General features: G+C 32.9%; 94 protein-coding genes, 2 tRNA genes and 1 pseudogene (2 of these 97 running past the window's edge). 46 read left to right on the plus strand and 51 right to left on the minus strand.

Annotation, left to right across the window (positions count from 1 at the left end; all coding sequences use genetic code 11):
- The 8 genes from murI to RG22_RS10165 form a co-directional block, all read right to left on the minus strand.
- Positions 1–185 carry the 5' portion of a glutamate racemase gene (murI, locus tag RG22_RS10130; protein WP_034042931.1) on the minus strand. The gene continues 595 nt to the left of window position 1, outside the view, so 185 of the gene's 780 nt are visible here — the first part of the coding sequence; its start codon is at positions 183–185; its stop codon lies beyond the left edge, outside the window.
- 83 nt (positions 186–268) lie between these two features.
- A complete protein-coding gene (locus tag RG22_RS10135; protein ID WP_034042932.1) occupies positions 269–775 on the minus strand; it encodes an OmpH/Skp family outer membrane protein in 507 nt (168 codons plus the stop codon).
- 35 nt (positions 776–810) lie between these two features.
- Positions 811–1,791 (minus strand): OmpH/Skp family outer membrane protein, encoded by a 981-nt coding sequence (locus tag RG22_RS10140; RefSeq protein ID WP_034042933.1) that lies wholly within the window; start codon positions 1,789–1,791, stop codon positions 811–813.
- A gap of 112 nt (positions 1,792–1,903) precedes the next feature.
- Entirely contained in the window at positions 1,904–4,516 is a 2,613-nt protein-coding gene (gene bamA / locus RG22_RS10145; protein WP_034045970.1) for an outer membrane protein assembly factor BamA, read from the minus strand.
- The gene (locus RG22_RS10150; protein ID WP_034042934.1) at positions 4,488–5,228 is read right to left on the minus strand and encodes an isoprenyl transferase; all 741 of its coding nucleotides are present in this window, start codon (positions 5,226–5,228) and stop codon (positions 4,488–4,490) included. Before RG22_RS10150 ends, bamA begins: the two co-directional genes overlap by 29 nt.
- A 1-nt stretch (position 5,229) precedes the next feature.
- Positions 5,230–5,919 carry a type IX secretion system protein PorG gene (gene porG / locus RG22_RS10155; RefSeq protein ID WP_034042935.1) on the minus strand — a complete coding sequence of 230 codons (690 nt, stop codon included), beginning with the start codon at positions 5,917–5,919 and terminating at the stop codon, positions 5,230–5,232.
- Between the two features lie 110 nt (positions 5,920–6,029).
- Positions 6,030–6,914 carry an NAD kinase gene (locus RG22_RS10160; RefSeq protein ID WP_034042936.1) on the minus strand — a complete coding sequence of 295 codons (885 nt, stop codon included), beginning with the start codon at positions 6,912–6,914 and terminating at the stop codon, positions 6,030–6,032.
- A gap of 3 nt (positions 6,915–6,917) precedes the next feature.
- Positions 6,918–7,577 carry a CBS domain-containing protein gene (locus RG22_RS10165; protein WP_034042937.1) on the minus strand — a complete coding sequence of 220 codons (660 nt, stop codon included), beginning with the start codon at positions 7,575–7,577 and terminating at the stop codon, positions 6,918–6,920.
- Positions 7,578–7,829: 252 nt separating this feature from the next.
- Between RG22_RS10165 and RG22_RS10170 the strand changes: the two genes are divergently transcribed.
- The 6 genes from RG22_RS10170 to clpX all read left to right on the plus strand — a co-directional run bounded on the left by RG22_RS10170 (position 7,830) and on the right by clpX (position 13,416).
- Positions 7,830–8,543 carry a pyridoxine 5'-phosphate synthase gene (locus tag RG22_RS10170; protein WP_034042941.1) on the plus strand — a complete coding sequence of 238 codons (714 nt, stop codon included), beginning with the start codon at positions 7,830–7,832 and terminating at the stop codon, positions 8,541–8,543.
- 49 nt (positions 8,544–8,592) lie between these two features.
- Positions 8,593–9,369 (plus strand): alpha/beta fold hydrolase, encoded by a 777-nt coding sequence (locus tag RG22_RS10175; RefSeq protein WP_034042942.1) that lies wholly within the window; start codon positions 8,593–8,595, stop codon positions 9,367–9,369.
- Between the two features lie 98 nt (positions 9,370–9,467).
- Positions 9,468–9,815 (plus strand): phage holin family protein, encoded by a 348-nt coding sequence (locus RG22_RS10180; protein ID WP_034042944.1) that lies wholly within the window; start codon positions 9,468–9,470, stop codon positions 9,813–9,815.
- A 143-nt stretch (positions 9,816–9,958) separates the two neighbouring features.
- The gene (gene tig, locus RG22_RS10185; RefSeq protein ID WP_034042945.1) at positions 9,959–11,287 is read left to right on the plus strand and encodes a trigger factor; all 1,329 of its coding nucleotides are present in this window, start codon (positions 9,959–9,961) and stop codon (positions 11,285–11,287) included.
- A 146-nt stretch (positions 11,288–11,433) separates the two neighbouring features.
- Positions 11,434–12,108, plus strand: coding sequence for an ATP-dependent Clp endopeptidase proteolytic subunit ClpP (clpP, locus tag RG22_RS10190; RefSeq protein ID WP_034042946.1), 675 nt, complete (start codon positions 11,434–11,436; stop codon positions 12,106–12,108).
- Between the two features lie 75 nt (positions 12,109–12,183).
- Positions 12,184–13,416 carry an ATP-dependent Clp protease ATP-binding subunit ClpX gene (gene clpX / locus RG22_RS10195; RefSeq protein ID WP_034042947.1) on the plus strand — a complete coding sequence of 411 codons (1,233 nt, stop codon included), beginning with the start codon at positions 12,184–12,186 and terminating at the stop codon, positions 13,414–13,416.
- Between the two features lie 296 nt (positions 13,417–13,712).
- On the opposite strand, the gene RG22_RS10200 is transcribed toward clpX, so the two are convergent.
- Both RG22_RS10200 and RG22_RS10205 read right to left on the minus strand, forming a co-directional pair.
- The gene (locus RG22_RS10200) at positions 13,713–15,347 is read right to left on the minus strand and encodes an OmpA family protein (protein ID WP_034042948.1); all 1,635 of its coding nucleotides are present in this window, start codon (positions 15,345–15,347) and stop codon (positions 13,713–13,715) included.
- A gap of 132 nt (positions 15,348–15,479) precedes the next feature.
- Complete coding sequence (locus tag RG22_RS10205; protein WP_034042949.1) at positions 15,480–16,994, minus strand: GH3 auxin-responsive promoter family protein; 1,515 nt, start codon at positions 16,992–16,994, stop codon at positions 15,480–15,482.
- Between the two features lie 42 nt (positions 16,995–17,036).
- On the opposite strand from RG22_RS10205, the gene RG22_RS10210 reads away from it, so the two are divergent.
- Positions 17,037–17,831, plus strand: coding sequence for a DUF2797 domain-containing protein (locus RG22_RS10210; protein WP_034042950.1), 795 nt, complete (start codon positions 17,037–17,039; stop codon positions 17,829–17,831).
- 55 nt (positions 17,832–17,886) lie between these two features.
- Here the strand turns inward: RG22_RS10210 and rpsU are convergent, their stop codons facing one another.
- From rpsU to RG22_RS10230, 4 genes are all read right to left on the minus strand, one after another.
- Entirely contained in the window at positions 17,887–18,081 is a 195-nt protein-coding gene (gene rpsU, locus RG22_RS10215; protein WP_034042951.1) for a 30S ribosomal protein S21, read from the minus strand.
- Between the two features lie 30 nt (positions 18,082–18,111).
- Positions 18,112–18,975 carry a sigma-70 family RNA polymerase sigma factor gene (locus RG22_RS10220; protein ID WP_034042952.1) on the minus strand — a complete coding sequence of 288 codons (864 nt, stop codon included), beginning with the start codon at positions 18,973–18,975 and terminating at the stop codon, positions 18,112–18,114.
- Between the two features lie 158 nt (positions 18,976–19,133).
- Positions 19,134–21,806: an AsmA-like C-terminal region-containing protein gene (locus tag RG22_RS10225; RefSeq protein WP_034042953.1), complete on the minus strand. Its 2,673-nt coding sequence runs from the start codon at positions 21,804–21,806 to the stop codon at positions 19,134–19,136.
- Between the two features lie 106 nt (positions 21,807–21,912).
- Positions 21,913–22,617, minus strand: coding sequence for a queuosine precursor transporter (locus RG22_RS10230; RefSeq protein WP_034042954.1), 705 nt, complete (start codon positions 22,615–22,617; stop codon positions 21,913–21,915).
- Positions 22,618–22,687: 70 nt separating this feature from the next.
- On the opposite strand from RG22_RS10230, the gene folK reads away from it, so the two are divergent.
- The gene (folK, locus tag RG22_RS10235) at positions 22,688–23,818 is read left to right on the plus strand and encodes a 2-amino-4-hydroxy-6-hydroxymethyldihydropteridine diphosphokinase (protein WP_034042955.1); all 1,131 of its coding nucleotides are present in this window, start codon (positions 22,688–22,690) and stop codon (positions 23,816–23,818) included.
- Positions 23,819–23,897: 79 nt separating this feature from the next.
- Here the strand turns inward: folK and RG22_RS10240 are convergent, their stop codons facing one another.
- From RG22_RS10240 to RG22_RS10255, 4 genes are all read right to left on the minus strand, one after another.
- Complete coding sequence (locus tag RG22_RS10240) at positions 23,898–24,644, minus strand: amidohydrolase family protein (protein WP_034042956.1); 747 nt, start codon at positions 24,642–24,644, stop codon at positions 23,898–23,900.
- Between the two features lie 205 nt (positions 24,645–24,849).
- Complete coding sequence (locus tag RG22_RS10245) at positions 24,850–25,509, minus strand: class I SAM-dependent methyltransferase (RefSeq protein ID WP_034042957.1); 660 nt, start codon at positions 25,507–25,509, stop codon at positions 24,850–24,852.
- 57 nt (positions 25,510–25,566) lie between these two features.
- On the minus strand, positions 25,567–26,211 hold the full coding sequence (locus RG22_RS10250) for a hypothetical protein (RefSeq protein ID WP_034045972.1): 645 nt from the start codon (positions 26,209–26,211) through the stop codon (positions 25,567–25,569).
- 55 nt (positions 26,212–26,266) lie between these two features.
- Entirely contained in the window at positions 26,267–26,806 is a 540-nt protein-coding gene (locus RG22_RS10255) for an RNA methyltransferase (RefSeq protein ID WP_034042958.1), read from the minus strand.
- A gap of 202 nt (positions 26,807–27,008) precedes the next feature.
- Between RG22_RS10255 and mutS the strand changes: the two genes are divergently transcribed.
- The 12 genes and pseudogenes from mutS to RG22_RS10310 all read left to right on the plus strand — a co-directional run bounded on the left by mutS (position 27,009) and on the right by RG22_RS10310 (position 39,725).
- On the plus strand, positions 27,009–29,621 hold the full coding sequence (gene mutS, locus RG22_RS10260; RefSeq protein WP_034042959.1) for a DNA mismatch repair protein MutS: 2,613 nt from the start codon (positions 27,009–27,011) through the stop codon (positions 29,619–29,621).
- A gap of 97 nt (positions 29,622–29,718) precedes the next feature.
- Positions 29,719–29,790: transfer RNA gene (locus RG22_RS10265), tRNA-Gly, on the plus strand.
- A 25-nt stretch (positions 29,791–29,815) separates the two neighbouring features.
- Positions 29,816–29,899 (plus strand) — tRNA-Leu (locus RG22_RS10270).
- Between the two features lie 813 nt (positions 29,900–30,712).
- Entirely contained in the window at positions 30,713–31,711 is a 999-nt protein-coding gene (locus RG22_RS10275; protein ID WP_034042960.1) for an AAA family ATPase, read from the plus strand.
- Positions 31,712–31,726: 15 nt separating this feature from the next.
- On the plus strand, positions 31,727–32,803 hold the full coding sequence (locus RG22_RS18270) for a S8 family serine peptidase (protein WP_052143699.1): 1,077 nt from the start codon (positions 31,727–31,729) through the stop codon (positions 32,801–32,803).
- 12 nt (positions 32,804–32,815) lie between these two features.
- A pseudogene (locus tag RG22_RS18275) lies at positions 32,816–34,261 on the plus strand (S8 family peptidase); the annotation flags it as partial.
- Between the two features lie 820 nt (positions 34,262–35,081).
- Positions 35,082–35,420 (plus strand): single-stranded DNA-binding protein, encoded by a 339-nt coding sequence (locus RG22_RS10285; protein WP_034042961.1) that lies wholly within the window; start codon positions 35,082–35,084, stop codon positions 35,418–35,420.
- 73 nt (positions 35,421–35,493) lie between these two features.
- Positions 35,494–35,943, plus strand: coding sequence for a JAB domain-containing protein (locus tag RG22_RS10290; protein WP_034042962.1), 450 nt, complete (start codon positions 35,494–35,496; stop codon positions 35,941–35,943).
- Between the two features lie 16 nt (positions 35,944–35,959).
- Positions 35,960–36,157, plus strand: a complete 198-nt coding sequence (locus tag RG22_RS10295) for a hypothetical protein (protein WP_034042963.1) — start codon at positions 35,960–35,962, stop codon at positions 36,155–36,157.
- 548 nt (positions 36,158–36,705) lie between these two features.
- Complete coding sequence (locus tag RG22_RS10300; protein WP_034042964.1) at positions 36,706–37,077, plus strand: BfmA/BtgA family mobilization protein; 372 nt, start codon at positions 36,706–36,708, stop codon at positions 37,075–37,077.
- A 14-nt stretch (positions 37,078–37,091) separates the two neighbouring features.
- Positions 37,092–38,114 carry a MobB family relaxase gene (gene mobB, locus RG22_RS10305; protein ID WP_034042965.1) on the plus strand — a complete coding sequence of 341 codons (1,023 nt, stop codon included), beginning with the start codon at positions 37,092–37,094 and terminating at the stop codon, positions 38,112–38,114.
- Between the two features lie 24 nt (positions 38,115–38,138).
- Positions 38,139–39,725, plus strand: coding sequence for a type IV secretory system conjugative DNA transfer family protein (locus tag RG22_RS10310; RefSeq protein ID WP_034042966.1), 1,587 nt, complete (start codon positions 38,139–38,141; stop codon positions 39,723–39,725).
- 53 nt (positions 39,726–39,778) lie between these two features.
- Here the strand turns inward: RG22_RS10310 and RG22_RS18280 are convergent, their stop codons facing one another.
- The gene (locus RG22_RS18280; protein WP_420804775.1) at positions 39,779–40,030 is read right to left on the minus strand and encodes a sigma factor-like helix-turn-helix DNA-binding protein; all 252 of its coding nucleotides are present in this window, start codon (positions 40,028–40,030) and stop codon (positions 39,779–39,781) included.
- A 616-nt stretch (positions 40,031–40,646) separates the two neighbouring features.
- On the opposite strand from RG22_RS18280, the gene kduI reads away from it, so the two are divergent.
- The 8 genes from kduI to RG22_RS10355 are packed head-to-tail and all read left to right on the plus strand — an operon-like array spanning position 40,647 to position 49,638.
- Entirely contained in the window at positions 40,647–41,483 is an 837-nt protein-coding gene (gene kduI, locus RG22_RS10320) for a 5-dehydro-4-deoxy-D-glucuronate isomerase (protein ID WP_034042967.1), read from the plus strand.
- Between the two features lie 4 nt (positions 41,484–41,487).
- The gene (locus RG22_RS10325; RefSeq protein WP_034042968.1) at positions 41,488–42,282 is read left to right on the plus strand and encodes a gluconate 5-dehydrogenase; all 795 of its coding nucleotides are present in this window, start codon (positions 41,488–41,490) and stop codon (positions 42,280–42,282) included.
- A 16-nt stretch (positions 42,283–42,298) separates the two neighbouring features.
- A complete protein-coding gene (gene uxaC / locus RG22_RS10330; RefSeq protein WP_034042969.1) occupies positions 42,299–43,705 on the plus strand; it encodes a glucuronate isomerase in 1,407 nt (468 codons plus the stop codon).
- Positions 43,706–43,760: 55 nt separating this feature from the next.
- Positions 43,761–44,735: a TRAP transporter substrate-binding protein gene (locus tag RG22_RS10335; RefSeq protein ID WP_034042970.1), complete on the plus strand. Its 975-nt coding sequence runs from the start codon at positions 43,761–43,763 to the stop codon at positions 44,733–44,735.
- Between the two features lie 2 nt (positions 44,736–44,737).
- Positions 44,738–45,223, plus strand: coding sequence for a TRAP transporter small permease (locus tag RG22_RS10340; RefSeq protein ID WP_034042971.1), 486 nt, complete (start codon positions 44,738–44,740; stop codon positions 45,221–45,223).
- Positions 45,224–45,225: 2 nt separating this feature from the next.
- Entirely contained in the window at positions 45,226–46,530 is a 1,305-nt protein-coding gene (locus tag RG22_RS10345) for a TRAP transporter large permease (RefSeq protein ID WP_204244184.1), read from the plus strand.
- Between the two features lie 17 nt (positions 46,531–46,547).
- Positions 46,548–48,002 (plus strand): tagaturonate reductase, encoded by a 1,455-nt coding sequence (locus RG22_RS10350; RefSeq protein WP_244462141.1) that lies wholly within the window; start codon positions 46,548–46,550, stop codon positions 48,000–48,002.
- Positions 48,003–48,030: 28 nt separating this feature from the next.
- Positions 48,031–49,638 carry a UxaA family hydrolase gene (locus RG22_RS10355; RefSeq protein WP_034042972.1) on the plus strand — a complete coding sequence of 536 codons (1,608 nt, stop codon included), beginning with the start codon at positions 48,031–48,033 and terminating at the stop codon, positions 49,636–49,638.
- A 126-nt stretch (positions 49,639–49,764) separates the two neighbouring features.
- Here RG22_RS10355 and RG22_RS10360 read toward each other — a convergent pair whose 3' ends face one another.
- Positions 49,765–50,784, minus strand: a complete 1,020-nt coding sequence (locus RG22_RS10360) for a LacI family DNA-binding transcriptional regulator (protein ID WP_034042973.1) — start codon at positions 50,782–50,784, stop codon at positions 49,765–49,767.
- Between the two features lie 379 nt (positions 50,785–51,163).
- Between RG22_RS10360 and azu the strand changes: the two genes are divergently transcribed.
- Entirely contained in the window at positions 51,164–51,685 is a 522-nt protein-coding gene (gene azu / locus RG22_RS10365) for an azurin (RefSeq protein WP_034042974.1), read from the plus strand.
- A gap of 282 nt (positions 51,686–51,967) precedes the next feature.
- Here the strand turns inward: azu and RG22_RS10370 are convergent, their stop codons facing one another.
- Positions 51,968–52,192 carry a hypothetical protein gene (locus RG22_RS10370; protein ID WP_034042975.1) on the minus strand — a complete coding sequence of 75 codons (225 nt, stop codon included), beginning with the start codon at positions 52,190–52,192 and terminating at the stop codon, positions 51,968–51,970.
- 467 nt (positions 52,193–52,659) lie between these two features.
- Positions 52,660–52,920, minus strand: a complete 261-nt coding sequence (locus RG22_RS17880; protein WP_156113374.1) for a hypothetical protein — start codon at positions 52,918–52,920, stop codon at positions 52,660–52,662.
- 984 nt (positions 52,921–53,904) lie between these two features.
- Between RG22_RS17880 and RG22_RS10375 the strand changes: the two genes are divergently transcribed.
- Positions 53,905–55,137, plus strand: a complete 1,233-nt coding sequence (locus RG22_RS10375; protein WP_034045979.1) for an Nramp family divalent metal transporter — start codon at positions 53,905–53,907, stop codon at positions 55,135–55,137.
- A gap of 994 nt (positions 55,138–56,131) precedes the next feature.
- On the opposite strand, the gene RG22_RS18010 is transcribed toward RG22_RS10375, so the two are convergent.
- From RG22_RS18010 to RG22_RS10430, 11 genes are all read right to left on the minus strand, one after another.
- Complete coding sequence (locus RG22_RS18010; RefSeq protein ID WP_204244185.1) at positions 56,132–56,731, minus strand: transposase; 600 nt, start codon at positions 56,729–56,731, stop codon at positions 56,132–56,134.
- A 167-nt stretch (positions 56,732–56,898) separates the two neighbouring features.
- Complete coding sequence (gene agaR, locus RG22_RS10385) at positions 56,899–57,672, minus strand: transcriptional repressor AgaR (RefSeq protein WP_034042977.1); 774 nt, start codon at positions 57,670–57,672, stop codon at positions 56,899–56,901.
- 153 nt (positions 57,673–57,825) lie between these two features.
- The gene (locus RG22_RS10390; protein WP_034042978.1) at positions 57,826–58,740 is read right to left on the minus strand and encodes an EamA family transporter; all 915 of its coding nucleotides are present in this window, start codon (positions 58,738–58,740) and stop codon (positions 57,826–57,828) included.
- 37 nt (positions 58,741–58,777) lie between these two features.
- Positions 58,778–59,833: a dihydrodipicolinate synthase family protein gene (locus RG22_RS10395; RefSeq protein ID WP_034042979.1), complete on the minus strand. Its 1,056-nt coding sequence runs from the start codon at positions 59,831–59,833 to the stop codon at positions 58,778–58,780.
- A 17-nt stretch (positions 59,834–59,850) separates the two neighbouring features.
- A complete protein-coding gene (locus tag RG22_RS10400) occupies positions 59,851–60,888 on the minus strand; it encodes an NAD-dependent epimerase/dehydratase family protein (protein ID WP_034042980.1) in 1,038 nt (345 codons plus the stop codon).
- Between the two features lie 2 nt (positions 60,889–60,890).
- Positions 60,891–62,009: a M20 family metallopeptidase gene (locus RG22_RS10405; RefSeq protein WP_034042981.1), complete on the minus strand. Its 1,119-nt coding sequence runs from the start codon at positions 62,007–62,009 to the stop codon at positions 60,891–60,893.
- 17 nt (positions 62,010–62,026) lie between these two features.
- Positions 62,027–62,674 carry a carbohydrate-binding family 9-like protein gene (locus RG22_RS10410; RefSeq protein WP_052143703.1) on the minus strand — a complete coding sequence of 216 codons (648 nt, stop codon included), beginning with the start codon at positions 62,672–62,674 and terminating at the stop codon, positions 62,027–62,029.
- A 219-nt stretch (positions 62,675–62,893) separates the two neighbouring features.
- Positions 62,894–63,718, minus strand: coding sequence for a class II fructose-bisphosphate aldolase (locus tag RG22_RS10415; RefSeq protein ID WP_034045981.1), 825 nt, complete (start codon positions 63,716–63,718; stop codon positions 62,894–62,896).
- Positions 63,719–63,722: 4 nt separating this feature from the next.
- A complete protein-coding gene (locus tag RG22_RS10420) occupies positions 63,723–64,670 on the minus strand; it encodes a carbohydrate kinase family protein (RefSeq protein ID WP_034042983.1) in 948 nt (315 codons plus the stop codon).
- An 11-nt stretch (positions 64,671–64,681) separates the two neighbouring features.
- The gene (locus RG22_RS10425; protein ID WP_034042984.1) at positions 64,682–65,602 is read right to left on the minus strand and encodes a 1-phosphofructokinase family hexose kinase; all 921 of its coding nucleotides are present in this window, start codon (positions 65,600–65,602) and stop codon (positions 64,682–64,684) included.
- Between the two features lie 11 nt (positions 65,603–65,613).
- A complete protein-coding gene (locus tag RG22_RS10430; protein ID WP_034042985.1) occupies positions 65,614–66,762 on the minus strand; it encodes an SIS domain-containing protein in 1,149 nt (382 codons plus the stop codon).
- A gap of 986 nt (positions 66,763–67,748) precedes the next feature.
- Here RG22_RS10430 and RG22_RS18205 point away from each other — a divergent pair.
- The 7 genes from RG22_RS18205 to RG22_RS10465 all read left to right on the plus strand — a co-directional run bounded on the left by RG22_RS18205 (position 67,749) and on the right by RG22_RS10465 (position 81,375).
- Positions 67,749–68,924, plus strand: coding sequence for a SusC/RagA family TonB-linked outer membrane protein (locus RG22_RS18205; RefSeq protein ID WP_081997706.1), 1,176 nt, complete (start codon positions 67,749–67,751; stop codon positions 68,922–68,924).
- A 20-nt stretch (positions 68,925–68,944) separates the two neighbouring features.
- Positions 68,945–70,783: a SusC/RagA family TonB-linked outer membrane protein gene (locus RG22_RS18210; protein ID WP_052143705.1), complete on the plus strand. Its 1,839-nt coding sequence runs from the start codon at positions 68,945–68,947 to the stop codon at positions 70,781–70,783.
- A gap of 24 nt (positions 70,784–70,807) precedes the next feature.
- Positions 70,808–72,322, plus strand: a complete 1,515-nt coding sequence (locus RG22_RS10445; RefSeq protein WP_034042989.1) for a RagB/SusD family nutrient uptake outer membrane protein — start codon at positions 70,808–70,810, stop codon at positions 72,320–72,322.
- Between the two features lie 79 nt (positions 72,323–72,401).
- Complete coding sequence (locus tag RG22_RS10450) at positions 72,402–75,725, plus strand: VCBS repeat-containing protein (RefSeq protein WP_034042991.1); 3,324 nt, start codon at positions 72,402–72,404, stop codon at positions 75,723–75,725.
- A 13-nt stretch (positions 75,726–75,738) separates the two neighbouring features.
- Complete coding sequence (locus tag RG22_RS10455; RefSeq protein WP_034042993.1) at positions 75,739–77,982, plus strand: glycoside hydrolase family 20 zincin-like fold domain-containing protein; 2,244 nt, start codon at positions 75,739–75,741, stop codon at positions 77,980–77,982.
- A 23-nt stretch (positions 77,983–78,005) separates the two neighbouring features.
- Entirely contained in the window at positions 78,006–79,916 is a 1,911-nt protein-coding gene (locus RG22_RS10460) for an alpha/beta hydrolase (protein ID WP_081997707.1), read from the plus strand.
- Positions 79,917–79,923: 7 nt separating this feature from the next.
- Positions 79,924–81,375 carry a sulfatase family protein gene (locus RG22_RS10465; protein WP_034042996.1) on the plus strand — a complete coding sequence of 484 codons (1,452 nt, stop codon included), beginning with the start codon at positions 79,924–79,926 and terminating at the stop codon, positions 81,373–81,375.
- A 265-nt stretch (positions 81,376–81,640) separates the two neighbouring features.
- On the opposite strand, the gene RG22_RS18125 is transcribed toward RG22_RS10465, so the two are convergent.
- From RG22_RS18125 to RG22_RS10495, 7 genes are all read right to left on the minus strand, one after another.
- Positions 81,641–82,309 carry a sulfatase/phosphatase domain-containing protein gene (locus RG22_RS18125; protein WP_244462142.1) on the minus strand — a complete coding sequence of 223 codons (669 nt, stop codon included), beginning with the start codon at positions 82,307–82,309 and terminating at the stop codon, positions 81,641–81,643.
- Positions 82,310–82,347: 38 nt separating this feature from the next.
- Positions 82,348–83,133 (minus strand): sulfatase-like hydrolase/transferase, encoded by a 786-nt coding sequence (locus RG22_RS18130; RefSeq protein ID WP_338062113.1) that lies wholly within the window; start codon positions 83,131–83,133, stop codon positions 82,348–82,350.
- Positions 83,134–83,141: 8 nt separating this feature from the next.
- Positions 83,142–84,170 (minus strand): glycoside hydrolase family 88 protein, encoded by a 1,029-nt coding sequence (locus tag RG22_RS10475; protein WP_244462143.1) that lies wholly within the window; start codon positions 84,168–84,170, stop codon positions 83,142–83,144.
- A 278-nt stretch (positions 84,171–84,448) separates the two neighbouring features.
- The gene (locus tag RG22_RS10480; RefSeq protein ID WP_034042997.1) at positions 84,449–85,747 is read right to left on the minus strand and encodes an acetylxylan esterase; all 1,299 of its coding nucleotides are present in this window, start codon (positions 85,745–85,747) and stop codon (positions 84,449–84,451) included.
- Between the two features lie 67 nt (positions 85,748–85,814).
- Positions 85,815–88,370 carry a DUF4962 domain-containing protein gene (locus RG22_RS10485; RefSeq protein ID WP_034042998.1) on the minus strand — a complete coding sequence of 852 codons (2,556 nt, stop codon included), beginning with the start codon at positions 88,368–88,370 and terminating at the stop codon, positions 85,815–85,817.
- 52 nt (positions 88,371–88,422) lie between these two features.
- Positions 88,423–90,114 carry a GMC oxidoreductase gene (locus RG22_RS10490; protein WP_034043000.1) on the minus strand — a complete coding sequence of 564 codons (1,692 nt, stop codon included), beginning with the start codon at positions 90,112–90,114 and terminating at the stop codon, positions 88,423–88,425.
- Positions 90,115–90,146: 32 nt separating this feature from the next.
- The gene (locus tag RG22_RS10495; RefSeq protein ID WP_034043001.1) at positions 90,147–91,412 is read right to left on the minus strand and encodes an FG-GAP repeat domain-containing protein; all 1,266 of its coding nucleotides are present in this window, start codon (positions 91,410–91,412) and stop codon (positions 90,147–90,149) included.
- Positions 91,413–91,587: 175 nt separating this feature from the next.
- On the opposite strand from RG22_RS10495, the gene RG22_RS10500 reads away from it, so the two are divergent.
- The gene (locus RG22_RS10500) at positions 91,588–92,163 is read left to right on the plus strand and encodes a gluconate 2-dehydrogenase subunit 3 family protein (protein WP_034043002.1); all 576 of its coding nucleotides are present in this window, start codon (positions 91,588–91,590) and stop codon (positions 92,161–92,163) included.
- 681 nt (positions 92,164–92,844) lie between these two features.
- Here RG22_RS10500 and RG22_RS18015 read toward each other — a convergent pair.
- From RG22_RS18015 to RG22_RS10515, 4 genes are all read right to left on the minus strand, one after another.
- Positions 92,845–93,276: a hypothetical protein gene (locus tag RG22_RS18015; protein WP_204244186.1), complete on the minus strand. Its 432-nt coding sequence runs from the start codon at positions 93,274–93,276 to the stop codon at positions 92,845–92,847.
- A 213-nt stretch (positions 93,277–93,489) separates the two neighbouring features.
- A complete protein-coding gene (locus RG22_RS18020; RefSeq protein WP_052143707.1) occupies positions 93,490–93,672 on the minus strand; it encodes a hypothetical protein in 183 nt (60 codons plus the stop codon).
- Positions 93,673–94,024: 352 nt separating this feature from the next.
- Positions 94,025–95,428 (minus strand): twin-arginine translocation signal domain-containing protein, encoded by a 1,404-nt coding sequence (locus RG22_RS10510; protein WP_034043003.1) that lies wholly within the window; start codon positions 95,426–95,428, stop codon positions 94,025–94,027.
- 31 nt (positions 95,429–95,459) lie between these two features.
- On the minus strand, positions 95,460–96,470 hold the full coding sequence (locus RG22_RS10515) for a Gfo/Idh/MocA family protein (RefSeq protein WP_034043004.1): 1,011 nt from the start codon (positions 96,468–96,470) through the stop codon (positions 95,460–95,462).
- Positions 96,471–96,591: 121 nt separating this feature from the next.
- Between RG22_RS10515 and RG22_RS10520 the strand changes: the two genes are divergently transcribed.
- The gene (locus RG22_RS10520; RefSeq protein ID WP_034043005.1) at positions 96,592–98,013 is read left to right on the plus strand and encodes a Gfo/Idh/MocA family oxidoreductase; all 1,422 of its coding nucleotides are present in this window, start codon (positions 96,592–96,594) and stop codon (positions 98,011–98,013) included.
- Positions 98,014–98,588: 575 nt separating this feature from the next.
- On the opposite strand, the gene RG22_RS10525 is transcribed toward RG22_RS10520, so the two are convergent.
- The gene (locus RG22_RS10525) at positions 98,589–99,713 is read right to left on the minus strand and encodes an amidohydrolase family protein (RefSeq protein ID WP_052143708.1); all 1,125 of its coding nucleotides are present in this window, start codon (positions 99,711–99,713) and stop codon (positions 98,589–98,591) included.
- 478 nt (positions 99,714–100,191) lie between these two features.
- Here RG22_RS10525 and RG22_RS10530 point away from each other — a divergent pair, with 478 nt between their 5' ends.
- Entirely contained in the window at positions 100,192–101,649 is a 1,458-nt protein-coding gene (locus RG22_RS10530) for a sulfatase family protein (protein ID WP_034043006.1), read from the plus strand.
- 337 nt (positions 101,650–101,986) lie between these two features.
- Here the strand turns inward: RG22_RS10530 and RG22_RS10535 are convergent, their stop codons facing one another.
- Positions 101,987–102,586, minus strand: a complete 600-nt coding sequence (locus RG22_RS10535; RefSeq protein WP_034043008.1) for a gluconate 2-dehydrogenase subunit 3 family protein — start codon at positions 102,584–102,586, stop codon at positions 101,987–101,989.
- Between the two features lie 10 nt (positions 102,587–102,596).
- A complete protein-coding gene (locus tag RG22_RS10540; RefSeq protein ID WP_034043010.1) occupies positions 102,597–104,315 on the minus strand; it encodes a GMC oxidoreductase in 1,719 nt (572 codons plus the stop codon).
- A gap of 662 nt (positions 104,316–104,977) precedes the next feature.
- Between RG22_RS10540 and RG22_RS10545 the strand changes: the two genes are divergently transcribed.
- Genes RG22_RS10545 through RG22_RS10570 form a run of 6 tightly spaced genes read left to right on the plus strand, consistent with a single transcriptional unit; the run spans position 104,978 to position 110,965 of the window.
- The gene (locus tag RG22_RS10545) at positions 104,978–105,940 is read left to right on the plus strand and encodes a sugar phosphate isomerase/epimerase family protein (RefSeq protein WP_034043012.1); all 963 of its coding nucleotides are present in this window, start codon (positions 104,978–104,980) and stop codon (positions 105,938–105,940) included.
- Positions 105,941–105,962: 22 nt separating this feature from the next.
- Positions 105,963–107,192, plus strand: a complete 1,230-nt coding sequence (locus tag RG22_RS10550) for a nucleoside permease (RefSeq protein ID WP_034043014.1) — start codon at positions 105,963–105,965, stop codon at positions 107,190–107,192.
- 11 nt (positions 107,193–107,203) lie between these two features.
- Complete coding sequence (locus RG22_RS10555) at positions 107,204–108,346, plus strand: Gfo/Idh/MocA family protein (protein ID WP_034043016.1); 1,143 nt, start codon at positions 107,204–107,206, stop codon at positions 108,344–108,346.
- 2 nt (positions 108,347–108,348) lie between these two features.
- Positions 108,349–109,401, plus strand: a complete 1,053-nt coding sequence (locus RG22_RS10560) for a sugar phosphate isomerase/epimerase family protein (RefSeq protein WP_034043017.1) — start codon at positions 108,349–108,351, stop codon at positions 109,399–109,401.
- 15 nt (positions 109,402–109,416) lie between these two features.
- Positions 109,417–110,754 carry a hypothetical protein gene (locus tag RG22_RS10565; protein ID WP_156113375.1) on the plus strand — a complete coding sequence of 446 codons (1,338 nt, stop codon included), beginning with the start codon at positions 109,417–109,419 and terminating at the stop codon, positions 110,752–110,754.
- Positions 110,720–110,965 (plus strand): hypothetical protein, encoded by a 246-nt coding sequence (locus RG22_RS10570; protein ID WP_034043022.1) that lies wholly within the window; start codon positions 110,720–110,722, stop codon positions 110,963–110,965. Before RG22_RS10565 ends, RG22_RS10570 begins: the two co-directional genes overlap by 35 nt.
- Before the next feature lie 340 nt (positions 110,966–111,305).
- Here RG22_RS10570 and nagA read toward each other — a convergent pair whose 3' ends face one another.
- From nagA to RG22_RS10590, 4 genes are all read right to left on the minus strand, one after another.
- The gene (gene nagA, locus RG22_RS10575) at positions 111,306–112,463 is read right to left on the minus strand and encodes an N-acetylglucosamine-6-phosphate deacetylase (RefSeq protein WP_162183647.1); all 1,158 of its coding nucleotides are present in this window, start codon (positions 112,461–112,463) and stop codon (positions 111,306–111,308) included.
- A gap of 112 nt (positions 112,464–112,575) precedes the next feature.
- Entirely contained in the window at positions 112,576–113,814 is a 1,239-nt protein-coding gene (locus RG22_RS10580; RefSeq protein WP_034043024.1) for an Nramp family divalent metal transporter, read from the minus strand.
- Position 113,815: 1 nt separating this feature from the next.
- Entirely contained in the window at positions 113,816–114,547 is a 732-nt protein-coding gene (locus tag RG22_RS10585) for a glucosamine-6-phosphate deaminase (RefSeq protein ID WP_034043026.1), read from the minus strand.
- A gap of 562 nt (positions 114,548–115,109) precedes the next feature.
- Positions 115,110–115,343: the end of a DUF4861 family protein gene (locus RG22_RS10590; protein ID WP_052143710.1), read on the minus strand. It continues 939 nt past the right edge of the window; 234 of the gene's 1,173 nt are visible here — the last part of the coding sequence; its start codon lies off the right edge, out of view; its stop codon occupies positions 115,110–115,112.

Genomic DNA, 115,343 nt, shown 5'->3' on the forward strand with positions numbered 1-115,343 from the left:
AGTAAGTATTCGGTGTTTTTTATGCTCAATTTTATAATGGCTTCTTTTCCTTTTGGACCATAGGGCGCATTAATGCTATCGGCCAAATAAATCGTATTTTCGTTAGGTAAAAGAGAATGAATTTCTTTCCAAATAGACGTGCCGCCAACACCAGAATCGAAAATACCAATAGGAAGTTTACTCATAAGTCCATAAATTTAGGTAATAAAAATAAAAAAGCTACCTTGTTTAAGGTAGCTTTTAAATTATTTTTAATAAAGTAGAATGTTTAAATGCCTAATTCTTTTTTTACATCATCCAGTAAGTTTTTACCATCAGACATAATCATTACACCTTGTGCAGAATCTAAAACGTATTCAAAACCTTGAGCTCTAGCTACTTTTAAAATAGCTGTTTTAGCTTTCTCTGTTATAGGTTTTAAAAGCTCTAATTCTTTAGCTTGTAAATCTTGTTGTGCTTGCCCTTGAAATTGACGAATATTTTGCTCCATAGTTTGTACTTCTTGAGCTCTTTTAGTATTTTCTTCTTGAGTTTTTGTAGAAGCTTCAGCATCGTATTGCTTTACTTTAGTTTGAAACTCAGTAGCCATATTTTGAATATCTGTTTGGTAAGTTTTGCCTAAGGTTTCAAGTTGCGTTTGTGCTGCTTTCATTTCTGGCATAGCACTTATTAATTCTTGCGTATTTATATGGGCAACTTTATTTTGGGCTTGTGTAAAACTAACAGTTCCTATACATAATGCCGTTGCTAATAAAATAGTTTTAATTTGTTTCATTTTTAAATAGTATTAATGTGTTATAAATTGTTTTGTTAATTGTTGTTTATACTGTCTTTTGCCTTTTGGCGTTCTTCTAATATTTTTTTCTTTCTGTCTTCAAGTGCTTTTTTTCTTTCTTTTCTTTCTTTTAATTTTTTCTGTCTGTTTTCCTCAATAAGTTGTGCTTTTGTTTTGGTTTCTCCAGTGGGTTTTTCATCGGCAGATTTCCCTGTTTCAGTACTTGTTGTTTTATTTTGTGTATCTAACTTAGCTTGTTTCGCTTTAGCACGATCGTCCAATATTTTTTGGCGTCTTTCTGCGGCAGCTTTTACCTTAGCTTCGCGAGCTGCTAATTTTTCTTGTCTTGCTTTTTCAACCGCGCTTTCACGAGCTGCCTTCTTTTCTTCTAATGCTTTTTCGCGTTCTTCTAATTCTAAATTCACTTCTGGAACTACTTCTTCGTCTTCGGCTGCTTTTCGTTCAGCTTTAGTTTGTACTTGTTTGCGTTTAGATGCTCTTTTTATACTTCTTAATATTTGTTCGCTTAAATCGAATTGTTTTGCTGAATATAACATTACAACATCGGCAGATTTATCAAATATAAAATCGTACTTTCTGCTTCCGGCCAAATCTTGCACTGCGGCAAAAATCTGATCTTGAATAGGCTGCATCAATTGCTTTTTCTGAATCATTAAATCGCCATTTGGCCCAAAACGTTTTTGTTGGTAATCTAATATTTCTTGTTCTTCAAAAGTTAAATCTTCTTCACGCTCATCAATAAGCTCTTTTGTTAAAAGTGCTTTTTCGTTACTTAAATCTTTGCGTTTTTGTTCAACAGCACTCAGTTTAGATTGAATCTCTGTGTTCCATTTTTGAGCCTTATCATCTAATTGCGAGATAGCTTCTTGATATTCTGGAACATTTTCTAAAATATACTCTGTGTCTATGTAACCAATTCTTACACCACGTTGCGCATGTAGTGAAAGGCTTAATGTGAAAATTACTGTCAGTAAAAAAAGAACTTTTGATTTCATGTGATTATTCATCTTTTCGAATTGTATTTTCAAAATTAACGAATTTTAATCTGAAAAATTTCAATTCTTATTCAAATCATCGAATTGTTATTAGAAAATATCGTGCCAAAAATTAAAACTGTTGTCCAATTATAAAGTGAGTTTCCCAACCATTTTTTACAGTTTCGCCTGGTAATGCATCAAATCCATGACCAAAATCGATACCTAATAAACCAAATGCAGGCATAAAAATACGAATACCTAAACCAGCAGATCGTTTAATGCTAAATGGGTTGTAATCTCTAAAACTATTATAAGATGCACCACCTTCTACAAAGCCTAATGCATATATTTTAGCTGATGCTTTTAATGTAATTGGGTAACGAAGCTCTAATGAAAACTTGTTGTAAATGGTGCCGCCATCTTGATCAGATAACGATTGATTAGGGTATCCACGAAGTGCAATAGATTCTCTTCCGTCTAAACTATAACTGCCTAAACCATCACCACCAACAAAGAAACGTTCGAAAGGAATAACGCCTCTATCATTATTATAAGCGCCTAAAAAACCGAATTCTGCACTTGGTTTTAATACCAGGTCTTTAACAATCTCTGCATACCAATCTGCTTTAAAGTTTATTTTATAAAACTCTAACCATTTGTAACGTTCTTGATCTATTTCTCCAACTCTATCTGAAGCTTCAGTTCTTTCTTCAACTGTATTTGTACCGTCACCAATAATAACTTCTAAATCGTCACGTTCATCTTTAAGCGTTTTATAATCTACATTATTAAATAATGAATAAGGAATAGATAGTTTTGCAGTTGCCGAGAAACTTGAACCACCAGTTGGGTAAATAGGGTCTATTCTAGTATTGTTTCTGCTTAGACCAACTGTATAAGATAAGTTGTTAGAATAACCATTACCAAAAGTAAATAATCCAGTGTTGTAATTATTTAAGTCATAGCGTTGATAACTTACGGCTTGCGATAATGTAAAATAATCATCTGGAACAGTTAAACGTTTTGCTAAACCTACAGTAATCCCAGTTATATTAAAACGTCTGGTTTTATCAGCATTTCTTGTAATTGGGTTATATAAAAATTGTTTTGTGTGCGATAAGGATGTTGAAAACTGTACCGGTTTTTTTCCACCTAACCAAGGTTCAGAAAATGAGAAACTATAGGTTTGGTAAAAACGACTTGCTTGTAAACGTAACGCTAGTTTTTGTCCGTCGCCCATTGGGATAGGCTTATAAGCATCTTTTTTAAAGATGTCTTTTATAGAAAAGTTATTAAAAGAAAGCCCTAATGTTCCAATAAATCCGCCACCACCGTAACCGCCTTGTAATTCTATTTGACTAGATCCTGTTTCTTTAACAGCATATTCCATGTCTATAGTCCCTTCGTTTGGGTTTGGGTTGTTAAAGTTTGGTGAGATTTCTTGAGCATCAAAAAAGCCTAATTGCCCAAGCTCTCTAACCGAACGCACCACATTTTCTTTACTGTATAGCTGCCCAGGGCGTGTGCGTAACATTCTGTAAATAACATGGTCGTTAGTTTTATCGTTTCCAACAACCGATACTTTATTAAAATAGGCTGGTTTTCCTTCAGATATTCTAATTTCCATGTCAATAACATTGTTTTCTGCATTGACTTCAACGGGGTTTATAGAAGAGAATAAATATCCGCTATTTTGATACAGATTTGTAATGTCTATTGCATCTGGTTTTGTGTCATCTGCAATACGTTTTTGCAACTCAACACCATTATAAGTATCACCTTTGTTAATCCGTAAATATCTGCGTAAATATTCATTGCTATAAACGGTATTACCAATAAAGGTAATATCGCCAAAAGTATATTGTTCGCCTTCATTAACATTTATATGAAGTGATACTGTTTTTTTATCGTCGTTAATAATTAAGCTGTCAGATAAAATACGAGCATCTCTATAACCGTTTTCTTTGTATTTATCAATTACTTTAGATAAATCTTCTTGATAAGCAGAATCAATAAATTTTGAACGTTTTAATATACGTAAGCGGTTTATCTTTTTTGTATTTTTCATGGCTTTTCTAAGCTTTTTATCACTTAAAATAGTGTTGCCGCTAAATACAATATCTTTAACTTTAACTTTTTCGCCTTTATCTATATTTACTACCATATTAACTCTAGCTGTTTCTAAAGAGTCTTTTACATCAATGGTATTGATAAGTGTTTTAGAATTGTAGTAACCTTCTTTTTTATATTTTTTAGTTAAGAAGTTTTTGGTATTTGTAATAAGATTTTCGGTTACTTTTGTGCCTTTATCTAAACCTGTGTCTTTAATAATGCCTTCTTTTTTACCTTTTTTAACACCGTTAATTTTTAGCTCGTTAAGTTGTGGTAAATCAGACAATCTAATTTCTAAATGCGCTACATTACCTTCAATTTTAGTGATGTAAATTTCTATATCGTTAAACAGTTTTGAGTTCCAAAGTTTTTTTATGGCAGTACTAATGTCTTCTCCAGGAATAGTCATTTCCTTACCTTTTCTTAAACCAGAATAAGTAACAATAGTTTGCTCGCTAAAACTGGTGTTACCAGAAACTGTAATACCTCCTAAGGTGTATTTTTTACCATTATTATATGGTAATTCTTGTGCTTGAATGTTAAAACTACATAAGGTTATTATTGCTAATAAACAGTGTTTTAAAGTTGTCAAAGATAAAATATTAGCTAAGTTGTTCACTTGTTTTCCCAAATCGTCGTTCTCTTTTTTGATATTCAATAATAGCTTCGTACAAATGTTGCTTTGTAAAATCTGGCCAAAGCGTACTAGTAAAGTACAATTCTGCATAAGCAATTTGCCATAATAAAAAATTGCTTATACGTTGTTCGCCACTAGTTCTTATAAGCAAATCTACATCTGGCAAATTTTGCGTGTAAAGATGCTCATTAATAATCGATTCATCAATTTTTTCTGGCGAAATTATATTATTTTTAACTTTAATGCTAATCTCTTTAACAGTATTTAGGATTTCTTCCCTAGAGCCATAGCTTAAAGCTAGGGTTAAAGTCATTCTATTATTACTTTTTGTGCTTTCTATAACTTCATTCAGTTCTTTATAAACTTTTTTTGGAAGTGTTTGTAAATTACCAATAGCGGCAAGTTTAATATTATTATCTTGAAGTGTTTTTATTTCCTTTTTTAATGAGGACACTAAAAGTTTCATTAGCGTTTGCACTTCTAGTTTTGGTCGGTTCCAATTTTCGGTGGAAAATGCATAAAGTGTTAAATTTTTTATACCAAGTTCTGCTGAAGCTTCAACCGTTTCGCGAACTGATTTTGTGCCATTTTCATGACCAAAAGCTCGCAACATACCTTTTTGTTTTGCCCATCGTCCGTTACCATCCATAATAATGGCAATGTGCTTTGGTAGCGTTTTAGTTTGTATGTTTTCTTTTAAATTCATTTTAATTTGAAGGACAATAACAGGGGTTTAAACCAAAAGTGTAGGTTAGTGTTACGCCCGAAAACACATACCAATCGTTATTATTTATATTGCCAAATCTGAACTGCTGATTTGCTATACTATCAGGAATACTTCCATCAATTTCATCCGAAAATGTGTAGCGAGCACCAACCTCAATCCCCATAACAATGTTGCCTAACAAGTTTGCCTTTAAGCCCAAAGCCATTGGTATACCGTATGCCCAACTCGAATTGCTTTCTGAAGTTTGAACGCCATTAAAAAAATAATGGTTATCGTGATTTGCAACACTTATACCTGTATATATATAGGGTGTTGCAACTTTTTCGCCGGTGTGCAAATTAAAATCAAAGAAAGTAAATTCTATACCAGCTGAAACTTCTAATAAATTCGAGTCAAAGTTATAACCTCTTTGAATACGCCTTGGGTCGTCTGAATCTATATCGTTAGCTTTCAAATCAGAATATATCAACGATGCTCTCCAAGAATGTCTTGGGCTTGCATTCCATTTATACATTAATCCAAAAGTAGGACTGTTTGGTGAAATGTAGTTAGTAGCACCTACATCTCCAATAAAATTACTGCCACCAACAAAAATACCAATTTCGTTAATTTGCGAATGGCTTAATTGAAAGCTTAAAATGCTTAATATCAGTACTGTTAAATGCTTCATAAATATTCAAAGTTTGCAAATATAATAAATAAGATTAGCTCAATACTAATTAAACTCCTATTTGAGCTAAATTGTATGAGAGTAAAACAGATTTTTTTTTGAAATATTGCCTAATTACGCTTGTCTTCGCCCCAAAGTAGTTTTTTGCGAAGGGTGTCTAAAAAGCTTTCATTTAAAAGGTCTATCATTTTAATTTTGAATGATGCCTTTTTTATTTTAATTAAAGTACCATTATCTAAAGTCGCGATTCTAGAATCGAGTGATACTAAATGTTGCTCTTCTCTACCATTTACTCTAAGTTGTATTTCGGTGGTATCTGGAACTACAAGTGGGCGAGCACTTAAATTATGTGGTGCAATAGGTGTTAATACAAAACTATTGGTGCCAGGTGTTATAACGGGGCCACCACAACTTAAAGAATACCCAGTTGAACCTGTTGGTGTTGAAACAATTAAACCATCACTCCAATACGATGTTAAATATTCGTTATCTAAATGGGTTTCAACCGTAATCATTGAGGTTGTGTTTTTTCTGCTTACTGTTATTTCGTTTAAGGCAAAATTAAGTGATGTTATATTATTGTTTTCTGGAGTGGTTTCAATGGAAAGTAAACTGCGTTCAGATATTTTGTATTTACCATCAATAATATCTTGTATAGCATTTTCAATACCATCAACTTGAATGGTTGCTAAAAAGCCTAATCTACCTGTGTTAATTCCTATTATTGGAATGCCTAAATCTTTCACAAAAGTTATGGCTCTTAATATAGTACCATCGCCACCAACACTAACAAGTAAATCGAAAGAGGTATCTAAAGTATCAAATGTTTTAAATGAGGTGTAACCTTTTTTATTCTGCTCATTACTTTTTATAAGGTTAAAAAATTCTGTTTCTATATAAGCATCAATATCTTTTTTTATTAAATAGTTGAAAAGTGTTTCAACAGAAATAGTTGTACGCTCATTATAAAATCGTCCAAAAACAGCAACCTTCATAGCTTATATGTTTAAATATTTTCTCAAATAATCTGATCGCTCTTTAAGGCTTTCGTTGTAACTATCCTCTTCATGTCCAGAAACAATATTATAACTGTATCTGCGGAAAGTTTGAATAATATCATTAAGACTAGAATTGCCAATTTTCAAGGTTATTTGAACCACATCATTTTTAATTTTAGAAACAAAAGCACCTAAAAGTTTTCCGTTGTTCGATTCAACAATTTGACTTATTTCGCTAAAGGAATAATCTAGCAAACCTTTTTCAATAACTAAAATACCGCCGGCTTCAAAAAAGAAAGGCGTTTCATTAAAGAGGCTAATAACATCGTTTAATTCATAATAGCCCAAATACACATTTCTAGTGTCTAAAACAGGCATTATATTAGCTGAATTTTTCGCAAAAGCTTCCAATACATCAAGCCATATGGTGGTGTCTCTAACGTAAAAATCTTCAAGTGCGTACGTATATTCGCTTAATAGTTTATTGCTTTCAAAACAGTGAGCATCGGTTTCAGAAAAGCTTCCTAGATAGGTGTCATTTTCATCTTTAACTGGAATATGAGAATAGGTTAATTGATTAAATAATAATTGCAAATCGCTTATTTTGCTACTATTATTTAAAGGTTTTATATCGTTTATAATGAATTCAGAAAGCCTCATTGTTTCAATTTAATATAGATGCAAATTAATCAAAAAAATAGTATATAAGGGTGTTCTACTTTGTATTTTTGCAGAATTAATTTGGGTTTTTGCATTGAAGCGAAAATTTTAGCTTTCGAATTTAGATGAAAACTTTTTTGAACTTCATAGCATAGTTACGAAGTAAGAAAAAGATAAAATATAAATTTAAAAGAAGAATTTTTTAGCCAATGACGAAAAGCTCGAATTAATTCTATTATTTAAAAGTTATGTATGACAAAGTTAAGTGTAAATGTTAATAAAATAGCAACTTTAAGAAACTCCAGAGGTGGCGATATGCCAAATGTGGTTCAGTTTGCTAAAGATGTACAACGTTTTGGAGCTCAAGGTGTAACCATTCATCCAAGACCAGACGAACGCCATATTCGTTATCAAGATGCTCGCGATTTAAAGCCAGAAGTTTATACTGAATACAATATTGAAGGCAATCCAATAGATTCTTTTGTGAAATTGGTTTTAGAAGTTAAGCCAACACAAGTTACTTTGGTGCCCGATGCTGTTGATGCGATAACGAGTAATGCAGGTTGGGATACCATAAAACATAAGGATTTTTTAGTTGATGTTATTGCTCAATTTCAAAACAATAATATAAGAACATCTATTTTTGTCGATCCCATTTTAGAACAAATTGAAGGTGCTAAAGAAACAGGAACAGATAGAATTGAATTATACACCGAAGCTTTTGCACATCAATATAGTTTAGGAAATAAAAATGCTATAAAACCGTATACAGCATGTGCTGAATTAGCAAATAGTTTAGGTTTAGGTATTAACGCAGGACACGATTTATCGTTAGACAATATCAAGTTTTTTAAAGATAATATCCCTGAATTGTTAGAGGTTTCAATAGGGCATGCGCTTATTTCAGAAAGTTTGTATTTAGGTGTAGAGAATGTAATTCAAATGTATTTGCATAAGCTTAAATAAGTCGGCAGTATTCAGTTTACAGTAATAATAGATAAATATTCGTGAATTTGTGGCAAAGGAAGAAATTTTAAATTCAAACATTTTAGGGGAAGGGCAACCATTTATCATTCTACATGGGTTTTTAGGTATGAGCGATAATTGGAAAACGCATGGTAAAAATCTTAGTGAACAAGGTTTCGAGGGGCATTTAGTCGATCAGCGAAATCATGGACGCAGTTTTTGGAGCAATACCTTTAATTATGAAGTTTTAGCTGAAGACTTAAAACACTATTGCGACAAACATCATTTGAAAGACATTGTTTTACTGGGGCATTCCATGGGAGGAAAAACAGCTATGTTGTTTGCAACGCAGTATCCAAATTTGGTATCCAAATTATTGGTAGCCGATATTTCGCCTCGATTTTACCCAGTTCATCATGATGCTATTTTAAATGGGTTAATTAAGTTAGATTTTGATACTATTAAAAGTAGAGGTGAAGCCGATAAAGCTTTAAGCGAATACGTATCAGATTTTGGGACACGTCAATTTTTACTTAAAAACTTATACTGGATTGAAAAAGGAAAACTAGCATTACGAGTAAATTTAGAAGTCTTAAAAGAAGAGGTAGCCGAAGTTGGCGAAGCACTACCAAGCTATTCAAGATTTGAAAAAGACACTTTGTTTTTACGTGGTGATCGATCAGAATATATTGGTGTTGACGATGAAAGGTTAATTGCAAACCATTTTCCAAAAGCTAAAATTGTTACTATTGCAAATTCAGGACATTGGTTACATGCTGAAAACCCAAAAGACTTTTTTGATGCTGTTATGCAGTTTGTTCGTTAAGCATTGTACTTTAATTTACATTTTAATATCTTTAGTGTTAAATTAATTCATTAATCATTCGTGAATTTTTTTGGAAATTTATATAAAAAATATTAAAAATGAAACTTATTATTAAACTTCTATTAAATGCTATTGCAGTATTTGTAATCGCATATTTTTTAACTGGCGTACATGTAGACACATATATTACAGCTATTATTGTCGCTGTAGTTTTATCGGTGTTAAATCTATTTGTAAAACCCATTTTAGTTATTTTAACCTTGCCTATAACTATTGTAACATTAGGCTTGTTTTTACTAATAATTAATGCACTAATTATTTTATTAGCAGATAAATTAATTGAAGGTTTTTCGGTAAGTAGCATCTGGATTGCGGTACTATTTAGTATTTTGCTTTCGGTGCTTCAATCTATACTGCATTCGCTTTTAAAAGAGGATAAAAAATAGGCTGAAATTCAGTGCTTTAAAAACTTTGTTGGGATGTAAAAATATATTATTTTTGCATCCCAATTTTGATTACATAAATTATAGGTTTTTATAAAAGAAACCTTTTTGTTAAATACCTGATTAAAGGTTATATATCATTTAAAATGAACATTACAAGAGAAAATGTTGATGCGTTAAACGCTGTAGTAAAAGTAGATATTGCTAAAGAAGATTATAGCGATAAAGTAGAAAAAATCTTAACAGATTACCGTAAAACGGCAAATATTCCTGGTTTTAGAAAAGGACACGTGCCTATGGGTATGGTTAAAAAACAATACGGAAAAGCAGTTTTAGTCGATGAGGTAAATAAGCTTTTACAAGATGCTTTAAATAAATATTTAACTGAAGAAAAGTTAGATGTTTTAGGGCAACCATTACCAAAAACACAAGATGAAATTGATTGGAATGCCGAAGGCTTTTCTTTTGAATTCGAATTGGGTTTAGCACCAGAATTTGATGTGAACCTAAAAAGCAAAAAAGCCATTACGCAATACAATATTATTGCTGATGACAAAATGATTGACGAGCAAATTGAGCGTATTCAAAAACAATACGGTAAGTTAGTGTCTCAAGATACTGTTGAAAAAGACAGCGAAATCACAGGAACTTATACTAATGAAGAAAAAGAGATTGATAATACTGTTACTTTAACTTTAGATAAATTTAAAGGAAAAGCAACTGCAAAACAATTTATTGGTGCAAAAGCTGGAGACGTTATAGTATTAAAAACAAAGGGTCTTTTTGAAGATGACCACGATTTAATGCATGCCTTAAAATTAAGTCATGATGATGTTCATGATTTAGATATAGAAGTGTCTTTTACAATTACAGAAATTAATAAGCGTGAGTTAGCAGATTTAAATCAAGAGTTATTTGATAAGCTTTTTGGAAAAGGAGAAGTAACATCTGTAACAGAATTAAAAGCAAAAATAAAGACAGATGCTGAGAAGCAATTTGTGCAACAAGCAGATCAAAAGCTTTTAAACGATGTAACTGAGTTTTTAGTTGAAAGCACAAAATTTGATTTACCAGCAGAATTTTTAACAAAATGGATGCAAACTGCTGGAGAACAAGAAATGGACTTAGATCAAGCTAAAGAAGAATACGAAAAGTCTGAAAAAAGTTTACGCTACCAATTAATTGAAGGTAAGTTAATTGAAGAGAATAATGTTCAAGTAACTATGGACGATATTAAAGGGCATGCTCGTGAGATGATTAAAGGGCAAATGGCTCAATTTGGTCAAATGAACCCTTCAGATAAAGAACTAGACGATATAGCTGCCCGTGTGTTATCAAACCAAGATGAGGCACGTCGTATTTCAGAACAACTAGTAAGTCAAAAACTATTATCGCTTTACAAAGAAAAAGCAAACATAAAAGTAAAAGAATTAAGTTACGAAAAGTTTGTTAAAGAAGTATACGGAGACAAATAAATCAAAGAATAATTCCTTATATTTAGGCACTTAAATCTATAGATTTAAGTGCCTTTTTATTCAACAAAACAATCTAATAAAAACAGATTTTAACTTATCTTGATGCATATCAAGTGTTTAGTTAAATTAAATTAGTTAAATTAATTATGGATTACGCAAAAGAGTTTGAAAAATTCGCGATAAAAGATCAAGGAATTAGCAGTACATATTACAATAAAATCATTAGTAGTATGTATCCAGCAAATCTTACACCAAATATTATTGAAGAACGCCAGATGAACATCGCTATTTTCGACGTGTTTTCTCGTTTAATGATGGACAGAATCATTTTTTTAGGAACTGCTATAAATGACCAGGTAGCTAATATTATTCAAGCACAATTATTGTTTCTTGAGAGTACTGATGCCTCAAAAGATATACAAATTTATATTAACTCTCCAGGGGGAAGTGTTTATGCAGGATTAGGTATTTATGATACTATGCAGTTTATAAAACCCGATGTAGCAACTATTTGTACAGGAATGGCAGCGTCAATGGGCGCAGTACTATTATGTGCTGGCGAAAAAGGAAAACGTAGTGGTTTAACACACTCACGTGTTATGATTCATCAACCTTTAGGTGGTGCACAAGGACAAGCTAGCGATATTGAAATCACAGCTAGAGAAATACTAATTTTAAAAGAAGAACTTTACAAAATCATTAGTAAGCATTCGGGTCAAGATTACGACAAAGTATACGAAGATAGTGATAGAGATTATTGGATGAAAGCCGATAAAGCTAAGGAATATGGTATGATTGACGAGATTTTAGCTCGTAATTAAATAAATTTTTGTAATTTTATCAAATTGTTATAGAGGGATTTATAAGAATTCTCATCTTCTTAAATATAAAGATTAATGGCAAAGGAAGAATTAGAATGTTCGTTTTGTGGGCGTAAAAAACCTGAAACGAATTTATTAATAGCTGGATTAGATGCACATATATGCGATCGTTGTATAGAGCAAGCGCATGGTATTGTAATAGAAGAATCTAAACAAACAGATAGCAGTGACTTATCTGCTGAGTTGAAGCTTAGAAAGCCTCAGCAAATTAAAGAATTTTTAGACGAATATATAATAGGACAGGACATGACCAAAAAGGTAATGTCTGTTGCTGTTTATAATCACTATAAGAGGTTATTACAACCACCAACAAATGACGATATCGAAATTCAAAAATCGAATATCATTATGGTTGGTCAAACTGGTACAGGTAAAACATTAATGGCAAAAACAGTTGCAAGAATGCTTAATGTGCCTTTAGCTATTGTGGATGCTACAGTTTTAACCGAAGCGGGTTATGTTGGTGAAGATGTAGAAAGTATTTTAACACGATTATTACAAGCCGCCGATTATAGTTTAGAGAAAGCAGAAAAGGGGATTGTTTTTATTGATGAAATTGATAAAATTGCTCGTAAAAGCGATAACCCATCTATTACTCGTGATGTTTCAGGTGAAGGTGTACAACAAGCTTTATTAAAACTTTTAGAAGGAACCGTTGTTAACGTACCACCAAAAGGTGGGCGTAAGCATCCAGACCAAAAGTTTATTGAAGTTAATACCGAAAATATTTTATTTATAGCTGGTGGAGCTTTTGATGGTATTGATCGTGTTATTTCTAAACGACTAAACATGCAAGCTGTTGGTTATAGTGCTTCAATGTCGGATGATGTAGTCGACCAAAACCATTTATTACAATATATTATTCCTAAAGATTTAAAAGATTTTGGATTAATCCCTGAAATTATTGGACGTCTTCCTGTGTTAACATATATGGATCCGTTAGATGCAAAAACCTTACGAGCTATTTTAACAGAGCCTAAAAATGCTATCATTAAACAGTACAAGAAGTTGTTTGCTATGGATAAAATTGAGTTCACTATAACTGATGGAGCTCTTGATTTTATAGTAGGAAAGGCAATTGAATATAAACTCGGGGCTAGAGGATTACGTTCTTTATGTGAAGAAATATTAACAGATGCTATGTTCGAATTACCAAGCAGTGACGAAAAGAAGCTTAACGTTACTAAAATGTATGCAGAAGGCAAATTAACTAAAACTACAATAAAGAAGCTTAAAGCAGTTTCGTAGTTTTTAAGATTAATTTAAAATATAAAAAAACCACGCTAGTTTAGCGTGGTTTTTTGTTTATGGATGTTAATTAATAATAGACACTATGGATAATTTTTTTATCAGAAAGTAGCAACTTTTTTAATGAGGGTATTAAAAATGTTTTGTTGTACTTATGTCGTTTAGCAATTAATACTTTTTAAAAGTATACTTAATTAATGAAGCTCACAAAGTGTTTTTTAAGCTTTTAGATGATTAGACGAAATACTCGTTTAAACACTTTTTTTGCCTGCATTTAATCGGATAGCAGATTTTGTTTAGTCTAAAATAACAAATTCAATACGTCGGTTTGATTGATGCTCTTCATCTGTACAAGAGTTTGTTTTGCAATCAATCAGTGGTTTTGTTTCTCCGAAACCTTTTGATGACAATCTGCTTTTATCAATACCATTTTTAATTAAATACATTACAGCAGACGCAGCTCTTTTGTTAGATAATTTTAAGTTATAGGCATCATTTCCTCTAATATCTGTATGCGCATTAATTGCTAATTTAATATCTGGTTTATCATTAAGTACTTTTAAAATTTTGTTTAAAGAAATTGTTGATTCCTCTTTAATGCTATATTTAGCAAAATCGAAATAAATATGTTCCAATACAATTCTCAATTCATTATCAACTTCAGCAATTACTGGTTCGGTAGTATTTAATTCTAAATCTTTATTGTATGTGGTGTCAAAATTTCTATTCGCTAAAAATTTAAAATCACCATCTTTAAAACCATCTTTTTCAGCGCTTAGTGTATACAATTCAAAAGGAACAACATTATCAAAACTAAAAGCTCCAGACTCGTCAGTCATTTGTCTTGCTACTTCATTATTATCTTCATCTTTAAGAATAATGAGTGTATTAGGAAGTTTAATTTTAGTAACTAAATCAATAGCTTTTCCTTCGATAGATTGAATAATTTCATCATTAACCGCAGTATAAATATCAAAACCACCTTTACCATTTGGTTTGTTTGATGATACATAGCCTTTATTTTTTATTGCTAAAAAATAGGCAATTTCGTCATAACTTGTATTAATTGTATTCCCAAGATTTCTTGGAGCTTTGTATGTTTCATTACTAAGAATTCTACTTACAAACAAATCATAACCTCCTAAATTTTGATGTCCTTTTGACGAAAAATATAAGTGCTTACCATCGATAGATAATGATGGGTATTTTTCATCGGAGGTTGTGTTTATTGAATGTCCTAAATTTTTAGGAGTATCTAATGTTCCATCTGCATTAACATTAGAAACATAAATATCATAACCTCCAATAGATCCAGGCATATTTGACGAAAAATATAGCTTATCCCCAGTTCTGTTTAAAAAAGGAGTTTCAATAGAAACATTGGTTCTGTTAATATTTAGTAGCTCCTCATTTATCCAATTTCCGTGGGAACCTTCTTCAAGGGAGGCTTTGTATAATTTATATTCTAGCGAGTTGTCTCTACTACTTCTTGTAAAATAAACGGTTTTTTGGTCTGGAGAAAATGTAAGTTGGTCTTCACTATCATTAGTGTTTAGTATTCTTGAAAATAATAAAGGTCTGCTTAATGCGCCATTTTTACTAATGTCTAAACAAAACAACTCTTTGTACGCTTCGTTGGTATTGAAATCAATTTTTGCAAATCCACCAAGTTTTTTAGACGATACCATAATCAATTTATTTCTAAAAAAACCAGTGCCAATTTCTGAATATTTAGTGTTTACTCCAGCATCTAAAACTTCAAATTCGAAACCGTTGGTTCCTATTTCGTTTGATGAAACAGAATTACTAGTATATGTTAAAGTGGGTTTTGCTGTGTTAATATTTATATTTCCTGCAATAAGATTAGAAGGGCCTTGACTAAATATAAAATTTGAGATAAGACAAATAATAACTAAAATGCTAGTTTTCATTTTGTGAGAGGGATTAATGATTAATTAGTTTTTAAAAATAGTATTAACCTCAATGTAAAATGAAATTTACTAGACCAATCGCAGTTTAATTCGTTAAGTAATTGTTTTTCAGTGCTTTTTAGCGGTTTGAGCTTAAGAGTTTAAGCTCAACAAATCATCCATATAATCTCTAGTGTTTGAGAGTCTAGGTATTTTATGTTGCCCACCTAATTTATTGTTTTGTTTTAGCCAATCATAAAATAGTCGCTCTCGGGCAATATGTATTTTGGGTTTATTAAGCGTTAGGTTATTATAACGTTTTGCTTCATAATCTGAGTTTAAAGCTTTTAAAGCATTATCGAATAATTCATTAAAATAATTAAGGTCTTTAGGCGGTGTTTTAAATTCAATAAGCCACTCATGAGCACCTTTTTCTCTGCCTTTCATAAAAATTGGTGCCGCAGTATAATCTACAATTTCGGCTTTAGTACGTTTACATACTTTTTTTAAAGCATCTTCTGCATTTTCGATAATTAATTCTTCTCCAAAAACATTAATATGGTGTTTTGTTCTACCAGAAACTTTTATTCTATATGGGTTTAATGAAGTAAACCTAACTGTATCTCCAATTTTGTAACGCCATAAACCTGCATTAGTAGTAATAATAACTGCATAATTCTGATTGAGTTTTACTTCGCTTAATGGGATGGCTTTTTCTTTGGAAGAAGCATAAATATCCATAGGAATAAACTCATAAAAAATACCATAATCGAGCATCAATAATAATTCACTTGAATTGTTTTGATCTTGAATCGCAAAAAAACCTTCCGAAGCATTATAAATTTCATAATATTTAAAGTTGTTTTTCGGTAATATTTTTTTATACTGATCAACATAAGGTGTAAAACTAACACCACCATGAAAATATACTTCTAGGTTAGGCCAAACATCAAGTAAACTTTTCTTACCTGTTGTTTCTAAAACATTGTTAAGTAATACCAGCATCCAAGACGGTACACCAGCTAAACTCGTCACATTTTCATTTATAGTTTCATCTACAATAGCTTGCATTTTATATTCCCAATCGCTCATCAATGATACTTTGCTACTTGGTGTACTACTGAATTCTGCCCAAAAAGGCATGTTGTCAATTAAAATAGCCGATAAATCTCCGTAAATAGTTCCGTTTTCTTTATACAATTCTTTACTACCGCCTAAGCGTAGACTTTTTCCAGTAAATAATTGTGAATCTTCATTATTATTTAAATACATACAAAGTAAATCTTTGCTAGCAGCGTAATGGCAATCTTCTAAAGATTCAGGACTAACAGGAATAAATTTGCTTTTAGCACGAGTAGTACCGCTAGATTTAGCAAACCATTTTATAGGTGTTGGCCAAAAAATATTGTTTTCACCACTTCTAGCGCGCTCAATATCATCCTGCCAAACATCATAATTATTTATAGGAATACGTTCTGCAAAAGTTTTATAATCTTTTATCGAGGCAAAATCATATGTTTTACCAAACTCAGTGTTTTTAGCAAAATCTAAAAGACTTAAAAGCAGCTCGTTTTGTACTTCGTTAGGGTATTTTAAAAACAAATCGATTTGATGAAATCGTTTTTTTAAAAACCAAGAAGCAATAGAATTTACTAAAGGAATTGGCATATTTATTTTATCTTTAAGTTCTTAAAAATAAGGTTTTTTTTTATGAACTACCAAGGCGTTTTAACAAAAATGGAAACTGAGTTTTCGCAACCTATTCAATACTATTTGGTGTTTGAAAATGATTTTTTGAATATGAATCAGTTGTTGAATAAAACGATTAACATTCAATTTGTTAAGTATCAATGTTTAAACTGTGGATTGGATAAGCCCATTTACAGACAAGGATTTGATAAACAGTGTTTTTTTGAAGTGCCACAAGCAGCAGACTGGATTATGCGTCCCGAATTAAGCACGGCGCATTTAGGTAAAGAAGATCGCGATTTGGAGTTTGAAAAAAGAGTACAGTTACAGCCACACATTGTGTATTTAGCAAATTCTAGCAATGTTAAAGTTGGAGTAACTAGAAAACAACAAGTGCCAACACGTTGGATAGATCAAGGTGCACACGAAGCTATTGAAATTGTTGAAGTGCCAAATAGGTATTTGGCAGGAATAACCGAAGTAGCTTTAAAAAATTATGTGGCAGATAAAACCAATTGGCGAAAAATGCTTAAAAATGAGATTGAAGATGAAAATTTAGTAGAATGGCGCGAGCGATTGAAACAATATGTTCCTGATGAAGCCATAGATTATTTTATCGAAAATAATACTGAAACTAACATAGAATTCCCTGTATACAAATATCCTGAAAAACCTAAAAGCTTAAATATTATTAAGGAACAACAGTATTCCGGAAAGCTAGTTGGGATTAAGGGACAATATTTAATTTTTGAAGATAATACCGTTTTTAATATTCGTGCAAACGAAGGTTTAGTGGTTAATATCAGTATAAATTAAAAACCCACTTACAGGTTATTGTAAATGGGTTGTATATTGTATGTTTCAGAGAATACTAAATATTTTCGTTGTCTCTAATGTTTTGAATGTACTCAGCTTTTTGAATTTCACGACGCCTCTTAACAGATGGTTTTGTAAAAAACTGATTTTCTCTTAAATTTTGCATGACTTTAATATTTCTGTGCTTTCTTTTATAACGTTTTAAGGCACGTTCTATGTTTTCACCGTCTTTAACAATAATTTTTAACATATAATTTTTTTAATTGTTTTTGTTTTAGGATTATCCTAAATACGTTTTTAGTACTTTACTTTTAGAGGTATGACGCAATCTGCGAATACCTTTCTCTTTTATTTGTCTTACGCGTTCTCGTGTTAAACCAAACGATACGCCTATTTCTTGTAGGCTCATTGGGTGCTTTTTACTTATACCGTAATAATTTCGTATTACTTCTGCCTCTTTTTCAGATAATGTATCTAATGCTCTGTTTAACTCTATGTTTAAAGAGTCTTTCATTAAATCATTATCTGGTCTAGGTGATTCATTTGATTTTTCGACGTCGTACAAACTAAATGTTTCACCTTCTTTTAAAGGAGCATCCATAGACACATGTCTGCCAGAAATTTTCATAGATTGTTTCACATCATTTAGTGAAAGATCTAGATTCTTTGCAATTTCTTCAGCACTAGGTGCCCTTTCATGTTCTTGTTCTAAAAATGAATAAGCCTTATTTATTTTATTTATAGAACCAATTTTGTTCAAAGGTAATCTAACTATTCGAGATTGTTCTGCTAAGGCAGATAAAATTGCTTGCCTAATCCACCAAACGGCATAAGATATAAATTTAAAACCTCTAGTTTCATCAAAACGTTTAGCGGCTTTAACCAATCCTGCATTACCTTCGTTAATTAAATCGGGTAAAGATAAGCCTTGGTTTTGGTATTGTTTCGAGACTGAAACTACAAAACGTAAGTTAGCGGTTGTGAGCGTGTCTAGAGCTTTTTGGTTGCCTTGGCGTATTTTTTGTGCTAATTCAACCTCTTCTTCGGCGGTTATAAGAGGAATTTTACTTATGTCTTGAAGGTATTTGTCTAGTGATTTTGATTCTCGGTTGGTAACTTGTTTCGTAATTTTTAATTGCCTCATATATTATCAGAAAGTTTAAAAAGTTTATACTTTCTATAACATAACCTATTAATTTTAAAATCCTAATTTTTTATCGTTTTTATTAAAAAAAGAACGAAAATTGATTAAAAATTGTGTATTTTTAAGAGTTTTGGTCGTTTTTGACTTATTTCTGAGTTTTAGTTTATAGTGTCTTGCTCTTTTTTCTTTTTGCCTAATAGCCCACCGAGCACATTTTTAACAGCATTTTTTGTTGAGTTAGTTTTGGTAGTATCAGTTTGAGCTTTTTTGTCTCCAACAATACCACCTAACACATCTTTAATTGTACTATTTTGTTGTTTTTTAAGTGAGTCTGTTTTGGTTTTATTACCACCTATAACATCGCCAATTAAATCTTTAACTTTGTCTTTACCTTGGTTTAGTAGTTTTTGTTTTTCAATTTCAATAAGCTGTTTTGTTAAATTGTTAATACCACTTGTTAAATTGGTTTTTACTGATGGATTTGTGTAAGTGCCACCAATGTTTGCGGTAATTGGTATAGAAATATTTTTAGCTTCTTCAGTATTAATTTTACCTATTAATTGATTAACCTCGCTCCCCAAATATTTTGCTGGCACATTAAAGATAGCACTGTAATTTAATGTTTTATCAAAACCGTGCGATCCAGAAATATTAATAACAATATCCTCATATTTTAACTGAAAAGGTTTTACACTTACTGTACCATTGGCAAACTCTAGTTTTGTTTTTAAATCTTTTAAATCAAGTTTCTTAAAATCTATAAAATTTAAAGCGCCTCCAAGTTTGCTTATTAATTCACTTTGATTTGCTCCAATTCTAGTCGCTAATAATTCTGCGAAAGCGTTACCTGAAACACTACTTAAGTTTGGAGAGAACTCTTTATCTAAATTTCCAGAAAGACTAATGTTAGTATTTAATTTTCCTGCGAGCAGCTTTGAAATAGGAGCTAAGTTTTGAAGCAATTCTAAATCTTTAAACGACTTTGCAATATCAAATCCGTTGGCGCCTAAATTCAAATTAAAAGTAGGTGTATCGTTTTTTGTTGAAACATCTCCAGCTATTGATAACGCACCGTCAAATATATTAGAGGTCATGTTTTTTAACGTAACCTGTTGGTCTTTTATTAGTAGTGTACCCTTTACATCCTTTAAGTTTAAGTTGTCATAAACTACGGTTTTGGCATCGGCATTAATGGTGCAATCTAAAAACGCAGGAATTTTTAATGATTCAGTGTCACTTGTAGTTTTGTTTTCAGATGATTCTTCATCTTCAGACATAAAATCACTCACTTTAAACATGTTAGAGTTCACATTAAAATTACCTTGCAATGTGTTGTCGCTCAATAAAAAACCTAATAAATTTTTAATGGTTCCGGTGGCGTTTAAATCACTATCGCCAGTTTTTGCTATAAAATTATTTAACGATACTGTTCCTGGATTAAACGTCATGTCTGCTTTTGAAATATGAATAGGGTTTACAATATCTTCTGATGAAAACACAAAATCTGTAATACTAGCAGAACCATTATTTTTAATACGCTCGTAAGCATTAGTCTCAATAGCTTTTATATCGAAAGCCGTATTAATTTTTCCTTTTAAAATACCACTTAAAGCATTCTCAAGTTCAATAGGATAGACCTTTGTAATGTTTGATAAATTTAAAATTCCATCAATATTGGCATTTACCAGCATATTTTTTGTGATGTTTTTTAAAGTAGCTGACGATTTAAAAACATCGTCATCAATTTTAAAATTTAGTTTTTTAATATCTATAAACGTGTCGTCCGCATTGCCTGTGGTGTTTTTTATAGAGGTGTTTATGGAAATATTGCTAACACGTTTTGGCAAGTCTGGATATTTAAACGAGGCATTATTTGATGTAATATTGATGTCTAAATTGGGAATTGTTTTATCTGAAGACAATCCTTTTATAATACCATTTACTTTAAAATCGCCAGTGGTTTGTACGTCATCGATATTTTTAGAATAGGCTTTAGGAATAACAGCTAAGAAATTTTTAAAATCAGATTCTGGGTTTTTAAAAGTGATATCAATTTGCTGTCCGTTTTCTAACTGTTGTACAAAACCAGAAAACTCTAAAGGTAAATCGTTTATAAAGCCTTTATTTTCTTTAAAGGTGTAAATACTGTTGTTTAAATCTAAACCAATTAAAGCATCTAATTTTACAGGATTGTTGCTTAAATATGTGGTGCTATCAAGAGTGATGCTAATATTTGCTTCGCTTTTGGTGTCTAATTCTGACGCTTCCGCGGAAAAAATACCGTTTCCTTTATGATTTAATTCTGATACATGAATTAATATGTTTGATGCTTCATCCAAATAAGTCAATGCGCTTTTGTTAATACTATAATCTTCAAGATTAAACGAGAAACTACTTGTTTGGTTTTCGTTTGAAGCATTTTTATCTTCTTTAGTAATATCGTAATTATTATCACCAAATTTATTCGTTTTTAAAGTTAACAAAGCCTCATTAATATCGATTGAATTTACTGTAATGGGATCTTCTTCAGCCTTTTTAAACAACTCCTTTATAGGCATGGTGAACGAAATACTTTTAGCAGTAACTAAAGTTTCGTCTTTAAAAGGCTCAAAATTTGTAATGACCAAATCGCTTACGTTAACATGGGCTTGCGGAAAACTGCTAAGGAAACTTAAACTAACGTCGCTAAATTCAACCTTTGCATTTAGGTTTTCGTTTATAAAACTCTTAACCATATCTTTAATTTGCCCTTGAAATGCAAAAGGGATAGTAATTAAAAGGACTACGACAATAAGTAATGTAATGCCAATAATTTTTAAAGCTTTTTTCATAAGAAAATATTTATATAAATATACGAGTGTGCTCGTGTTTAAGTATAAGTAAGTAAAAAGTTTAATAAAAATTTAACCTAAGTGAGATTAATGTTAACACAAACGGTTAAAGTAAGTCAATCTCTTCGTTCACTTTTAAATTAAATCGCCTTCTAAATAAATAAACGCCCAAATATAAAAAAGGCGTATCGCAAGCAGCGACTAAAACTTTAAATAGAAATCCGCTAATCAATAAGCCTTTAAAAAGACTCCAAGGTAAAACTTCAAAAAAGCATAATAAAAAAACAACAGAAAAAGTATCGACAAACTGAGATAACCAAGTCGAGAAATTATTTCGTAACCAAAGATGTTTTCCTTTGGTAAGTTTTTTCCAAAAATGATAAATTTGAATGTCTACAAACTGAGCAAATAAATACGCTATCATGCTAGCACCAACAGCTAAAATGGTTCTTCCAAAAACATTAGTAAAAACAGAATCGTTTATGGGAGAACTTGCAACTGCAGGAACTATATCGGCTACATAAACAATTAAAACAGAAAATAAAGAGGCAAATATTCCTGTAACTACTATTTGATTTGCGCGCTTTTTTCCATAAATTTCACTAATTAAATCGGTGATTAAAAAAGTAATGGGATATGGTAAAATACCAACAGAAATAACAAAAAGTTTACTTCCAAAAACTTCCACATCAAACGGATACCAATAAAAAAATTTCTGAAAAATTAAGTTAGATACTACTAACGATGTTATAAATAAAGCACCCAAGAGCATGTATATACGTTGCGCAGCAAGTTTGTCTTTTAATGTCATATAAATTGTGAATAAATCATTAATGTAAATATAAAGGAAACCATTTACTTTTAGTTATTTTGCTTTCTCTATGATAAAACCAACAACATTTTATATTGCATTGGGCAGTAATAAAGGCGATAAATTTAAGAATTTACAAGCGGCTATTGATGCTATTCATACCAAGATTGGACATATTAAACTAATTTCTAAAGTTTATAAATCGCCAGCTTTTGGTTTTGAAAGTGACGATTTTTTGAATTGCTGTTTGGTTTTAGAATCCGATATGCAATCAGAACATGTATTGCAAGAATTACTATCTATTGAAACAGCTTTAGGACGCACACGAAAAAAAGACGCAGGTTATGAAGCGCGAATTATCGATTTAGATATTGTTTTTGCTGAAGATAAAATTATTGATACAAAGGCTTTGCGAGTGCCTCATCCTGAAATGGAGAAGCGCAAGTTTGTTTTGTTGCCCTTAAATGATATCGCTTCTAAAATTAAGCATCCAAAACTTAATAAAGAAGTGTCAGTTTTATTAGAGGAGTGCGAAGATGAATCCATTTTAGAGCCTATTAATATTTGGTTAAAAAACCCAAGTAAAGCCTATAATTTTTCAAATTATAATTACATCGCTATTGAAGGGAATATAGGTGCAGGAAAAACGAGTTTAGCTAATAAGATGGCATATGATTTTAATGCAAAATTGATTTTAGAACGCTTTGCTGATAATCCGTTTTTACCAAAGTTTTACGAAGACGCACAGCGTTATGCTTTTACTTTAGAGATGTCGTTTTTAGCAGACCGCTATCAGCAAATTTCTGACGATTTATCGCAACTCGATTTGTTTAAAGATTTTATTGTGAGTGATTACGATGTGTTTAAATCACTCATATTTTCTAAAATTACTTTGGCTGAAGATGAGTTTATGTTATACCGAAAGCTTTTTAATTTGATGTATAAGGATTTAAAAAAGCCTGAATTATACGTGTATTTATACCAAAATACGGAGCGATTGCAACAAAATATTAAAAAACGCGGACGCGATTACGAGCAGAATATCGACAACGAATACTTAGAAAAAATAAATACGGGCTACTTAGAGTTTTTAAAAACTCAAAACGATTTTAACGTTAAAATTATTGATATTTCTGATAGAGATTTTGTGGAGAATAGAGCGGATTATTTGTGGGTTTTGGGTGAGATTTGTGGGGAGTAATTTTTGAGATTACGATTATCGAGTTTATTGTGATTATTTATTGGGATTCGAAAGTAATTAAATATATAAGTTGTTGGTGTTAGTTTTTGCTGTACCACTCGATAGCATTTTTGTAAAATATTTTTTTTTGTTCATTATCGGAAAAATTGTCTTTTATTAATTTTAAATCTTTGATGGAAAAAGGGATTTTTGCTCTTGTTGATGGCAAATCTGTTCCAAACATTAGGGAGTTAGGGTTAATAGAATAAATCTTTTTCATTATACTAATTGGGTTAAAATCTACACGTCCAAATCCCGTAGCTTTAATTTTTACTCCTTTTTCAGCCCAATAATATAATTCGGTAAGTCCAGCTTTTGAAAGGCCTAAATGATCAATTGAAAATTTAGGAATTTTTTTAAGGATGGTTTTTAGTCCCTTTAAGTCTTTGCTATCAACATAAAGTTCTGTATGCCAACCATAATAATCGAAAAGCTTATTTGAAAGCTCTACCATATTCTCTAATCGCTCTGAACCTCCTCTTTTAAGATTGAACCTTACTGCGCATATATTCGATTTATGCAACCTTTCTAGTTCATTTATGCTTATATCGATTGGTATGTTTGCAACTCCAAAATAATTTTTTCCAAGTGTATTTAGAGAATCAAGTAGGTATTCTTGATTGAATTTTTGGAATGAGCCAGAAACTATTGCTCCTCCTACAATTCCGAAACCCATAACTTGTTCCTTATAATTTTCGGATGTAAAATCGGGTGGCAGATATCCGTGGTTTTTTACTAAAGGAAACTTCGGATTAATAATATGAAAATGAGAGTCAAATATTTTCATTTTTTCTAATTAACGCTAACTGCATGATTTGAAATGGTTTTAATGTTTTAAAACTGCTGATAAGCGAAGTTAGATTTTTTAGAGTTTAGAATCAAATTAACTTGTTGGCTAATTTTGTTGTTTCTACGAAGACAGGAATCCACATTTTAGTTTCAATTGTTAATAGATTCCGTGTCATGCATGGAATGACAAAAAAGGTTAAGTTTTAAAACACTTCAAACAGCGTTGTTACAATACGTCCTTTATTATCATCTAAAATATGTTCTCCAAGTTGTTTTTCGTCTATAACTTTTAAATTAAATGGTAGCTCTAATATATTAACGCCACTGTTTTGTTTTAGTCTAATGCCTTGCCCAGAAATAATGTCTTTGTTTGGTGTAAAGTTACCCAACGGGATATGTTCGGTTAGAATGATGTATTTATAAGCGTCTAATTTTTTTATAACTTTTTGTATTTCTGTATTAGATAAATGCTGTAATACTTGACGTAAAATTATGCACTCTGCAGCAGGAAACTCATCTTTTATAATATCCAAACAGAGAAACTCTAAATTACCTTCTTTAAATGTTTCTTTGTTTCTATTAATAAGGTTTTCAACAATATCTATAGCAATATACTTTTTAGCGTATTTAGTGAGATGTTTACCAATATTAAAATCGCCACAACCTAAATCGCAAACTACCAAAGGGGTATTGTGAGATTTTAAAAATGTAATTAAAGTTTTTAAATAAGGGTTTATAATTTCTGGATTATGTGAGCCATTTCCAGAATAAAAATCATGATGATTCCCACCCCAAAGATGCATCTCATAAATCTGACACATCACATCTTTTGTAGGCCAAGGTTTCTTTGATTTTTTAGTCACCGCTTTTAAGTTTGCTATACATATCTCAAACTACAACACCATAATTCGCCTAAATATCTATAGGGTGTTAGGTTTTAATTCTTTCGAATTATAAGCTGCTGCATTAGCGTTAAAATATAACCATGTAGCAATTCCAATAAATTTAAAGCCTTCTTCAAATACTTGTACTTTGTGATGGTTAAATGGAATTTTCGATTGAATTATATCTATAAAAACAGAAAGGGCAAGAAAAAATCCTGCTAAAAAAAAAGCAAAAGCATCAGTTTTTAATATTGTTTTATAATTACCTATTAATATTGTAAATGTTAATAATGCATAAACAGCATAACAAATATATTGGCTAATATAACGATCGTGAATCATAAAAAAATCGTCAATTGCAAGCAGTATAGAGAATAAGCCTGTTAATAAAAGTAATTTTTTTTGACCTTTGTCAATCAAAGATTTAGTTTTTGTAATTGTAAAAAAACAAATTGAGGCAGAACTTATCCATAGCCATATTCCAATGTTTGATAAAAACCCAAGAAAGCTTGAAGAATCGGTTAGATCTGCAGATTCCTTAATAATTTCTCTAGTTTGATACCCTTGCAGCATTAATACGTTTAACGAAATTACATAAAATAAAATGGCAGGAATAACAGCTATAAGAATACATTGAAGTATTTTTTTAGGTTTTAAAATTAAAAATAATTCTTTTTTCAAGTTCATAGTGTTTTTTTAATTTATTAAGCTTTTGGTTTAAATATGGCAAATTTAGTTATAAATTATTTGATTTTAGTTTGCTAAACAAATCCCAAACCACAACACCACAACTCACCGAAATATTTAAAGAATGTTTGGTGCCAAATTGAGGTATTTCAATAACCACGTCGCTATTATTAACTACATTTTGCGTAACACCTTTTACTTCATTGCCAAAAACTAAAGCGTATTTTGTGTTTGGTTCAACTTCAAAGTCATTTAACATTGTTGCATTTTCAGCTTGTTCGACAGAGCAGATTTTGATATTTTCAGTTTTTAGTTTTTCAATTAAATCTATTGTGTTTTCAATATATTCCCAAGCAACTGTATCTGTGCTTCCTAGGGCGGTTTTATGAATATCTTTATTTGGAGGAGTTGCTGTTATGCCGCATAAATAAATTTTTTCAATTAAAAACGCATCACTCGTTCTAAAAACCGAACCAATATTGTTTAAACTTCTAATATTATCGAGTATAATAATTAGGGATGTTTTTTTAACGCTTTTGAAATCGTTAACACTTAATCTATCTAATTCGCTGTTTTTTAGTTTTCTCACCTTATATGTTCTTGTGTCACGCTGAGAGCAGTAGAAGTGTCTCTCTAGTAAGATTTTTTACTTCGTTCAGAATGATAACCATTGTTGAAATCTATTTGCAATTGTAGATAACTTCTCAAAAATCAACTTCAAAAAACATGAAATTAATAGTACATTGCATGCTACAATTTTGTCAAAAATAACATTAAAAAACCACTTTCCATTGGCTAAAAAAACAAAAAAAGAAACGCCATTAATGAAACAGTATAATGCTATTAAAGCTAAGTATCCTGATGCTCTGTTATTGTTTCGTGTGGGCGACTTTTATGAAACCTTTGGTGAAGATGCTATTAAAACAGCGGGTATTTTAGGCATTATTTTAACCAAACGGGGTGCAGGTAGTGAAAGCGAAATTGAATTGGCGGGTTTTCCGCATCATTCATTAAACACCTATTTGCCAAAGTTAGTAAAAGCTGGTGAGCGTGTTGCTATTTGCGATCAGCTTGAAGATCCTAAACAAACTAAAACTATTGTAAAACGGGGTGTTACCGAATTGGTAACTCCAGGTGTGGCTCTAAACGATGAGGTTTTAGTATCTAAATCGAACAATTTTTTATGTTCGGTTTATTTTGATAAAAAGTACATAGGTATTTCGTTTTTAGATATTTCAACAGGTGAGTTTTTAACATCGCAAGGTAATGCAGAGTATATTGATAAGCTGTTGCAGAATTTTAGTCCGAGTGAGGTTTTGGTGTCTAAACAAAAACGATTACTGTTTAACGACACATTTGGTGACGATTTCCACACCTTTTATTTAGAAGATTGGGTGTATCAAACCGATTACGCTTACGAGACTTTAATTAAACATTTTAATACGAAAACCTTAAAAGGCTTTGGTATTGAAGATTTATACGAAGGCATAATCGCTTCGGGTTCAATTTTACATTATTTAGGCGAAACGCAACATAATAAATTACAGCATATAACTTCTATTTCTAGAATTGCAGAAGATGATTATGTGTGGATGGATAAATTTACTATCAGGAATTTAGAGCTTTATAATTCTACCAATAATAATGCGGTAACGCTTTTAAACGTCATTGATAAAACCATTTCGCCTATGGGTGGAAGGTTGTTAAAGCGTTGGTTAGCATTGCCTTTAAAGCATGTAGAAAAAATAAAACAGCGACACGAAGTTGTCGACTTTTTGACTAAAGACAAAACGACACTTCAAAAAATTCAAAACCACATCAAGCATATTGGCGATTTAGAGCGCTTAATTTCTAAAACAGCAACAGGAAAGGTTAATCCACGCGAAGTTATTCAGCTTAAAAATTCTTTAGAAGCTATCGTGCCTATAAAAGGATTGGCTTCAAATTGCAAAAACGAATCACTTAAAATAATTGGAGACAAACTTCAAAGTTGTGATGTGCTTCGTGAAAAAATTAAAGAAACTTTAAATGAAGATGCACCAGTAAATATTTTAAAAGGACATAGTATTGCTGTTGGATTTTCTTCAGAATTAGATGAGTTAAGAGGTTTGTCAAAATCTGGAAAAGATTATTTAGATAACATGTTGAAGCGCGAAAGCGAACGTACAGGAATCACATCACTAAAAATTGCCTCTAATAATGTGTTCGGGTATTATATTGAAGTTCGTAATACGCACAAAGATAAAGTGCCAGAAGAATGGATAAGAAAACAAACACTTGTTAATGCAGAACGTTATATAACCGAAGAATTAAAGGAATACGAATCTAAAATTTTAGGTGCAGAAGAGCGCATTTTAGCTATTGAACAACAATTGTTTTCCGAATTGATTCTTTGGTTAAATCAGTATATAAAACCCGTACAGCAGAATGCTTATTTAATAGGGCAGTTAGATTGTTTGAGTGGGTTTGCGCAATTAGCAAAAGATAATAAATATGTATATCCGGTTATAGATGACTCTTTCGATTTAGACATAAAAAATGGGCGACATCCAGTCATCGAAAAGCAATTACCAATTGGAGAAAGTTACATAGCGAATAATGTGTTTTTAGATAGAGAAACACAACAAATCATCATGATTACTGGGCCAAACATGTCTGGTAAGTCGGCTATTTTACGTCAAACAGCACTTATTGTATTGTTAGCTCAAATTGGGAGTTTTGTGCCTGCCGAATCTGCTAGAATTGGTTTAGTAGATAAAATATTTACAAGAGTAGGGGCAAGCGATAATATTTCGATGGGTGAATCTACTTTTATGGTAGAAATGAATGAAACGGCTTCTATTTTGAATAATATTTCAGATAGAAGCTTGGTACTTTTAGATGAAATTGGACGTGGTACAAGTACCTATGACGGTATTTCGATAGCTTGGGCAATTAGTGAATATTTACACGAGTATCCAGCAAAACCAAAGACATTATTTGCAACACACTATCATGAGCTTAATGAAATGACTGAAACGTTTAGTCGTATTAAAAACTTCAATGTTTCTGTAAAAGAACTAAAAGACAACGTGCTATTTTTAAGAAAATTGGTTGAAGGTGGTAGTGAGCATAGTTTTGGAATTCACGTCGCTAAAATGGCAGGTATGCCACAACAAGTTCTGCATCGTGCAAACAAAATTTTAAAGAAATTAGAGAAGTCTCATTCTAGTGAAGAGTTAACAGATAAGGTTAAATCGCTAAACAACGAAATGCAATTAAGCTTTTTTAATTTAGACGATCCTTTGCTTGAAAATATTAAAGAAGAGATTTTACATATTGATATTGATACACTTACGCCCGTTGAAGCACTTATGAAACTTAATGAAATTAAGCGCATGTTGATTAAGAAAAAACGCGCTTAAAAATAATTTTATTATTTCTTAAAAAAGGCTTTGGTTTTAGTAGAAATATTTTAAATTTGCATCCGCAATAGCGATATTGCACGTTCATTAAAAGACTGCGAAAGTAGCTCAGGGGTAGAGCATCACCTTGCCAAGGTGGAGGTCGCGGGTTCAAATCCCGTCTTTCGCTCTGAAACTTTCTTAAATATACCAATGCTGAAGTGGTGGAATTGGTAGACACGTTGGACTTAAAATCCAATGTCCATTAGGACGTACGGGTTCAAGTCCCGTCTTCAGTACTAAGCCTTTGCAGGATTTCCTGGAAAGGCTTTTTTTATTTAGGTACAACATAGGTACAACATTTTGCTATTTTGTTTTCCATAATTTAATTTGTGAATATTTAATATAGTTTCTCACTAAATAATATTTACAGGCTCATTTAAGATTTTTTTTAATAAGCAAGCAATCATTAACTTCCTCATCTACAAATTTGATGTCGCGAATTGATTTATAATTTTTATTAATCATTAAGATCGGAATGAGATGAATGATTTGAAAGTTGAAGTCTTTGGTAAAATAATTGATATGGCATATGAATATGTAGGCTCATAACCCGAAGGTCACTGGTTCGAGTCCAGTTCCCGCTACTAGTAAATACAAGGCTTTCGAGAAATCTGAAGCCTTTTTTTATTGCACCTAGTACAGAATAAGTACAGAATAAAGAGATTTTCAAATTTTTATTAAAATTGTTATTATTTGATATTTTTTATTGGTAAATTCTAGAGCTATTATTAGATTTATTGGGATTAATCCCAATAGTTGTTTGTTAAATGAAATAAGATTCCGAATTTGCATCATAACATTTTTACCATAAGTACGATAACATTTGTACTATAATGTCCTGCGTTATGTAAATTGAGCTTTGGCAAAAGCGAAAAGTTATTACTTCAGTTTCTTTAAAAAATTTATTCTCAAAAGTTTCTTCTGCAATGTTAATGAAACACTTTTTACACGACGGCGTAGGAGGAAAGCGTTATGTGTGTGGAATGGAAAATTAATACAAGTTTTGAAAGTATTATTTTGTAGATTTGTGAATGTAGATAGATTTAGAAGTGAATAAGGATATTTTAAAAAGATTATTTAGAAGTATAGATGGAAAACCTGATGATGATATTGTCAAGGTTGCATATGATATTGTTAAAGATGAAGAAAACAAAGGTCATCATTTATTATCAAAACAACTAAAAGCTATTTTAGATCAGAATGTTACAACTTCCAAAAAACTTGATAATCAATTAAAAGATATTTTTTCCATATCTAATAATAGACTTTCTAAAAGTAAAAGCTTTCCATTAGCAGTTCAAATTCCTAGAGAAGAATTAAGACATCATATGGTTCTTTCTGACGATATTGAGAATAAGTTTTTATTAATAGAAAAAGAGTATGTAGCAAGAGAAAGATTAGCTCATTTTGGATTAAAACCAAAACAAAAAATACTTTTCTATGGACCTTCTGGATGTGGAAAAAGTATGGGTGCTGAAAGATTAGCTTGGAATATTGGCCTGCCATTTTATAAAGTGAGATTTGAAGCAGTTATCTCTTCTTTTCTAGGAGAATCACTATCTAACCTAAAAAAACTTTTTGACAGTATAAATGATTTTCCTTGTGTCTTACTTTTAGATGAATTTGACATCATTGCTAAATCTAGAAACTATGGACAGGATGTTGGAGAAATGCATCGTTTAGTTAATATGGTTCTATTTCTTCTAGAGGAATACAAAGCACCTGGTCTATTAATTGCTACCACTAATTTAGAAACATCACTAGACAAAGCAGTTTTTAGAAGATTTGATGAAGTATTAGAGGTTAAGAAACCAGAAGAAAAAGAAATTTATACTTTATTGAAAATGACTTTATCAGCAACAAAAGTATCTAAAGAAGTGAATCTTAAAGATTACTCAAAAAAATTATTAGGCTTTTCTTCTGCTGAAATAGTTAAAATAGCAGAAAACGCATCTAAATTATCTGTAATTAATAATATTGAGATTATTAATAAAATTCACCTTGATACTATAATTAAAGAGTTTGCTAGGTTTAATAATAATCAATAAACATCTTTATTTTTAATGGCATTTGATCATCTTTCCTTACCATTTAGAATTTCTGGAAAATATAATTCACCATATGGAAAGGGTAAATTATCTGTAGTTAATAATCCTAGTGAACAGACCATATTAAATCAAGATAATAGAGAAGCTCACGGAAGGAACCTTAAGGAAAAGTCAAAAGGTATATCAGAAAAATGGATTGCTGATTTTGAGAAAAGAAAAGCAGAAGAAATGCCTGCAATTCCTCAGTCAATCCCTTTGTTTCTTCAAGTTGATCCAAAAGTATTTAAACCAGATAGTCTTAAGTCATTTGGGATTGATATTATTGCTGAAGAAAAAGATGGTTTTTTAATCGGAGCTTCAGCCGATATAAATTTATCTTCTTTACAGGATAAGATCGAAAAATTTTTAACTGAGAATGGTAAGTATAAAAATACTTCTGCAAAACTTTGGGATATTGTTACTGGTAACCAATGGAGGATTGAACATATTCTTTCCAGAGAATTATTGGAGAAGTGGGAACAAATTGATGATGCAGAAGTTTTAATCATTGACATAGCTATTGCTTGTCATATAGCAATACCTGAATATCCTGCTAGAGATGAAGCAAATATTACTGAAGAAGTTTATAACGGAAAAGTTGCTAGGTGGGAGGAAAGAAAAAGAAATATTGAAATTAAAAGAGATGAATTATCATTTGAAAGACAAGACGAACTAGAATCTTTCATATTTGGACATAATGGAGAAATTATAAGTAGTTATGTTGATTCTTCAGATAGTTTTTCATGTCGCGTTGAGTTAAGTGGAAAAGGACTAAAAGATTTAGTTTTCAATTATCCTTATTTATTTGAAGTTGAAGAATATGATGATTTATCACAGAATATTATTGATGAAAAAGAATTTATTCTTCAATCTGATTTTGAAATACAAGGACCAGAAATTGAAGATCCAAACGTTTGTATAATTGATAGTGGTATTCAAGAAAAGCATTTGCTGTTAAAAGATGCGATAGATTCTAATCATTCCTTTTCATATGTTAAGGGAGAAGAAACAATTACTAGTGATAATGTTCGCAATGGAGGACATGGAACATGAGTCGCTGGAGCTGTATTATATGAAGCTATGCCACTAAATGGAACAATAAAACTTAATGCATGGGTACAAAATGCCCGCGTTTTGGATTCAAACAATAGTTTACAATCAAATTTATATCCACCAGATCTTATTAAAGATATTGCAAATAATTATTTAAATTCTTTTAAAACAAGAATTTTTAATATGTCGATTTCTTCTAGTAGAGGACATATTACGACACGAATGTCTAAATGGGCTGAATCGATAGATAGAGAAATTTTTGAAAACGATATACTCTTCATTTTACCCACAGGAAATATTTTTAAAGACGAAATAGCATCACAAATAAGCTCTGGTGCTCAATATCCTGACTATCTTTTTAAAAGAAAAAATAGAATTGCAGATCCTTCGCATAGTCTTCTATCAATAACTGTTGGTTCTATATGTAGTGATACTTTTGAAGATTTGGATAGAAAATCTTTTGGAGAAAAAGATTTTCCTTCATCATTTTCAAGAACAGGTTTGGGTATTTGGGAATCTATCAAACCAGAATTGGTAGAATATGGAGGAGATTATGTTTTTGAGAAAAACCAACCAACTCCATTAATTTCGCAAAATGAAGACACTAATATTGATTTGATCAGGTCAACTTTAAATGGAGGCCCTTCAACTAGTAAAGATGCTATAGGCACTTCATTTACCGCTCCAAGAATTTCTAGTATTATTGCTAAATTGCAAAAATTTTTTCCGGAAGAATCGACTTTATTATATAAAGCTCTGATAATTCAATCTGCAAGATGGCCAAATAATGTTTTCATAAATCCTAATCCTAGATTAAACTTTATACGATTATTTGGTTATGGTATACCAAATTTAAAAAGGGCTACAACTAATGACGACTTTAGAGTAAGTCTTGTTAGCTCAGGAATTATTGTTCCAAAGAAAGCCGATGTTTATGAGGTTAAAATACCAGATGAAATTAGAAGAATAGGGGATTCATATGATATTCTTATTGAGGTAACTTTAACATTTAAAGCCAAACCAAGAAGAACACGAAGAGGCTTTAGATCGTATTTTTCAGGATGGGCAGATTGGCAATCATCAAAATTTGGAGAAAGTATTGATGCTTTTAGAGAGAGGTTAGTTACCAATATTGACGACGATGACTATGAAGAATCTGACAATGAAACAATTAACCAAGAGAAAATACCTTGGGTAATCGGTTCTAGATCTAACGCTGGTATTAATGGTGTTAAATTAAATAATAATACTTCTCAAAAAGATTGGGCTATTGTCAAATCTAATATTTTAACCGAAAGTTTTTGTTTGGGAATAATTGGTCATGCTGGTTGGGATAAGGATTTAAAAAGTGAAATCCCATATTCGGTTGTAGTTAGTTTTGAAGCCATTAATAAAGATATTGAAATCTATAATAGGATAAGTATAGAGAATCCAGTTGAAGTGAGGATTAACACATAATACTACATTATAGCTATCAAATGGACTTCTCTCTTAAAATACCAATAATAACATTTGTATCTATAATTATTCTTATGTTGAGTTGAGTCAAGATACGGCAAGAATTAATCTGTTTTTAAATTGAATATTTCTATGTATTCAGTACATTCCCTTGCATTCCGTAAAAACTACATTTCAGAAAAAGAACTTCATTATCAAAGTCTTGCACACAATCCCCACTTTTGACTTTTCATTCCGTAAACCCTTTCCGCTCTGCTGGAAAGGAACACTTCATTCCAAGTAAAAAGTGTGAATCAAGTCCGCTTGATGTGAACATTTATCAAAATAGTAATCGGAAAGCCAAACCCTAAATTTTCTTAACCGTATCATCTGCAAAGCCTTCTCCGGGCTTTACTAGATGTTACTTGAAAATTGAGGGTTTGTCTCAGGTATTTTAAGGGGTTTATAATGGATGACGCCTTTATTTGTTTTTCGGGGCATCGAAAAACAGGTAGTGCATAAGTACTTCTAATTGGAACCCATTTCCTTATCTCGCTTAACTTACTGTACGCTCCAACGCAAACGCGTTCCAAAGAATTCCTAATGCCCTTATGGAACTTGTCAAGACTGCACAAGTTTTGAAAAAAAATAAGGTTTCTACAGCCTTGAAAATCCAAGGATTTTGCTACGTCGCAGACACTCCTGATTTGTATTCCAAAAGTCTTGACAAAACCCACGTCATCCATGGTGCTCTGCACGAGAGAAATCGAACAAAACACCCCATAAAATGTAATCTGTTTTACATCCAATAGGGGAAATATTAATCTAAATTTTTTAAATCATGAGTACATTAAGAAACAAAGTACAGTTAATTGGACACGTTGGACAAGAACCAACCATTACAAACTTACACAACGGTAAAAAAGTAGTCCGTTTATCTATTGCAACAAACGAGCACTACAAAGACAGTAAAGGCGAAAAACAAACCGATACCAATTGGCACAGTTTAGTGGCATGGGGTAAGACGGCAGACATCATTGAAAAGTATGTAACCAAAGGTAAAGAGATTGCCATTGAAGGGAAATTGACTTCAAGAAGTTATGAGGACAAGGACGGTGTAAAACGCTATGTAACCGAAGTGGTAGTAAGTGAAATACTTCTGTTAGGAAACGCAGAGTAAACAAAAAGAAAGAGGGTGTTACTTTCTACGGACACACCCTCTTTTTCATTATTAACTTCAAAAAAAAAGAACAATGAAAACCAAAGTTAACGAAATAAAAATAAGTTACCGAGAAAAGTTAAGCACTTCTAAAGCACTATCTATTAAAAGTTCAGAGGATGCCGCAAAACTGATTTTTCAAGGGTGGAATCAAGACACCATAGGCTTACAGGAATCCTTTAAGGTATTGTTATTGAATAATGCCAATAGGATTAAAGGCATTTATCAAGTATCAACAGGAAGCATTACAGGCACATTGGTAGATATGCGGATATTATTTGCCGTCATAATTAAAACTTTATCTGTAGGCGTAATTTTGGCTCACAATCATCCGAGCAATAAACTAAAGCCTAGTGAAGCAGACAAACAATTGACAGACAAAATCCAACAAGCAGCCAAATTGTTTGACGTGAATGTTCTCGACCATTTGATTATTACACCAGATGGTAATTATTATAGCTTTGCTGATAATGGGTTGCTATAATTAAAAATAAATTATCATGGTCTATTTAAATTATAACAACCTCGATGCAGAAACCCAAAATCGATTGCTCCAAGATTCCAAAAGTGATGTGGAGCAAAAATTTGGAAGCGACCTAAAATCCTATGCCAAAAAACAGCATTTGGATTATAACACTTTATTGGAAGAAGAAGCTATAAAGAATTTATACAGCTACCATTATGTGTTCAATATTTGAAATTTACATATCAATTAAAACCCTAATGAAAAGCCTTTGAAATCTCAAAGGTTTTTTTATGCCTAAAAATGTCAAAAACTTAAAAAAAATAACTAGAGAATTTCAAAATCTGACGTCCTAAATTTCATTCTTCAAAAAATTCATATTTGTTGCTCTAATTTGATACCATTTGGGTGCAAAACCCATTTTCTATTAGCTTATGAAACACCTATATTTAAAAGGGTTTTCAGCTTATTTTAAACAGATGCAGGTTTCTTTATTTGAGGTGCAATAAACAAACATCAAAATAAAAAATCAGGTCTTTAGCAAGCCCAAAAAAGCGCATCGTTGAAAACGATGGGTTTGGAAAATTTTGGTCCCTACGGGACAAAATATGGATAAGCAAGAGGGTAACCCGCGCTGCGAGGTTACGATAATTTTAAAATTCATAAAATACTGAAATTCAGTTTATTAAAATCAATATAAAAATTCAAAGGAACAATTTTGGATTCGTTTTTAGAGTAAAAATGCGTTCAGCCCAGTAAAATCAACAAGTTTTTAGAGTAAAAATGGATCGAGGACACGAAAAAGAGGCATTTACTACCATAAGTTTTAAATGTGCAACGGCTAAAAAATTTAGGGCTTTTAGTAAAAAAATGGGAGCGTCTAATTCGATGACTTTGTTACTCATGATAGAGTTTTTTGAAAGCAATGGCATCTCTCCAAAGGAATCTATAGGTCCACAAATGCAAACACTGGAGAGCCTCATCAAAAAAAGAATTAATGGGATGATTGCCATCATGAAGGACATAGAGAAAAATCAAACCAAACCCACAGTCGCCATGATGCAATCCTTGTTTAAAGAAGCCGAACCTAAAAAGAAACCTTTGCTTATGGGAAAAGAGACCAAAAAAAAGAAGCCATCAATCCTTAAAAAATAATAAAAATATACCCTATGTATATCAGTATTTCAGCACAAACATTGGGCAACAATTTTTCACAAAGTGTTTCAGATTTTGTGGACTATTTAGAGAAAGAAAACCAAGGTGTTATTCTTGAAGAACGTGAGCATTTTTTTAACCAATATGGCGATGTCTTTTCCGCTAAAGAAGTCATCAAGAATATCGATGGCAACACCGCAAAGCTGAAAAAAATAGAACCTAAATTTTATTCCATCACCGTAAGTCCGAGCCAACGCGAATTAAAACAATTACAAAATACAGATTTAAAACACTACACCCGTGAATTGATGAAAGATTATGTCACTGCTTTTAATCGTGAAATCAATGGCAAGCCAATAACAATTAATGATATTAAATATTATGCCAAAATTGAACACACGAGGCATTTTAAAGGTACAGATAAACAGGTTATAGAAAATCAACCTTTTGCTTCTAAAATCTTAAAACTAAAGCAAGATGTCCGAAAGATAGAGAAAGGCACATTAGAAGGCAGTGTCAAAAAGAACGAGCTGCAAATAGCCAAACTCGAACGCAGTGCACCACACCAACAACATGGAAAACGTATCGTGCAAGGTATGAATAAGGCAGGTAACCAAAGCCATATCCACATTATTGTGAGCCGTAAGGATGCGTCCAACTCGGTAAGTTTATCTCCTGGCAGTAAATACAAGGCTTCTAATGTCATGATCGATGGGAAGTTGGTAAAACGTGGTTTTGACAGGGATATCTTTTTTTCCAAAGCCGAAAAAACCTTTGATAAAACCTTTGGTTACAAACGTAATTACGCCGAATCCTACCATGCTAAAAAGGCCTTTATCAAAAATCCCAATGTGTACTTTTCAACGCTAATGGGACTGCCCACCCATGAAAAAGCTGTGGCTTTTAAAATACTTGGAAAGGCAGGCGTTCCCATTGTTGATATTCCAACCAATCAAGTACAGCTTGCACTTAAAGCCATCAGAACCTTAAAACGTGGCATCGATATCGCGATAAAATCAGGATCCATTGGGATCTAATTATTCATTTAAAAAACAAATACTATGCAATCTTTTAGTCTTACCATCATTTTACTGACTCTACTCACGGCGTCTGCTCTTTTTTATGCGCTTTATAAACTGTCTAAATATGCTTTTGCCTTGAATTTAGTATTGCTCCTAAGTGGTTTTGGAATCCTTTTTTTAACATCGCCCACATTTCTAAATAAGACTGCTCTAGCGGCTGGGTGTCCTTTATTGCTTATTAATTTAGTTATGTATGTCTTTCTCCATGAAAGGGAGAATTCTCAGCCTTCCGAAAAAATGTATCAAGTACATTTCAAGCTGAAACGGGGCAAGCTAGTCATCCAAAATATCAAACGAGGTGCCTCCATTATAGGAGCAGCAGGAAGTGGGAAAACAGAAAGTGTGGTTTATAATTTTATGCAACATTTTAGTGAGTATAGGTTTTCAGGTGTCATCCATGATTATAAGGATTTTGAAATTACCGAAATGGCCTATCCGCTTTTTAAAGCCCAAGACATTCCTTTTTATATCATTTCTTTGAATACCATCTACCATCGTGTCAATCCCATTGCAGCAAGGTATATGGAAAATGAAGAGAGTGTCAATGAAGTCTCACGGGTTCTGATAGAAAATTTATTGGAACAAAAGGAAACTGCTTCCAATGCATCAGGTAAATTCTTTACCGATGCTGCTGAAGGGATTATAGGAGGGCTAATCTGGATTCTCAGAACAAACCACCCAGAGTATTGCACCCTGCCACATTTGATTGCCATCTATCAGTATTTGGATACTGATAGTCTTATCACCCTTTTGGAATCTGATTTAACATCCAAAGGTATGGCCAATGCCTTTATTAGTGGTAAGGGTTCTGACCGTCAAACGGCAGGGGTAAAAAGCACCCTATCCAATGCCTTAAAAAAGATCAGCTCCAAAAAAGCTTTTATGGCTTTATCAGCTGATGAAGTGCCTTTGGATATTAACGGGCAGGAAAAAGCAGGTGTTATTTCAGTGGTCAATAACCCTAAGTTGGAGACCGCTTATGCACCGCTTATTGCAACAGTTATGCATACCATTACCAAACAAATGAGCGTGCGACACCAAAAGCCTTCTTTTTTGTTGATGGAAGAAGCATCTACCATTCGGCTCTTGAACATGCAACGTATTCCGGCTACCTTGCGAAGCTATAATATTGCGACCATTTATGTGATGCAGGACAAAGTACAAAATGATATCATGTATGGCGATAAAGTCAGTAAAGCAATATTAAGCAATCTATCTTATCAATTTTTTGGAAAAGTGAATGACCCAGACACCGCAAAATACTACGAGCGCTTTTTTGAACTTATTAAAATGAAAACGACCAGCATCAATAAAGGACATAATCTGAATTTTGATACCCGAGTCACCAAAGGGGAAAAGGAAGTCTCAAAAGTACGAGCCGATATTTTCTTTAAACTAAAACCTGGGGAATTTATAAGCTTTGCTGATGGCGATGATCAAAGGGTGCAATTCAAATTACAGGACATTACAAAGAAGCTCCCAAAAGCAAAAAAATCTTCAAAGAAAGACCTCAAGAGAAACTTTAAACGCATTCATAGAGAGGCGCAATCTTTATTTGGAAAATAGAGAATCATAATTTTATTTTGCAGCATGTAAAATTGAATATATAGTGAATTTCATTAAATTAATTGACTCCGTCTAGGATGCCTTCCAAAAAGTAAAAATAAAATGGTATGCAATTTTTCGCCTACTTTTTTACGAATAGTTGAAAAAGCTCTAGTCATCTGGCATTCAACTGCCTTTGTGGAAATGTTTAAATATATGGCAATTTCTACGTTTGTTAAACCTTCATGACGGCTTAACAAAAACGTTTCTTTACACTTTGGAGGGAGTAACTCAATTTGCTGTTTTACAATATTGATCAATTCCACTAATTTCTGCTCATCCTCATTTTCTTGATATAGATCTAACTCTTCAATATACTTTTTTTCAAGGGCAGTCGTAGCAATATCTTTTCGGTTTTGATCAATAAATTCATTATAGACAGATTTATAAAGGTGTTTTTTAATGACAAAATCTGTTTTTAATCTTGCCCGTTTGCCCCATATTTTAATAAAAGCAAGAATCTTTGAGATTAAATTTTGAGAAGGTTTAAAGGGAGGTGAATATTATGTTTGTTAAGTAGTTCATCTAATTTATTATTTGAAATACTGATGAATATGAATTAGTAAATTGATTTGAAAACATTAAAAATTTTATATATACACATACTCGTTGTGCATTTTAAAAACAAATAAAAGAGCATTATTACAATTTTATTCACAACAATTTCTGTTTCAAAAATTTTGATTTTAGTTTTTCAAAAATGAATACTTAAAGATTATATCAATGCACCAACTATAAAATTGTTATTATTAATTTTCTTTATAATAGTCTGTGAATCTGGTTTTCAGCACATTTTGCTCTGGAGCGAATTTATATATAAAAACTTATATATGAAATAATTTATATTATATTTGTGTAATCGATTACATAATACATTTTACAATGATAGATTATAATTTTAGATACGCATCAAGTCCCAAAGCTGTTAAGTTTTATGATACCCAAAGATTGAGAGAAGAGTTTTTAATTAATAACTTAATGGAAAAGGGTAAAATTAATTTGACTTACTCGCATTATGATAGATATATTGCAGGATCTGCCGTACCATTACAACCCTTGACCCTAGAGCCAATAGAGCTTTTAAAAGCCAACTATTTTTTAGAAAGAAGAGAAATTGGGATTATCAATGTTGGAGGAAAGGGAACAATATTAGTTGATGGAAAAGAGTACCAATTGGATTTAAAGGATGCCTTATATATTGGAAGAGGAATTAAGGAGGTTATTTTTAAAAGTGACGACATAAATAATCCTGCAAAATATTATTTAAATTCTGCTCCGGCGCATTTAGCTTATCCAACGAAAAAGGTAAGTAAAGCTGAAGCAAACAAACTGGAATTGGGTTCGTTAAAAACTTCTAATCATCGTACGGTAAATCAAATGATCATTGGAGGAATTGTAACTACTTGTCAATTACAAATGGGAATGACCGAATTAAAAACAGGAAGTGTATGGAATACTATGCCTGCTCACATTCATGACCGCAGAATGGAAGTTTATTTTTATTTTGATATTCCAGAGAATCAAGCTGTTTGTCATTTTATGGGACAACCACAAGAAACTCGTCATATATGGATAGGCAATCAACAAGCTGTAATTTCTCCACCATGGTCAATCCATTGCGGTTCTGGAACGTCAAGCTATAACTTTATTTGGGGAATGGCTGGTGAAAACCTGGATTATTGTGATATGGAAGTTTCTAAAATAACCGATTTAAGATAAAAACATGAGTGTCACTTTATTTAATATTGAAGGCAAAATTGCGCTGATTACTGGAAGCACCCACGGATTGGGAATGGCAATGGCTAGAGGTTTGGGTTTAGCAGGAGCCACTATCATAGTGAATGGAAATTCTTCACAAGAAAAAATAGATATCGCAGTTTCAAAATATCAAAAAGAAGGAATTGATGCTAAAGGTTACAAATTTAATGTTACCAATGAGCAAGAAGTTATAACGGCCATTGCTAAAATAGAAGTCGAAGTTGGAAGTATCGATATTTTAATAAACAATGCAGGAATTATAAAACGCACGCCATTGATGGATATGGAAGTTGCCGATTTTAAGGAAGTTATTGATATAGATTTGGTGAGCCCGTTTATTGTTTCCAAACACGTCGTAAAAGGAATGATTTCACGTAAGCAAGGAAAAATAATTAATATTTGCTCGATGATGAGTGAATTAGGGCGCAATAGTGTTGGTGCTTATGCTGCAGCAAAAGGGGGATTAAAAATGCTTACTCAAAATATGGCTACCGAATGGGCTAAATATAACATTCAAATAAATGGTATTGGACCAGGTTATTTTGCAACTATACAGACCGAACCTATCCGCATTGATGGCCATCCTTTTAACGATTTTATTATCAATCGAACGCCAGCTGGTAAATGGGGAGACCCTAACGATTTGGCTGGAGCAGCAATCTTTTTATCAGCAAAAGCAAGTGATTTTGTAAATGGACATATTTTATATGTAGATGGTGGAATATTGGCAACTATTGGAAAACCATCAAACGAAGATTAATTCCTGAAAATGAATTATGAGTGTAAAATTCATACATGACAATTTTTTATTAGAGAATATTTACGCTGAGGAATTGTACCATGATTATTCTAAAGATCAACCCATAATCGATTACCACAATCATTTACCACCTCAAGAAATTTTTGAAGATAAAGTTTATAATAATTTAACAAGAGTGTGGATAAATGGCGACCATTATAAGTGGCGAGCGATGCGTACATTGGGAATTGATGAGAGTTATATAACAGGTAAAGCAAGTGATAAAGAAAAGTTTCTTCATTGGGCAAAAACGGTTCCCTATACTATGCGCAACCCTTTATATCATTGGAGCCATCTTGAGTTAGCAAGGCATTTTGATATTTATGATTTGTTAAATGAATCGTCCGCAGAAAAGATTTATGAAGAAACGAAGGAAAAATTAAATACTATAGATTATAGTTGTCAGAACCTACTTAGGAAAATGAATGTAGAGGTTGTGTGTACCACTGAAGATCCTGTGGATGATTTAAAGTACCATAAACAAATTAAAAACAATAATTTAAATTTTAAAGTAAATACTGCTTTTAGACCAGACAGGGCTATACTTATTTCTGCAGAAGGTTTTAATGAGTATATAGATGAACTGGGAAAAATTGTAAATATTACGATTAACTCATACCAAGATCTTTGTGAGGCATTAAAGGAGCGAATACAATTCTTTAATGATAATGGCTGTTGTTTATGTGATCATGGATTAGATCAAATTTACTTTGAGGAGTTTAGAGAAAATGAAGTGAAGTCCATTTTTAAGAAAAAAAGAAATAATGACTGTTTAAGCGATGTAGAAGCTTTAAAATTTCAAAGTGCAATTTTACTATTTTTAGCTGAAGCTTATCATGAATTTGGTTGGGTGCAACAATTTCATTTAGGAGCACTAAGAAATAATAATGCGCGTATGTTGCGTATTCTTGGTCCAGATACAGGTTGGGATTCAATTAGTGATTATCCTCAAGCAAAAAGCCTTTCTGAATTTTTAAATTTTTTAGATAGTAAGGATAAATTAACAAAAACCATAATCTACAATTTGAACCCAGCCGATAACGAAGTGATGGCCACAATGATTGGTAACTTTAATGACGGTAGTGTAAAAGGTAAAGTGCAGTTTGGTTCAGGTTGGTGGTTTTTAGATCAAAAAGAAGGCATGACAAAGCAAATGAATGCACTCTCAAACATGGGATTAATTAGTTGTTTTATAGGCATGTTAACGGATTCAAGAAGTTTTCTTTCTTTTCCAAGGCATGAGTATTTCAGGCGTGTACTTTGTAATCTTTTAGGAGATGAAATTAAGAGAGGTGAGTTACCTAAAGAAGAAATGGAATGGATTGGAAAGATAGTTTCAGACATTAGTTATAATAACGCAAAAGAATATTTTAATTTTAAATGATTAATAGGTAGAAATATGAATTTCAATGTTATAATCATTAATTAAAATAATTTAGATGAAATATAAAATACAACTTATAGCAATACTTGTTATTAGCTTTTCGTCTTGTAATAAGCAAGAAGAGAAGAAAGTACTATACTTAGGGCATACTTTGCCACAAACCCATCCAGTTCATAAGGGGATATTAGAATTTCAAAAAGCATTAACAAAAAAATCTGGAGGAACACTTGAAATTAGAATTTTCCCAGATGCGCAATTAGGTTCGGAAAGAGAAGTTTTAGAATTGTTGCAAATAGGAAGTGTGGCAGCTACAAAAGTAAGCGCAGCTACCTTGTCTAATTTTGTGCCAGAGTATCATATTTTAGGAATCCCTTATTTATTTAGAAGTAAACAACATCAATTTGATGTTTTAGAAGGAGATATAGGGAAATCAATATTAGAAAAAGGAAGCAAATTTTGGTTGCGTGGTCTGTGTTATTATGATGCCGGAAGCAGAAGTTTTTACACAAGTGAAAAAGCAATTAGAACACCAGAAGATTTAGAAGGGCTTAAAATCAGAGTAATGAATAATCAAATGGCTATAAATATGGTTAACTCTATGGGGGGCTCTGCAACACCAATATCTTATGGTGAGTTATATACGGCCATTCAGCAAGGTGTTGTAGATGGCGCAGAAAACAATCCACCATCGTTTGTGTCATCAAATCATTATGAAATTAGTAAATATTATACTTTAGATCAGCATTCATCTGTGCCAGATGTTCTCGTTATAGGAACTAAGTTTTGGAAAAAACTTTCTGAAGAAGAAAGGGTATGGGTACAAGAAGCTGCAGATGAATCATCTCAAGCTCAAAAAGTATTCTGGAATGAATCTGTCGAGGAATCGATGAACATTGCTAAAAAAGCAGGAGTAGAAGTTATCATTCCAGAAAAATCCTTATTTGCCGAAAAATCAAAGTCAGTGGTAGAAGAATTTATTAAGGAATTTCCAGAAATGGCTACGATTGTAACTCAAATTAAAAACCAATAATTATGAGCAAATCAGGTTCTATTTTTAATAAAGTAAATAAAATTCTTGAATGGTTTATGATTTCCATTTTTGCGCTATTAGTATTGGATGTTTTATTTCAAGTGTTTTCAAGATATATATTAGGAACATCTTTTACTTGGACCGAGGAGTTTGCTAGATTTTCATTAATCTGGATGACAGTTATCGGTGCGGCATACCTTAATGCCAAAAAAGAGCATCTCTCTATGGATTTTTTGTACGATAAGTTATCGGGGGCTAACAAGAGAAAAGCATCTGTCCTTATCGAAATTTTTGTATTTCTTTTTGCTTTGATTGTAATGGTTATTGGAGGTTTAAACTTAGTTTACACAACCTTACATTTAGAACAACTTTCTGGAACATTACGCATTCCTTTGGGTTATGTATATGCTGTTATGCCCTTTAGTGGTTTGCTAATTATGTGCTTTTCAGTATATCACATTTCAAATATTTACAAAACCAATAATTAATTATGAGTATAGAAGTTTTAAGTATTATCGTTTTGTTTGTGAGTTTCTTTAGCCTTTTATTGTTGAAGGTTCCTGTAGCTTACAGTATTGGTATAGCCACAACGTTAAGTTTATTATTGAACATAGAGAAAATGCCTGGTATAACAACTATTGCCCAACGAATGACAACGGGTATAGATAGTTTTGCTTTATTAGCAATTCCATTTTTTATTCTGGCAGGAGAGATAATGAAACAAGGCGGTATAGCAAATCGACTCATTAATTTCGCCAAATCTTTGGTTGCAAGTTTACCAGGAGGTTTGGCCTATGTTAACGTATTAGCATCCATGTTATTTGGCGCCATTTCTGGGTCCGCTGTTGCTGCAGCATCTGCAATTGGGTCGATTATGACCGACAGAATGGAAGATGAAGGTTATCCTAGAACCTTAAGTGCTTCAGTAAATATAACAGCATCTACAACAGGCTTACTTATTCCACCAAGTAATATTCTCATTGTATATGCTTTAGCAAGTGGCGGTACGGCATCAGTGGCTGCGTTATTTATCGCAGGATATTTACCTGGTATTTTATTAGGTTTTGCCATTATGGGATATGTCGCTTTTATAGCAATTAGCAAAGGTTATCCAAAAGATAAACGTGCTACTTTATTTGAAGTTTGGGTGTATTTTAGAAAAGCCTTTTTTAGTTTATCGTTGTTAGTTATTGTTGTTGGGGGCATTGTAGCTGGCATTTTTACAGCAACTGAAGCTTCAGTAATTGCGGTATTATATGCCGCAGTATTGTCGTTGATATATGGTGATATGAAAATGAAAGACTTTCCTCAAGTACTTCTGTCTAGTGGGAAAACAACGGCTGTTGTTATGTTTTTAATTTGTACCTCTATGGCCATGTCTTGGTTATTTTCGTTTGAAGGTATTCCTGAAATGATAAGCACTTTTTTATTAGAATCTTTAAATAATAAGGTTGCCATCTTTTTAGCCATCAATATTATTTTATTGGTTGTTGGAACTTTTATGGATATGACCCCTGCGGTATTAATATTTACACCAATCTTTCTTCCGGTGGTTACTACTTTAGGAATGGACCCCGTACATTTTGGAATTGTTATCGTATTAAATCTATGTATAGGTATTTGTACGCCACCTGTTGGAACTCTGCTCTTTGTTGGTAGTGGCGTGGCAAAAGTTTCGGTCACACAGGTTATAAGGCCCTTGCTTCCGTTTTTAGCAATCATGGTAGCTGTCTTAATGCTGATAAGTTTTATACCAGAAATATCAATGTTCTTACCAAGGTTATTTGGTTTATAAAATAATAAAGAAACTTAATGAATACACAAATGAAATTAAAAAGGAAAAATCTTGGATTAGAAAAAAGATATCCTATCAAAATAGTACAATTTGGTGAAGGTAATTTTTTAAGAGCCTTTGTGGACTATGCAATTTACGAACTAAATAAAAGTGCAGATTTTAATGCAGGTATTGCCGTAGTACAACCCATTGACAAAGGCTTAATAAATATGCTTAATGACCAAGATGGTTTGTACACTTTATTTATGAAGGGTGTTAAAAATGGAGAACTAATTGAAGAGCAAAAACTGATTGATACTATTGTAAAAGGCATAAATCCATATACAGATTTTGAAGATTATTTGAGCCTTGCCAAAGAAGAATCGTTAGAATTTATTATTTCAAATACTACTGAAGCTGGAATAACTTATGTTTCTACAGACAAGTTTGAAATGCAGCCTCCAAGTTCTTTCCCTGCAAAATTAACGCGCCTTTTATATGAAAGGTTTGAATATTTTAATAGAGATTTTAGAAAAGGATTAACAATTATTCCATGTGAACTTATTAATTATAATTCTGATACGTTAAAAGATATTATATTAAAACATTGTAATGACTGGAGACTTGATGAATTATTTAAAGTATGGTTGTTAAATTCTTGCTCTTTTCATAATACTTTGGTCGATAGAATTGTTCCAGGGTATCCTAAAGATGAAATAGAGTCCTATAATGCTCAGTTAGATTATTCAGATAAATTAATTGTTTCTGCTGAAACTTTTCTATTATGGGTCATTGAAGGAGGAGAAGCATTGAAAAAGAAATTACCATTTCAGAAAACGGACTTAGATGTTAAGATAGTTGATGATATACAACCTTACAGAACCAGAAAAGTACGTATTTTAAATGGAGCGCATACAGCTATGGTAACTTTCTCTTTACTTTATGGAAATGAAACAGTAAAAGAATCAGTCGATAATAGTTTTACAGGAGAGTTTATTCAGAAAGTCGTTTTTGAAGAAATTATTGATACACTTGATATGAATAAAGAGGAGTTGAAAGATTTTGCTAATGATGTTTTCGACCGTTTTAGAAATCCCTTCATTATTCATAACCTATCAAGTATTGCTTTAAATTCAATTTCAAAGTTTAAAGTAAGGGTGTTACCTAGTTTATTAGGGTATGTTAAGATACATGGCAAATTACCAACCAACTTAACATTTGCTTTTGCTTGTTTAATAAGATTTTATAAAGGCACATGGAAAGGTGAAGTTTTGCCTGTTAATGATAACGAAGCTGTCGTTACTAGTTTGACTAAAATATGGGAGTCTAATAATTTAAATACTGTAGCAGAAAATATTTTAAGTATAGAAACATATTGGGGAGAAGATTTAACACAAGTAGAAGGCTTAACCAAAGCTGTTGCTTTAGCTTTAAAAGAAATTGAAACTAATGGCGTAGAAGAAGGTTATGTAAATTACAATAAAACGTATTAATTTTTGAGTTAACTATTAAGGAATTAGGATGCATAAGAAACTTTTAAAAGTAAATACTACCGATAATATAGCTGTTGCTCTAATTAATTTAAAGGCTGGTGATGTGGTGTCTTTTGAAGGCGAAGATATAGAAGTATTGTCAGACGTAAAATCAAAGCATAAAATAGCTTTAAAACGATTTGAATCTGAAGATAGAATTATTATGTATGGTGTTCTTGTAGGGTCGGCAAATGGCGTTATAGAAAAGGGAGATGTATTAACTATTAAAAATGTAAAACATCAAAGTGAAAAAGTATATGGTAAAACAGAATCTTTTAACTGGACAGCACCAAATGTAGAAAAGTGGAAAGGTAGAACTTTTATGGGCTACCATAGAGAAGACGGGCAAGTAGGAACTGAAAATGTTTGGTTATTTTTTCCATTAGTATTCTGTGAAAATAGAAATGTTGAAACGCTAAAAGAGATATTCGAAAAAGAGTTAATAAAACAAAAGCCTAATCCGCATCAAATGTTGCTTCGCTCACTGGTAAGCGGTGTTGAAGAAACAGAAGTAATAGAACAAGAGGATGATGTTTTTGAAAATATTGATGTTAAATTTATCACACTCTCTGGTGGATGTGGAGGTATCCGTCAAGATTCTGAAAGTTTAGCTAAATTATTAGCAGGTTATGTCAATAATCCAAATGTGGCGGGTGCTACAGTCTTAAGTTTAGGTTGCCAAAACTTACAAATAAGTATATTTCAAGACGCATTAAATACAATAAATCAGAATCTAAAAAAGCCCGTTTTAATTTATGAACAGCAACAAATGGGAACCGTAGATGAGATGCTATCTACCATTGTGAAAGAATCATTTGCGGCCATTAAAGAGGCAAATAAAATTGAAAGAAAACCAGCGCCATTATCAAAACTGAGAATAGGTTTAGAGTGTGGTGGTTCAGATGGTTTTTCAGGAATTTCAGCAAACCCAACTTTAGGGGCGGTTTCAGATTTAATAGTAGCCTTAAAAGGAACAGCAGTTTTAGCTGAATTTCCAGAATTATGTGGTGTTGAACAAGAACTTGTTAATAGATGTGTAGAAGATAATGACGGAAAGAAATTTTTAGACCTGATGAAAGCTTATGAGAAATCCGTTGTAGATGCTGGTTCAGGATTTGATATGAATCCATCACCAGGCAACATCAAGGATGGTCTAATTACAGATGCTATGAAATCTGCAGGAGCAGCCAAAAAAGGAGGAACATCACCGGTAGTAAGTGTATTAGACTATGGTGAATATATCAATAAACCAGGTCTTAATTTATTATGCACACCAGGAAATGATGTTGAGAGTACAACCGGACTAGTTGGTTCAGGAGCTAACGTGGTTTTATTTACAACGGGTTTAGGAACACCTACAGGAAACCCGATTGCACCAGTCATTAAAGTATCATCCAATACGGAACTTGCAGAAAGAATGCCTGATATTATTGATTTTGAAACTGGAGCTGTTATTCGTGGAGAGAAAACAATAGAAGAAATGGCAGATGAAATATTTGACTTTATAATTGATGTTGCAAGTGGGAATATTAAAACGAAAGCAAAATTATTAAATCAAAATGATTTTATACCTTGGCGTAGAGGCGTGTCTTTATAATAAAAAAAATATAATTTTAAAATATTTTTCAGAATACAAACATCAATAAATATCAGGATTTTTTTTAATAGTTATATTTTTGAAAGAAATTGTTTTGTGAGTATTTTCGTCATCTATTAGTATCATTCATGTTAAAGAAGATTTTCTTATAATTAATTTTGGGGTTAACACCACTTTCTTCTCCGTCCTTTTCTCTTTTGTGTTTTTTACTTCTTCCAAAAATATTTGAGCGGCCGTTCTTCCCATTTCTAAGGGAAATTGATCAACTGAGGTTATGGATAGTTCCATAAATTTTGTGAAAGGTTCATTTGCAAAACCAGCAACACAAATATCTTCAGGGACTCTTAAACCTTGTGCTTTTATTTCTTGAATAGCTCCTAAAGCGACAAAATCACTTGATGAAAAAATGGCGTCAGGACCGTTTGCCATATCTAAAAACAATCTAGCTGCTTTTCTTCCTTCTTCTACCTTACTTGTAGTTTCAATAACCAAGTTTTCGTCAAATTCAAGCCCATTATCAATAATGGCTTGCTTGTACCCTAAATACCTGTTTTTGAAAATTTCTAATAAACGATCATTAGAAAAGTGCGCTATACGCTTACAGCCTTGATCAATTAAATGTTTAGTGGTATCGTAAGCCCCTTTGAAATCGTCTATAGTTACTGAACTCACCCCTTTGATATCCTTTGTTCTATCAAAAAATATTAAAGGCACATTCTTTTTTAGTAAATTATTAAAACTATCAATATGTTCTAACTTGGCATTGGATATGGACATTAAAATACCATCAATCTGTAAATTAAGCAGTGAGTTTATATTACCAATTTCCAAAGCCTCCTGATCATGAGTTTGACAAATGATTACATGATATCCTTGAGGATATAATACGTCTTCAATCCCTCTAATTACAGAAGCAAAAAAATGATTATCAATACGAGGTACAATTACGCCAACATTAAAACTTTTACCACTTTTTAATGCCAAAGCAAGCCTGTTTTGCTCATAATTCATTTTGATTGCAGTTTCATGAACCAGCTTACGTGTATTCTCGCTTATTTTCAGATTGTTGTTTAATGCTCTTGAGACAGTAGCAGCGGTTAGATTAAGTTTTTTTGCTATATCATAAATGGTGGTTTTTTTTTTCATACAACCCCTTTTAATTTAAATTCTTATAAAAATACATTATTTGTGCTATTAATTATGGTTTCATTAATATATTAATTAGTATTTTTGTAATCGATTACAATTTTTGATTAACAATAATAAAAAGTAAATAGATTTAATAAAATATTTAGAAAAGCAATGGTCATAGTTTTTGTTGTCTTGATGGGGTGTTTTATAAATGTTATGCTATGGAAGCTTCATAAAGGTTATGTCTATTATAATTTGTGGTAATAATATTAAAGAAGGAAAAAGAAAGTTTAAGTTGAAAATTTTTGATATTTAATCTGTTTAAAAAATAAGAATAATACAACAAGTTCACTACTATAGGCGTATTTTGGTTAAATCTGTAAAATTGTAAAACATGAAATTTATTAGAATTCAAGTATTAGCTCTTTTTTCGACAATTTTATTATTTAATTGTGGAAATAAAGAAGAGAAAATGAAAAAAGGTTTTACCTATGAGAGTACAAATTCACAAGTAAAATCTAAGAACAGTAAAGATGAAGATGCAGTTGCGAATGTTGTTTTAACGTCTAATGATTTAATGCAGTTCAACACAAAAGAGATAAAAGTTGAAGTTGGACAAAAAGTAAAATTAACTTTAAGGCATCTTGGGAAATTAGATATTAACGTGATGGGACATAACTTTGTGTTATTGAAAAGTGGAACTGATATAGTTGCGTTTGCCATTAAAGCAGCTAATGAAAGAGATAATGAGTATATTCCAAAAGATTCTCAAGATATTATTGCTCATACCAATTTGATTGGTGGAGGTCAAGTTACTATCATTGAATTTGAGGCTCCTGCCGCAGGAACTTACCAGTTTTTATGTAGCTTCCCTGGTCATTACGCGATGATGAGCGGTAAATTTATTGTTGAGTAACCTCATTTTATTAAAATTATAATCGCTACAGATGACTTATTTTAATCAGAATATGCAAAAGCAGCTCATGATTTAATTGGAGGATCGGAGCGTTTTGAAGGATTTGCTGTAATAAAAACTAATTCTGCCGGTCTGGATGAATGCGAGTTTCTTGATGGCGCATAGAAATACTCCCTTAATTACATCGGTAGAGGAAGTTATTAATACATTTAAACTTATAGATTATCTTGTTATAGATGTGGTAACACCAGAGAGATTTTGTCGGATTCATTATTAATTAATCTATAGAATTCCTCGACGCTCTGCGTCGGGGTTAAGTGGAAAGTTTGAAAACCTTAGGGTTTCATCAATTAAAAATAAACTTTTTTCCACTTGATACCTCGATGGCTCTGACTCGGGGTAGTTCATTATTCGCCAAGCAATTGCCAATGGTCTTGGAATTGGTTCTGTTAATCCAGATGCAAGTTTTGTAGGAGAGTTTACTTCAGATGTTCTTTGAAACTGCAATTGGATTATTGTTAATCATTTGTCAGTAGATATATTAGATATTTTAAAGAAATAATTCATGATATTAATATGGCTTTTCTTAGTAAACCAGAAACATGGGTTATTTAGGATGTTGTTTTATATAATGTATTTTGTAAGTTAATAGGGATTCCAATGGTAGGTGTTAATAGATGATATTTTGATTCTTTAGCTTCTTCTGTAACCATTGACTTTTAATATACAATTAGAGAGGCAAACGAATATGACAAGCTTGGTTTTAAAATTGTAAAAATTAAGATTGGACAAAAAATTGATATTGATATTTAGAGAACAATATGGGTCTATGAAAACTTTGGCAATCTAATAATCAGGGTAGATGCTAATCAAGGTTACAATATTTCTGAATCGCAAAAATTTATTAATGCAACTAAAAACCTGAACTTAAAATTAATTGAACAACCCATTAAAGTTTGAAACGAGTGGGTTCTTTACAAAACCAATAACCAATTTTGTGAAATGTAATTGACCGATAAAAGCCTTATAAATAATATTAGCGCTATAAAATATGCTTCCATTCCGAAACCTTTTGGTTGTTTTCTAAATAAAGCAGATGAAATGTGGTAGTATGTTGGCAACATTTGTGTGCCAAGGCAATAAGTATCTTGATTTAGATGGTAGTCATGATCTTGTTGAAGATATTTTGAAAAGATGGTTTTATACATAAAGAAGTAATGTTGAGTATTGTTCATTAGCATGGATTAGGTATGGAATTATTTTAATAGAATTAGCTGGGAATTGGAACCCCTTTGGGAAACCAATCCTCCTAAAAAGATGCTGGATTAAATTTTTGGCAGGTACTTTTACAAAAACATTAATATTGTAGGGGGATTAAGGCAATTAGTATATCACTTAAATAAATAGGAGCTTAAAAAAAATTAAACCCCTATTCAAAACTAACTAAACTAACTCAAATTATAATTAAAACATATCTTTTTTCTTAGGTTAATATTTATTCAAAAACGAACTATACTACTTCAATTGGTGTTTAGTCATTTTTAGGTTAAAATCTAAAAATCCCCTGATGCTTGCGTCGAGGTTTCCTATTCACCTCTCCTTGGGAGAGGTCGGAACTGTTTTTTTGCAGTTCTCGGTGAGGTAAAACAGAAAATTTCGATTTTTGGCGTTGAGGACAAAATGAAACCGGACAAACTTGTACCGAGTTTAGGTATACCTCGACCGCTTGCCACAGAGATAGTCGTTTTCAAGAAATTTTTTATTTTAGAGTAAAAAGGATAAATTAAATACTCATTCCATTTTAACCATTCACATGCTATCATTTAAGAAAACAACTACTTAATTTTTAAATTAATTTGATAGTCATTGTTCAACTCTCAAAAAACATTGTAAACTTTAATAAAAGTAATGAAATGAAATTTAAAAACAAATTAAAAATAAGTTTTTTTTAAAAAAAAGAACTAAATGAAGCTTATTTGTGATATGATTTTTATATTTATTTGAAATAATAACTATATATTGCATAGAATATTTTTTGAGGGCCATTTTTATTAACAAGAAAAATAAGAAGCAGGAAAAGTGAAGACATCTTTTGAAAATATTCCGTAAAACCCATTTTTTATTATTAAAGGCTTTTGGCTTTTATGCAAAAGCATTGTTTCAAATCATTCTATAATAATAGGGGAATCAATAAGAAATCAATAGAAAAATTATATGAAATGATTCAGAAAGTTAAAAATATTTTTAAGACTATGGGCCCGGCTTTTATTATGGCTGCTGTAGTTTTAGGGCCTGGCAGTATAACAATTTCTACAAAAATTGGGGCAACTCAGGGATATGATGTTTTATGGGTAGTTTTTATAGCAACTATTTTTATGATTGTATACATTAATATGAGTACCCGTTTCGGCGTGTTGAATAAGCAATCAATATTAGAAGTAATTGCTGAAAAGTACGGAAAATGGCTTTCTATGGTAATTGGAGTAAGCTCTTTCTTTGCAGCTTTAAGTTTTCAGTTTGGCAATAATTTAGGGGTAGGTATGGGGATGGAAGCCATAACAGGCGTTAATGCTAGGCTTTGGCCATTATTATTTACACCCTTAGCAATAATTTTAATTTTTTTTACTAAAAATTTATATAAGACCTTGGAAAAACTGATGATGTTTTTAGTTATACTTATGATTATCACTTTTATTGTTAATCTTGTCTTTATTAAACCAGACCATGCTGCTATAGTTTCTGGTTTTGTTCCTAGAGCATCTTCTCTAATGAATTTTAATCAACTGGCAGCGATTATTGGAACCACATTCGTGCTTAATGGTGCCTTATATCAATCTTATTTGGTTCAGGGTAAAGGATGGAAAGTTAATGATATGGATAAAGGGATTAGAGATTCCAACTTTGGAGTCTTTTTGTTGGCAGCGATGTCTATATTAGTTATTGTAACAGCTGCTGCAACCTTAAAACCATTAGGAATATCTGTTAACTCCGCAGCTGATATGGCTATACAATTAGAAGTGCTTTTAGGTAATTATGCGAAATATATATTTGCCTTTGGTTTTATTTCTGCTTCTTTCTCATCACTTATTGTAAATGCAGTAATCGGTGGAGGCCTTTTGTCGGATAGTTTGGGACTGGGAAAATCTATGAATGAAAAGATGCCTAAGCTATTTACAATATTAATTTTATTTATTGGAATGGCAATTGCAACTTATGCGACAAGTAATTTTGGGAGCTCGGTTTATTCTTTAATTTTGGCACAAGCTTCATCAATTTTGGCAGTACCGTTAATTGCCATTGGTTTATTTCTAATAGTTAATCGTGAAGACGTTATGGGAGCGCACAAGAATACTCTTTTTCAAAATATTATAGCTATAGCGGGGTTTCTTATAATATGTGTTTTAGTTTATGTAATGTATGGTAAATTATTGCAATATTTAATTGCTTTATAAGAAAGATTGGAGCATAAACATTGGCCAATAAATAGGCGTATTCAGAGTTTAAGGCATTATAAATTTTATCGATAAAACACAACCAAGATTTAATTCATTCTTAAGTCTTGGTTTTTCTTTTTTCAAGTTTTTGAGTCAAAAAATGAATTTTCATTAAGAACTGGGCACACTTATCCCATGAAGTTTATAATTCTCTAAACTTAAGCGGCTATCTGGGTTCGATTATTTTGTATTCGCCTACCAATTTCCAAAGCATTGGCCGTATGTATGCCAAAAAATGTCCAGAGCACCTCATTTTGTTTGGTCTTGGATTTGATTTTTTTGAGATGGTAGTATTGTTTCTCTTTTCCAAAGCTTCCTTCTAGCTTTGTAGCCCTTTCTTTGGTTATCTGTTTTTTAAGGAGCTTTTCATGTTTATAACCTATGGGCAGCTTCTCTTTTCTTTTAAAATCGGTTTTGATATTGTTGTTGGTGATAAACTTCCTGTTAGTATTAGTGGCATAAATACCATCTGCTCCAACTACCTTAACTTTTGTTTTGGTAAGTTGCTGTGCTTTGTAAACTGTGCTTTTCAGACGAGTTCCTTCATTGAAATTATCAAAGCTTATATACTCGATAAAGCTAATTCCGTCAATTTGAAGTTTGTTGACATTTGCTCCCCATTCAACAGGTTTGGTTTCCTTGCCACGTTTAATCAGACGGATGTAGTCCTTTGCTATGCTGACAATTCAGTTTTTGGGCAGAATGCCTTGATGGAACCAATGATATTGTTGTTTGTAAAGGGTTTGGATGATCTTAATGCGTCTTTGGTAATGCTTGGTAAAAACCAGATCCTCATGAGTGAGTCGTAGTTCTTTTTCAATAGCTATAAACTTCTTTAGCAATCCCAGTAGCCCTCTGGTCACACTTCTTCGTTTCTTCCTTCTTTTGGAACGATCTTTACTGTAATTGGTATAGCGCTTTGCCCATTTGATAAACTTGCTACGTGGCATTTTTAACCTAGGGTTTTACAAATGCTTTTTATCTCTTTGTAAATCCAGCTCACGACTTCCCATAATAGTTTGGCGTCCGTGGGGTAGCGCATACCGGTCTCGTAACAGGTGGCATCTGCCGTAATCTGACTTTTGGAACACAGGTAAGGGCTCCAGTAGTAAGCCAATGTTTGTTGGAGCTTATCTATTTTTAGCTTATTGCCCAGTTCGCACCTAATCTGGCTCACGATTTTATAGTTGGTGATGCGGTCTAAACCTACGTGGAGGTCACAGAAAAACTGATAGTCAATATTGCTATTGAGCTGTTCGACCAAACGTTTATCGCTCTGGCAACAATAATGTTCTAAGAACATCAAGGCAAGCCAATCCTTGGGGCTATAGGACATCTTTGCTCCCTTGAAAGATTCCTTGATACCCAAATCTCTTAACAAGTCTGACCAAGGTATAGAGATGTAGATCTTACCAAGGTCGCTCTCTAAAAACCGAGCATAATAGGCATCAAAATTTTCATTGGAAGATAAAAATGAAAATTCGTGCTGCAAGTCACTAATTCTTCGTAATTTCATAGGCAAGAGAAAAAGAAAACCCCGTTTTTGTGCCATATCGGTCAATTTTGGGGTTTTATGTTTCTTTAATATACGAGAAATATCAGTATTTACAAGAGGTAAGCCTTTTTGTGAATACGCCTAAATAAGCCAAAAAGCAGGAGCAACTGGTAGTACAATTTTTAGGTTTTTAAAGGTATTTGATTAATAGCTTCCTAATATTCTCATGCAATGACCACTTTAATTCCAGCAGCTTCAAAGGATGCTTGTTGTTCGTTGCTTATCCCAATATCGGTTATTAACATATTTATTTTGGATATAGGACATATAAATGCAAGACTTCTTTTGCCTATCTTACTTGAATCTGCAAGAACTATTACCTGATTAGACATTTCAATCATTGCAATATTGAAATGAGCTTCTTCAATATTTGGTGTAGATAACCCATAATTAATATCTAATCCATCAACACCTAAAAATAGTTTGTCACAATAATAATTTCTTACACTTTTTTCTGCCGAAGGACCAATTAGTGAAAATGATTTATTTCTAAGAAATCCACCTGGAATAATAACATTTATATTATTATTTTCAAAAAATTGATTTGCTATATTTAAAGCATTAGTAATAACAGTTAAAGGCATTTTATTGTCTAGGTTTCTGACAAATTCCATTGCCGTGGTACCTGAATCTATCATTATTGTATCTCCTTCATTTACAAAATGAGTAGCTTTTGAACCAATTAATCGCTTGGCTTTTATGTTAATTTTATCCTTTTCAGAAATATGATAATCAATTCCTACAGGATCAATTTTTAGCGCACCTCCCCTTGCTCTAATTAAAATATTTTTTTTCTCTAGTTGGGCTAAGTCATTTCTAATAGTAACTTCACTCACGTCAAACATCTTACTTAAAAGATTTACAGCCACTTTTCCTTTAAGGTTAATCTCTTTGATAATTATTGATCTACGTTCAACTGTTGATTTTTTTTTAGGCATATATTTGTTATTACATCAATGAATAGTACAAGATGTTTTTTTTGTATAAAAAAATAATGGTTGTAATGTATTAAAAATTATTAAACTATTAAATAATAATATGGAAAAAGGACGATAAAAAAGTATTTAAAACTTAAAGTAATGTAATAATCATTAAATACGATCCTTTTTAGTCTTCTTGTCTTCTGGTTCAATTGCCAAAAGGAGCGCTGCAATAACAGCTAAAACTATTCCTGTAATTTTATAATTTCCGGGCATAACACTCAATACCAGCATTGAAATTATAGATGTAATTAAAGGGGCTCCAGCATTAGTCATTGGTGAAACAACCATTGCTTTTCCATATCTAAAGGCATATACCAAACATAATGCTCCAATAGCATTGAGCATTTGAATTCCTGCAGCTAAGTAAGGGCCATCAGCTCCCCAATTAATATCTTGGGTAAAATCTGTCATGTAAAGTGCAACAGGGATGAGTAAAATCCCTGAAACCATCATATAAAAAAATATACTTTCTGCATTCATGGTCTGGTTTGCAAATTTCATGAAATAGGCTTGGATACCCCATGCTGATAGTACAAGAATTGCTAGTATAAACCATAAAATGCCGCTTTCTCCAATAGCTTGTTCGGATCCGCTGGAATAATCAAAAAGAGGTAACGCAATTAATGCTAATAAAATTCCAATGGTTCCTAGTTTACCAGTACGTTCCTTTAAAAATATAAATGAAAGAACTATGGTAATTATAGGTGATAAAGAAATTATTGGGAAAATTAAATAAGTAGGACCAATAGTAACTGCATAAAAAAGTATCATTTGTCCACCTGCTCCAAGTAAACCGATAATTAAACCATTTAAAATTGATTTTTTATCAGTTTGTAAATTCCAATTAATACGTTTTAAAACATAAAACGCTGGAACAACCATTGTTAGAGCCCAAACACAATATATAAGCGTATCAGGAAACCCGTTTTTAGAAGGAACACCAGTAAATGCTCCCCATACACCCCAAAAAATTGTTGCTATTAATGCAAATACAAGCCAAGGATTTTTATTTTTAATCTTCATTATTTATTTAATAATTTTTACTTATATATTTTTTCAATCAACTCAACCAACTGTCTAGATTTTCTGCTACAAAATGATCATCATTTAATTCGGGGTAAATTTTATATATGCGATCAATTTCTTCCTTTTGACCAGAACTCAATTTTTCATTAGGGTTAATTGTATAGTTCGATTCTAGTAATCCTTGTCGAATTAAAACTTCATGAATGCCAGCTATAGACCCTCTAAACTTATTTCTGGAATCAAAAAAGGCGGCATTGGAATCTGTGATTTTAATACCTAATGTTAAAAGGTCTGATATGTCAGATGGAGCAGCACTTTTAATACTACTAAATAAATCAACTGCTTTTTTATTCCATACAGCCCAATGTCCAAGTAAGCCACCTACAATTTTCTTTTTAATGATTTCGTTCCCGACGGGAATATGGTACTCGCTTAATAAATCGGCTACAATATTATCATCATTACCTGTATATAAAGCGATTTCATTTGCCCTGCCAGATTCGGCTACTCCACGAATAACATCAATAGTACGATACCTATCAAAAGGAGCCATTTTTATGGCAATTACATTTTTAATCTTCGAAAATTCTCGCCAAAAATTAGTATCCAAAACACCACCACCCACAGAAGTTTGTAAATAAAATCCAATGATTGGAATAACACCAGCAACAGCTTTACAATGCTCTATTAATTCTTTGTTTGTCTTATTTTTTAAAGCTGATAAACTCAATAATGCAGCATGATATCCCAAATCAGCGGCCGTTTGGGCTTCCTTAACAGCTTGTTTGGTTTTACCTAAAACACCTGCAATTCTGAATATTATTTTTTTATTTTTAACACAAAAGGAATTTAGCTCTTCCCTCCCTAATTCCAAAACTGGTTTATAAAGTCCTGCATCACGAATTTCGAATTGACTTGTGTGTACACCAATGGCTAAACCACCAGATCCTGAATCAAGATAATATCTAGTTAAGGCTCTTTGCCTTCTTTCGTCTAATTTTAATGCTTTGGTTAAAGCTGTTGGGTTTGCAGGAATAACTAATCCATTATGTAAAAGTTTTTGTAACTCACTGGATAATTCATTACTCATTTTATCTATTTTTTAATTTAATATTTTCCGTCTCTTACCTCAAAATGAGTCGCTTTGCCTAGTAGACGATTGTTATTTTCTAGCCAATTAGCAGTCCACTTTATTACTTGATTTAATGATACCTCTGGTTTATCAAGCAATTTATGACTTTTAGAGACATTGACCAATAAAGCTGATTCAGCTTCACTTCCAATTAATCTAACTTCTTTACCCATTAATTTGCCAAATTGTTTCGCAACATCAGCTATAGAAATTAACTCGGAACCACTTATATTGAGGCGGTTAGCTGGAGATGTGCACTGTTGAATGCTTCTTAAAATCATTTCATTGGCGTTGCCTTGCCAAATCACATTTGCATAACCCATGGTCAAATCAATTGATTCTTGATTATGAACCTTAGTTGCAATGTCAACTAATACCCCATATCGCATTTCAACCGCATAATTTAACCTGATAAGAATAGTTGGAGTTCCATTTTTAATACTTCCGTATTCAAATAAACGCTCCCTGCCCAAACAGGATTGTGCGTATTCGCCTACCGGTTCTGGAGTATCTGTTTCTTTAGACCCACTTGATGAAATTTTTACTAGTGGATAGACACAACCCGTGGAAAAAGCTACAATACTTGAGTTCTTAAACTTTTCCGCAACCAAACCTGGCAAAAAAGAATTCATAGCCCAAGTGAATGACTCGTTCCCTTTTGTACCAAACTTCATACCTGCTAAATAAATAACATTCTTTACTTCTGGAAGACTATTGATAAAGTTGAGATCCAAAAGATCTCCCTTTATGGTTTCTACGCCACTCTCTTCTAAAAATAATTGTTGTTCTGTTGAACTAAACCTCGAAACTCCAATAATTCTTTTTTGTACTTGAGCTTCAATGCAAGCACGTTTTGCCATACGAGCCATAGAAACTCCCATTTTACCAGCTACACCAAGAAAAATGAAATTCCCATCTAACTCTTTCATCATTTTCACCAATCTTTCAGAAGGTCTTGAAAGAGCTTCTTCTAATTGTTCTTCGTTAGTAAAATATGTTGGATAATTTTTCATAATTATAATTTACTGTTTTTTGCAATAATTTCTTTATATATTTTAACAGATTCTTTAATTTTAGCAACATAACAATATTCATCGGTTTTATGTGCCATGTTCGGTTCTCCAGGGCCAAGAATAACGGTTGGAGCGTTATTTAACCAAGGTGTCAATACAGATGCATCGGTTAAAAAAGAAGCCGATTTCTTTATACCTTCTTGATTATAGTTAAATAAACAAACTTTAGATACTACTTGTATAAAGGGATTGTCTTCAGAAGTTGAAATTGCATTTAAATCTACTGTTTTTGCAATTGTTACTTCCTCTCCAAGGGTGTCTTTTACTATTTGAATAGCCAATTTATTATCGAGCTTTTTAGTAGTTCTCACATCAATAGTAAAGGTTGTTTTATCTGGTACAGAGTTCAAATTTAATCCACCATCAACCTTTCCAATATTTATCGTGGAGTATCCAAGTAAACTGTCTTTTTCTGCATCAAATTTTAATTCTTCTATTTTAGTGATTGCTCTTGCGGCTTTATAGATAGCATTGTCACCCAATTCAGGCATAGATGAATGTGCTGTAACTCCAGTAGTTTTAGCAGTTAAATACAGCCCCCCTTTATGACCTATATAGGGAATATTGGAAGTGGGTTCTCCAACAATTATGGCACTTGCTTCTCCAATATCATAACCATTATCACAAAGGTGTTGTGCACCATGACAACCCAATTCTTCATTTGCAGTAAAAATTAATTTTATCCCCCCCATTGGAGATTGATGTTTAAAGCTTTCTATAGCAGCTACGATCATCGCTGCCACACCAGCTTTCATATCAGTTGATCCACGACCATATAATTTACCGTCTTTTATTACCGCCTCCAATGGGTTTGTTTTCCATTTTGTTGCTCCAAATGGAACGACATCTAAGTGACCAGTTAAAACAATTGGCTTATCATTTTTAGAAACACCTTTTGTAGCGATTACATTTAAACGTCCTATAGCATATTTGGGATAGTCAACTGAAAAGCCATGATCTTTAAGTATTCCACCAACATATTTGGCAATTTCCTCTTCCTTACCCGGAGGATTGATTGTATTAAACTGTATTAATTTTCGAGTTAAAGAAATTACGTCCACTGATTATGAAGAATTGATTAATTAAAAATCATCGTGCCAAATCTATTTATTTCATGAAAACTATCTGGCAAATCCTGCCACGACCAATAAATCTCTTTTTTATCAAGATAGTCCATACGATTAAAGTTAACTTTCCATTTTGTGCCCGATTCTGGAGCAACTTGTTGCATTGGAAGAAGCAATGAATAGGGTATAAAGAATTCTGCTGTCCAACTCTCAATCGAAGCTCCAATTTTCTTATCTCCACCTTGTACGGCAGTTCTGTGTTGAGTTTTTCGGTCATCTTCATAAGACCATGCTAGCCATCTGTGAGGTTTGCCATCGAAATTCATGACCATAAGAGGTAATTCATAATTCAAAGGAGATAATTCATATTCGAAATAAACTTCCTTTGAGATGTCAGGCCAAAGGAATACCTCCACGGCATCTTCAGTCCAAAGATGTTTGCCATTTTCTTTTATAGAGGCATTTAATTTGGGATCTTTGTTAAAAAATAAAAAATAAATACCTGTTTTCGAGTAAAGTACTTTTATTTTAGTTTCCATGTTCATATTCAAATGAACACGTTGTTCAATTTTAACCCAATTTGCAGCTTTCCAATTATTGGATGACCCGTCACCGGTAATGTCAAAATCTTTAGTTTTATTTATACTAATTGAATCCATATGTGTTACGTTTGAGTATGAAGAATCATTAACGAACAATAGATAAAAAATTAATAGATAAGTTTTCATTTCCTTCAGTTTGAATGTTGTTAATTAAGGTCTTATTTATATGCTTGGTAAGAATTTTTGAATTATCATATTCTACCCGTTTTAATAAAACCATTCCTACTATACGATAGTATATATAGGAATCTGTTTTTTCTAAATCAGAAAATTTTATTATTTTATGTTTCTTACAATTTCTAATTTACCCATAACTAATTTTACGACTTGATCTGTTGCTGTAGGAAACACTTTTCTTAAATCAATTTCTTCATTTGTGGCAAGCTTAGTTTTTAATGTTTGCATAAATATATTCTTAATTTCTGTAGCAAGATTTATTTTACAGATACCTCTATCTATAGCTTGTCTTAAACTTTCTCCAGGAATTCCAGAACCGCCATGTAATACTAATGTTACATCTGTGGCTGAAGCTATATCTGATAATCTTTTCAAATCTAATTTTGGAGTTTTGTCGTAGAACCCGTGTGCAGTTCCAATTGCCACTGCTAGGGCATCAATTCCTGTTGATTCTACAAATTGTTTTGCATCTTCTGGTTGAGTAAAACCATTTTCATCTTTATCTTGTCCTAATTTAGCAATATATCCTAATTCCGCTTCCACATTGGCGCCATAGTTTTTAGCTAATTTCACCACTTTACTTGTGATAGCAATATTGTCGTTAAGAGGTTGTTCGCTTGCATCAATCATAACCGAGTCAAATCCTACATCCAGACACTGTGCTGCCAGTTCATAAGAATCTCCATGATCTAGATGGATCCACCCCTCAACACCATGATCGTCAAGCATAGATTTTGCAAGATTGAATGCTGCTTTTAATCCCATGTAATTAATGGAACTTTTAGTTAATTGTAAAATAATAGGTTGTTCTGTTGCTTTTGCTGCAAACAAAACACCTTTTAAAGTTTCAAAATTATAAAAATTGGTTCCTAGAATTCCTTGACGTTTATTTCTAAGTTCAATAAATTTTTCCTGTAATTTCATTTTTTCATTCGATATAATTAAATTTATTTTTAGCAATTCTCATAACCTGATCTAGATTTTTAAAAGCATCTGTGCCTCCAGGTTTTGTAGTAGAGATTGCCCCCATTAAATTCCCATATTCTTGGCACTCCTCGGGAGGTTTGCCTTTTATGAATTTCGAAATGTACCCTGCATTAAAACTATCTCCTGCTCCTATAGTATCTATAATATTATTATTTAGGAAAGATTCCTTTGAGATTTTCTTATCATCATAAAAGAGGACAGAGCCTTTTTTTCCACGCTTTATAACTGTATATCTGCTTTTATTTTGAATGCTATCAATAGCGAAATTAAGATTGGGTTGCCTGGTTAGTTTTTGAAATTCAACTTCATTCGGGATAAAAACATCCACTAAGGGAAGAACTTTTTCTAAATCAAGATTCCATTTCTCGGTCGGATCCCATTGAACATCCAAAGAAGTGGTTAGGCCTGCCTTTTTAGCTTTTATAAACAATGAATCCAACGAATTTTTAAATCCAGGTTGGAAAAAGTAAGAAGAGAAATGTAGATGATTAGCTTGTTTTAATTGGCTTTCATGAATGTCATTAATACTTAAATGTGACATAGCTCCTTGATGAGTGACCATAGCTCTGTCTTCATCATAGCTTAGTGCCACGGTTGCACCAGTTTTGAGGGTATCTTCAATTATAATTAATGAAGTGTCTACTCCCTTTTCATTTAATTTGTCAATTATAAATTGGCCAAAAATATCGTTTCCAAGTTTTCCTATGAAAGCTACTTTTAAACCTAAAGAGCTTAAGTTGCTCGCGCAAATAGCTGACGAACTTCCCAAAGTCAAAGTCATATCATCAGCCAGAATTTCTTTCCCAACTTCAGGAAACCCTTTAATATGGTTAAATATTAAATCAACATTAAGCTCTCCAACAACTATAACGTCAAACTTCTTTTCCATTTTTAATATTTTTATTTAATTATTTTTATATTCATTTCGCAATTTTTTAACAATTGCTCCACATCGTTTTTATAAAACATTCCAAGCTCTTTTCTTATGCAATTAGCAGCACCAGTAGCTGCTGCTAATTTTGCTGTTTTAATCAAATTATAATTTCTTTTATGTGCAACAATTAATCCAGCCATCAAGCTGTCTCCACTGCCCACTGCACTAATGACATTTTCCACTTTACTTAGGGCATGAACCATTTCATTAAAGTCATAAAGATACGGTCCACTTTCTCCATAAGTAATTGCTGATAAGTTACAACTTTCGCCCAATCTAATGGCAATCGCTTCTGGATCAGTGGATTTGAAAATATCATAGCCGTAATGTTGATTTATATGTACGGCATATGGAGTCTTTATAAGAGCATCTATCAAGATATTGCCTGAACAATCTATAAATGATTTTAGATGTAATTGAGATGCTTTTTCTATAAGCTGGGAATAATTTGCCCCAAATGAATTTTTTGGCCATGAACCACTTAATGAAACAAGACTTGACTTTTTTAATAGCTTATCATAATCTTCCAAAAATGCGGCATATTCCAATGCGTCAATTATTGGACCCATACCTAAAAACTCTGTTTCATTGGATCTGTTTTTTGATTGGATGGTTAGACAAGTTCGGGACCAGTCTGATATTTCTGGACCATAGCATACAATCCCTTTTGATTCACATTCTTGCTTGACCCATTGACCTACTGGCCCGCCCCAAAAGGCTAATAGACAAACTTGCTCTCCCAATTCTCTTATACCTATGGCAACGTGAACACCCTTACCTACAGGATAAGAGAACTCTTTATTTGTTCTGTTAACCTTTCCTATACTGAAATCATCAATATGAATAAATTTATCTATTGAAGGGTTAGGGCATACACATAAGATCATGTAAATAGATATTATTGTTTATATATATTAACACCCTTTACCACCCGGTTAATGGAATTATTCACTGAGGGAGAATCGGGAGATAATCCAAGATTTATAGATTTGTACAACCCGAGCAATTGCCCAGGAATAATGGCACAGACAGCAAAAAATTCTTCGGGCATATTGTTCGATTCGGCAACTTCTATAGAAAGATTTAATGAGATTTCACCCTTATATTTAATGATTTCTCCAATCCCTATTTCATATAATTTCTCCTTTTGTTCATTAATGGATCGAACCAAATCATACTCGTATTTATTTACTAGGTCATCATTGGAAAATAGATAAACAATTAAGGTAGAATCATTAATAACTGCTTTAGGGCCATGTCTTAAGCCTAAGAAGGAATCATATTTACATATCACTTGCCCATCCGATAATTCTTGAACTTTTAATTGAGATTCTCTAGCAATTGCTTTTAATGGTCCTGATCCAAGGAAAACAACACGACTAAAATTCAAGTTAGCTACTTCTATTATTCTTTGTTTATACTTTTGAAGTATTATTTTTCCATACTTAGACAGCAAATCGACATATTCTTTGTTTTTCCTCAAATTAGCTAAATCTGAAACCAGTATCCCGGCCAATAGCATTGAAGTAAATGATCCTGTCATTGCTAATCCCTTGTCATTGGCATTCTTTGGCATTAAAAGAACATAGGAATTTCTTGAACCCACATTTTTTGTAAGCTTCCCTTTAGGGTTACAAGTGATAATTAAATGGAATAGGTTCTCACAAAAATTATTTGCCAAGTCGATCGCGGCGAGACTTTCAGGACTATCTCCAGAACGTGCAAACGAAATCATTAAGATAGGCTGTTGTGGACTAATTAAAAAATCTTTTGAATGCGAAACAAAATCTGTCGATGCTACTGCTTGGGTTGTTCTTCCAATCTTACGTTGAAAAAAGGTCTGAACAACTTCCCCGATATATGCTGAAGTGCCTGCGCCTATTAGTATTATTCTCAAGTCTTTGAAAACGAAAGCTGTTTTTAAAAAAGAAGTTATCTTTTTATGCTCAGAGACAATGACAGAATAGGTTTCTTGCCATAGAAGTGGTTGCCCTTCTATTTCTTTAATAGTATTGCTAGAGTGTAAAGGTATATCGTTTTTAATCATACGTTCGAATGGTCGTTAAATTTAAATGATTATTAACCTATATAAGGTATTAAGAAATCAAATGTAAGTTATTTTTAAGAATTTAGAAAGTAAAATGATAATATTTATTTATAAAACCTTCTTTTTTTAAAAAATAAATATATTTGAAATTCCAAAAAAGTTAATATGCATTGGTAAAACTGTACTGCAATTAAGATTTCAAACATTGAAATTAAAAGAAATGATATGATATATATATTGTTTACTGATGCTCTATGGTTTGATCCAATGAAAGAGCCTTTCGGCTTGGGTGTTTTAAGAGGGAGGAGTTTTTTTAGAGTATTATTTTTGGGTTATGATTGGGAAGCATCGAAACCTGTTGATGAAATTCAAGCAATCCATGACACGCTACTAAAAAAGGAAGCTCGGTTTTTTTATATATATTCTTTGATTAAGCTGAAGGCTTATCTGTATATATTTGTGGTGAAGCCTGGGTGATATAATTTCCCGAAACAATGGAATATTCATACTGCTCATATTCGCTTTTGCTCTGAAACTATCTTTAGGATTCATTTCGGCCTGAAAAATATCCAACAATTTGCCATTATCAAAATTGGAAACACGTAATTCATCTTAATAAAATTACTTCTTGCTTAAAAATTATTTATTCATATCAAATAGAACATGATGAAACGAAAGAAAAAAGATCATTACTATTTTTTAAGATATGACTTTTGTTAAAGTCATTTGGTGTTAAAACCAAGAAGTAATATTAGATAACATCTTAAGTAGGATCTTAAATTGCTTTAAATCAGTAAATTAATATGGTATATTTAACAACAACTATAATTTATTTTCTTTATATTTAATAATATTTATTAAAGCTTATGTAAAAACTTAAATTAACAAAAAGAAAGAATATGAAGCATTAATAATTTCTTTTACTTGTTTATTTAAAAATTTATATTACATTAGCATTTAATAATTAATCTAAATACTTATTTTTTATGAAAAAGCTATTACTTACCTTTCTATTCATGCTATCAGCTCATCTAGGCATTATGGGGAGTCCCAATTTACATCCTATTAATGAAGTTGAGCAGGATGTTGAAGTTAAAGGAAAAGTGCTGGATGAAGCAGGAGTTCCGTTAATTGGTGCCTCAATATTGGAAGTTGGGACAAACAATGGAGCGGTTACTGATTTTGATGGTAACTTTAATATTAGGGTTCAAAACAGGAACTCATTAATTGTTGTAAGTTTTATAGGATATGAAGACCAAACATTTTCAGCCAAACAAGATTATATCGAGATACGGTTATTCTCAGGAGCAACTTTATTAGATGAAGCGGTCGTTATTGGTTACGGCTCAATTAAGAAGTCCGATATAACTGGATCCATTGCTTCGGTAACCACAGACGATTTAAATCAATTCCCTACAGCTAATCCTGTTCAAGCTTTACAGGGAAGAGCATCGGGCGTCTCAATTAGTTCGCTAAATGGAGGAGAACCTGGTGCCGACTACAGGATACGGATTAGAGGAAACACGTCTATAAGTGCATCAAACAATCCTCTATTTGTTGTAGACGGGTTCCCGCAAGCTTCAATGCCTCCTGCGGATGATATATCCTCTGTAGAAGTTCTTAAAGATGCTTCTGCCACTGCGATTTATGGCTCAAGAGGAGCAAACGGTGTTGTTTTAATAACTACGAAAAAAGGGAAGTCTGGCAAGATGAGAATTAATCTCAACATTTCTCATGCTAGTCAAAATGAAATCAAAAGATATAAATTAATGAATGCTCAGCAGTATGGTGAGTACATGAACGAACTTGACGCGCTTTCTGGAAGTTCACCTACATTTCCTAACACTTCAGGATTAGGTCTCGGCACAGATTGGCAAGAAGAGATTTCACAGAATGGTGAAATTCAAAATTATAACCTATCAGTTTCTGGTGGAAATGAAAAGATTAATTATTACCTTTCTGGTACATCATTTAACCAAAAAGGAATTATCTTAAACTCCGACTACAATAGATACTCTATAACTTCTAATATAAACGGAAAGCTATCCGACCGATTAGATATAGGGGCTAATATATTTTCTCGAAGAACTAAAAGTGATAGGATTTCTAGTCGTGAAGGTACATCTGGTAGTCAAGGGGGGGGGTACTTACCTCCGCATTAACTTTTGCGCCTACTTCAGGGGTGTTTGAAGATGATGGAATAACCTATTCAATCGACCCCTTTAATCCTCTTTATGACAATCCGTTGGCCGCGGCTAATGAGAGAACTGATGATTTTATATCTGACTATTTTCAGTCAAGCGTATTTGGGGAATATAAAATCCTTAATAATTTGAAATTTAAAAGTGTGTTAGGTGCAACTGTACAAAATGATTTTAGAGGAACATATCAATCAAGTAAATTAGTGTATGGAGGTTCTTTTAACGGTATAGCAGCCATAGACAACGGTAAACGAACTAGTATATTGACAGAGAATTATCTTACGTATTCACTCAATTTTAATGATAGACATGAACTAACTATATTAGGAGGGTATTCATTTCAGCAGTTTGAGAGATTAAATAGTCGAGCAAGGTCAAGTGGTTTTATAACGGACAGCTCCCTCTATTTTAATTTAGGTTCTGGCGCCTTGGCTGAACCGCCGTCTTCAAGTTTTGAGGAATCCAAGTTAATTTCATATTTTGGTAGAATCAATTATGGATACAAAAACAAATATCTTTTAACTGCAACTTTAAGAAGGGACGGTTCTTCAGTTTTAGCTGAAGGAAATAAATGGGATATATTTCCCTCTGCCGCTTTGGGGTGGAATATTCACAAGGAAGGTTTTTTGAGTGATTCAAATACTATTAATCAAATGAAATTTAGACTGAGCTACGGAGTCTCAGGGAACAATCAATCAGTACAACCCTACTCTTCTTTGGCACGTTTTAGAACAGTAGGAGCTATCTATAATGGAGTTCGAGTGAATGCTGTAAGTCCTCAAAGTCTTTCAAACCGTGAATTAGAATGGGAAAGAACGGCACAAACGAATATAGGTTTTGATTTAGGCTTATTTCATTCAAAAATTTCATTAACAGCAGACTATTATGACATGACAACATCAAAACTTCTTTTTAGTACACCAATTCCACTTTACCTTGGAGTAGGTAATAGTGCTTTAAAAAATATTGGTGAAACTGGTAATAAAGGAGTTGAATTTTCAATTGGAATTAAAGATATAATTAAAACCATTCGCTGGAACACTAATTTTAATATTTCTTTCAATAAAAATAAGGTGAAAAAACTACCTAATGGAGAGGATATTTTGTACCAAAGTGGGAGACCAGGTCAATTTGTAGGAATAAACAATACTCAAATTCTAACTGAAGGTAAACCAATTGGTCTATTTCATGGTTTTGTTTACGATGGTGTACAACAAAGTGGGGATGAACTTTTAACTAACGCAGAAGGTCTAGGCGGTGAGAAGTTCAAAGACCTAAATGGAGATGGAGTACTAGATGCAGATGATCGTATGATTATTGGGGACCCTAATCCAGATTTTCATTGGGGTTGGAATAATAGCTTTAGTTATAAGGGTATAGATTTAAATATATTCATACAAGGTGTGCAAGGAAATGACATACTAAACTATACTAGATTGTGGCTTGAAGATGGAGTAGGACGAAGAAATGCGTCCACAGCACTTTTGAACAGATGGACACCAAACAACTCAGATACAGATGTACCTAAGGCTTCTATAACAAGAACACAAAGTTTATCATCTAGATGGATTGAAGATGGAAGTTATGTCAGGTTAAAAGATATTACATTAGGTTATACTTTACCCGATATGGTGACAGAAAAATTAAAAATGAGTTCTCTTAGAATTTATATAAGTGGGCAGAATTTATGGACAAAAACAGATTATTCAGGTTTTGATCCAGAAGTAGGAAGAGGCGGAGCTATAGAAGCAATAGGTGTTGATTTTGGAAGTTATCCAAATACTAGAAACGTCACTTTAGGTATGAATTTAAGTTTTTAAAATAAATAACAAAATCGAAAAGAAATGAAACATTTTATCAAAAATTTATATATAATTTTAATACTAGTATTTACTGCCTGTTCTGATTTAACAGAAGATCCAGTATCTGTTTTGGCTCCTGAGGGATTTTTTACAGGTCCTGATGACGTTGAAGCTGCTCTGTTTGGTGTTTATGGAAGAATGACCTCTGATGCAGCTTGGGGTGGAGAATTGACTCAGTCGCTTATTTTAATGAGTGATATGGTATCAGTTGGTAATACTGGAGCGGCCTCTCAAAATTTTGAATTGGATCAATTTAATCTTGCTCCTGATCATTACTATTCCAGAGTAAATTGGGCTAGGGCTTATGACATTATCAATGCTGCTAATACAGCCATTATTGGAGCAAGATCGATAAATGTTGATGAAAATTTAAAATTAAGGTTAGAAGCAGAAGCTAGAGCGCTTAGAGCTTTTAATTACTATACTTTTACGAGGCTCTATGGCGCTATGCCTTATTTGGAAGAACCTGCAACAAGTATTGAGGAGTCTCTAAGTTTAGAAAGAATGTCAGAATCTGAACTTTATGATAAAATTATTGAAGATTTAGAGTTTGCTTTTGTTGAAAATAGATTGCCCAACGTAAATGATGGAGGTGCTAGAACAAGAGTCACGCGTGGAACTGTAGCTACAATATTAGCCTCTGTACATCTTACAAGAGAGAATTGGCAAGAAGCTTACAATAAAGCTAAGTGGGTAATGGACAATAAAGGAACTTTTGGATATGATTTGGTTACTGATTATCAAGATTTGTTCGATGCTACAAAACAAGATGGTATTGCAGAACATATTTTGGCAGTTGATTTTTTAGGAGGCTATCGCGCAGCAGATAATGATGATACTATGTCACCTTTGACAGGTGTAGGTGGTGTCTCTGGTGTTTCTGGCGGATGGAGTATTGTAGTACCGACAATGAAAGTATATGATGATTGGGATAATAAAGATTATAGAAAAGGAGTAGCTTTAGATACTGCTGTTGTTAATGCTAGTGGAGATATAATTAGTTATCAGGATTTCCCTAGAGCCAAAAGACCTCACATAGCAAAATATAACAGGTTTTTGGGTAACGCAGGAGGGTCTGGAAGACGATCTGATTATAATTATTGTTTATTTAGATATGCTGAAGTTGTTTTGATTGCCGCTGAAGCCTTAAATGAATTACAAGGTCCAAATGCTGAGAATCTTTCATATGTAAATTTAGTTAGGGCTAGAGCCAGAAATAATCCCGCAGGCGCATCTAACTTCCCTACAGACGTTTCGCTAGGTTTAACCCAAGATCAACTAAGAGATACAATTATGAATGATAGAAGACTAGAACTATCTTTTGAGTATAAAAGATGGTTTGATATTAAAAGGAAAAAATTGGGGGACGCCGCCTTTAAAGGTCCAAACTCTTTAGAGCCACAACCTCTTTTTGATTCAAGCAAGCACTATCTTATGCCAATTCCCCAAACTGAAATTGATGTTAATCCTAATATTTCCCAAAATCCTTTTTATTAGATAGCAAATTTAAATTTCCAAAAACAATCGGGGAGGATTTTTCATAATTTATGGATATCTTCCCTTTTTTATAAATATTATGAAATTAGTGAAATCAATCATTATATCAGCTCTATCTTCTTTGATTTTGTTTTCATGTACAACAAAGAACAAAGTGGAATTACTGGAGTTGCCTTTGTTTCGAGCATTAAATAGCGAAGAAAGTGGTGTCAATTTTACAAATCACATTACTATTAGTGATTCGCTAAACTTTTTTAATTTTGGTTACATTTATTCAGGAGGAGGTGTTGCTATAGGAGACCTCAACAATGACGGGCTTCAAGATATTTTTTTTGTTGGTAATCAAGTAGGAAATAGACTTTACCTTAATAAAGGAGATCTAAAATTTAAAGATATCACTACAAATGCACACTTAAAGACTAACAATAAATGGTGTACAGGAGTTACAATGGCGGATGTTAATGGTGATGGTTATTTGGATATCTATGTATCTGTTTCAGGAACAAAGAAAATGGACAGAAAGAACCTATTATATATTAACAATCAAGACCTGACGTTTACCGAATCTGCTGAGATTAGTGGTGTTTCAGACAATGGTTACAGCTCACAATCTACTTTTTTTGATTATGATAGAGATGGTGATTTGGATCTATTCGTAGCAAACTATCCTCCAGCAGGTTTTCAGAATTCTCAAAAATATTATCGTAATAAAATGGATAATGTTCAAGAAGAAGACACCGACCATCTATTTGAGAACAATGGAGAAGGGGTTTTTATAAACGTAACAAAAAAGGCTGGACTGTTTTCATATGGACTTTCATTAAGTGCTACTGTTGGGGATTTCAACCAGGATGGTTGGCCAGACATTTATGTTTCAAATGATTTTTCAACACCTGATTATTTTTATTTTAATAATGGAGATGGGACTTTCAAAGAAGCTAACCAAAACACAACAAAGAATACTTCATTTTATGGAATGGGAGTGGATGTTGCCGATTTTAATAATGACAAATTGTTGGATATTTTTCAAGCCGAAATGAATCCTGAAGATAATTTCAGAGCAAAAGCGAATATGAGCAGTATGAATATTCCATTGTTTTGGGAAGCAGTGTCGCTCGGGTTTGGTTACCAGTATATGCAAAATAGCCTTCAACTTAACCAAGGAATAAAAGAAAATGGGCTTCCTTTTTTTAGTAACGTGTCACGGATTTCTGGAGTCTCCTCAACAGATTGGAGTTGGGCTCCACTATTTATAGATATGGATAATGACGGTTGGAAAGATATTTTCATAACTAATGGCATACGCAGAGATATAAACAATAAAGATTTTTTCAAAAGGTTAGAGAAGCCAGCTTTTGTCAATCAGTTTAAAACGCATAAAGAATTGGCAGAAGCTATGCCTTTTAGTAAAGTTCCCAATTATGCCTTCAAAAATAATGGAGGAATTAAGTTTGAAAACATCTCTTCTAATTGGGGGTTAGATTTTAAAGGATTTTCTAATGGAGCCTCTTATGGGGATCTTGATAATGATGGTGATCTGGATATAGTAGTCAATAATGTAGACTCCGTCGCCGTAATTTTTGAAAATAGGTCTAATAATATTTCAAAGAAGCGTTTTCTAAGATTTAAATTGAAAGGGGATGCAGGCAATACCTTTGGGGTGGGAACCAAGATAGAATTGAATAATAATGGAGACATCCAGTTTCAGGAGTTTACAATGACTCGTGGCTATCTGTCTTCAGTAGAACCCATTGTACATTTCGGAACAGGAGAACTGGAGACTGTCAAAAAGGTAACAATTACTTGGCCTGATGGTCGTCAACAAGAATTACATAATGTACCTACCAATAAAATCATTACCATAGATTATAAGAATTCGAATGAGCAGAAATTTAACTCATACTCAAGTCCCCAAAAATATTTGAAGGAGGTTTCTGTAAGTAACGGTCTTTTCTATACGCATATAGAAAATGACTATGATGATTTTAAGAAAGAACCTTTATTACCTCATAAAACATCTCAATTTGGCCCTGGTATTGCCGTTTCCGATATTAATCATGATGGACTAGACGATCTATATATTGGAGGAGCAAAGGGGTCAAAAGGAAAATTGATGGTTCAACTTTCAGATGGAAAATTTGAGGAATTGTCGGGGCCATGGGACAACGACTATGATTATGAAGATATAGGAGCCATTTTTTTTGATGCGGATCAGGACAATGACTTTGATCTTTATGTGGTAAGCGGTGGCAATGAATTTGAAATAGATTCTCCATTACTTGAAGACAGATTATACATAAATGAAGGGTTAGGAAAATTCCATAAATCATTGGATGCCCTTCCAAAAATGAGAACAAGTGGATCTTGTGTTGTTTCTTTAGATTTTGATAAAGATGGTGATATGGATCTGTTTGTTGGCGGCAGATTGATTCCTGGAAAATACCCGTTCCCTGCAAATAGTTATCTTTTGGAAAATGTAGGCGTGAATGGAAAAGCCAAATTTACTGATATCACAAAGGAAAGTGCCCCAAGTTTGTTAAAGCCAGGTTTGGTAACAGCATCTGTTGCTTCAGATTTTGATTCAGACGGAGACCTTGACCTTATAATTGTGGGAGAATGGATGCCCATTTCTTTTTTCGAAAATGACAAAGGTTATTTCAAAGATGTTACCGAAATATACGGTATGACCGATACTGTAGGTTGGTGGAGTAGCATTATTACCGATGATTTTGATGATGATGGTATCGATGATTATGTAGTTGGTAACTTAGGCCGGAATTACAAATATCAAGCAACCAAGGAACAGAGTTTTGATATATTTGTTGCTGATTTTGACAATAATAAAAAACAGGATTTAGTGCTAGGATATTACAACGAAGGAGTACAATATCCTGTTCGTGGTCGTCAATGTTCTGCCCAACAAGTACCAGAACTCGAGTTCAAGTTCAAAAGCTACACAGATTTTGCAAAAGCAACTATACAAGATGTTTATACCGAAGAGGCTTTAAAGTCTTCCCTTCATTATAAGGCCAAAACATTTTCAAGTTTATTTATTAAAAACACTTCCAATAAAAGAATGGAAATTATAGACCTTCCTGAAAGTGCTCAAATCTCTAGTATTAATGGGATGATATCAAGAGACTTTAACCAAGACGGAAACAAGGACATTCTGGCTGTTGGAAACCTATTCGCCTCTGAAGTGGAAACTCCAAGAAATGATGCGTCCTATGGTTTTTTGCTTGTTGGAGATGGAATGGGTAATTTCTCGAAGGTAAATTATCAAAAAAGTGGCTTGTACGTTCCTGGGGATGCAAAGGCAATCTCAGTACTAAAGACTGGTAGCAAAAATTTAATTGTGGTAGCAAATAATAATGCCCCAATGCAAGTGTTTGAAATTAAATAAAAATTAACATACTATGAACCTTACTCTAAAACATGCCATTTTTATATATGCACTTTCATGTATTTCCAATGCTATATATAGTCAAGGCAAAGTTACTGATTTACGTAGTGAAGGGTATATTATTTATCCAAGCCCTCAAATGGTTGATCTGGAGAAAGAAAATATAATATTAGATAATTCTTGGAGTATCTCAGGAAAGAAATTACCTACCAATAAAACAACTACAAGTCTAGTTCAAAGAGCAAAAGAACTTTATGATATTACATTCTCTGAGATTGCTTCCACTAAACAAATAATTTTAAGAATAAGGAATGATGCTGTAACAGGAATTTCTAATATGGATAGTTCTGATCAGGCCTATAAAATTACTATAAAACCCGATATTATTTTAATTGAAGGAAATGAGGAAAGAGGGCTGTTTTATGGTGTTCAAAGTTTATTACAACTTGCAAAACCATTGGTCAGGAATAAGCTTCAGTTACCTGTGGGAACCATTACAGATTGGCCGGATTTAGAACTGCGATTTATTCATTGGGATACCAAACACCATCGTGATAAAGTTGAAACATTAAAAAGGTATATAGATTGGTCTGCTTATTTTAAAATTAATGCGATTGCATTTGAAATAGAAGATAAATATGAATATCCCACCCACCCTATTATTGGAAGCCCTGACGCATTTACAAAAGATGAAATGCAAGAACTCACAAAATATGCTCAAGACAGATTTATTCAATTAGTGCCTAATGTACAGGCACCAGCTCATATGGCATTTGTATTAAAACATAAAGAATTTGAACACTTAAAGGCAGACGATGAAAGTAATTTTCAAGCTTGTATGTGTGATGAAGAAGCCATGGATCTCATTTTTGACATGTACCAAGATATGATTGATGCGACTCCTGGGGTGGATTATTTTTTTGTTTCTACTGACGAAGTATATTATGCAGGTATATGTAATAAGTGCAAGGATGAATATACCATTGAAAATAGAAGTTTAACTTGGGCAAAATATCTTAGTAGAGTAACAAAATGGATGGAGAAACGCAATAGAAAAGTTTTGGCATGGGTTGAGTATCCGTTACTACCAGAACATATTTCTAAAGTGCCTAATTCCGTTATTGATGCCATTATGGGTTCCCATAAAACCCCGGTATGGGTTCAGAACGAAAACAAGGCTGGCATTGAACAATTGTCATATAGCTCAATACAGGGTGCAGAGTTTCTTTTTCCCAACTATTTTGCTACAAACTATAGAAATAAGGAAATCAATGGTCGGTTATATGATGTCCATGGAGATATAAAAAATCGTGAAGCAGATGGGGCAAACCTTATTGGTACGTTCGCAGCAGCATGGGATGACGCTGGTTTACACAATGAAACATTCTGGTTGGGTTGGGCAACGGTCAGCCAATATGGCTGGACGAAAAACACACCGACACTTCAACAAAATATAGCTGATTTTATGGATGTGTTTTATGGTTATGATAGTCCTGACATGGTAGAGGCATACATGCTATTGCAAGAAGGAGCCAGATTTTATGAAGATTTATGGGATAAAAATATTGTTTCAAAAGAAAGACCTACTAGTTATGGAAACTCGAAAGGAAAAGGTGTAGGAGGTGAAAATTATGACTTACAAATACAGATGCCTCCATTACCTTCTGTGAAAGATTTAAGTGTAGTACCAAGTTTTCGCACTAAGTACGATTCTAAGATAAAAGAAGCTTCGGTATTGGTTAAAAAGAATGAACTTCTTACGCTTCAGCTAACACGAAATGTTACTAGGGTACGACACAATAGTTATAATCTTGAGGTATTACTTTCGATAGCATCATTGGAGCGTTACTCTATGAATACGGTTATTAACTTGGCAAAAGTTGAAGACTATCTTGTGGCAGCTTCAAAAATTAAGGATAATAATGCTACTGCAATTAGTCTCTTGGTTGAGGCGTACAAATTATCTGGAAAAATATTAAAGGAACAGGAAAGGATGTGGGAAGATTTTACCCTTACTTGGGAAAAAAGCCGACTTCCTAAAGGGAAGGATATAGGAGGTAAAATATTTACTCACGTATTTGATGATGTAAAAGATCATTTTGCAGATCGCCGAAAAGGATTAGAATATATGCTGGCGCCATTTGAAAGGACTGGGATTGAAGTATGGCGAAAACAATTAAATATAGTTATTAGTGAGTTTGCCAATAACAATAAGGTTTCTGTCAAAGGGTTGGAGCTTGAACGTTTGGAAGATTAGTTGAATTTACTAAAGCTAAATAAATGAGAATAGACAATAAAGTAAGTTTTTCAATCATATTCTACATTTTCATATTCATGGGATGTAATGCTCAAAAAAGCGAATCTACTTTTCAAGATAAAACCTATAACAGTAAGGTTTTTGGAACGGAAAGATATTATCGTATTTACTTGCCTGAAGGCTATGGGAATAATTCAAAGAAATATCCTGTTATTTACTATTTCCATGGTTGGGGGGGGAGACATTTTAAGGACGATAATGCTCTTCTTGAATATCAAAAAATCAAAAAATTAGTTGATAAGTATCAAGTAATCCTAGTAATGTGGGATGGAAGAATAATTGATTCCGAATCTAGGCCTTACAATATTGGATGCCCAGAACATGTTCGTTTTCCTTTTCAGATGAAAGATTATTTTGTTGAATTGGTTTCGCATATTGACTCTGCCTATAATACTTTAAAAAATAGAGAATCGCGAGCCATTATAGGCTATAGCATGGGCGGATTTATGTCTTTCTATTTAGCAGGAAAATATCCTGATATTGTAAGTACTGCAGTAAATATGACTGGTAGTCCAGAATTTTTTATTGGTCAACCAGACAACAATACATTGTACCCCCTAAGATATACTTTTGCAAATTTGAAAGATGTAAAAACAAGATTACATAATAGTTCTGTTGGAGAACTAAGTGCTCAAAATAGAGAGGTCCATAAAGGAGCCATTTGGCAAGGAGGTATGGATTATGAATATTGGGAGTTTCCTGGTGGTCACAAGGTTGATGAACACGGCGAAACAAAAGTTTTTGAAGCAGCAATGAATTTTATTGACATGGCATTTCAAAAACCCAATAACAGAAATAAAATTTGGTCTCATTATGATCTTTATCCAGAGTTTAACGTCTGGGGTTATTCAATGTTGAGCAACAAATCTCAATCAGGGTTTACTTACCTCAGGAACGTTTCGGAAAATGGATTTGGGTTTTATAGCAAAAAATGGTTACCTATTGGGCCACCCTTGAATAATTTAAGTGCTACAATTACGACTGCTGCAATCTATGAACCTAGAGCGGAATATCAAATACGTCACTATCGTAAACAAGATGGCCAGATTAAAGTTATAATTAAAAGAGCTACAAGTGAGGGTAGATTGATTTTTAAACTTGATGGAACAGGGCATGAGATTGGGATTTACCGAAATAACCCCAAACCTAAGTTAACATATATTGATTATGACTTAGGAAATGATAAACGTTTAATTCGTTTTGGTATGAACAACAACTTCCGTATAAAAATAGTTAACCTCGGAAGCAAGTTGAATCGTTCTGACAAGGTTACATTAACACTTGCAAGCACAGACGGCTCAATCATAATAGATAAAAAATCTTATGGGATAGAGAAAATAGAGGGCGATATCGGAATCGTATACTCGGAACCAATTGATTTAATTTGCAACATGCAACCAACTACGGATGGAGCACCTTCCGTTATAAAATTTGTTCTTACCATAACTTATGGTTCTGAGGTTGTTAAAGAAGAGTTTGATGTCCCTGTATTATTTAATACCCCAACATTTGATAATTTATCCATAGACGATGGATTAATGATTAGGGATTCTATTTTTGGATTTGGAAATGGTGATGGTATTGCTTCTTCAGGTGAAAAAATTATGATTTATACCTCTGGTAATCGAACCCAACTTTTCTCAGATGACCCTTACATAGAAGTTGACAACGAAAATCAGTATTTAGAAAACCTACCTGGAAAATGGAATTGTGATGGAATAACGGCAAGTTCAATTATTAAAATAGCTGAAAACACTCCTGAAAATCATGAAGTTGAATTTTTGGCAAAGTATGAAACAAAAGACTATATGCCAATGAGGAGAAGGACTTATTGGGGGTTAATTAAGTTAATATTAAACCCAACAAAAAAATAAATTTGGTATGCATAAAAGAAATATTTTCATTTTTTTATGGCTAATAATAACCTGTATTTTAGGCTGCGTTACTTCCACTAAGAAAAAGGAAAATCAAAAACCAAATATCGTGTTAATAATTGTAGATCAGTTATCAGCCGAAGTAATAACTGGTTCTAGTACCACTTGGGTAGATACACCATCTTTGGATTTACTCTCTAAAGAAGCAGTTAGCTTTACAAATTGCTATGCACCATTTCCTTTATGTAGCCCATCACGAGCATCATTTCTAACGGGACAATATCCTTCTAAAAGTTTTAGTAATATTTTAGAATACAAATCATTGGGTTCTTTATTAAAAGAAGCGGGTTATCATAATGAATATTTTGGTAAATGGCACGTAGGTAAATCAAGAATAGACAATAATCCTGAGATTCTGGAGTGGAGTGGATTAGATAATTATGAAGATGGATTTGATTCTGTTGTGGAAGATAAAACGATTAAGTTTTTAGAAAAGAAAATTAGCAATCCCTTCTTTTTAACAGTCTCGTTTAATAACCCGCATGATTGCTGTGAACTTGCAAGAAAAGTTGGAGGATGGAACACAAGGAATACTTTTGAAAAAGGAGGATGTACCCCTGACCTTTCTTTAAATCATCAAGATGTTCCACCTCCAAATACTATAATTGATTTTGATCCAGCACCAGAAGTTATGATAAGTCAAAGACCACTCCAGGGAAAAAATTACGTTTCAATCAGACCTACAGGAAATTGGACTACTAAAGACTGGGTTGATTATCGTAACGGGTATTCTCAATTGGTGAAATGTGTAGACACTAGAATTGGTAGAATTCTTAAAACCTTAAAAGAAAATGGACAGGATAAAAATACAATCGTAATTTTTACATCTGACCATGGTGATGGTCTAGGTGAGCATGGTTGGAATCAGAAATTAGCATTTTACGATCAAATAATTAAAGTACCGCTAATAATAAAAGCTCCTGAAGGGCTTAAAAATGTAGTAAATGATAATCTGGTAAACATAGGTGTAGACTTATTACCAACAATTTTGAACTTTGCCGGCGGAAACTCTAAATCTTATCCGGGAAAAAGTCTAAAAGAAGGAGTCTACAATCCTTTAGAGAAAATATCAAGGGATTATGTTATAAGTGAATTAGATTTAAATGTTCAAGGCCTGGGAACAGATGAAGTTCCAGAAGGAGAAGATTTAAATAGATTGCTTCTTTTTGAATCTGCAAATGCAAGAATGATTACAAATGGTAAATACAAATATATCATATATGATATGGGTAAAAACCCTGAGGTTTTCATAGACCTCCAAATAGACCCTTATGAAACAAAAAATTTAATACAGGATAAGCACTATGCTAAAACTATTATTAAAATGAAAAAAAGCCTTCAAAACCATTTGCTGAAAATTGGAGATAGTTTTAACTTTAAGCCTAATCAAATTAATTAATAATATAGAGGTCATAGCTGTTTTTTTTCTAGACTATCAGCACTATTTCATAAACTGGATTAATAGAAAATAGAGGAGTAGGAGTTTGAGAAATACGACTGTTAAATCGTCTATAAACAATCATTAACCCTTAGGGAGTAGTTTGGTCTATATCCATTCATTATCCATAAAGTATGATCGAAATAAATGCTACTTTAAACAATAAGTATGATGAGAGCAAATAAAACTTGGTTGCAAAATAAATTATCTTTTTTTATACAAGGTTCTAGACTGCATGATCTAATTCCTGTGAATCCTTATATTTTATTCTTAATTCATCCAATTCGGTTTTCAATTTATCAATTGTTAATGCGTAGGCAGGGTCATCGAAAACATTGTTTAATTCTTGGGGATCATTTTTACGGTCGTATAATTCCCATTCATCAACATCATAATAAAAATGCGCCAATTTGAATTCTTTAGTTACAATTCCATAATGCCGTTTGACAATATGACTCCCTGGGTATTCGTAATAATGATAATATACAGCATCCCTGGTCCATGCATCATTTTGACCCTTGAGTAATGGAATCAGGCTTTCTCCCTGCATATCTTTAGGAGCTTCAATTTGAGCAGCTTCCAAAAATGTTTGTGCAAAATCTAAATTTTGAACCATTTCTTCATTAGTTGTTCCTGGCTTGATTTCATGCGGCCAACGAATTAAAAGAGGGGTTTTAAATGATTCATCATAAATAAATCGTTTATCAAACCACCTGTGTTCTCCTAAATAGAAACCTTGATCAGATGTATAAATTACAATGGTGTTTTCTGTCAGTCCACTTTCGTCTAAATAATCTAAAACTCTTCCTACGTTGTCATCCACAGAAGAGACACAAGCCAAATAATCTTGTATATATCTCTGGTATTTCCATTTCATTTTTTCTTCCATGTTCATGTTTCCCCAGTTTTCTTTGAAAAAATCATTGATAGAATCTAAAATGGGATCATATAATGCCTTTTGTGCTTCATTAGCTTATTATATGGCTCGGTAAATTCTCGCTTAAATTCGGGGGTCTCAGGTACTACATTAACCATCTCCTCAATTGTTTCAGGTCTTATTTTTGAATCATGTCCATATTTCATATGAGTTAGCAAGTTCATTTCAGCAGCTTTAGCTGCTGTCCCTCTATTTTTATAATCATCAAATAATGTTTCAGGAAGAGGAAATTGTTTTTTGGTAAACTCTTTGAATTTTTCCGGACTCGGCCACCATGGCCTGTGAGGAGCTTTGTGCAAATACATCATCAAAAAAGGTTTTTCTTTATCTCGCTTTTTATCTAGCAAATTCAAAGTGTAATCTGTAATGATATCTGTAGCATATCCTGTTATAGTTGTATCTCCTTTTTTAGTAATAAAGCTGGGATTGATATAACGTCCTTGTCCGGGTAATATCATAAAATCATCTACACCTTTGGGGTTATTTCCAAAATGAAGCTTGCCAAACATGGCTGTTTGATATCCGTTTTTCTGAAAGATTTGAGGGAAAGTAACTTGAGTCGTATCGAATGGTGAGCGATTGTCTATTTTACCATTTATATGCGAGTGTTTTCGAGTAAGAATGGTTGCTCTTGAAGGACCGCAAATGGAATTGCTTACACAGGCATTGGTAAAAAGCATTCCTTCATTGGCAATACGGTCAATATTGGGAGTGTTGATTAATTTATTGTTATATGCACTGATAGCTTGATATGCATGATCATCAGACAGTATAAATAAAATATTAGGTCTTAAGTTTTTTTTCTCTGAATTTCTTGGTTTTCATTTCGTAACAATGCTTCCAAAAAATAATAGTCAGCGTATACTATAGGCTCGTCAATCTCATCATTAGCTGGAAAATTCCCTGTACTTGAACCCAAAATAAAAGGTCCTTTTACATCTGCTTTTATCATATACTGATCAGACTTAAGGACCTCCAAAACTTTCTTAGAGTAATTGAGGTATTCTTTCTTTTTGGTATAAGAATATAATTCGAAAAGAGCTGAAGCAACAATTGCTGATGCTGATACATCCCTAGGAGAATTTGGAATGTTTGGGTCTTCAAAATCCCAATATGGAATACCATCTTTAGGTAAATTTATATGATTTAAATAATATCTTGTCGTAGCTTCTGCCTGCTTTAGATATGCACTGTCATTTGTATACCTATATGCCATTATATATCCGTAAATAGCCCACGCCTGCCCTCTAGCCCATGAAGATTCATCATTATATCCTTGATGCGTCATTTTTTTATTGACAAATCCATTAGAAGGATTGTAATCAATTACATGATATGTACTATTATCTTTTCTAAAATGATTTTTTAGAGTGGTATTAGCATGTTGGACAGCTATTTTGTAATATGTACTATCTCCTGAAATTTTAGTCGCTTCAAATAGCAATTCTAAATTTATCATGTTATCTATGATAACAGGAAACTCCCATAAATCTTTACCAAAATCCCATGAACGTATACAGCCCACCTTTTCATCAAATCTTTTACTTAAAGATTTGGCTGTTTCCAAAATAACCTCCTTATATTCTTCATTTCCTGTAACCCTAAATCCTGTGCCAAAACTACAGTTAATCATAAACCCAGTATCGTGCGTTTTCGCATTATGTTTTTCCTTTTCCATAAGAGCTGTCCACTTTATTGCCCTTTTCATATATTCCATATTTCCCGTAAGCTCGTATATTAGCCAAAGATTACCTGGAAAGAAACCACTTGTCCAGTCACTTGACCTCTCTTTCCTTACAACTCCATCTTTAACTGACATGCTCCTCGGAAAAGACAAGGAGTCAACTTGAGGCTTTAAAAGCTCTTGGTATCTCACTTTTAGAAGAGAAGTGTTACCAACTGAAGAACCTTGCTTAAAATTACATGCAATTAAAATCAATACACTTGATATATATATCATATATATACTCAAATTTTTGATTTTTTGATTTTTGAAATTATTGTTGTTGAAGTTCATCATTTTTTAAAGTAAAATTTATATAAAGTAAATTTTCACTAACCCTTAGCATTGTATAGTCTTAAGGACTTTATACTTACTTAGTTTCCGAGTTTATTATATAACCATTGAAACCTAAGTTCATCTTGTTCAGGGTAAGACCAATGTCCTGTGTCCTGAAAAAGGTGTAATTCCTTTTCTGCATTAATAATGTTATAAGCGGAATATGTAGAAGTTGGGGGGCAAGTATAATCGTTAAAACCCCAAGTGTACCATCCTGGAACCTTAACAAATCTTGCAAAATTTACAACATCATAATATTTTGAAGTTTCAATATGATCATCTAATTGTGATTCTTTAGTTTGAAACATGCCTGGCCAACCACCCGCACGATTTTCTAAATAACCTGTTAAATCTGAAAGGGCGGGAAAGGACGCAGCAAGATAAGATATTCTAGAGTCAAGTCCAGCAGTTATGATGGAAAGAGCCCCTCCTTGACTCCCACCGGTGACAGCAATATTATTTCCATCGAATTCATCAAGTGAATAAATTAAATCAACGGCTCTAATACAGCCTAAATACACTCTTTTATAATAATAATTATCCTTGTTATCTAAATTAGTAAAATAATAATTTCTCAAAGCCCCATAACTTAAGTCACTATATACTTGTGGTTCTAATGTTACAGATATACCATGAATACCGATTCTCAGGGTTATGTAACCTTTAGCCGCGCTAGCAATATCTCCACTATGAGGGCGAACTCCTGCACCTGGAACATGTAAAATTGCTGGGAACTTTCCTTTCTTTTTAGGCTTACAAAGAATACCATAGATTTTGCCATAAATATTTTTAATACTAACCTCATATACATCTACTTTATCTGTGCATTGATCTGGAAGAAGTTTAAATATGGGTTCAATTGGAATGTCCTTCAATTTTTGCTTCCACTCTTCCCAGAATTGGGTGAAGTCACTAGGCAAGGTTGTTGTTGGCTCAATCTTGTCAACAGCGTAGCCTACAGTTGAATAATTAGAGAATGTGTGACCATCTACTTCGACTTTTGCAAAACAACGTAAGAATCCAGGTTTTTTTAGTGATTCTGCTTTTACAACTGCAGAGCCGCGCTTTGACTTTAGGACTCCTTCATCAATTATTGCCGTCCTTTCCGGTTTAACGGTATATTTAATTTCAGTATCAAGAAGAACGTCATTTTTATATGCTTTAATATTAAAAATAGCTTTGTCCCCAATATTATATTTCCAATCGGCATGGTTAGGGGTTATCACAATATTTACTAATTCTTTCCGAGGTTGTGCATATGAGATGCAAACACAAAATAAAGTGACCAAATATATTAATAGAAATTTTCTTGTCTTTTTTTTGCCTGTTCTATCCATGGTTCTTGTTTTTTATTTTATTTTAAAAGTGATATATATAGAGCTAACTTATTTTGTTACTATAAGGTTAATGAACAATTGTTTTTTTGCTTTCCTGTTTATTTATATGTTCAATAATCAATTTAGCATTGAGTTCTTTTGTGTCGTCCATATAAAAATCACCATTCTCTCCATTACCGAACCATCCTAATATCTTGTGATTTCCAATCTGGAAACCTTTTACATGGTCATACTTAATTTGTTTTACTTCTAGCGGTTTTGTTCCTTTGTGATGTGGTATCATTAGAGTTAAGAAATGTACTTCTTTCTTTTTATTTAGACTTGAAGCAGAAAAATGCCATTGATTTGGTGATCCAGCAGCATTTTTACCTGGATCGACATTAAACTTATCTGTTTGTTTCATTCTTAGCTGCTCTGATGATAATATATATATATCCAACATAGCATTCCCTTTCTGAACTAACAGTTGTTGTTTTGCATCGTCCATTTCCATTTTTTCTAGAGAGTGTAGCAAAAAATCAAATGTAGCGGAATCTTCAGTTTTAATATAATCCTTTACAATAATCCAAGGGTTTTTTTTATCATGATTGAATACAATAGTTCGACGTACGTCCTGGACTTTAGTATCTATAATTGGGCTTGGTAATGGCTCCTTAAGATTCTCCTTCCATAGCTCGATAACCTTTTTGTTCATGGGTAAATTATAGCCTCTGGAACATTCACCAGTCACTATGGTAAATTCATCGTCAAATGAGTATTTCTCAATGGTCCCACTTGCTTCCATAGATTGAACATTTTGTCCTCTCCCATTGACCAATATGGCATTATGTGCTTTTGTTTGACGACTCCAAAGAAAATGATGGGGACCACCATACCAAGGGTAATACCCTGAATCAATAATTAACGACTCACCATAAGCATTTATTTGAAAACTGTTTTGGTCAGCGTGACTATGGCTGAAAGAACCATATGGACTTGATTTAAAAAGTATCCATACATCATTTTCAGCATTTCCTAAATCTGAATGCATTGCTACCCAGCCAATATCATTGAACAGTTTTGATTGTGGCAGCTTATCTGGTTTGATAGGTTTAAGATTTGTAGGATTTAAAGATAAAATACTTATCACATCCTCCATATAATATCCTTTCCACAAATATTTTTCGGATAAAAGCTGTTCGCTACTAACTTTTTTATTCTTATTTGGATTAATGTTTTCGGCTTGCCAGAGTAAAACAGGGTCGTTATAAGTATTGGCATATCTTTGCATTAATATTTTGTCTTTTGGGCGATGTGCGTCTTCTCCGCCATCACCAAAAGCACCACGTGTTGCATATGGAGGAAAGCAATAAACTCCAAAGTAACCGTTATTTTGAAAAAAGGGTTTATTATATAAATTAACCGTGCTACAAAGATTCAATGCTTCAACAAAGTTGGTTTGATATAGATTGTAGGTGCTGGAATAAGAAAGTCCCTGAGACCACCCACCATCATCTCCGCCCCATGCAGGAAAAGATGTAAGATAACATTGGAGCACGTAATCTAGCCATTTTTCAGCGTCTGGAAGGTCTCCTAAGGTGGATAGTGCCGCTATTCCAGTAAAAGGAAGGGATCTTATTGTGTGATTGTCCCAAGGTTCTGAAATAAATTTAACATCAGTATAACGTTTCAACATTTGATTTCCACGATCATTTAGACTGGATAAAACGGCTTTCTTTTCATCAGTACTCAGTTCATTTTTCACCCAGTCGTATACAATTGCCATACGCTCTAAGAGAGGCATACTGGCTTCTGTATTTCCCATAAATCCACTAGCTTGAGGAACCCTGAAAGATGTTATTCCATCTGGATTCCAACTCGCAAAATGCACTAACCATTTTTTAGCACCATCAAGATATTTTTGTTCATTCGTTATTTTCCAAACCAAAGCCATTCTAACCATGTTCGCAGTGCCTGTTTTGGCTGGTCTGTAGATTCTGCGCCATTCGGAAACTTCAAAAATGCTATCTTTATATGGAGCTGGTTCTGGATAAAGGGGTTGTGAAATAGCAGAATCAGCTAAAGAACGACAGAGTTCCCAAAAAGGTACTTTTTTAGGGGTTTTTGCAACATTATCTTGAAGATTTGTAAGTATCGAAGGTGTTAAAAAAATTCTTGAACTTATTTTTTTAAGTTGTTCTTTAAGCTCTGTTATATCAGGCATGACCAAAGAGGGAAGTTTTTTGCCTACGGTAAATGTTCTTAATTTTGAACGGCCCAATACATTTTCCAAAGAATCATTATATATGATTATCCAACTATATTCTGCTGGATCAAGTTCTTTTTTTAAGGTAGTAATTGTATTGCTTAGCCTTTCTTTTTTTAGAAGAATTTCTTTATTGTTTTTACCTTTAAAAAGAATAAAATCATAATTATAGGCTTTTTCATTTTTTGTCCAAGTAAACCCAGGAGGGTTTACTTGGACTTTCATCTTATTCTTAGGATAATATCCTAAATGTAATCCATCAGGTTTAGTTTCAATTACCTCAAAATCGGTGAGAAGACTATTTTTATCCTGAGTGTAACCGTAGGAAACTATTAAAATCAAAACTAGTGATATTTTCAGTTTTTTTAGAATTTTCATATACTATTACTTAATTTATTCAACAAAGTTGTTTTAATATCAAAAATATAGTTTAAAATGCCCCCTTTTCCATTTGCTTAACAGCATAATCACAGGCTCTTGCTGTTAGAGCCATATAAGTAAGTGACGGACTCATGTAGCCAGATGAAGACATACAAGAACCATCAGTCACAAAAATATTGGAAATATCGTGACATTGGTTATATGCATTAAGAAAGGATGTTTTTGGATCACGCCCCATCCTAGCAGTTCCCATTTCATGAACAGCATCTCCGGGTATAGCCGGCCCTTCTTTAACTTCTATATTTTTAAGCCCAGCCACTTCGAGTAATTCTCTAACTTGATCTTTCATATCTGTCCTCATTTTTAACTCATTATCTCCGTATTCTGCTGTTATTTTTAGTAGTGGCAGCCCCCATTGATCATTATGTTCATTATCCAATTCGACTTTATTATTATAGTTCGGTAGGCTTTCTCCATAAGCAGAGAGTTTCATTTTCCAAGGCCCAGGGATAGTCAATGACTGTTTAAGTTCATGCCCGATACCTGGTTTAGATGAATCTATTCCTTCTCGCATGGCTCCTCCCCAAATTGCATACCCTCTGAGAAAATCCATTTCTTGACGTTTAACATTTCTAAATCTGGGGATGGCAACAGAAGCTGGTCTATAACCGTTATATATTTTATCTTTATATCCTTCCAGTATCCCATGAGCAGAAATGCTCTTATGATGATCCATCAAATAATGCCCTAAAACACCGCTTGAGTTACCTAAACCATTAGGAAATCTAGATGTCTTTGAATTCAACAATATTCCAGTTGATGCCAATGCAGAAGCACACAAAAATATTACTCGGGCAAAATATTCAGTAGTTTCATGTGTTTTTTCGTCTATTACCCTAACGCCAATAGCCTTGTTTTGCTTTTCATCATAGATTATAGATACTACAATTGCATGGGGTTTTAAGGTTAATTTTCCTGTGTCATAAGCTGCCGGTAAGGTAGAGCTGTTGCTGCTGAAGTAGGCTCCGTAGGGGCATCCGGTGTGGCACATATTCCTAGATTGGCATTGGGACCTACCTTTGAATTGCCCTGGTTCTACTTGGGTGAGATGTGCGGCCCGGTTAGGTATGAGTTTCCTGTCTTTATAGTGGGATTCTATCCTTTGTTTTATTAATTTTTCAGCATAGTTTAAATCAAACGGTGGTAGAAATTGACCGTCCGGAAAATGTGGTATATTCTCTATTGACCCGCATACGCCTATAAATTTTTCAACATAATCATACCATGGAGCCAAATCCTTATAACGAATAGGCCAGTCAATACCCACGCCGTCTTTCAAATTAGCTTCGAAATCAAGATCCCCGAAACGGTACGATCCACGGGCCCAAAGTAGTGAGCGACCACCAGTTTGGTAACCTCTAAACCACCTATATGGCTTGTCAGTAGGTTGTGAGTAGGGGTGCTCTTTGTCATTTACAAAAAATGGTTTGCTACCAGCTCCAAAGTTATATTTTTTGCTCTGAATGGGATATTGTTCCTTTTCTTCACGAGAAATAAATTGACGGTATTTGAAATCCCATGGAGCCTTAAAGGTTGTCGTATAGTCCTCTATGTGTTTTACATCTCTACCTCGTTCTAGGACAAGAGTTTCTAACCCTTTTTCTGTTAATTCTTTCGCTGCCCATCCTCCAGTCATTCCCGACCCGACTACTATGGCATCATAAGTATGGTTCTTATTCATATTATAGTTTTATAAAAGCTATTTTTATTCTTTTAATCAATCAGTTTATTTTCCAAATAATCTCCGTGTTCTTTTCCTTCATTTGCACTACCTGGCCATAGGTTCCAAACCTTGGATAAAATATCCAAATCCCCATCCCCGTCAACATCACCAACAAGAGCATCGTGGCCACCTATTTTATTATCTAGTATTACCCTCTCAATAAATTCAATATGAGAATCGATACTTACATTCTCCCATATATACCAACGAGGGAAAGCACCTTCAGGGAATATTGTATCGTCTTCTTGGTCACAAGTGAAGATATCCTGGTCTCCATCATTATCAAAATCTCCTACATAAAGTGAATGAAAAGACCCTCTAATACCAGGTGCCGACATCGGCAAAAAATGAGTTGTAAATTCTGGGGTTTCCGCACCGTCATTCTCTAACCAGGCAGCTCGGGATGCTTGTTGGTCACAGTCCGTCATTACGATATCATTGTCTCCATCTCCATCCAGGTCAATAATCCAACTTCTAGCAGATAGACCAAAGGGACCTCTTTTGCCAAAGGGCAATTGATGTTTCTTCCATTTTGTTCCACTACTGTCCATATTCTCCAACCATCTGTCTGGCAAGACAATGTCATTATCGCCATCATCATCTAAATCATTAATGCCCTGTGGAAAGAATCCTGCATGGATACGGTCGTTGGTCACTAAGGCATCCAACGTTATGATCGTTTTTTTCCATATCATATCTTGAGTAGGGTTTTCCGGTATCTCATACCAAATCACACCTTCTCCTTCCCCCAATATTACTAAATCCTTTGTTTGGTTTCTATCCATATCGGCTATAACAACATCATGAACATTCGTGGCTATTGTTGCATCAAACCGGTATCTTTCAAATTTCTGAATTTTAGGATTTTGAGGGTTTCTGTACCAATACCCTCCAATGATAATATCTTCCCAACCATCTTTGTCTACATCAAAAGTCGTTGCCCCCAAAAACCTGAGCGGCATAGTCCCGATCTCATGTCTTACCCATTTTATGCTTTCTTGATTTTCAAACCAGTACAAGCCCTCTGCTCCTGTAAAGGCATAGTCCAAATCCCCGTCCTTGTCGAAATCCGCCATTGCCGAACATCCATAGCCCCAATCGGTTTCACCTGGCAAATCTTGAACTATATATTGATGTTGAAACATTTCCTTGTCTATTTTTTTTGCTTCCTGAAAAGTATTTCTCTGTTTTTGTTCTTTGCAAGCGATAAAAAAAAATCCTGCAACAAATATTAATATGAAATTTTTATAAAACATGAGTTATTTATTAGGATTTATGCTTAGTTTTTTCAATTAATTGTGTTATGTGCTAAATTAATAATTTATTATTAATAATGAAATGAAATGAAACATTTATTTATTTCGTTTAATTTCTTATTATATTTAAAATGGTTACATTAGCAAAAAAGAATATATCATAAATTTTTAAATTATGGAAAGACGAGAGGCAGTAGTAAAAATATCATGGATACTGAAGGCGGCTTTTTTGACACCTACTTTTTTAAGTGTATTGCAAAGTTGTCGCGAAGAAGTTTCAAACACTACCAGCTTGCTGGTATTAAATGGCCTACAGGGTGATCTGGTAAATGCAATCGCAGATACTATTATTCCTAGAACAACAACTCCAAGTGCTTCTGATGTGGAGGTTGGTAAATTTATGGACTTATTACTTAAAGATGTTCTTGAAGAAGAGGTTAGGCAAAGTTTTTTAAATGGATTAACTCAATTTGATAAAAATTGTCAATCCTTTACAGGAAGTAGCTTTGTAGAACTTAGTGAGTTGGCGAGATATGCTTACCTTGAGAAGATAGAGGCGAGAATAGTAGGGGAGTATAATGAAGAATTAGTGCCTTTTTATTCAACATTTAAGCATCTTACGATTTCAATATATTTTTCAACTGAACAAGGGGTTAAGCAAAATTTAAATTATGTTCCTATTCCAGGCCCCTATAAAGGTGAGATTGAATACAGGGAAGGAGATAAAATAATGGTCGGTAATAGAATGTAAAGCCAGAAAAGAATTATATATTTCATATGAACATCATTCATTTGAATGATTAGTAGTCAAAATAAAATTTTTTCTTATTCATTTGGGAAATTAAGGTTTAGTGTTATTTCAGTAAGCAAAGTTATATAATAAAATTTGACTATTTTCAGTCCAAAAGATGAAACTGGTAAGTCTTTGTTGTTGTATAAAGAGTCTTGAAATTGTCAAATACATAGGGTACAGTACTGGGTTTTTTACTTCTTCGGACACACACACATATGTAGTTTTATTATTTAAGGAGCTTCTTTTATAGAAAACCTTATCTTTTTCTGCAATTTAAAACCCTTTCAAAGTTTGCTTAGGAGTCCATAGTCCTTTACTGAATTTTAATTTTATAATTTTTTGCAAATGCCCAATAGTCAGTCTATTTCTAATAAGTTTTTTTTCGCAGGAAGAACATTATGGCAATATCCATAGTTACAGCCATACCAGTATTATTAGATACTAAGTAATAAAATTATTTATGCACCTCTAAAAATAATATATATCTATTTATAGATTAGTTGAATACCCGAGTGTAAAAAAAATGTTTTGGGTGTTTTATGTTTCGTAATACCGAATATACTAAACGCATTTGTTTTGATTAATAAAAGTTCAAATCTCTTGGTTGTATCAAATATCAACGATTATAGTCTTTAAAAACTAATGGTGCTTTAGGAAGTATTCAAAAAAGGTATATATCTGTTCATTTGATTTAGTTGTAGGGTTGTGTGCTTCCCGATTGGTAATTGCTACACGATTATTATACCCTAAAAAACGGTTCAATTTAATTGAATTGTTTAATGGAATCCATCTTTCCAAAGGATCTTCTGACCCTCCTGAAACCATAAAGAGACGTGGTGCCATAAGAGCGTGTAACTCATGCAAATCATGCCCTTTTTTTGTTAAAACGAGATATGTCCCTTGAGTTTTGTTGTCTTCAGTCATAATACCCCGTTTTAGCCATGGCAGATTATGATAACCCAAATACCAAGGTTCCCAATAATTGACATTCGACCTAGTTTCATCAAAGACTATACCTGCATCTGAACACACTGCACAGGCAAATTTTTCATAAAGGCATGATGCAAACATTGATAGTGGTTGGAGCTTAGCATGATAGGGATTAGGATAGAATTGAGAATTCGGTTCGACCTTTGCTTGATTAGAATAAGGATATAATTGAGAGTAAGGAAGAGATTTTTTTATGGCTGATGTGCCTATTGACAATGTTATAAATCCTCTTTTGGCTAATTCATAGGCAAAATCTATTGATTTAACTTTTGGCCCAACCGGATATTCAGGCTCCTAGAAAACCGTTATCACAGCAGGCTTTATACCTTTTGCATCTGGAATCAAAAGATAAGCACCGGTTTTTTCATTTTTAAACCATTCAAACTTTATTTTATACTGCGTAAAATTATCTCCATGAATACTATCCATTATCTCCATTTGGGGGTTATTGATTAATTCTGGCCATTCTCCCATCATACCGTGCCATTTTCTTAGGATTTCTAATCTACGTAATTTCCAATCCTCTTTTGATGAAACTGCTCTACCATCATAGTACTCTAGTGGATTTCAATAATTTCCAAAATTCCCTTGAAATTGATTAGGTGGAGAGAAATAAGGTTGAATCAACTGCTAAACTGAATCTTTGGGTATAATTTGTCCATTGCATGGGAAAATTATACCCAAAGTAAAGAATATTAGTCCTAATATTGACCTATGATTAAGTTTTTGATAATATTTTATTCGACTAAACGAATGCCTCATTTTTTCAACTTTAATTTCAATAAAAGGTTTGTCTTTGCCAAAAAAGGGAATATTCTTTTTGTGATTTTTAATTCTTAAAAAGACTAGAATAATGGGGTAATGGTAAAAATAAGCCAGCACTTTCTTTATAAAACTCCTCATTTGTGTTGAAAATTCCATGCGCTGGTTTGTTCCATGTAGCTCTTCCTTTGGGGTGGTAATCTACCATTGTCTCCCAGTTTTTATAATTTTGATGACCATTAGTTTCTAATAAGCCTTCCTTTAAATTTGGCAAAGGGGCTAATCTGGCAGCGATACATTTATTCCAATCTACCAATACTGGGTTAACAGTTAGGTCTGCACACAAGCAAGGGATGTTTCGATCATATGCTAATTTTGCTATTTTCATGGTCATACTCAGTGTTTTTGCTACGGGTTTCAGAGCCATTGCTGAATAACCCATTTCCATTCGTATCAATGCATCTTTATCGGTATGGGCACTTTCATCTGCAGCTATTCTAACATCAATATCAGATACATCCTGATCGAAAGATTCTGGAAAAGGTTCTTCAACAATCATGATTTGATCAAAAGAGCCAATTTTTTTACAATGATCTAAAAACCTATTAAATGTTTCCTTTGATTCATACCTGCCATTGGCATCTAGGTAATAAAGTATTTTCCCTGTAGGCGAATTCTCAGGACTTATGGATCCTAGTTTTTTTTGAATAAGTTCCATGCGTAGCATGTCCTTTTTAAGCATTTCTTGTTGAGTGCCTGGAGAGCCAATTTTTATTTTTAAAAAATAATAACCTTCTTTACCTAATTTTTCTATCTCAGATTCAGGTGTAGAATAGGAAACAGAAGGTATGCTGGCTATTTTTCTATGTTTGTAAGAAAGTCCATGTTTATAAGTATCTGGAATAAGGTCGTCAAAAGAAGTTATATTATTCTGTTTGGCATAAAGCAACCATGCGGCATTATCTATTGAGACCAAGGCATTAAGGGTAAAAGTTTTTCGTAAATTGGGATTACTTGTAATTTTGATTCCATAAGAATGTACATCATCTAATATAGTATCTGTCATTTGAATAGGAGAATCAAAGGATTGGTCTTTTATTAATTGTAAAGCCTTACAGGTCAAATTGTACATAAGGGAATTGCTTCCGCTTTCAGACCAAATTGACGTCACTTTTAAATCTGACCATAATGGGCTTTGAATACCTAAGCCGATGCTTCTATTTCCAGAATAATCTTGTAATTGAGTTGCAACTTGCCACAATCGGGTGATATACCCACCTTTAAATCCATATGAATGAGTTAAAGGTTCTCGTTCAAATGCAGCTTCAGCTTTATGTATTAATAAGGACTTTTTTAATTTAACCTTGTTTTGTGTCATCATAATGTTTGGTAACCCTAATGTTAATGCTCCTGCAAGTAGTGTCGTTTTTTTTACAAAACCTCTCCTTCCTGATTCGTAATTTGAGATCATAAACTTATATTTTTAAAAAGTTTTTAGTATCTTATTTGGTATACCCTGCTTTATCCAACACGCTCCTGATGGTTATCCATTCACCATTTTTTCTACTGCTTTCATGGGCAGCTTCCATAAATGCAAAAATTTCAATAGTTTCTTTAGGTTGCACAGGTGCTTTTCCTGTATCAAAATAATATAAGATGGCATGGTGTAATGGTTCAAATCCCATAAATTCACCTAAATAGCTAACTCCTTTGTTGCCAAATGCTTGTCCTCCAAATTTTCCCATTTTGTTCTTCATTCCCCTGTAATTACCAATTCTACCTTCATCCCAAACGCCAGTTACTATGTCATAGTTGTTTGTGGTTAATCTCTTTACTTTTTGACAACCAGTTTTCATTAATGTGAATAACATCTCTATCCCATGTATTCCGTACCAATATAACTCAGGGTAAATTGGTTGATAAGACACAGGGGCATAAGTGTCAGCTCCTAAAACTTTGCCTATATTTCCTTTTCTTACCATTTGTACTTCGTCCATAAATCGTACAGCAGAAGATGTGAACGTAGGGATATTGTATTTTTTGGAAAGGTTAAATATTTCAATGACATTCTTTAATGAAGTTGCCATTGGCTTATCAATAAAAACTCTCTTTCCTGCTTTAAGTATCTTTTCAGCCTGCTTTAAATGAAGTCTTCCATCTACGGTGCAGAGTAATACAAAATCTACTTTATCTAGTAATTCTTCGATAGTTGATACAATTTCTATCCCCATACTTTTTATTTCTGCAGTAAATTTTTCAACTCTGTTTGTACTTAAAGGAAAATCAAGGCTAACAGTTGTAAATGCGGTAGTGACGATATAACCATTTTCAGAACGATTAATTGCTTTAACCAAAATTGGGCTATGAGAAGTGTCCATACCAACAATGCCCACAGATCCTTGGCCTTTAATTTGTGTTTTATTTTTTGCAAATGCAGAAGAACCAATCATGGTTATCCCGGCTCCTGCAATAGATGTCATTTTTATAAAATTTCTTCGGTTGTTTTTTTTCATTTATTCTAAAAAATAAATTAATTACTGAAAATTAATAATGTATAATAAGTAATTATTGTTTCATTTTATTATGCAATATAATAATTTTATTATATTTGCTTAATAAAAAATTATATATTTTATGAGCAAGCTAAAAGATTCTAGACGGGATTTCATTAAGGGGATAGGTATTTTAGGTGCTGGTGCCGCAGTAGGATGCATCTCGATCAATAAAGAAGAAAAGGAAAAAAATATAACTAGGATGTCTACTCGCCCAAAAGGTGCTCAATATATGGGTGATTTTTCGGCACCTTCATTAGAAACGGTTAGATGTGCATTCATTGGTGTCGGAAGCAGAGGGTCTGGTCATGCTAGTCAATTTGCGCAAATTGATGGTGTTGAAATTGTAGCTATCTGTGATCTATATGAAGATTTAGCCATAAAATCGCGGAATGAATGCAAAGAAAAGGGTGCTGGGCGTCATCAAAATATAGCACTATACCATGGCGACCAAAATCTTTGGAAGAAAATGCTAAAAGAAGTAAGGCCTGATGCTGTATTTATTGCAACACCTTGGGGCTTGCATGCTCCTATGCTAATTACCGCTATGGAAGAAGGAGCACATGCCTTTGCTGAAGTTCCAATAGCAACGACTATTGAGGATATGTATAAAATTGTGGATGTTTCTGAAAAGACTCAGAAACACTGCATGATGATGGAAAATGTTAATTATGGAAGAGAGGAATTATTGTATTTGAATATGTGTCGTCAAGGGGTTATAGGTGATTTATTACACGGCGAAGCAGCTTACATTCATGACCTGAGATATCATATGGAAGAACAAGAAAGGGGAGCAGGATCATGGCGTACATATCATAATGCTAATCGTAATGGAAACTTATACCCAACGCATGGTCTAGGGCCAGTTGCGCAATACATGAACTTAGCCAGAACAGAGGATAATTTTTCAAGATTAGTATCTTTTTCATCCCCAGCAATTGGGCGAAAAAAATATGCTTCTAAATATTATGGTAAAGACCACAAATGGAATAAATTAGATTTTAAAGGAGGCGATATTAATACCTCTATTATTAAAACTAACTTGGGCAGAACGATCATGGTTCAATGGGATGAAACGAGTCCAAGGCCTTATAGTAGGCTAAATTTGATTCAAGGCACTAAGGGGACATTAGCAGGTTTTCCAACAAGGGTTGCACTTCTAGAAGATATTAAAAGAGTAACTAATGATCACCATGGATGGCTTGATGAAGAGCAGTTGCAAGTTATTTATGAAAAATATGAGCATCCCTTATACAAGCGTTTGGGGACTCTAGCATCTGCAATGGGTGGTCATGGTGGCAAGGATTTTATTATGAGATATCGAATTATTGAATGTTTGAGAAATGGTACTCCCTTGGATCAAAATTTATATGAAGGTTGTTTTTGGAGTGCCGTAGCTCCATTAACAGAAACATCAGTTGCTCAAAATGGGATGCCTCAAGAATTTCCAGATTTTACAAGAGGTGATTGGAAAAAGACTAAACCTTTAAAAATTATCTCTTAGGATAAAATTAAAGATTAAACTTATGTTGTTTGAAAATATTTTGACAACCGGAGTAAAACATCTAAATTAACGGTTCAATTTGTATCAGTTTTAAGACTCTTCCTTTTAATGCTTTGTTTGTGTATCCCATTTTGAGTAAATTTAGTGTGATTTTATTGTGCAAAGAAAAAGTTGAGCAGCGTTTATTGTTCGTTTCCTAGAAAAACACTTTGAGAAAGCAACATCTAATACCCAATATAGTTTGTTTTCAATTACCAAATGCAATCTTACAGATTACAATAAGTTTGGGATATAGTGCCTTGTAGTTGTTTCAATTTGCATTCTTAAACTGTCTAAGACTTCGGTTCGTGTACTTTCAGATTTAAAATGCTTTTTTTTTTTGAACTTTTCAACTAAAAAAGTGTGAGTTTGCCTAGTGGGCGAACAGCTATTGTTGTTAAATAAACTAAACATTGACAGGTGTTCTGGGCAATGTCTCTATTTTATGAGTAATTTATCACTTCCCAATCCTAATAAATATAAAGAGATGTATATGATGGTTAACTATATAAGGAGAAAAGCAAGTGTATTGGAGCTTACTTCCAGGCGTTAGGAAATAATCTTTCAGCATTTAAACGATATAATTTATCTACAACTGCTTTTGGTAATTTTAACCCTTTAACAGGTGTATCCAATTGGGGTACAGTAATTATATTATCTGTATTAAAATATTTCCATTCATTCAACCAAATTTCCATCATATGTTCTTCTAGGTCTTTAGGGATAGTTTCTTCATTTTCCTCAAAATCTGAACCATATAAAATTCTATCCTGATATTTAATAATAAAATCACGAACTTTTTTGTAGTTTCTGTGAGATTGGTATTGAAAATGGCTAATGCGCTCGGCCAAATCAATATTGGCATTGGGAAAACGATCCAAAAAATTTGCAATTTCATCTACACTCCATTCAAGACTAGCCAAATGCGCCCCAATAAAGGATAGATTGGGGTTCTTTGCAAGCATATTGTCCCTGTGTTTAATTTGTTCTTCATAAGAAGGCATCTCTGGGTGTAAATACATATGGTACTTAGGATTCTTGCTGTAATATTCGCGATCATTATTAACTGTCATAGAATCCAGTGGTAGCCAACAATTTCGAGGTTCCCCAGCGTGGCTTATTAAAACCTTGCCTTGATCTTTGATGAAATTGAATACAGGATCAAACTTTGGGTCATCCAGAGTAATCAAATTACCATTTTCACTCCTAGCTTCCATTCCTATATTTTTCCATGTTTTTACAGAATTAGCGCCTAGCTCAAAATCATTTTGCAATTTCTGTATAGCTTTGATGGACCAGTTCGGGTCATTCCAGCCTTCTAATGAAATAACCGTACTGAAGGCGATAATATCGGGGTCATCATTTAAGTGGTTTCTTCTAACAATTTGTTGTTCTCTAATAGGAGGGTATTCAGAAAAATCTACAGAAATGCTTAATAATTTAAAATTATTAGCACGGGCAAATTTAATCATAGTTTTTCCTTCAGAATTTATGTGAGCATGTGTGTCAATTTTCGGTACTTTTTTAAAATCAATCATGCTGTAGTTTCCGGTTACTTCCATTTCATTTAATTTGGTTTTAAATTCCTGATCCTTTTTCTCTTTACATTGAGTTGTTATTAAAAAAAGTATTGCAAATAAGAGGTTAAAATATTTATTCATTTTAATTTAATTTTAAAAATTTATGATATATGAAACCTTTGAAGTACTGAATAAGTATCCGTTTGGTTTTCTGAGTTAATTCAATTTTATAAAAAATGTAAATGTGTTATCCATGAATATGATTTTCATGTAACATATTATTAGAATTTACAGAATAAATAAAAAATAAGTATATAAAAAAGCAATAATAAGGTTAAAGATTGTTTTCGAATTTCATTTAATGACTTAATCTACGAAAATAATTAAAAATAACTATATATTGCAGTAAAAATATTAATATTTTTATCTTTTATTTAATCTCACATATTTAAATAATTAACGGAGATATTTCAGGAGATCTAGTTAATTCTATTTCTAGTTTAGAAAAAAAATACTTTTAGAATAAAGTTTACTGATTTAACATCTGGATTATATTTTGATATAGCATTTGCCAATATTTGTTATTCAGCAAAAAATTAATAGTAATTAAACTTAAAGTATGAAAAAAATTACAATACTATTTATTTTTCTAATTTTCAATTTTAGTAGTTGTGCTAAAATCATAAAAGAAGAATGTAAAGTTAGTCAAGACCGACCAAATATTATATTATTTGTTGCCGACGACCATGGCATAGATGCTTTAGGATGTTACGGAAACAATATAATTAAAACCCCTAATTTGGATAAGCTAGCTGCACAAGGAACAAGGTTTAATAATGCCTATTGTACCAGTGCAAGTTGTTCAGCTAGTAGATCAGTTATTCTTTCCGGTAAATTTGGTCATGCTACGGGATCGTATGGTCATGTGCATGATTATCATCATTTTAGCACTTATGATGATGTGCAAACATTACCAGTTCTTTTAGAAAAGGCAGGTTATGAAACGGCAAGAATTGGAAAATACCATGTAGCACCTGAACAAGTCTATCATTTTAATAAAGTTTTAAAAGCCGACCCAAGAAACACTGTTGAAATGGCTGAACAATGCGAAAATGTTTTAAAATCAGATAAGCCATTCTTTCTTTATTTCTGCACAGATGACCCACACAGAGGGCATCCTTTTGAGCCAGAAGCTTGGGATATGCCTAATGACTTCGGAAATAAAAAGGAAGGCTATAAAGGTGTTGAAACAGTTTCTTATAATCCAGAAGATGTTTTAGTCCCTAGTTTTTTGCCGGATACAAAACAAACAAGAGAAGAAATTGCTCAGTACTATCAAAGTATTTCAAGAATCGATCAGGGTTTTGGTAAGTTAATGACTATGCTTCAAGAAACAGGAAAAGCAAATAGCACTATTGTTTTTTATATTTCCGATAATGGAATGGCTTTTCCAGGAGCCAAGACTACAGTTTATGAACCTGGAATAAAACTACCATGTATCATTAAAGACCCAACAAAATCTTCAAAAGGAACTACTAATAATGCTATGATTTCATGGGTAGATTTAACTCCTACTATTTTAGATATGGCTGAGGTTGATTATAAAAAAGAAGACTTTCATGGTAAATCATTCAATAATATTATAGACCAAAAAAAACCCGAAGGATGGAATGATATTTATGCCTCCCATACCTTTCATGAAATAACCATGTATTACCCAATGCGTGTTGTAAGGAGTGGCGATTATAAATTAATTTATAATATTTCTTGGCGATTAGAATACCCGATTGCTTCCGATTTATGGGCGTCTTCAACTTGGCAAAGTATTCATAGAAATAGTATAGAATATTATGGACCAAAAAAGGTTTCAGAATTTCTATTTAGACCAGAGTTTGAATTATTTGACTTATCTAATGATCCAAACGAAGCTAATAACTTGGCAAAAAACAAATTTTATTTTGAAATTTTAGAAAACATGAAATCTAAATTAAAAGTGTTTCAACTCAAAACATCCGACCCATGGTTGATTATGTGGAATCACGATTCCTCTTTACGAGGAACCGGAGTAAATCTATAAACTATTATAAGTTAAATTAGTTTGTTTACTGTTTTTAACTATGAAATTAGTATTATAATTTTATCTAAATGTCATTCTGTAGTATGTGAAATATAAAATTTATAGTTTATTGCTCTTATTTTACCAAGAATAAAAGTGTTGGAGTCTAAGCTAATAATTTATACTTTATTCTTGGGTTGTGAAAAACCAAATAATTAAATTAATAATATGACTTCAATTGTTCGGAATTCTTTAGAGAAAATTAAAGAGAAAGATATAAAATTAGGATCTTCTATATGGGTACTAATAAAATTTTGCCCGATTAAGCAGTATAATAAGTCTAGGAAATATTAGAGTTTCATAAGGACCAGGATTTCCCACCTGTTAATTCTTGTAAATTCCCACAGTAATAGGCTGTAGGAATGGGGTCATATTTTAAAACATGTTCACCAATCTCTTCTGTAGTTAAATATGCTGTAATACACAAAGATTTTAAACTATTTAAAAATTCAGATTTTGTCATTGCCAAAGATTCCAAATTAGCCTCTCTTTCTTTGTCAATGTCTCCTTTAACCAACAAGTGTTTATCCAAAAGGGATTTGTAGTTGTCTTTTGAAACTTTATCAACAGATTCTTCATTGCCTTCATTTTTCAGGATTGCAATAATATTATCAAAACCAGTGAGGACTTTTCCTTGTTTTTTCTCATCCAAAACTTCATCGATGTATTTATCAATAAACTGGGGGACATTCATCTCTGTTGCAGAAGGTAAGTCTGTTTTTGGTAACATAATATCCACAATATTGGTCAATACAATGCCGTGTTCATGGCTTAAAAATTCTGGAATCCAAGTTTTAACATCGCTTGTGCAACTTTGTAATAGGCTTATAATAGTTGGAGTTGCGACTAAATACCCTGTTGCAAATCCCATCTGTTTTAGTACATCTCTTCTTTTCATCTTGTAAATGTTATAAGTTATTTTCTTTTAATTGTTCTGCTGCATGGTTAGCGGCTCTTGCTGTAAAAGCCATATAGGATAAAGAAGGATTTTGACATGCAGAAGAAGCCATAAAAGAACCGTCTGTAACATAAACATTGGTGCAAGCGTGAATTTGATTGTACTTATTTAAAACAGAAGTTTTTGGATTACGTCCCATTCTAGCGGTTCCCATTTCATGTATTCCTAATCCCATACCATCAGTTTTATCATAGCCTTTAACATCTCTAAATCCAGCTGCTTCAAGCATTTTTACAGCTTGTTCTTTCATGTCTTTACGCATGGCTAATTCATTTTCACCAAATTTAGCATCAAAGGTCACGGTAGGTAAACCCCATTGGTCAAGTTTATCATAATCCATGTACATTTTGTTATTGTGATCTGGAAGGGTTTCACCAAAAGCCGTAAGAGTAATATTCCATTCTCCTGGTTTTAAAATAGCTTCTTTTAATGCTGGCCCATATTTTAATTCAGGAACTAATTCGGAAATGCTTTTTCTTGAGGCGCCTCCTTGGTAACCGTACCCTCTTTTGAAATCTTTACAATCTGTTTTTCCGCCTAGATTTCTAAATCTTGGAATATAAATACCAGTTGCTCTTTTACCTTTGGTGTATTTATCTTCAAAACCATCTGCCTTTGCTGTAGCTCCAACGTGAAAATGATGGTCCATGATATTGTGCCCTAATTCACCACTATCATTACCTAATCCGTTTGGAAAACGCTCTGATTTTGATTGAAGTAAGATAGAAGCGGAAGCTATGGCAGAAGCGCACAAGAAAATGACCTTTGCTTTATAAACAATTGTTTCTTTAGTTTCTGCATCAATGACTTTAACGCCAATTGCCTTTTTTTTGGTATTATCATAAATAACTTCATGCACTATAGAATTTGGTCTTAATGTCATGTTTCCAGTTGCTTCGGCAGTAGGTAGCGTTGATGAATTACTGCTGAAATAAGCACCAAAAGGGCATCCTCTTGCGCATCTGTTCCTATATTGACAGGTGCTTCTTCCCATTCCTGGTTTCGTGCCTTCAGTGATATGAGCTGTTCTGCCAATTGTGAGTAATCTATCATCATTAAAAGTTTCAGCAATTCTATTTTTTAAATGTTCTTCAACACAATTGAGGTTCATAGGTTTTAACAACTTTTGGTCAGGTAGTTGTTTTAATCCTAAGTTCTCTCCACTTACTCCAATAAACTCTTCTACATGATCATACCAAGGCTCAATATCTTTATAACGTACTGGCCAATCTACTGCAATACTTTCTTTTTTATTGGCTTCAAAATCGATGTCACTTAAACGATAACTTTGTGCTCCCCACATCAAGGAACGACCTCCCACATGGTAACCTCTGATCCAGTCAAAACGTTTGACTTCATTGTATGGATGTTTAATGTCATCCACGAAAAAATGTTCATAAACTGGGCTTGCTGGAAATCCTGCACGATTTTGTTTGGGTTTACGAGCAATGATTTCTTTGGTTGGTGCCCCTCCATTTGACATATCCCACGGGTCTAAATTTGCTGTAGGATAATCTTCAATATGTTTAACCATTCTACCACGTTCTAATACAATCGTTTTTAAACCGCTTTCACAAAGTTCCTTAGCAGCCCATCCACCGGAAATTCCTGTTCCAACAACTATGGCATCGTATTCCTCTGCATTTGTGTTTAAATTATTACTGTTCATTTAATTTAATTTTTTTATCATTTAATATGTGTAATAATTATCTCTGTTTGTTCTTGCATTCTAATTTAAAATGCGCTTTCCAAGACATTTTACGCAATATATAGATTTATTTCAAAATAAGTATAAAACTTTCGTTTTAATTTAATAATATATCTTTTCATTATTATACAAAATTATATTCTTTCATTTTATTTTTTTTATAATTTTCATTTTATTACATTTGAATAATATTATGTTTTTATTAATATAAATATAGAGTGACTTTTTTAGATATTGCCAAGAAAGGGAGATTGCTTCTAAGCTATTTCGTAGCGTTAAAATTAGTATGAAAACTATATAAAGGAGTTGGGATTTTTAAATGATAGTTTAATGAATGACTAGCGGGAAATTACTTTTTATTCTGTCGATTCTATTTTAGCAAAACTTTGAACATGAGTTTTGGAGTTTAAGTTAAGAATCATTATAAAAATGCTCACTATATTTATAAAGCATGATTAAGTTTGATGAGGGTTGAACCCTTGGAAATAGGAAATATATTTGTGTAAACTAGACCAGATATATTTTTAAAGCATACTTAGTTGTTACAAGTATTAAGGGTTTATGATATATTTACGAATACTCAATTGTATTTTTCAACATCAATTTTTTTAATAAACTATTATATGAAAGCAGAAATTTTATCAAAAAAAAACTCATCATTACTTTTTTTGTTATTATTGGTTTTGTTTTTTGCATGTGCCAAGAATCAAAAAAAAGTTATACTACCAGAAGTTGACAATAAGGTCTCTGGTCAATTCTTTAAAATATCATTAGCAGAGTGGTCATTGCATAAAACGTTTAATGATGACGGTGTAAGCCCGTTTGAGTTTGCAGAAAGGGCAAAATCTATGGGTTTTGAAGCGTTGGAATACGTGTCTCAACTGTATTCAAAACAAATTGATGAGTTGGGTTTTGATACTGTTATTGATTCCCTTAAAAAAGAAAGTGAAACGTATGGTTTAAAAAACAATTTGATTATGGTTGATCAAGAAGGCGATTTGGCTGTTCCAGATTCAGTGCTTCGAAATCAAGCTGTAGAGAATCATAAAAAATGGGTTCATGCTGCAAAAGCTTTAGGGTGCCAGGCAATTCGTGTGAATCTACCTGGTTCATCTGATTCTGAGATATGGAAAGTTGCTGCTTTTGATGGACTTTCAAAATTGGCAAGTTATGCAGATGAACAAAATATTAATGTCATTGTTGAAAATCATGGAGGGTTTTCTTCCAATGTTGCGATGCTTGTAGATGTTATTCAAAAAGTAAATGCTTCAAATTGTGGGGTGCTTCCAGATTTTGGTAATTTTTGCATAAAACGTGTAGATTCAGAATGTGTTGATGAATATGATATGTATAAAGGGGTAGAAGAAATGATGCCCCTAGCTAAAGGAGTAAGTGCAAAATCTTATGATTTTGATGAAAATGGAAATGAAACTAAAATAGATTTTTATAAAATGTTGCAATTAGTAAAAAATGCTGGTTACTCAGATTTTATTGGAGTGGAATATGAAGGTTCAAGGTTAAGTGAAGTTGAAGGTATATTGGCTACCAAAAAATTATTATTGAAAGCATCAAATAAATTAAAATAACTGACAATTTAAAATTTGAAACATGAATAAGTCCACACAAGTTAAATTGTCAATAATGATGTTTTTAGAATTTTTCATTTGGGGTGGATGGTTTGTGACCTTAGGAAGTTTTTTAGTAAATAATTTGAGTGCAACAGGGGTAGAAACAGGAATGGCCTATTCCACACAATCTTGGGGAGCTATAATAGCTCCTTTTATTATTGGTTTAATAGCAGATCGATTTTTTAACGCAGAAAAAATTCTTGGTGTATTGCATCTTATTGGTGCTGTTTTAATGTATCAAATGTCACAAACAACAGAATTTGTGACCTTTTACTCCTATATTTTAGGATATATGATTGCATATATGCCAACCCTGGCTTTAGTAAATTCAGTCTCCTTTAATCAAATGAATGATCCCGCAAAACAATTTCCAATGGTAAGAGTATTTGGAACCATAGGCTGGATCTTAGCAGGCCTTATTATTAGTTTTGCTTTTAAGTGGGATTCAGAAAGTAATATTGGTGCAGGTATGTTGTCCAACACCTTTACTATGGTAGCTATTGCATCGGCAGTATTAGGCGTGTTTAGTTTTAGCTTACCTAAAACACCACCAAAAGTTGACAAAGCACGAAAAGTGACCATATCAGATATACTTGGTTTAGAAGCATTAAAGCTATTAAAAGAAAGAAACTTTTTAGTATTCTTCATATCATCAGTTTTAATCTGTATTCCTTTGGCGTTTTACTATCAAAATATCAGCCTTTTCTTAACAGAACTTAAAGTAGAAAACTCTACGGCATGGGCTTCTTTAGGACAAATTTCTGAAGTAGGCTTCATGTTATTGTTACCATTCTTTTTCAAGAAATACGGATTTAAAAAATCCATTCTATTTGGCATTTTAGCATGGGCAATTAGATATACGTTATTCGCTTATGGAAATTCAGGCGATTTGTTCTTCATGCTCGCTATTGGCATGGCCTTACATGGCGTTTGTTATGATTTCTTTTTTGTCTCAGGTCAAATTTATACCGATTCTAAAGCCGGAGACAAAGTTAAAAGTGCAGCACAAGGATTAATAACCTTAGCAACCTATGGTGTCGGTATGTTGGTAGGTTTCTGGGTAGCCGGACAAATAGCCGATAAGAATCTATTAACAGAAGGGACACACAATTGGCAGGGGGTTTGGACATTCCCAGCACTATTTGCAGGAGGGGTTTTCATTTTGTTTACCATTCTTTTTAAGGACGAAAAAGTAGAATATAAAGCATAATAAAATAATTTATGAGTTCTAAAATTAGATTAGGAGTTTTAGGTGGAGGAGGCGATTCTCTTATTGGCGTTTTACATCGAGTTGCATCTCAAATGTATGATAAATACCAAATTGTTGGAGGTGTTTTTAATCCTATTTGGGAAGAAAATATAGAGTTTGCCAATAAAAAAGGCTTACCAATTAACAGGATTTACAAAGATTTTGACACGTTAATAGAAGAAGAATTAAAACTTCATATAAATGAAAGAATGCAGGTAGTATCAATACTTACCCCAAATTTCCTTCATTTTTCCATGGCTAAAAAGTTATTAGAAAACGGTTTTCATGTCATTTGTGAAAAACCAATGACAACAACGTATGAGGAGGCCAAAATATTAAACCAAACGTTAAAGAAAGCGCAGACTGTTTTTGCAGTAACCTATACCTATACAGGGTATCCTATGGTTCGTCAAATGCGGGAAATGATAAAGGATGGAGAATTAGGTAATATTCAAAAGGTTGATGCACAATATTACCAAGGGTGGATAAACCCCGTCATCCATGATAAAGAAAAGCGAGCCAATACATGGCGTTTAAACCCTGAAAAATCAGGAATTAGTTGTTGTGTCGGCGATATTGGAACACATGCTTTTGATATGTTGGAATACGTTTCAGGATTAAAGATAGAATCAGTTTTAGCCGATTTAAACTATGTCTATGAAGATAATAAAATGGATATAGATGGAACGGTTTTATTACGATGTGCCAATAATGTAAAAGGCGTTATTTGTACAAGTCAGATTGCAACAGGGGAAGAAAACAGTTTTATTGTTAAGGTTTATGGAGATAAAGCAGGATTAAAATGGGAACAGGAAAATCCAAATTATCTCTATTTAATGGAAGAAGGTAAACCACTACAAGTTTTAAAACCAGGACATAGCTACAATAGCCATTTATCATTAGATGGCACCAAATTACCACCAGGACATCCAGAAGGTATTTTTGACTCTATGGGGAATATTTACAAAGGCGTAGCAAGAGCTATAAATAAAGAACCTTATAATAGCGGTGAATTTCCGACAATTATTGATGGAGTTAGAGGCATGAGTTTTATTGAGAAAGCTGTAGAGTCTCACCAATTAGGGAGTATTTGGATGAAAATTGAAAATATTTAAAAATGAAGACGATTAAAGGACCAGCCGTATTTTTAGCCCAATTCATGGATGATAAAGCACCATATAACTCTTTAGATGGGTTATGTAAATGGGCAAGAGATTTAGGTTGTAAAGGCATCCAGATGCCAACCTTAGACGTGAGGTTAATAGATTTAACAAAAGCTGCTGATAGTCAAACTTATTGCGAAGAATTATTAGGTAAAATAAACTCGTATGGTTTAGAATTAACAGAACTTTCAACACATATCCAAGGGCAATTAGTAGCAGTGCATCCAGCACATGATATCATGTTTGATGTCTTTGTTCCAGAACATTTAAAGGGTAAACCAAAAGAAAGAACAGCTTGGGCAATTCAAGAAATGAAACATGCCGCTATTGCAAGTAGAAGACTAAATTTAAAAGCACATGCAACATTTTCAGGTTCCTTATTATGGCCCATGATGCATCCATGGCCACAACAACCAAAAGGATTGGTAGAAATGGGTTTTAAAGAATTAGCAGATCGTTGGTTGCCTATTTTGAACACATTTGATGAAAATGGGATAGATGTTTGTTATGAAGTACATCCAGTAGAAGACATTCATGATGGTGACACCTTTGAACGTTTTTTAGCAGCAACAGGAAATCATAAACGTGTCAATATTTTATACGATCCGTCGCATTTTGTACTTCAACAGTTGGATTATGTAGAGTATATTGATCATTATCATGAGTTTATAAAAGCCTTTCATGTTAAAGATGCCGAATTCAATCCAACAGGAAAAAAGGGGGCTTTTGGTGGTTATAATGATTGGAAAAATAGGGCAGGAAGGTATCGTTCACCAGGTGATGGCCAGGTGGACTTCAAAAAGGTATTCTCAAAATTGACCGAGTACGGCTGTGATGTTTGGGCGGTTCTGGAATGGGAATGTGTAATTAAAAGCCCAGAGCAAGGTGCAAAAGAGGGCGTTTCATTTATTTCAAACCATATTATTGAAGCTACCAATAAGGTGTTTGATGATTTTGCAGGCGGGGAAACAAATAAAGAACAGTTAAAACAAATACTAGGATTATAAATTAAAACAATAATAATGAAATATTTTTTGTTTTTCACCTTGATGCTGCATTCGATTGTTTCCATTGGGACAACTTATAAAGTTGGTCCAGGTCAAACATTTAGCAGGATAGGAAGCGTACCAACGCATAATTTGGTGGCAGGTGATACTGTAATGGTTTATTACAAACCAACACCCTATTATGAGAAATTTTTACTTGCAGGTGTTGGAACTCCTACAAACCCCATCGTCTTTATGGGTATTCCTGATGTTAATGGAAATATGCCAGTATTGGATGGGGAAAATGCAATCTCAAGCACTTTGTTTAATTTTGAGAATGAGAATAGGCAAATTATAAAAGTTGGTAAAACCGGCGGCAACTCTGATTTTATTATAATTGACGGATTTGTTTTCCGCAATGCCAATAACTTGAATACATTTACCGATAGTAATGGTTTTCAACAGTCTTACAACTCCAATGCCTGTGCCGTAAGGCCTGCGGAATGCAACAACATACTTGTCCGTAACTGTGAAGTTTATAATTGTGGTAATGGCTTTCAGGGAGGGGCTGGTAACCCACAGGTATTTACCATTGAGAAAAGTTATATTCATGATAATGGTCTAAGCAATGACCAGACCACTCCATACATACATAATTTTTATGCCCTTGGAGGACCGGGAAGCATTTTTATTATCCAATACTGCCATATTGGAGGAGTAGCTGGAGATGGACAGAATATAAAATCCAGAGCAGACCAGAGTATTATTCGTTTCAACTGGATAGAAGGAGGGAACAGTAGACAACTGGATCTTGTTGATGGAGCTGGACTTACTATGGACTCATACGTATATGGTAACATAATCGTTAAAACTCAGACAGATTCAAATAAGGGAATAGTTCATTGGGGACAAGACAATGGACGTAACCCAACAGGTAAACTTTATTTTTATAACAATACCATTATTAATAAGTGCAATTCTGCTACTTATTTTTTAGCCAGCGCTTCTGAACGATCATTAGTAGTTCAAAACAATATTTTTTATGATGTAAGCCCTAGTTCTAGTTTTGGTACTTTTATTGGTGGTTTTTCTGGTTCTAATAATTGGCTTTCAACATCCATTTCGGGAGCCGACTCATTAACAGCTTCAGTCATTGGAGTCAATCCAATGTTTATTAATACGACTTTTCTTGATTATCGTTTGCAGACTGGTTCTTCTTGCATTGATATTGTTAATGGTTTTATAGCACCAGGTGGTTATTCACTTAACAAGGAATATATATCACATCTTTCTTATGTGAATAGGAGTATTGTTAATTCCAAGCTTGATTTGGGAGCTTATGAATACGGAACAGCATTGGAATGTAAAAAATAGAACTAAGGAGTCTGATTTGAAAGTGTATCCTAATCCTTTTATTGAATCCACTACCATTGATTTTACAAATACAATAAAATCATCAAGTGATAATTTTAGATTTTATTTATACAATATTCTTGGAGAAGGAAATCTTTCGTCTAGTGTGTATGTATATGAGGTTTTTCAAAATGAAGGCGTAATAGACTTGGGCAAACTAGTTGTTAAATAGTAATACAAAATTGGAAACCCATTTATCAATGTTTGTAGCAGTCCACTTGTAATTTCCTTGTTTGTTTTTAAATTTATTAGAACCATGTTCAACGTTATTACCAGTAATAAACTTTCCTTGAGAAACAAATTGAGTAGCAATCCCCCCGATAGTGAACCCCCATGATTAAAATCATAAAGGACAAACTTATGCTTAGCTTGAATATGTCCTTTAAATATTCCTTTGATTTAATGGATAGAAAAGGAACTTCCTTTTTCAAGATCTTTGAGAACAATAATGATATTGTCTCTAGCATGAATCTTTATATAACTTTTGGTTATTTATATTGCTATTGTTAAAATTAATTGGTTGTTTCGTTAATATATACTACCTCTCCTCCAACGACGGTTTTTAGAATCTTTAATTTACCTGAATCAAATTTAAAATAAATTAGATCAGCTCTCTTTCCAATAGCTATTTCACCTCTATCACCGAGATTTAGAGCTTTTGCTGGATTCTTTGTTGCCATATCAATAGCCTCTGTCAAAGAACATCCAGTGAATTGGATAATATTCTCAATACCTCTTGTAATCAAAAATGATGCTCCCGCTAAAACATTTTCAGAGGGCATCATTATGGCTCCTTCATCAGTTACGACCACTTCTTGACCAAAATCAGAATATATGCCAGGAGGCATTCCCGCCCAACGTGTAATGTCCGACACCAATATAGTATTTTCAGGACCTTTAACTTTGTAAAAGGATCGTACCTCTTCCTTTGTTAGGTGAAACCCATCTACAATAATGCTAGCAAATAATCTATCCTCAGACAATTGAGGCCAAATAGGATTGTGGTGCCGATTAATCAAATTAGCACATCCATTTCCCAAATGTGTAGAAATGGTCGATCCAAGATCAACAGCCGCTTTAATTTGGTCGGTGGAAGCATTGGTATGCCCTAATGCAACTTTGATGTTATTTTCAACACATTTTTCAATAAACTCCAATGCTCCTTCCTGCTCTGGGGCAATAGTTACTTCTTTAATACGTTTCCCAGAAGCTTGATTCCAAGTATCAAATTCTAACCAATTTGGGTTATGAATGTAGGCTTGGTTATGAGCTCCTCGAAAACCATCAGCTGGAGAAATATATGGGCCTTCCAAATGAAACCCTGGAATGGATTGAGCAAAATGCTCGTCTTCCATGATTTTATTTAGAATTTTAAAGTTTCTTAATAGAACTTCGTTGGACTCAGAAGTCAATGTTGGTAGAAAAGTTGTTATTCCATTTTCCCAAAAACTTTCAGTAATTATCTTTATTTTTTCTACATTCAAATCTTCACCCACAAAAGAATAAGATAAATATCCATTGACTTGATGATCAATTAATCCAGGAGCTACATATATAACTTCTTTATTCACTCTATTTTCTATTGGATTTGGACGGGTCAATTTTTTAATTTTACCATCTTCAATTTCAATAGTAATAGGTAATCCGTCTTTGTAGAATAGTGTGTCCACAATTGAAATATTCTTATTAAATACTTTTTTTTGTTCTGTACAGTTTAATACTAAGCAACAGAAACAAATAATTTCTATAATATTTGTTGAGAGTTTAAACATAGTTTTTGTTTTAAACAAAATCAATAATGACAAGATAGGTTGTAATAAACCCAAAAAGCAACACTAAACTAATACCTATATTCATCCATTTACCTGCAGTTTTATCTCCCATTATAGATTTGTTATTAATTAAAATTAAGATAGGTAATGTTACGGCTGGAAGGATGCATGCTTGAAAAGTTTGAGAAAAAATCATTAGTGTAGGCGGTCGCATATCTACAAACTGAGCACCGAAACTAAGTAATAAAGCAAGCCCTCCTAATATTCTAAACATTGGAGATTTAACATCTTTTGATTTACCTCTAAAATCGCTTATTAGCCATGGTGCTATTAAAATTATAGGAAAAACAGTTGAAATTGCAGCACTTGTAATACCAAAGATTAGTATAAATGCTGCCAATTTCCCTCCAATAGGTTCGAACAATATTATTAAATCAAGAGTATTATTAAGGCTTTTTTCCATGACGTGCAAAGTACCTGCCCCTACTGCCATTATACAGCCACTTAAAATCAGCATCATAAAAGCTGAAACAAAAGCATCTCTCTTTTCAGTTTTTAAGTTAGTAATATTCCACTTTTTTTCACTCACTACAATACTTCTTACGACAAATACAGACGCAGAACAGGTGGTGCCAACCATGGCTGCTATTAACCTGAAGGACCCTGTTTCATTAGGGATTTCAGGAATCAATCCTTTTACTGTTTCAGAAAAATCGGGCTTTATCATAAAGAAAACTATTACAAAACTTAACCCCATCAATAAAACAATAACTGTTAGTATTTGCTCAAACAAAGTATACTTTCCATAATATAACAAGGTAAAAAGAGAGACAATCAAAAATGCAGTAATCGTAACAGTACTAATAACAATACCATTACCAATCAACCGAGCTCCTTCTTGAAGCAAATCTGCGGTTATACTCATAATACCCATAAGAGCCAATACCTCACCTATTATGAGAGTAATAAGAATATATAATGCCAGTGGCTTCCCAAATTTAATGTTCTGTTTGATATTAAATAATGTTGTTTTACCTGAAACTAGAGTTACTTGACCATAAGCAACCATTAAAATATAGGTAAAAATACAAGAAAGAACCAGTGCCCAAAATAAAGACATTCCATACTCTGAACCAGCTTTAGCCATAGTAGTAATACTACCTGTGCCTATGTTATATCCTATAAGAAACAGCCCTGGCCCAATAAGACCCAGAACATGAAACATTTTTTTTTTTAATATTTTTAACATACTATTGATTAAGTAAGAAAGAGGATTTTTTGTCTAAAAACAAATAGGTTGATTTATGTTTTTGTAATATTGACGCAGGCACTTTTGGAGTGACTTGACCATTAACTACTTTATCTATTGCATTTCCTTTTCTTTTATCAGGAACACTGCAGATAATGTGTTGGGACTGCATGATGCGATTTATTGACATACTGATAGCCTTTTTCGGAACCTCTTCTAAATTTTTAAACCACCCTTCACCTAACTGTTGAATTCTACAATCAAAATCTAATACGACTTCTAAATATGAGTCCTTAATATCAAAATCAGCGGGAGGGTCGTTAAAGGCTAAATGAGCGTTCTCTCCTATTCCAACAAAAGCAACATCTATAGGATGCAGAATAATTAAATTGTGGAGCCTCAAGCATTCATTTTTAACATTATTTTCTCCGTTTACATAATGAAATGCAAAAGGCTTAACGATATTCGCAAATCTTTCTTTAAGATATTTTCTAAAAGAAGCTGGATGAGTTTCTGGCAAATCAATATATTCATCTAAATGAAAACAAGTTACAACAGACCAATCTATATCTTCTTGCACTAAGGCTTTAAGCATCTCAAATTGAGAAGCACCAGTAGCAATAATAATATTTGCCTTACCGTTTTTTGATATTGCCTGCTTTATTAAGTTTGCTCCTTGTTTGGCTGCTGCTTTTCCTAGGTCAAATTTGTTATTTAAAATCGTTCTTTTCATTTTGATTTTTTTACAAATATATTAAATATGTTTCATATAATTTCATTTATTAATATTTATCTTATTTATTGTAATTATTTATTGTAATAATCTTATTTTTCATTATTTTTTATAATATTTATAAAATGATTTTTGATTTCAAAAAAGGTATAAATAAAATATTTGATTAGGCAAATTTTGATAATGATGAAGTGGTTGAAAATAATTAATATTTATTAAAAATGAATAAAGAAAGTAGTATAGTAAAATATAAGGAAATTGAGTTTTTTAGACATCATCTTGAAATTATCCGTAGCTCATTGTTTTGGTGCTATCCATGGCCAAGTTATATGTTTCATAACCAAGGTGTTAGCACTTTTTATACACCGGTCTACAAAGTGTTTTAAGTCATCTTCGGGTTTAAAGAGATATAAAGTAAATCCATAATGTCCACTAGAAGAGATGATTTGCAAATCATCGAGTATTTTCTTGAACTCTGAAGACTTATATCCGTAAAAATTCCCTTTTTCACTATCAAACGCTGTTTCTTTAATTCTAAAAACTAAAGCTTCATGAAATACTATTAATTTGATGAAACTTTTAATGGATTATTTATACGCGCATGAAATTGATTTAAGTAATTCTCCCATTTTTGTATAGTATTAAATTGTCCACTTTCTTTCCAGCTATAACCTGCGTAATATGTTACCGTATTATTCTTAACTTTAAGATTTGCGTATGCACTACTTAAGTCTTTAGTTTCAACATCATATTTTTCAAAACCGATAAAAGATTTTTTGGTAGTGACTATAGCTGT

Source organism: Wocania ichthyoenteri Th78 (assembly GCF_000789235.1).
GTDB lineage: Bacteria > Bacteroidota > Bacteroidia > Flavobacteriales > Flavobacteriaceae > Wocania_A > Wocania_A ichthyoenteri.

Excerpts from the sequence above, each read along its gene's own strand:
- RG22_RS10140 (WP_034042933.1), bottom strand. The coding sequence starts at position 1,791 with ATGAAATCAAAAGTTCTTTTTTTACTGACAGTAATTTTCACATTAAGC.
- RG22_RS10325 (WP_034042968.1), top strand. The coding sequence starts at position 41,488 with ATGAGTGTCACTTTATTTAATATTGAAGGCAAAATTGCGCTGATTACT.
- RG22_RS10550 (WP_034043014.1), top strand. The coding sequence starts at position 105,963 with ATGAATAAGTCCACACAAGTTAAATTGTCAATAATGATGTTTTTAGAA.
- RG22_RS10565 (WP_156113375.1), top strand. The coding sequence starts at position 109,417 with ATGAAATATTTTTTGTTTTTCACCTTGATGCTGCATTCGATTGTTTCC.
- RG22_RS10485 (WP_034042998.1), bottom strand. The coding sequence starts at position 88,370 with ATGAAAATTCTAAAAAAACTGAAAATATCACTAGTTTTGATTTTAATA.
- porG (WP_034042935.1), bottom strand. The coding sequence starts at position 5,919 with ATGAAGCATTTAACAGTACTGATATTAAGCATTTTAAGCTTTCAATTA.
- uxaC (WP_034042969.1), top strand. The coding sequence starts at position 42,299 with ATGAGTGTAAAATTCATACATGACAATTTTTTATTAGAGAATATTTAC.
- RG22_RS10225 (WP_034042953.1), bottom strand. The coding sequence starts at position 21,806 with ATGAAAAAAGCTTTAAAAATTATTGGCATTACATTACTTATTGTCGTA.
- clpP (WP_034042946.1), top strand. The coding sequence starts at position 11,434 with ATGGATTACGCAAAAGAGTTTGAAAAATTCGCGATAAAAGATCAAGGA.
- RG22_RS10475 (WP_244462143.1), bottom strand. The coding sequence starts at position 84,170 with ATGTCAGTTAAAGATGGAGTTGTAAGGAAAGAGAGGTCAAGTGACTGG.
- rpsU (WP_034042951.1), bottom strand. The coding sequence starts at position 18,081 with ATGTTAAAAATTATTGTTAAAGACGGTGAAAACATAGAACGTGCCTTA.
- tig (WP_034042945.1), top strand. The coding sequence starts at position 9,959 with ATGAACATTACAAGAGAAAATGTTGATGCGTTAAACGCTGTAGTAAAA.
- RG22_RS10350 (WP_244462141.1), top strand. The coding sequence starts at position 46,548 with ATGAATACACAAATGAAATTAAAAAGGAAAAATCTTGGATTAGAAAAA.
- RG22_RS18270 (WP_052143699.1), top strand. The coding sequence starts at position 31,727 with ATGGCATTTGATCATCTTTCCTTACCATTTAGAATTTCTGGAAAATAT.
- RG22_RS10430 (WP_034042985.1), bottom strand. The coding sequence starts at position 66,762 with ATGATTAAAAACGATATACCTTTACACTCTAGCAATACTATTAAAGAA.
- RG22_RS10420 (WP_034042983.1), bottom strand. The coding sequence starts at position 64,670 with ATGGAAAAGAAGTTTGACGTTATAGTTGTTGGAGAGCTTAATGTTGAT.
- kduI (WP_034042967.1), top strand. The coding sequence starts at position 40,647 with ATGATAGATTATAATTTTAGATACGCATCAAGTCCCAAAGCTGTTAAG.
- RG22_RS10500 (WP_034043002.1), top strand. The coding sequence starts at position 91,588 with ATGGAAAGACGAGAGGCAGTAGTAAAAATATCATGGATACTGAAGGCG.
- RG22_RS10515 (WP_034043004.1), bottom strand. The coding sequence starts at position 96,470 with ATGAAAAAAAACAACCGAAGAAATTTTATAAAAATGACATCTATTGCA.
- RG22_RS18010 (WP_204244185.1), bottom strand. The coding sequence starts at position 56,731 with ATGGCACAAAAACGGGGTTTTCTTTTTCTCTTGCCTATGAAATTACGA.
- RG22_RS10230 (WP_034042954.1), bottom strand. The coding sequence starts at position 22,617 with ATGACATTAAAAGACAAACTTGCTGCGCAACGTATATACATGCTCTTG.
- RG22_RS10135 (WP_034042932.1), bottom strand. The coding sequence starts at position 775 with ATGAAACAAATTAAAACTATTTTATTAGCAACGGCATTATGTATAGGA.
- RG22_RS10480 (WP_034042997.1), bottom strand. The coding sequence starts at position 85,747 with ATGGATAGAACAGGCAAAAAAAAGACAAGAAAATTTCTATTAATATAT.
- RG22_RS10460 (WP_081997707.1), top strand. The coding sequence starts at position 78,006 with ATGAGAATAGACAATAAAGTAAGTTTTTCAATCATATTCTACATTTTC.
- RG22_RS10535 (WP_034043008.1), bottom strand. The coding sequence starts at position 102,586 with ATGAAAAGAAGAGATGTACTAAAACAGATGGGATTTGCAACAGGGTAT.
- RG22_RS10400 (WP_034042980.1), bottom strand. The coding sequence starts at position 60,888 with ATGAAAAATTATCCAACATATTTTACTAACGAAGAACAATTAGAAGAA.
- RG22_RS10560 (WP_034043017.1), top strand. The coding sequence starts at position 108,349 with ATGAAGACGATTAAAGGACCAGCCGTATTTTTAGCCCAATTCATGGAT.
- RG22_RS10395 (WP_034042979.1), bottom strand. The coding sequence starts at position 59,833 with ATGAGTAATGAATTATCCAGTGAGTTACAAAAACTTTTACATAATGGA.
- RG22_RS10495 (WP_034043001.1), bottom strand. The coding sequence starts at position 91,412 with ATGTTTTATAAAAATTTCATATTAATATTTGTTGCAGGATTTTTTTTT.
- RG22_RS10310 (WP_034042966.1), top strand. The coding sequence starts at position 38,139 with ATGCAATCTTTTAGTCTTACCATCATTTTACTGACTCTACTCACGGCG.
- RG22_RS17880 (WP_156113374.1), bottom strand. The coding sequence starts at position 52,920 with ATGAACAATACTCAACATTACTTCTTTATGTATAAAACCATCTTTTCA.
- RG22_RS10360 (WP_034042973.1), bottom strand. The coding sequence starts at position 50,784 with ATGAAAAAAAAAACCACCATTTATGATATAGCAAAAAAACTTAATCTA.
- RG22_RS10445 (WP_034042989.1), top strand. The coding sequence starts at position 70,808 with ATGAAACATTTTATCAAAAATTTATATATAATTTTAATACTAGTATTT.
- RG22_RS10240 (WP_034042956.1), bottom strand. The coding sequence starts at position 24,644 with ATGAAAATATTTGACTCTCATTTTCATATTATTAATCCGAAGTTTCCT.
- RG22_RS10540 (WP_034043010.1), bottom strand. The coding sequence starts at position 104,315 with ATGAACAGTAATAATTTAAACACAAATGCAGAGGAATACGATGCCATA.
- RG22_RS10490 (WP_034043000.1), bottom strand. The coding sequence starts at position 90,114 with ATGAATAAGAACCATACTTATGATGCCATAGTAGTCGGGTCGGGAATG.
- RG22_RS18205 (WP_081997706.1), top strand. The coding sequence starts at position 67,749 with ATGAAAAAGCTATTACTTACCTTTCTATTCATGCTATCAGCTCATCTA.
- RG22_RS10180 (WP_034042944.1), top strand. The coding sequence starts at position 9,468 with ATGAAACTTATTATTAAACTTCTATTAAATGCTATTGCAGTATTTGTA.
- RG22_RS10220 (WP_034042952.1), bottom strand. The coding sequence starts at position 18,975 with ATGAGGCAATTAAAAATTACGAAACAAGTTACCAACCGAGAATCAAAA.
- RG22_RS10410 (WP_052143703.1), bottom strand. The coding sequence starts at position 62,674 with ATGGATTCAATTAGTATAAATAAAACTAAAGATTTTGACATTACCGGT.
- mobB (WP_034042965.1), top strand. The coding sequence starts at position 37,092 with ATGTATATCAGTATTTCAGCACAAACATTGGGCAACAATTTTTCACAA.
- RG22_RS10510 (WP_034043003.1), bottom strand. The coding sequence starts at position 95,428 with ATGATCTCAAATTACGAATCAGGAAGGAGAGGTTTTGTAAAAAAAACG.
- RG22_RS10570 (WP_034043022.1), top strand. The coding sequence starts at position 110,720 with ATGAATACGGAACAGCATTGGAATGTAAAAAATAGAACTAAGGAGTCT.
- RG22_RS10150 (WP_034042934.1), bottom strand. The coding sequence starts at position 5,228 with ATGAATTTAAAAGAAAACATACAAACTAAAACGCTACCAAAGCACATT.
- RG22_RS10295 (WP_034042963.1), top strand. The coding sequence starts at position 35,960 with ATGGTCTATTTAAATTATAACAACCTCGATGCAGAAACCCAAAATCGA.
- RG22_RS10345 (WP_204244184.1), top strand. The coding sequence starts at position 45,226 with ATGAGTATAGAAGTTTTAAGTATTATCGTTTTGTTTGTGAGTTTCTTT.
- azu (WP_034042974.1), top strand. The coding sequence starts at position 51,164 with ATGAAATTTATTAGAATTCAAGTATTAGCTCTTTTTTCGACAATTTTA.
- RG22_RS10530 (WP_034043006.1), top strand. The coding sequence starts at position 100,192 with ATGAAAAAAATTACAATACTATTTATTTTTCTAATTTTCAATTTTAGT.
- RG22_RS10585 (WP_034043026.1), bottom strand. The coding sequence starts at position 114,547 with ATGAAAAGAACGATTTTAAATAACAAATTTGACCTAGGAAAAGCAGCA.
- RG22_RS10340 (WP_034042971.1), top strand. The coding sequence starts at position 44,738 with ATGAGCAAATCAGGTTCTATTTTTAATAAAGTAAATAAAATTCTTGAA.
- RG22_RS10580 (WP_034043024.1), bottom strand. The coding sequence starts at position 113,814 with ATGTTAAAAATATTAAAAAAAAAAATGTTTCATGTTCTGGGTCTTATT.
- RG22_RS10300 (WP_034042964.1), top strand. The coding sequence starts at position 36,706 with ATGGATCGAGGACACGAAAAAGAGGCATTTACTACCATAAGTTTTAAA.
- RG22_RS18015 (WP_204244186.1), bottom strand. The coding sequence starts at position 93,276 with ATGTTTGCATCATGCCTTTATGAAAAATTTGCCTGTGCAGTGTGTTCA.
- RG22_RS10285 (WP_034042961.1), top strand. The coding sequence starts at position 35,082 with ATGAGTACATTAAGAAACAAAGTACAGTTAATTGGACACGTTGGACAA.
- RG22_RS10335 (WP_034042970.1), top strand. The coding sequence starts at position 43,761 with ATGAAATATAAAATACAACTTATAGCAATACTTGTTATTAGCTTTTCG.
- RG22_RS10375 (WP_034045979.1), top strand. The coding sequence starts at position 53,905 with ATGATTCAGAAAGTTAAAAATATTTTTAAGACTATGGGCCCGGCTTTT.
- RG22_RS10165 (WP_034042937.1), bottom strand. The coding sequence starts at position 7,577 with ATGAGGCTTTCTGAATTCATTATAAACGATATAAAACCTTTAAATAAT.
- RG22_RS10450 (WP_034042991.1), top strand. The coding sequence starts at position 72,402 with ATGAAATTAGTGAAATCAATCATTATATCAGCTCTATCTTCTTTGATT.
- clpX (WP_034042947.1), top strand. The coding sequence starts at position 12,184 with ATGGCAAAGGAAGAATTAGAATGTTCGTTTTGTGGGCGTAAAAAACCT.
- RG22_RS10525 (WP_052143708.1), bottom strand. The coding sequence starts at position 99,713 with ATGAATAAATATTTTAACCTCTTATTTGCAATACTTTTTTTAATAACA.
- RG22_RS10520 (WP_034043005.1), top strand. The coding sequence starts at position 96,592 with ATGAGCAAGCTAAAAGATTCTAGACGGGATTTCATTAAGGGGATAGGT.
- agaR (WP_034042977.1), bottom strand. The coding sequence starts at position 57,672 with ATGCCTAAAAAAAAATCAACAGTTGAACGTAGATCAATAATTATCAAA.
- RG22_RS10415 (WP_034045981.1), bottom strand. The coding sequence starts at position 63,718 with ATGAAATTACAGGAAAAATTTATTGAACTTAGAAATAAACGTCAAGGA.
- RG22_RS10200 (WP_034042948.1), bottom strand. The coding sequence starts at position 15,347 with ATGAAAACTAGCATTTTAGTTATTATTTGTCTTATCTCAAATTTTATA.
- RG22_RS10425 (WP_034042984.1), bottom strand. The coding sequence starts at position 65,602 with ATGATCTTATGTGTATGCCCTAACCCTTCAATAGATAAATTTATTCAT.
- RG22_RS10455 (WP_034042993.1), top strand. The coding sequence starts at position 75,739 with ATGAACCTTACTCTAAAACATGCCATTTTTATATATGCACTTTCATGT.
- RG22_RS10390 (WP_034042978.1), bottom strand. The coding sequence starts at position 58,740 with ATGAAGATTAAAAATAAAAATCCTTGGCTTGTATTTGCATTAATAGCA.
- RG22_RS10355 (WP_034042972.1), top strand. The coding sequence starts at position 48,031 with ATGCATAAGAAACTTTTAAAAGTAAATACTACCGATAATATAGCTGTT.
- RG22_RS10170 (WP_034042941.1), top strand. The coding sequence starts at position 7,830 with ATGACAAAGTTAAGTGTAAATGTTAATAAAATAGCAACTTTAAGAAAC.
- RG22_RS18125 (WP_244462142.1), bottom strand. The coding sequence starts at position 82,309 with ATGAACATGGAAGAAAAAATGAAATGGAAATACCAGAGATATATACAA.
- folK (WP_034042955.1), top strand. The coding sequence starts at position 22,688 with ATGATAAAACCAACAACATTTTATATTGCATTGGGCAGTAATAAAGGC.
- RG22_RS18020 (WP_052143707.1), bottom strand. The coding sequence starts at position 93,672 with ATGATGGGAGAATGGCCAGAATTAATCAATAACCCCCAAATGGAGATA.
- RG22_RS10555 (WP_034043016.1), top strand. The coding sequence starts at position 107,204 with ATGAGTTCTAAAATTAGATTAGGAGTTTTAGGTGGAGGAGGCGATTCT.
- RG22_RS10290 (WP_034042962.1), top strand. The coding sequence starts at position 35,494 with ATGAAAACCAAAGTTAACGAAATAAAAATAAGTTACCGAGAAAAGTTA.
- RG22_RS10205 (WP_034042949.1), bottom strand. The coding sequence starts at position 16,994 with ATGCCAATTCCTTTAGTAAATTCTATTGCTTCTTGGTTTTTAAAAAAA.
- RG22_RS10465 (WP_034042996.1), top strand. The coding sequence starts at position 79,924 with ATGCATAAAAGAAATATTTTCATTTTTTTATGGCTAATAATAACCTGT.
- RG22_RS10545 (WP_034043012.1), top strand. The coding sequence starts at position 104,978 with ATGAAAGCAGAAATTTTATCAAAAAAAAACTCATCATTACTTTTTTTG.
- RG22_RS10160 (WP_034042936.1), bottom strand. The coding sequence starts at position 6,914 with ATGAAGGTTGCTGTTTTTGGACGATTTTATAATGAGCGTACAACTATT.
- RG22_RS10210 (WP_034042950.1), top strand. The coding sequence starts at position 17,037 with ATGAACTACCAAGGCGTTTTAACAAAAATGGAAACTGAGTTTTCGCAA.